We start from the raw sequence: 113419 nt of genomic DNA on the forward strand, positions 1-113419 counted from the left end.
GGACCGGGAGTGCCTAGGATGGCGATATGCCCCCAACAGCCCCCGTCCCGCCGTCCGCACCTGCGTCCGCCCCCGGAAGAATCGAGGTCCTGGTGGACCGCCCCGCCCCGCCGAGCGGTTCGCCCGCGCGGCGAGTCGCCGCGGGCGCGGCCGCCGCCTGCGCCGTCCTGCTGGCCGCCGCCTGCACGTCGCCCACCGCTCCCGCGGGCGGGGCCGGGGGCGCCGCGGAGGACACCGCCGTCCGCGTGGACCCGGCCGGTTAGCGCCATGACCCGGACCGTCACCACCACGCACCTGCAGATGTCCTCCGCCGACGCGCTGCGCCCCTCCGCGACCCCGCTGCCGCCGGGCTGCCGGATCGAACGCGCCGTCGACGCCACCCCGGAGTTCAGCCGCTTCCTCTACCAAGGCGTCGGCAGCGGATGGAACTGGGCCGACCGGCTCGCCTGGTCGCGCGCGCACTGGGCCGAGGTCCTCGCCGCGCCGGGCACCGAGACGTGGGTGCTGTACCGGGACGGCTCGCCGGCCGGATACGTGGAGCTCGCCGCGCGGACGGCGGGCTCGGGGGCGACGCCCACGGCGGCGGCGGACGGTGCCCCCGGGACCGCAGTGGAGATCGTGTACTTCGGGCTCTTCCCCGGCCACCTGGGGCTGGGCCTCGGCGGGGCGCTGCTCACCGAGGGCATCCGCCGCGCCTGGGACCTGGACGCCCGCCACCCCGGCCTGCCCCCGGTGGGCCGGGTCTGGGTCCACACGTGCTCGCTGGACGGACCGGCCGCCCTGGCCAACTACCGCGCCCGCGGCCTCGAGGTCTTCCACGTCGAGGACGAGGAGCTCGAGCCCGTCGACGCCTCGGCCGGACCCTGGCCCCGGGAATCAGGCGACTAGTCCCCTAGGAGACGAGGTCCGGCGTCGTTCTCTGCGGCGCCGTCCCGGCGCACTCCGGGCACAAGCGCAGCGCGGCATCGGCCGCGCAGTCCGCGCAGAACAACCGCAGCTGGCGGCAGCTCGGCTCGGCGCAGTTCTCGAACTTGCTCGTCGGTCCCTCGCAGCCCACGCAGCGCCCGATCGTCTCCGCGTCGGGCGAGAACTCCACGTGCATCCGACGGTCGAAGACGTAGAGGGAACCCTCCCAGAGCCCGCGGTCGCCGAACGCCTCGCCGTAGCGGACGATCCCGCCGTCGAGCTGGTAGACCTCCTGGAAGCCGCGCTTGACCATCAGCGCCGAGAGGACCTCGCAGCGGATCCCGCCCGTGCAGTAGGTCACCACGGGCTTGTCCTTGAGCTCGTCGTACTTGCCCGAGTCGAGCTCGCGGATGAAGTCGTGCGTCGTCTCGACATCGGGAACCACGGCGCCCTTGAAGCGGCCGATCTGTGCCTCGAAGGCGTTGCGCCCGTCGAAGAACACGAGCTCCTCGCCCGCGGCACGCTTGGCGTCGACGAGCTCGTGGAGCGCCTCGGGGCCCACGTGCACGCCGCCGCCGACCACGCCGGTCTCGTCCACCTCGAGCTCCCCCGGCGCGCCGAAGGAGACGAGCTCGTCGCGGACCCGCACCGAGATGCGCGGGAAGTCCGCGGCCCCTCCGTCGCTCCACTTCACGTCCAGGGAGCGGAACGCCGGATGCTCGCGGGTGGCCTTCACGTACGCCTTGACCTCGCGGATCCCGCCCCCGGCCGTCCCGTTGATGCCGTGCCGCGAGACCAGGATGCGCCCGCGGAGGCCGTGCTGCTCCAGGAGGGAGCGCTGCCAGAGGCGGACCGCCTCCGGATCGGCGAGCGGGGCGAAGGCGTAGAAGAGGACGATGCGGTTCTGGGACACGCCTTCTAGGGTACTGCGGGACAGGTCACGGACCGCGCCCCCGGCGCCCCTCCCGGGCCCGCGCATCGGCCCATGTTAACGCTTCTTTTCGGTAAGGCAACGGTTCCCGTTACCGACTGCACAGCCATGATCGCTCGGGGTATGGTCTTGGCATGGGATCCTCCGCGAGCGATGAACTGATCGGAACCTGGGTGACCGGCTGGGCCGGAGCGCGGGGCTACGAAAGCCGGCATGAAGGCCGGGTGCACGCGGCGCTGCGCCACGACACCACCGGCGACTGGGAATACATCGTCTTCGAGCCGACGTCCGAGGAGCTCGTGGCCGTCGCCGAGACCCTCGCCAAGCACCCCTCGCGACGCCTCACCGCGTTCGCCAACGACTCCTCGGCGCTCGTCGACGCGGCCCAGGCCGCGGGCCTGGACGTCGTGGCCGCCGAGGAGGCCCTCATGGTCGCCGAGATGGACGGCCAGGACGTCGAGGACCCCCGCGCGCCGGAGGGCTTCACGATCGATGCCGAGCGCGACGGCAAGCACGCCTATGTGTCCATCCATGACGCCGACGACCACGACGTCGTCGCCGCGAGCGGCCACGTCTCCGTCGTCGGCGACTACGCGGTCTTCGACCGCATCATCACCGCCCCCGAGTTCCGCCGCCGCGGCCTCGGAGCGCTCGTGATGCGGGCCCTCGTGGCCATCGCCCTCGAGCACGCGGTCGACGAGGGCCTGCTGATCGCCTCCATCGAGGGCCAGGCCCTCTACCAGTACCTTGGCTGGACCCCGCTCGGCACCGTGGTCACCCTGGAGGCCCGGCGCGCCTAGCGTCAGTCCCGGGTGCCACAATGATGCGGTGACCGACTTCCGCACGCTCGTGCCCCTCCTGGGCCACGGCTCCGACCCCGAGGCGCTGCGCCACCTGCGGATCCTCCCGGCCCGGGACGCGGTCCACGGCCCCTGGCCGGAGTGGGTCCATGCCGACGTCGTCGCCGCCTACGCGCGGCTCGGCGTGGAATCCCCCTGGCTGCACCAGGTGCAGGCGGCGGGCCTCGCCCACGACGGCCTCCACACCGTCGTCGCCACCGGCACGGCCTCGGGCAAGTCGCTCGCCTACCAGCTGCCCGCGGTCGACGCGATCCACCGCTCCGTGACCGCGGGGAGGGTCGCGCTCGAGCCCACCGACGCCGTCGCGCTCTACCTCTCGCCCACCAAGGCCCTCGCGGCCGACCAGCTCAAGGCGGTGAACGCGCTCGGGCTGGACTCGATCCGCGCGGCGGCCTACGACGGCGACACGGATCCCGGAGAGCGCCGGTGGATCAGGGACCACGCGAACTTCGTCCTTGCCAATCCCGACATGCTGCACTTCGGGATCCTCCCGAACCACCCGTGGTGGGCGCGCTTCTTCCGCCGCCTCGCGTTCGTCGTCGTCGACGAGGCGCACAGCTACCGGGGCGTGTTCGGATCCCACGTGGCCAACCTGATGCGGCGAATGCGCCGGATCTGCGCCCACTACGGTGCCGACCCGGTGTTCATCGGCGCCTCCGCCACCAGCGCCGAGCCCGCGGCGTCCTTCGGGCGCCTCATCGGGGCACCGGTCCATGCGGTCACGACGGACTTTTCCCCGCACGGCGAGACGGCCGTGGCGCTGTGGGAACCGCCGCTGACCGAGTTCAAGGGCGAGAACGGGGCACCGCGGCGCAGGACGTCCGTCGCCGAGACCTCCGATCTGCTCGCGAACCTGGTCAGCTCGCACGTTCGGACGATCGCCTTCATCAAGTCCCGCCGGGGCGCCGAGACGATCTCCACAATCGCCCAGCGGCTCGTGGACGAGGTCGATCCATCTCTGCGTGGACGGATCGCCGCCTACCGCTCCGGCTACCTGCCCGAGGAGCGGCGCGGACTGGAGCGGCAGCTGCGCAGCGGCGAGCTGCTCGGGGTCGCCTCCACGTCGGCGCTCGAGCTCGGGATCGACGTCTCCGGCCTCGATGCGGTGCTCGTCGCCGGCTGGCCGGGCACGCGGGCGTCGTTCTTCCAGCAGATCGGGCGGGCGGGGCGGGCCGGGCAGAACGCGCTCGCCGCGTTCGTGGCGAGCGACGACCCGCTGGACACGTACCTCGTGAACCACCCGGAGGCGATCTTCGACCTCCAGGTGGAGGCGACCGTGTTCGATCCGGAGAACCCGTACGTCCTGGGACCACACTTGTGCGCAGCGGCCTCGGAGCAGCCGATCCGCCCGGAGGAGGTGGAGGCGTTCGGGCCCACGGCCGCCGGCATGCTGGACTCGCTCGTGGACCGCGGCTACCTGCGCCGCAGGCCCTCGGGGTGGTTCTGGACGCACGCGGAGAGCGCCGCCTCGATGGTGAACCTGCGCGCCGACGGGGGCGGCCCCGTCAACGTCATCGACTCGGAGACCGGCGCCCTCCTCGGGACCATGGACTCCCCGCAGACGCACTACCAGGCCCACACCGGCGCGGTCTACATCCACCAGGGCGCCAGCTACCTCGTCGACGAGCTCAACGAGGAGGACCACTGCGTCCTGGTCCACCGCGCCTCCCCCGACTTCTACACGCAGGCCCGCGACATCACGACGATCGAGGTCCTCGAGGTCCTGCGCAGCGAGGACTGGGGCGAGGTCGCGGTGCACTTCGGCGACGTGCGGGTGACGACCCAGGTGGTCTCCTTCCAGCGCAAGGCGCTCGTGAGCAACGAGATCCTCGGCGAGGAGCCGCTGGACCTCGGCGCCCGCGACCTGTTCACGCGCGCCGTCTGGTTCACCGTCCCGGAACGGCGCCTGGCCGCGGCCGGAATCATCGCCGGCTCGATCCCCGGGGCGCTGCACGCGGCCGAGCACGCGGCGATCGGCCTGTTGCCGCTCGTCGCCTCGAGCGACCGCTGGGACATCGGAGGCGTCTCGACGGCGCTGCACGCCGACACGGAACTGCCGACGATCTTCGTCTACGACGGGCATCCCGGGGGCGCGGGCTTCGTCGAACGCGGCTACGAGCAGGCGAGGTACTGGCTGAAGGCGACCCGGGACGCGATCGCGGCGTGCGAATGCGAGCGCGGGTGCCCGTCCTGCGTGCAGTCCCCCAAATGCGGCAACAAGAACAATCCCCTCGACAAGGCCGGGGCCGTCTCCCTGTTGGGCGCCCTCCTGCGCGACGCCGGGGCGTAGCTCAGTCGCCGGCCGTCTCCGGCAATGCCGGCTGGACCGGCGGCGCCCACGGCTGCGGGGGCGGCCCGGCGCGCGCACGCCCGGAGGCCTCCAGGCCGAGCGCGCGCATCCACGCCCAGTCCGGCCCCAGGGGAACCGACGTCCACACGTCGACGAGCTCTCCCGCGCTGCCCGCGATCCGGCACTCGGACAGCTGCGCCCCGTTGCGTCGGGCCGTTTCCCGGGCCACGGCACAGGGATCGCCCGGAGCGAGGCCGCGGGCGGCATCGGCCCCCGAGAGGGCGGCGAGGTCCGCGGCCGTGGCCGCTGTGGCGGCCGCACCGGCGGCATGAGCGAGGGCCAGGACCGCAGTCAGCGCCAGCAGCGCGGCGGCGACGAGGCCCACAACGAGCGCCGATCCCGCCCCGCGCTCGTCGCCCCCACTCACGCCCGCCCCGCGCCCCTTCACCCCGCCCACGCCCACGCCCGACCCTCGCCCGCCGGCTCCGGGGCACGGGGACCAGCACCTAGCCACCGGGCCCTCCTTCCGCGCGGGCCTCGGCCCGGGCCGTGAGGACGAACCGGCCTTCGAGGCCGGGGACCCCGATCCCGGCGCTGACGCTCACGCTGTGGTACCCGGCGGCGGCCCCGATGTCGACCGACGCCGATGTCCCGGCCACCCGCTGGGCCGCCGCCCGTGCGGAACCGGCCGGTTCGCCCCGGGCCAGCTCCCGCGCGGCGGCGCGAGCCGCCTCCTCGAGCCGCACCTGGGTGGAACCCACCGCGCCGGCCGCGAGGACGACGACGAGCAGCAGTGCCACCGCCGGGAGCAGCACGGCGGTCTCCGCCGTGCTGCTCCCCCGCTCCGATCCACGGAACACGCGGCGTTCCTAGTAGCTCAGCGCCTGGCGCACCAGGCCCATGAGCAGCTCGCGCACGTCGCCGCTGCTGAGGATCGTCACGAGCAGTCCGGCGAAGCCCACGGCCGCGAGCGTCACGATCGCGAACTCCGCCGTCGCGATGCCCTCCTCTCCCGTGGACTCCGCTGCTTTCCCCGAAGCGTCCCGGCCCGGTTCCAGTCCGGTGTCCTGCCCCTGCTCCAGCCCCGGTTCCAACTCCGCCGGCCCGAACTGCGTCGCCGTCCGTCCCATCGTGTCCTCCATGATCGTCTTCCCTTCCTTGTACGGTCCGCGGTTCGGACCACTTCCACCCTCCCGCCGCCGTGCCGTCCCCGCGACGGCCCAGGGTCGGTCTCTGGATGACGGCCCCCTGCCCGGGGGTTGTGGAGGACCATTCAGCCGAGCCGGGGCAGCAGGGAGATGACGACCGGGACGATTCCGAGGCAGATGAAGGAGGGCAGGGCGCAGACCCCGAGCGGCACGACGAGCCGGACCCCGAGCTCGGCCGCGCGCTTCTCGGCGTTCCTCACGTCCGCGGCCCGGCGTTGGGCGGCGGCCGCGCGGAGCATGCCGGACATCCCGGTCCCGGTCAGGTGGGCGAATTCGAGGGCCTCGCCGAGCGGACGCAGCTCCGCGGGGACGCCGGCCCAGGCCCGCTCCCACGACAGCGACAGCCCGAGTCCCCGGGCGACGCCCTCCAGCGGGCCGCAGCCCGGGACCGCCGCCGCGAGGGCGCGCAGGACGCCGTTGATCGGCAGCCCCGAGTCCAGCAGCGACGCGGCCAGGTCGAAGAGCAGGGCGGCATCCTCGGCGGCGAGTCGTTCCCCGGGCGGTTCCCGTCGCTGAGGGCCGCCCGGAGGCGCATACGCGGGCACGCCACCGCCACCGCCACCGCCACCGCCACCGCCACCGCCACCGCCACCGCCACCGAGCATGATCCACAGGGCGGCCGCTGCCGCCGCGGCGGCGAACCAGGCCGTCACGGAGCCGCGCCCGGGCGTTCGGCGGCGGCCAGCAGCCGGCGCCCCCACACGCGGTTCGCCCACCACAGCGCCACGCCGGCCAGCAGGCCCAGGCGCCCGATCGGATGGGTGAGGAGCACGCCGATCGGGTCGGCCCCGATGAGCTGCGCCAGGACGAGCCCGAACGCGGGCAGCCAGGCCAGGAGCCGCTGGGTCGTGGCGGGCCCGGCGAGCGCGGTCTCCCGCGCGCGGCGGCTGTCTCCGGCACCCTCGAGCTGCCCGGCGAGGCGGTCCAACAGCTCGGACAGGGCGACGCCGGTGCCCTCCGAGAGATCCACACACCAGGCGAGCCGTTCCCAGACGGGCCGGTAGCCGTCATCGCAGGCCACGAGGTGGCGCCGCAGGCCCGTCGAGGGGGCCAGTCCGAGCCGGTGGGCCGCCGTCGCGCTGCGGCACGCGGCCAGGATGTCCTCTGCCGCCGGCCCGTCGGCGCGCCGCCAGGCCTGTTCCATGAGCTCCCACATCTGGGACGCCGTCCGCCCCGAGCGCAGCAGCGCGGCGCCTTGCCGCACGGCGCGGGTGTGCGACTCGCCATGGTCGTCCTCCCGCCGCCGGCCCCATGGGATCGGCCGGGACATGCCGGGAGCCACCGACCGCGGGGAGCCCGTGCCCGTCAGCGGGCTCGGGCGTCGCGCCCGCCATCCCGTGGGGGAGCGTCCTACCCCGAAGGCCCGACCGGGCCGGGCCGGCCGGGACTGCACGAGCCAGGCGGCCGCCGCCGCCGCGACCGCGGCCGCCGGGATCAGCCCGTCCACGGCACACCCCGCCGGGCCAGAAGGTCGCCCAGGCGCCCGGCGGCGGGCCCCGGGCCCGCGACGCCGCCGGGCCCCTCCTGCCACGCGCTCTCGATCGCCAGGCCGTCTCCGGCGGGCTCGAGCAGTCCGATTCCGACGGGCCGCCGGCGCCCTCCGGAGCGCTCCATGTGGACGACCAGGTCGATCGCGCTGCCCGCCTGCACCGCAACGGCCGCCGGCGACAGCCCCGCGAGGGCCCCCATGGCCGCCAAGCGGGCCGGGACGGCGGCCGCGGCGCTCGCGTGCAGCGTGCCGCCCGCGCCGTCGTGGCCCGTGTTCATCGCGGCCAGGAAGTCCCCGACCTCGGCGCCGCGGCACTCCCCCACGATCAGCCGGTCCGGGCGCATCCTCAGCGCCTGGCGGACGAGCTCCGGCAGTCCCACGCCTCCGCTCCCCTCGATGTTCCCGCTGCGGCACTGCAACCCCACGACGTGGGGGTGGTCCGGGCTCAGCTCGCGCGAGTCCTCGACGATCAGCAGGCGCTCGTCGGGACCGGCCTCGGCGAGCATCGCGGCGAGCAGGGTCGTCTTGCCCGTCCCCGTACCGCCGCTGATCAGGAAGTTCAAGCGGGCCGTGACGACGGCGCGCAACGGGGCCAGCCACGGGTCCCCGGCGCCGCCGGGCAGGATGTCCACGAGCCGGGCGGCCGCGGCCCGCTTGACGCGGACCGAAAGGAGGGGACCCTCGGTGGCGACGGGCGGCAGCACGGCGTGGATCCGGTACCGGCCCGCCACGACGTCGGCGAACGGCTGGGCGTCGTCGAGCCGCCGTCCGCCCGAGGCCACGAGCCGGACGGCGAGCCGCCGCACGTCCTCGGGCGAGGCGAAGACGAACCCCGTCTCCGCCAGCCCGTCGGCGGAATCCGTCCAGACGCGCCCCGCCCCGTCGACGAGCACGTCCGTGGTGCCCGGCTGCTCGGCGAACTCCTGCAGCGGGCCGAGCCCCTGGAGGTCCTCCTGCAGCATCCTGACCACGCGGGCCGCACTGCCGCTGCCGACCACGAGCCCCGAGGCCCGCACGGCCCCGGCGAGGTCGGCCCCCGACAGCGAGGTTCCCGTGGCCAGGGCCCGCTCGCGCACGTGTTCGACGACCCGCTCGTCGACGGGAGCCGCGCGGGCGGCGAGGTCCGGTTCCGTGCCCTCGGTCCCCGTGCCGGATTCGTCCCAGCAGTGCCGTCCGCGCAGCCGTTCCGGGCTCACGCGGCCTCCCGCCCGGGCCCCGGGGTCCCGCCATGGAGTCCCGGCGGGGCGAGTGGCGCGGACCCCACCAGCGTCCCGACGGCGGCGCGGACGCTCCGGCGGGACAGCGCCGCCACGAGGCGCCCCTCCCCCGCCGCGCGTTCCACGGCCCGGGACCACGGCACGTAGGCGGCGAGCCCGAGCCCGGCGGCCGCCGCGACGGCCCGGGCGTCGCTGCCCGCGGGAAGGCGTCCGACGACGGCGCCCGTCCACGCCGGCCCCTGCGCGTCGGCCGGTGCGCCCGGAGTCCCGACGGGCCGCCGGGCGGGGAGGACGGCCACGGCCTCGTCCGCAAGGGCTGCCACGGAGGGGCCGGTCCCGGCCGCGCGGCCGGCATCGACCACGACGAGGTCGTAGATGCGCCGGGCCGCGGCGACGACCTCGTGGAGGACGCCACCGGGCAGCTCGGCGGCAGGGCCCCGTTCGCTCCAGCTGAGCACGGCGGTCCCCTGGGCGAGCGGGAGGACCTCGGCGAGCTGGGACGGCGCCATCCGGCCGTGCGAGCGGGCGAGGTCCTCCCAGCCGAGGACCCCGGCCCGGTCACCGCCGAGCAGCGGCCAGACCCCCGGGCTGAACGGGTCCGCGTCGATGAACAGCGTGCGGGCTCCGTCGAGCGTGGCCGCCGCGGCGTGCAGCAGCGCGGTCGTGGTCGTCCCCGCGCCGCCCGCGGCCCCCGCGAACAGCCGGACCGTTCCGGGGCCCCCCTTGAGCCCCAGCTCGCCGAGGAATTCGCCGAGCCAGGCGGCGGCCTGGGGCAGCACGGCGACGCGCGCACCGGGGCGCCGGGCCGCGGCCCGCCACAGGACCTCGGCGTCCTCGGGGTAGCCGGTGAGGATCACGGGGGTGCCCGGCGGGGACCCGTCGGCGCTCCCGACGCCGTCCGGGCCGAGCAGCAGCGCCGCGCACCCCGGGCCGGGCCGGGGATCGGGTTCGCGTTCGACCCGGAGCACCGCGCCGGCCGCCGCGGCGATGAGCGCCACGTGGTCGGCGAGCGCGTCGTGGCGCGTGCGCAGGAGGCAGTCGGTGCCCGCGGACGGTTCCGGGGGCCGGGCGGCGAGGCGTTCGGCGTCGTTCATGCCCACCACCGTGCCGCCCGGCGCCCCACCGCGCAGCGCCCGGCGTCCCGCCTGTGGACACGACGCGCCCCACCCCGCGCCGCCGCGTCCTGTGGAGGGGAACCGCCGCTCCCGGCGACTGGCAGAATGGCGTGGTGCCCCGCTACGCGCTCCTCGCGACGCATTCGAGCGGACAGCCCCCCGCCGAGGCCGGCGCGGCGTCCGGCGTCGTCCTGTTCCTCGATGCCTCCGGCAACCCCGAGGGCCACCCCGTGGCCGCGTTCGCAGGCCAGCTGCCCGGCGTCGTGCGCGAGATCGAGTCCCGGGGCCTGCGCTGGGTCTGGGAGCACACGCGGGACTGGTATCCGCAACTGCTCGCGGCGGGCGTGCGGATCGAGCGGGCGCACGACCTCGCCCTGTCCCGCGCGATCCTGCGCCACGCCCCGGCGGCGGCCGGGAGCGCCTACGCCGCCGGTCTGGGAACGGCCGGGGACGACGCCGCGCCCGTCCCGGCCGCGCTCCTTCCGCCCCCGCGCACCCCGGCGAACCAGGGCTCGCTCTTCGAGGAACCGCCGCCCGCCGCGGCCTCGGCCGAGGCCCTGGCCGCGGAGTTCGCGCGGCAGCTGGCCGCGGTGGACGCCTCCCCGCAGGGCCGCCGCCTGCAGCTGCTCCTGGCCGCGGAGTCCGCCGGCGCGCTCGTGGCGGCGGAAATGGAGCACCACGGCGTGCCGTGGGACACCGCGCGCCATGTGGCGCTCCTGGAGGACTCGCTCGGGCCCCGGACGCCCGCGGGCTCGCGCCCGGCGCGCCTCGAGGAGCTCGCCGCCGAGCTGCGCGCCGCCCTCGGCGCACCGCAGCTTAATCCGGATTCGCAGCAGGAGCTGCTGCGGGCGCTGCACCGTTGCGGGATCGAGGCCCGGAGCACGAGCCAGTGGGAGCTCGCGGAGTTCGACCATCCCGCGCTCGAGGTCCTGAACCGCTACAAGAAGCTCTCCCGGCTGCACTCGGCGAACGGCTGGGCGTGGCTGGATGCGTGGGTGAGCGAAGGCCGCTTCCGGCCGGAGTACGTCGTCGGCGGGGTCGTGACGGGCCGCTGGTCTTCGCGCGGAGGCGGGGCGCTGCAGATCCCGCACTCGATCCGCGACGCCGTGCGCCCCGATCCGGGGCACGTGCTCGTGGTCGCCGACGCGGCGCAGCTCGAGCCGAGGATCCTGGCGGCCCTCTCGCGGGACCGGGCGCTCGCGGACGCCGCGCGCGGGCGCGACCTCTACCAGGGGATCGCGGACCTGGGCTTCGGAGGGGACCGGGCGAGCGCGAAGATCGCGATGCTCGGGGCGATGTACGGAGGCACGAGCGGGGAGTCGGGGCGCCTGCTGCCCCAGTTGACGCGCACCTTCCCCCAGGCGGTCGCGTTCGTCGAGGACGCGGCGCGAACCGGAGCCGCGGGCGGGGACGTGGCCACCTACCTGGGCCGCGGGGCCCCGCCGGCGTCGTCGGCGTGGCGGGCGGGGCAACGCAGTACGACGGCGGACGAGCAGCGCCGCGCGGACGCCGCGGCCCGGGCGCGGGGGCGGTTCACGCGCAACTTCGTGGTCCAGGGCACCGCGGCCGAGTGGGCGCTGTGCTGGCTCGGCGGGCTGCGGCGCCGGCTGCACGCGGAGTCCGTGCCGCTGGGCCGCGGGGGCCTCGTGTTCTTCCTGCACGACGAGGTCATGCTCCACGTGCCCGCGGAGTCGGCGGGCCAGGTGGTCCGGATCGTCCAGGAATCCGCGGCGGAGGCGGCCGAGCTGATCTTCGGCCGGATTCCCGTGGAGTTCCCCGTCGGCGTCGCGACCGTCGACTCCTACGCCGACGCGAAGTAGCTCCCGGCTTATCCACAGGCCCGCCGTCGGCGGTGGCCGGCGCCGGGGCGTCTCCGTAGGCTCGCCGTAGGCCGGACGAGCGAAGGGAGCAGCGGATGACGGCAGTGGTCATCGACACGGGGGCGCTGTTCGCGTCCGCGCGCACCACGGGGGTGCTCGCCCAGCAGGTGGAGACGATCGCGGCATCCCTCGGACCCGCACTGTCCGGCAGCGCGGGGATGGCGGGCGGGGACGAGACGGGGCGGGAGTTCGGGACGGCTTACGACGCCGCGGCCAACGGCATCCTCGAGGGGCTGCGGTCCCACGCGCTCCACTTCGAAACGCTCGGGCGGATCCAGCACATCGCTGGCGGGGTGTACGAGGCCGTCGAGGCCGCCAACGCCGGGCTGGACGCCCCGGCCGTTCCGGCGGCCCCTGGCGGAACCGCGGCGCACTGCCCGCCCGGGCCGCCGAGCGCCGTGGGCGGAACGTGGGCCGGCGCGGACGAGTTGCAGTGGCTCCTCGACGCGGTCGGCGTCGGCTGGCCCCAGGCCTCCGCCCCGTCCCTCCGCTCCGCCGCGGCGGCGTGGTCCGCCACGGCCGCCCGGATCGACACCGCGGCCATCACCTTCCCCACCGATGCCGCCCGCCTGCTCTCCGGATGCTCGTCACGGGACACGTCGCTCGTCATCGCTGCGCTGCACCACGGAGCGGGCCAGCTGGGAGCGGTGGCCCAGGGCTGCCGCGACGCGGCCGCGGTGTGCGACGAGTTCGCCGCCGAGGTCGACGCCGCCCACGCCCAGTTGCGGACCGAGCTGCTCAACGCGGCACTCATGGTCGGCGTCGTCGGACTCGCGGGAGCGGCTCTGACACCCGTGACCTTCGGCGGAGGCGCCCTCGCGGGATCGGCCCTCAACGCGGGGCGGCTCGCCAGTCTGGGCGCGGTCCTGAGGGGGATCGTCGGGCGCCTCGCCGGCGTCGGGGCCCAGCTCGCGTCCCGGCTCGGCCCCGTCGGGGAGGCCGTCCGCGGGGCGGTCTCCGCTCTCGGTGCGGCGACCGCCCCGTTGGGCGGCGCGGCCACGCGCTTCGCCGGCCACGTCGCCGCGGGCACCACCGGAATCCGCGCCATCGACGTGGGCAGCCGCGCGGTGACCTCGTTCGCGGCCACGCGGACCGGGAAGGCGCTCGGCTACGGCGCGGGACTGGCGCGCGACGTCGTGGCCGACGGCGTCGTGGCGACGGTGGCCAGCCGCGGGGGCGGCAAGCTCGCCGAAGGCGCCGTGACCCGGTGGCGCGCCGCCGGCAGGGATCCCGCGGTGCGCGCCGCGGCGGGGCGGGGCGGCCTCCTCGTTCCCCCGGGCGCCGCGCTGGCGGCGACGGCCCTGACGGTCCACAAGCGCCTCGGTGCCGTCGAGAACACCGTCGATCTCCTGCCCGGCCGCCGGTACGCCGACCAGGCAGGGACACCGCGGGCCCCGGGGCACGCGGGCCGGCTCGAGCGCCTCCAGTCCGTGGAACAGCGCGCGAACGCCTCGGGCCGCTGGGCCGCCCAGCCCGTGCGGCCCGGCGCCTCGGCGGCGGCGCTCGGAGCGCCGAACGTCCGGCACACGGGCACGGGCACGGGCTCGGCGGCGCGCATCCCGGCGCCCCGGCCCGCTCCGCCGGTGAAGCCGGCACCGCCACCGGTTGAGGCGGCCACGCCGCGCCCCTCGCCAGAACCGCCGCAGGACTCGGACAACGAGGGCCGATGAACCCGCGCCGCGCCGCCGGGCCGGACCCTACAGCGGGGCGGGGACCTCGCGGCCGCGGTCCCACGGCTGGGTCCAGCCGAGCTCGTCGAACATCCGGTCCAGGACGATCGCCGTGAACCCCCAGATGAACGCGCCGTCGACGTCGAACGCGGGGGCGGCCCGGCGCAGTCCGTCCCGCTCCACGACGGCCATGACGCGGTTCGCCGGGTCCAGCAGGTCGGCCACCGGGACGCGGAACACCTTGGCCGACTCCGCAGGGTCCACGGCGAAGACCTCGGACTCGCGGCTCCACCATCCGATGACGGGCGTGACGAGGAAGTTGCTCACGGGTAGCTCGGCCTCCGGCAGCTCGCCGAGGATCTCGACGCCATCGGGGTCGAGCCCGGTCTCCTCGCGGGCCTCGCGCAGCGCGGCGGCGGTGCTGCCGTTATCGTCCGCGTCGATCCCGCCGCCCGGGAAGGCGATCTGCCCGGGGTGCTTGCGCAGTGTGTCGGCGCGCTGGACGAACAGGACGTCGAGGTCGGCGGGCACGGCCCGCGACTCGTGGTGGGCGGCGACGTCATCGAGCCGCCCGAAGAGGATCAGGACGGCGGCGCGGCGGGCACTGCCCGGCTCGACGGGCTTGAACCGCCAGCTGCCCGGCATCCGCACGGGGCCGGCGTCGGGGAGGCCCGCCCGTTCCCGGCGGGTGCGGCGGACGAGCTCCGCGAGCTCGCTGCGGGCGCTCACGCGTCCAGCCCGTGGCCCAGCGCCCGCAGTTCGCGCCGCGTGGCCCCGGACCGCATGAGCTCCAGGAGCTCGGTCCTGGCCGGGGCCAGCTCGTACTTGAGCAGCTTCGCGGCCCGTTCCGGGTCCGTCTCGCCCTCGCCGTAGGACGGGCAGAGCGTCGCGACGGAGCATGCGCCGCACGCGGGCTTGCGGGCGTGGCAGACGCGGCGTCCATGGAAGACGACGCGGTGGGAGAGCATCGTCCAGTCGGAGGGCTCGAACAGCTCGCCGACGGCATGCTCGACCTTGACGGGGTCCTGCTCCGCGGTCCAGCCGAAGCGGCGGGAAAGCCGGCCGAAGTGGGTGTCCACCGTGATCCCGGGGACGCCGAACGCGTTGCCGAGCACCACGTTCGCCGTCTTGCGGCCGACCCCCGCGAGCGTGACGAGGTCCTCGAGGCGGCCCGGGACCTCGCCGTCGTACTCGTCGACGAGCCGCCGGGCGAGCTTGAGCAGGTTCTCCGCCTTGGCGCGGTAGAAGCCCGTGGGCCGGATGAGCTCCCGCAGCTCCTCCGGGTCCGCCTCCGAGAGCGCGCGGGCGTCCGGGTAGCGGGCGAAGAGCGCCGGGGTCGTGGCGTTGACGCGCACGTCGGTGGTCTGGGCGGAGAGCACGGTCGCCACGACGAGCTCGAACGGGTTCTCGAAGTCCAGCTCCGGGACGGCGTAGGGATAGTCCTCCCCCAGCATCCGGTTGATCCGCCGGGCGCGCCGTTTCAGGGCGAGCGGGGTCTCTCCGCTAGGCACGTTCGACGTTGGCCAGATCGCGCAGGACGCCGATCCGGCCGTCGTTGTCCTGGACCAGGAACTCCCCGCCGCGGTCCTCGAGCGCGAGGATCCAGGCTCCGGGCTCCACCGTGAACAGGGCCGAGCCGGTGCGCTCGTCCCAGATCTGGCGGGTCTGCGGGACGGCGAACCAAAACGCCTGGTAGACGGGGGCGTCGTCGGCGCGGCGCGTGGCCTCCCACGGTTCCTCGTCCTCCTCCGGCTCCGGCTCCGCTGCCGGGGCGGGTTCGACGACGGACGCCGCCACCGTCTCGGGCGCCGGCTGGTGGGCGACGACGGAGCGGATGGCGGTCTCGGGCGCGGGCTCTTCCGCGGGCCCGGGTTCAGGCACGGACTCGGGCTCGGACGCGGACTCGTCGGCGGTCTGGTCCGCCACGTTCTCCGCGGCGGCCCCGGCGGCCCGCGCCCCGGCGGGATCCGAGGTGGCGGAGGCCTCGGCGTCGTCCCCTGCGGCGGGGGCCGCCGGCATCCCGGTCGCCCCGGGGGCGGGGACGGAGACGGGAACGACGGCGCTGCCGCCGGCCGCGGGATCGGCACCGTCGCTGCGCCCGGAGGTCGCCCGCGCCCAGAGCGCGGCGGCCTTCGAGGGGGCGGTTCCGGACCCGGGCGCCGAAGCGGCTTCCGTGGCGCGGACGGCGCGGAGCAGGAGCGGCCCGTCGCCGTCCTCGAAGTCGGCCGCGAAGCCGGGGATGGCCGCCGCGGCGGTGGTCGCGGAGATCAACGCGGCCGCGCCGAGCAGGCCCAGGAGGAAGGACGCATTCATGGACAGCACCGCGGCGAAGAAGAAGTAGAGGCCCGTGAGGATGCCGACGACCGATCCGAGCTGGTCGAGGGTCAGGGATCCGATCCGGACGAGGCGGCGGCCGCTGGCCCGGCGCCAGGCGAACGCCCCGGCGACGGCGAGCGGGAGGGCGAGCGTCACGAGCTGGTTGAACAACAGGCCGTTGAGGATCCAGAGGTTGGTCCACGTCCCCGGCACGGTCTGGAAGGGCAGCACGGAGCCGATGAGCAGCAGGAGCCCTCCGCCGATCGCCACGAGCTCGCGAAGCGTGAACGGTCCGGCCAGGGCCGTGGCGGTGCGGTCGTCCTGCGTGGCTGACAAGGCCATGGCGTCTCCTCTATGGTTCCCCCGCGTCCGGCCGGACGGCCGGAGTGCGTTCCGCTCCCCAGCTTAACCGTGCCGCGGCACCGCGGGGCCGTCCGCACCGCCCACGCGGCTCCCATCCGCCGCCGGCGGCGACCGTTCACCGCAGAATCCGCACGCTTCCCGTCTCGGAGTGTGACGGAGGACACCACAGGCCGGAGGCGCGCTGTAGCCTTGCTCACAGCACTTTTTACCGCTCCGAAAGGATCCGCCGTGCCTGAAACGACCACGTCCGCCCTGGACAATCTGCTGCACGAGAACCGCCGATTCGCCCCGGACGCCGGATTCGCCGCCCAAGCGGTCGCCGGCGCCGACCGCTACGAACGCGCGGCGGAGGACCGGCTGGGCTACTGGGCCGACCGCGCCCGCGAGACCCTCACGTGGGAGTCCGACTTCACCGAGACGCTCGACTGGACGGGCGCGCCGGTGGCGAAGTGGTTCGTCGGCGGGACGGTCAACGCCGCCTACAACGCCCTCGACCGGCACGTCGAGAACGGCCTGGGCGAGCGCGTGGCGATCCACTTCGAGGGCGCCCTCGGCGATTCGCGCTCCTACACCTACGCGGAGCTGACCGACGAGGTGAAGAAGGCGGCGAGCGCGTTCGAATCCCTCGGCGTCTCCAAGGGCGACCGCGTGGCCGTCTACCTGCCGATGATCCCCGAGGCCGTCATCACCATGCTGGCCTGCGCGCGGATCGGCGCCATCCACTCGGTGGTCTTCGGCGGCTTCTCCGCCGACGCCCTGCGTTCGCGGATCGACGACGCCGAGGCCAAGCTCGTGGTCACGGCGGACGGCACGTGGCGCCGCGGCAAGCCGAGCCCGCTCAAGCCCGCCGTCGACGCGGCCCTCGCCGCTCCGGGCCACACCGTGGAGAACGTCGTCGTGGTCAAGCGCAACGGCGAGCCCACCGAGTGGACCGAGGGCCTGGACCGCTGGTGGGACGACGTCGTCGGCGCCGCGGAGCCCGTGCACACGCCCGTCGCGCACGATTCCGAGCACCCGTTGTTCATCCTCTACACCTCCGGTACCACGGGAAAGCCCAAGGGCATCCTGCACACGACGGGCGGCTTCCTGGTCCAGGCCGCGGCGACACACCGCGACACGTTCGACCTGCACCCCGACACGGACGTCTACTGGTGCACGGCGGACATCGGCTGGGTCACGGGGCACTCGTACGTGACCTACGGCCCGCTCGTGAACGGGGCCACCCAGGTGGTCTTCGAGGGCACCCCGGATGCGCCGCACCAGGGCCGCTGGTGGGAGATCGTCGAGAAGTACGGCGTCACGATCCTCTACACCGCGCCGACGGCGATCCGCACCATGATGAAGTGGGGACGGCACATCCCCGACGGCTACGACCTCTCGAGCCTGCGCGTCCTCGGCTCGGTCGGCGAGCCCATCAACCCCGAGGCGTGGATGTGGTACCGCGACGTCATCGGCTCCAACAACGGCAAGGGGGCCGACGGGCAGCCGGGGCCGCGCAAGGAGCACCCCGCCCCGATCGTGGACACCTGGTGGCAGACCGAGACGGGCGCGCACATGATCGCCCCGCTTCCGGGCGTGACGGAGACCAAGCCCGGCTCGGCGCAGGTCGCGGTCCCCGGCATCGCCGTGGACGTCGTGGACGAGCTCGGGGCGCCGGTGGCCAACGGCGAGGGCGGCTACCTCGTGATCCGCGAACCGTGGCCGTCGATGCTGCGCGGCATCTGGGGCGACATGGACCGCTACAAGGACACCTACTGGTCCCGCTTCGACGACATGTACTTCGCGGGCGACGGCGCCAAGAAGGACGAGGACGGCGACATCTGGCTGCTCGGCCGCGTCGACGACGTCATGAACGTCTCCGGCCACCGCCTCTCCACGACGGAGATCGAGTCCGCGCTCGTCTCCCACCCCACCGTCGCGGAGGCCGCCGTCGTCGGCGCGAAGGACGAGACCACGGGCGAGGCCGTCGTCGCGTTCGTCATCCTGCGCGGGGGCGCGGGCGAGAGCGAGGACGCCGTCCAGGAGCTGCGCAACCACGTGGCCAAGGAGATCGGCCCGATCGCCAAGCCCCGCACGATCCTCGTGGTCCCCGAGCTGCCGAAGACCCGTTCCGGGAAGATCATGCGCCGCCTGCTCAAGGACGTCGCCGAGGGCCGTGAGGTCGGCGACGCGTCGACCCTCGCGGACAACTCGGTGATGGCCCAGATCGCCGAGTCGCTGCGCAAGTAGCGCCGACAGCGGGGTGGGAGGTCCGGTCGCGGGCCTCCCACCCCGCCGTCTTGTCGCCGGACGACGCATCGTTCGCCCCCGCCGGGGCCCGGGGGTTTAATGGGCGCTATGACTGAAGCGACCACGTCCGCCCCGCGGAGAATCCTCGTCCTGAACGGCCCCAACCTGAACCTGTTGGGCACGCGCGAGCCGGAGGTCTACGGCCACCAGACGCTCGCCGACGTCGAGGAGGCCTGCCGCGCGGCCGCCGGCGAGGCGGGCTTCGAGCTCGAGTTCGCCCAGTCCAACCACGAGGGCGTCCTCATCGACGCGATCCACGCGGCGCGCGGCCGCGTGGCCGGCATCGTCTTCAACCCGGGCGCGTTCACCCATACCTCGATCGCCCTGGCCGACGCGGTCTCGGGCGTGCAACTGCCCGTCGTCGAGGTCCATTTGAGCAACGTCCACCGGCGCGAGGCCTTCCGCCACCATTCGTACATCTCCCCGGTCGCCGCGGCCGTGATCGTCGGCGCCGGGGTCAACGGCTACCGCCTCGGCATCGCGCACGTCGCCTCCCTGGGCTGAAGGGGGACGCCATGACCGTGGGGGCCACGGCCGCGATGTTCCAGGAGTACGCGAGGACCTGGTTCCCGGGGCATTCGGACGCGTACGCGCAGTGGGCGGCCGGCGTCGCCGCCGACGAGGGCCTGCTGGAGCTCCTGGTGGGGCTCCCGTCGCAGAAGCGCCAGCCCAATCTCGTGTTCGCCGCCGCGCGCTACCTCGGCTTCCCCGACGGGGACTTCGAGGAGCTCGCCGCGTTCCTGCGCGGGCGCTGGGAGGAGGTCGCCGCCGTCGTCCTGGCCCGCCGCACGCAGACCAATGAGCCGGGCCGCTGCGCGACGCTGCTGCCCGCCTTCGCCCGGATCGCGGAGGAGACGGGCCGCCCGCTCTCCCTCATCGAGGTCGGCCCGTCGGCCGGGCTGTGCCTGCTGCCGGACCTGTATTCCTACGAGTACGACGCCGGGGCCCGGCTCGGGAGCGGCACCCCCGTCCTGTCCTGCACGACCTCGGGAGCCCCGCCGGTGCCGGCCCGACTTCCGGAGGTCGCCTGGCGCGCGGGGGTGGACCTGAACCCCCTCGACGGCCGGGACCCGGACACGGTGCGCTGGCTCGAGTGCCTCGTCTGGCCGGGCCAGGAGCACCGCCTCGCGCGGCTGCGCGAGGCGCTCGCGACGCTGCAGTCGCTCGGGCCCGGCGTGCCCCGGCTGCGGCAGGGCGACCTCAACGAGCACATCGCGGACCTCGTCGCCGAGGCCCCCGCGGGGACCACGCCCGTGGTGTTCCACTCGGCCGTGCTCGCGTACCTGTCGCCGTACGACAGGAGCCGCTTCGCCCGGACCGTGCGCTCGCTGGACTGCCGCTGGGTGTCCAACGAGAGCTTCTTCATGGAGCCCGCCGGCGAGACGGTGCCGAGCGGGCGCCCGGGCTGGTTCACGCTCGCGGTCGACGGCGTGCCCGTGGCGCACACGGGCCAGCACGGCGCGGAGCTGCACTGGCTCGAGGGCGCGTAGGCCCGGCCACCGTCCGCCGCTACCGCGGCGAGCAGGCGCCCGTGGAGACCTCGTCGGAAAGCGAGGGCGCCTCCTCGATGACGGGTGCGACCTCGTCGAGGGACAAGGCGTAGCCGACGTCGAGGTCGCCCTTGGCCTTGGCGAAGACGACGCCGACGAGCCGGCCCTGCGTGTCCACGAACGGGCCGCCCGAGTTGCCCTGCTCGACGTCCGCGCCGAGCTGGTAGATCCGCAGCGGCGAGGGGTCGGCGCCGTAGATGTTCTGCACCATGACGGAGCGCAGGGACTGCACGGTGGCGGCCTGGTTCTGGAACGGGCCGCCCGCCGGGTGGCCGAGGAACGCGCCCGCGTCGCCGACGCCGAGGTCCTCGCCGACCGGGATCGGGTCCAGGTCGAGGCCGTCGGTGGCGAGCACGGCGAGGTCGGCGGCGGCGTCGAAGTGGACCACGCGGGCCGGGACGGCACGGCCGTCGCGCGTGTTGACCACCGGCTCGGCGATGCCGGAGACCACGTGGGCGTTGGTGACGACGCGGTCCTCGGCGGCGACGAAGCCGCTGCCGGTCTGGTTCACGCCGCAGGCGAACGCGGTTCCGGTGATCTTCACAACGGATTCCCCGGCGCGCGCGACGCCCTCGGTGTCGACCTCGGCGTCCGGGACGGGCGTGGTGTCCGTCGGCGCGAACGGCTCGAGGAGCTCGGGGATGGTCTGGCCCATGACGAGCGAGCGGGCCTCGGCCATGGCGCCGGCGACGGGGTCGGGCGTGAGGGAGCGGATCGTGGAGATCACGCGGGAGTCGGCGAGCTGCTGCGAGAGGAGCGGGAAGCCCATGGTGGACACGGAGAACGCGATCGCGGAGAGCACGAGCGCCGCGACGGCCGTGTTGGCGAGGCCGCCGAGGATCCGGTCGAAGCTCTTGAGCACCGGGAAATTCAGCCACAAGCGGATCCGGCCGCCGATCGCCGCGCCGATGCCCTGCCCGATGATGATCAGGACGACGGCCGCGGCGATGATCCAGAAGAGCCGCCACCCGGGATCCGCGACCCAGCTGGAGACGAGCGGGATCGAGAAGAACGCCGCGACGCCGCCGGCGACGAAGCCGACGATCCCCCCGAGCGTGACGAACAGGCCCTTGCGCAGGCCGGAGACGAGGAAGAACAGCAGCACCACGAGGAGCGCCACGTCCAATCCGCTGAAACCGAAGAACAACCCGAGACTCCCTACTGTTGCGGCCCCATTCCGCCCTTCGGAAAACCGTCCGCCCCACGGGCGGGCCGTGCCTCCAGTCTACGTTCCACGGCGGCGGAAACCGGGTCGCGCGAAGTCAACTCGGGCAATCGCCGCTGTGGAAGGTGTCACAACCCCCGGCTCTACGGCACAATGAGAAAAGCGCCAACGACACCTGACAGGAGATTTCATGGACATCGAGGTACTTCGCCGGGCACCACTCTTCGCGACGCTGGGCGACGACGTGTTCGGCGCGCTGACCGAGGAGCTCACCGAGGTCGACCTTTCGCGCGGGGCATCGGTCTTCCGCGAGGGCGACCAGGGCGACCAGCTCTACTTCATCGTTTCGGGCAAGATCAAGCTCGGCCGCACGGCCCCCGACGGCCGCGAGAACCTCCTGGCCGTCCTCGGCCCGGGCGAGCTGTTCGGCGAGATGGCGCTGTTCGACCCGAGCCCGCGCAACGCGACGGCGACGGCCGTGTCGGAGACCCGCCTGGCCGGGCTGCGCCACGAGAACCTGCGCAAGGTCATCCTGACCAGCCCGGAGGTCTCCGTGCAGTTGCTGCAGGCCCTGGCCCGCCGCCTCCGCCGCACCAACGAATCGCTCGCCGACCTCGTCTTCTCCGATGTCCCGGGCCGCGTCGCCAAGGCGCTCCTGGACCTCGCGGACCGCTTCGGCCGCCCCGCGACGGACGGCATCCTGGTGGCCCACGAGCTCACGCAGGAGGAACTGGCCCAGCTCGTCGGCGCCTCCCGTGAGACCGTCAACAAGGCCCTCGCCGAGTTCGTCCAGCGCGGCTGGCTGCGCCTCGAGGCGCGCGCCGTCGTGATCCTGGACATCCAGCGCCTGCGGCAGCGCTCGCGCTAGATCCACGCGCACGACGCCGGGGCCGCACCTTCAGCGCGAAGGTGCGGCCCCGGCGTCGTTCCGTCCCGGCTCCGGGCCGTCAGCGGCCCCGCGCGGCGCCGCCGCCCTCGCTCGCGGCGGCGAGATCGACCTCGAGCCGCCAGTGGGGCCCGCTCCCGGCGACCAGTTGGGGCCGGTAGCAGCGGGGCTCGCGGCGGTGGGAGAGGTAGGCGACCGCGCCGCGCGTCGTGGCGAGCTTCTCGAGCGTGAACTCCACGGCCGGGACCGTGGTCCGGCTCAAGGGAAGGCCCACGGTGTCCTCCTGGCCGGCGGCGTCGCCGAGGGCGGTCGTCTCCCGTTCCCGCACGAGCTCCCCCGCGGCGAGCCAGCGCGCCCAGACGCCCTTGCCGCGCAGGAGCGTGGCCCGCTGGTTCACGGGCAGGGCCGCGGCGAAGTAGCGGGTGTCGAAGCGGCGGTGGGCGAAGTCGGGGCTGACCCACCGCGAGAGCGGCCGCAGCAGGTCGGTGCGCAGGCCGAGCCCGCGCTGGGCCAGGAGCCGGCCGAAGCCGATGTCCTGTCCCGCGAGCGCCTCGCGGATCGACATCCACTCCGCGCTCGAGCAGTTCTCCACGATGGAGAGCCCGTCGGCACCGGCGAGCAGGACGCCGGTCTCCTCGAAGAGCTCGCGCAGCGCGGCCACGACGTGGCGGCGGGCCTCCTTGTGGTCGAGGACGTCGAGGCGTCGCGCCCAGTCCCCGGGCGAGGGGCCGAACCACGGCACCGGGTCGTCGTCCTCCGGCTCCACGCTGCCGCCGGGGAAGGCGATGCTGCCGAGCGGGGAGGCCCCGGGCCGGTATCCCAGGTAGGTCTCGACGCCGTCGGTCCCGTCCCGGACCAGGACGACGGACGACGCCGGTCGGGCCGCGCGCGGGGTCCGGGCCCCATGGGCGACCCAGCTCTCGGCCGCGCCGTCCTGCGACGGCGGCAACGCGAACGTCCGCCGGCTCAGGCCGCGCCGGAGCGCGTCAGCTGAATTCGGCGACGAGTTCAACTTCGACCGGCGCGTCCAGCGGGAGCACGGCCACGCCGACGGCGGAGCGCGCGTGGATCCCGGCGTCGCCGAAGACCTGGCCGAGCAGCTCGGAGGCCCCGTTGACGACCCCGGGCTGGCCCGTAAAGGACGGATCGGAGGCGACGAAGCCCACGACCTTGACGATCCGGCGGATGCGGTCGAGGTCGCCGATCACGCTCTTGACCGCCGCGAGGGCGTTGACGGCACACGTCGCCGCGAGCGCGTAGGCGGCCTCCGGGTCGACGTCGGCGCCCACCTTGCCCTTGGCTGTGAGTTCACCCTGAATAAACGGCAGCTGCCCCGAGGTGTAGACGTAGTCCCCCGAGACGACGGCGGGGACGTAGGCGGCGACGGGAGCGGCGACGGGCGGAAGCTCGAGCCCGAGCTCGGCCAAACGGCGTTCGACGGCGGATGTCGGCTGGTTTTCCACGGTTCCTCCGGGCTCTTCGGTGCTACTGCTTGGGGCGCTTGAGGTAGGCCACCGGCGCGTTGCCGTCCGGTCCCGCGATGACGGTGACCAGCTCCCAGCCGTCCTCTCCCCACTGGTCGAGGATCTGCTTCGTGGCGTGAATGATCAGCGGCAAAGTCGCGTACTCCCATTTGGTCATAACCGATAGGTTAGCCGCTCCGGCTAAACTGGAAGGCATGGCCGGTCGTAAGTCTCCTTTTTTTGATACCGCAACCACCCTGGGCAAGATCGTCGCCTTCTTCGGGGTGAGTGCGCTCTGCGGAGTGCTCGCGGCGGGTCTGTTGATTCCTGCCGCGTCGGTCGCGGGGTCCAGCGCGTCGGCGGGCATCGAGTTCTTCGAGGCCCTCCCGGCCGAGCTGCGCGAGGAGCCGCTGTCCGTGCCCTCCCGCGTGCTCGCCAAGGACGGCTCCACGATCGCGACGTTCTACGCGGAGAACCGCGTCCCCGTGACCCTGGACAAGGTCTCGGAGAACATGCGCAAGGCGATCGTCTCCATCGAGGACGAGCGCTTCTACGAACACAACGGCGTCGACCTGCGCGGCATCACGCGCGCCGCCGTCAGCAACCTCACGAGCTCCTCGCGCCAGGGCGCCTCGACGCTGACCCAGCAGTACGTCAACAACATGCTGATCAACGCCGACCACCTCAACGGCGTGGCCAAGGAGGACCTGACGATCTCCGGCGACAGCAAGTCCTACGGGGACAAGCTGCGCGAGATCAAGCTCGCGATCGCCGTCGAGAAGGAGTTCTCCAAGGACGAGATCCTGCAGGGCTACCTCAACATCGTGCTCTTCTCCGGAACGACCTACGGCGTCGAGGCCGCCTCGCAGCGCTACTTCTCGATCCCGGCCGCCGATCTGAACATCCAGCAGGCGGCGATGCTCGCCGGCATGGTGCAGCTGCCCAACGTCTACAACCCGGTGACCAATCCGGAGCTGACGACGAAGCGCCGCAACACGGTCCTCGGCGCCATGAAGCGCACGGGGGCGATCACGGCCGAGGAGTACGAGGAGGCCGTGGCCTCCGAGCTCGAGCTCAAGCCGCGCGAGCTGAAGTCCGGTTGCGTGGCCGCGCGCACCGCCGCCAACTTCTGCGACTACGTCTCCCGCCTCATCACCTCCGACGCCTCGTTCGGCAAGACGGTCGAGGACCGCACGCGCCTGCTCTTCCGCGGCGGCCTGACCATCAAGACGACGCTCGACCCGCGCCTGCAGAAGGAGGCGGAGACGGAGACCAGGAACGCCATCCCGGCCGACGACGAGTCCAATCTCGGCACCGCCCTGGTCTCCGTGGAGCCCGGCACCGGCAACATCCTCGCCATGGCGCAGAACAAGCAGTACGGCCCGCAGGACGGCACCGAGTACACGGAGTTCAACTTCGCCGTGGAACGCTCGCTGGGCGGCTCGGGAGGCTTCCAGGGCGGCTCCACGATGAAGCCCTACACGACGCTCGCGTGGCTCGAATCCGGCCACAACATGTGGGACACGGTCGACGCGCGCCGGGACAAGTATCCGGACACCTACCAGTGGAAGGCCTCGTGCCTCCCGGGCGGTTCCGTGCGGACGTACTCCGACGATGGCGTTTGGGACGTCAACAACGCCTCCGCCGGCTTCAAGCGCTCGATGAACGTCGACTACGGGCTCTACTGGTCGATCAACACGGCCACGGTGGCCCAGGCCGCCCAGCTCGACCTGTGCGACATCGCCGACGCCACGGCACGTCTCGGGGTCCTCGACCAGTCCAATCAGGACAAGGAAACGGGCGAGACGCTCGGGATCTCACCCGCGAACCCCTCGTTCGTCCTCGGCTCCGCCCAGATCACCCCGCTCTCCCAGGCCGCGGCGTTCGCGGCGTTCGCCAACGAGGGCGAGTACTGCAAGCCCCGTGCCCTGACCTCCGTCGAGGACGCGGCGGGGAACCAGTACAAGGTCCCCGGCGTCGACTGCTCGCAGCAGATCGACGAGAAGGTCGTCCGCAACCTCAACGGCACGCTCTCCAAGATCGCCTCCCAGCGTGTCGCCCGCGGCACCGTCAACGTCCCGATCGCCGGCAAGACGGGCACGAACAACGGCGCCTCCTCCACGTGGTTCGTGGGCTACACGACGGGCGTCTCGACCGCCGCGTGGGTGGGCCGCAACACCGGCAACGAGAACATCTTCTCGACGCGGATCAACGGGCAGCTGTACCCGCAGGCGGATTCCTCGACCTTCGCCTCGCCGATGTGGCTCGCGTACATGAAGGACGTCGTCGGGTACTACCCGGCCGAGGGCTTCGGCCGTCCCGATTCCCGCCCGGCACCGGTCGTCACGCCGAGCCCGTCGGCGCCGCGGAACTCCGGCAACGACTCCTCCGACAACGGCGGCGGCAACGACTCCGGGGGCAACGACAACGGAGGCGGAAACGACTCCGGCGGTAATGACAACGGCGGGGGGAACGACGCCGGTGGAGGCAACGGCGGCGGCCAGGACGAGCCGACCCCGCCGGAGGACGACGAGTAGGCATGGGCGTGGCGGGGGAACTGTCCAGGATCGCCACCAAGGGCGCCTGGGCCGCCGGCGCGGCGCTCGCCGCGGGCGGCCTCGCGTTCGGCTACGGGCTCTCCGAGCGGAACCGCTTCCAGGTCCGCCATGAGTCGCTCGCCGTGCTCCCGCGCGGCGCGGCGCCGCTGCGCGTCCTGCACTTGAGCGACATCCACATGGTGCCCGGGCAGGAGTCCAAGCGGCAGTGGCTTCGCTCGCTCGCCGGGCTGCGTCCCGACCTCGTGGTCAACACGGGCGACAACCTCAGCCACCACGACGCGGTCCCGGCCCTCTTGGAGGCGCTCGAGCCGCTGCTCGAGGTGCCGGGCGTGTTCGTCCCGGGCTCGAACTGCTACTTCGCGCCGCGCCTGAAGAACCCGCTGCGCTACCTCCGCGGCCCATCCGGCCCGCCGCGCAGCGCGGCCCGCGACGAGCTGCCGTGGCGGCGGATGCACGAGGCCTTCGGCTCGGCGGGCTGGATCAACCTCAGCAACCGGCACCAGTCGGTGCCGTGGGGTCCCTTGCGGCTCGACTTCTCCGGCGTCGACGATCCGCACCTGCGCCGGGACGCGTTCGCCGGGTGGCCGCGCGGCTCGTCCACCTCCGGAGAGGCCCCGCACGTGCGCATCGCCCTGGCCCACGCTCCCTACCAGCGCGTCCTGGACACGTTCGTGGACGCGGGCGCCGACGTCGTCTTCGCGGGCCACACCCACGGCGGGCAGGTGTGCCTGCCGGGCTACGGCGCGCTCGTGAGCAATTGCGACCTCCCGACGTGGCGCGCCCGCGGCCTCTCCTGGTGGGAGCATTCCGGCCGCGAGGTCCCGCTCAACGTCTCGGCCGGGATCGGCACGTCCCGCTTCGCGCCGATCCGGATCGCGTGCCCGCCCGAGGCCGTCGTCGTGACGCTCACGGCGCGCCCGGCCTGACCGGGCGCCGGTCCGATGGCGACCGCGGCGGCACTGCGCGATTGATGACTGCCAACCGCTCGGGGTAGGGTGGATTTGCTTGCTGTAGGCAAACAACCATGGATCGAGGTCACCACGCGTGGTGCAGCACCAGACGGGCCACTCCACTCCCGGCGAGAACACGCCCCTGCTCAAGACCTTTGGCCGACTCGCGCCGCAGCTGAAGCCCATCCTCCCGCGCCTGCTCCTCGGCTTCCTCTGCGCCCTGGCCGCCGGCGTCGTCGCCCTGACCATCCCGCAGGTCCTGCGCGGCCTCGTCAACTCGGTGCTGCACGCCGGCGGGGCGAGCACCGAGGTCTGGATCGCCGCGGGCGTCGTCGCGGGGCTCGGCCTCCTCGAGGCCGTTCTCGTCTACCTGCGCCGTGTCTTCGTCATCACGCCGGCCGCCCGGATCGAGACGCAGCTGCGCGTGAGGCTCTACCGCCACCTGCAGGACCTCCCCGTCGCCTTCCACGACAAGTGGGGCTCCGGCCAGCTCCTCTCCCGTTCCATGGCGGATCTCGGGCTGATCCGGCGCTGGCTCGCCTTCGGTTCCATCATGCTCGTCGTCGCCACGGTCACGGTCGTCGTCGGCCTCGTGCTGATGTTCTCCAGCAACTGGCTGCTCGGCACGATCTACCTCGCGGGCGCGATCCCGATCACGATCCGCGCCTTCTACTTCCGCAACGTCTTCCGCGCCGCGAGCCGGCTCAGCCAGGACCAGGCCGGCGACCTCGCCACAACGGTCGAGGAATCGGTGCACGGGATCCGCGTGCTCAAGGCGTTCGGCCGCGGCCGTCACGCCCTCGAGGGCTTCAGCGTCCAGGCCGAACGGCTGCGGGACACCGAGATCAGCAAGGCCCGCTCGCTCTCCGGCTTCCTGATGTTCGTGGTCTCCGTCCCGGAGATCACGCTCGGGATCGGCCTCTTCGTCGGCGTCTGGCTCACGGCCCGCGGCGAGCTCACGGTCGGCGAGGTCGTCGCGTTCTTCGCCACGGCCGCCGTGCTCGCGGGCCCCGTCGAGGGCATCGGCATGCTGCTGGGCATGACCCTGACCACCAAGACGGCGCTCGACCGCCACTACGACGTCATGGACACGCCCAACACCATCACCTCACCCGCCGCGGCCGAGGCCCCGGCCTCGCCGCGCGGACACCTCGAGCTGCGCGGGCTCTCCTTCCGCTTCCCCGACGCGAAGCCCGGTTCCACCCCCGTGCTGGACGGCGTGGACCTGGAGATCCTGCCCGGGGAGACGATGGCGCTCGTCGGCACGACGGGCAGCGGCAAGTCCACCCTCCTGCAGCTCGTGCCGCGGCTCTATGAGGCCACGGGAGGGCAGATCCTGCTGGACGGCGTGGACGTGCGCCGGTACGACGTCGAGGCGCTGCGGACCGCGATCGCCGTCGCCTTCGAGGACACGACCCTGTTCTCCTCCTCCATCCGGGACAACGTCCTGCTCGGGGCCCGCCCCTCGCCGGGCCAGTCCCCCGACGACGCGCTCGCCGAGGCCCTCGAGACGGCGCAGGCCGGCTTCGTCCACTCGCTGCCCGACGGCGTCGACACGCTCATCGGCGAGGAGGGCCTGTCCCTGTCCGGGGGCCAGCGGCAGCGGATCGCGCTCGCGCGGGCGATCGCGGCCAAGCCGCGGCTTCTGGTCCTCGACGACCCGCTCTCCGCCCTCGACGTCAAGACCGAGGAGGCCGTCACGGAGCGCCTGCGCGAGGTCCTCGCCCGGACCAGCACGCTGATCGTCGCCCACCGCCCGTCGACCGTCATGCTGGCCGACCGCGTGGCCCTGCTCGACGGCGGGAGGATCATCGACGTGGGCACCCACGCCGAGCTCCTGCGGCGCAGCGACCACTACCGCCATGTCATTGCCAGCCTCGACGAGCCGCCGAGCGTCGAAGAGGTCCTGGACGCCGGGGAGGAGAAGCGATGAGCGCAACACCGGAGAAGCCCCGCCACGGGGTCGCGGGCGAGGACCAGATCGTCCTGGACCGCGACGACCGCCAGCGCGTCCGCGCGCGTTCGTGGCGCCTGCTCGCGCTCCTCGCCGGCCCCCTGCGCGGAATGCTGGCCCTGACGATCGTCCTCGTCGTCGTCTCCAACCTGGCCCGCGCCTCGTTCCCACTCATCATCGCGTGGGCGATCGACTGGGCCCTGCCCGAGCTGATCGCCGGGCGGGCCGCCGCGCTCGGCGTGACGGGCGGCCTGTATCTCGTCGCCGCCGTGCTCGCGGGCGGCCTGCTCGGCTGGTACAACCTCTGCACGGCCAAGGTCAGCCAGGCGATGCTCCTGGACCTGCGCCTGCGCGTCTTCCGGCACACGCAGCGCCTGAGCCTCGAGTTCCATGAGAACTACACGTCCGGCCGCGTCATCTCCCGGCAGACCTCCGATCTGGAGACCCTGCGCGAGCTCCTGGACCAAGGCGTGTCCCAGCTCGTCTCCGGCGTCGTGTTCATCGTCTTCACGGCGGCGAGCATCTTCCTGCTGGACTGGCGCAGCGGGCTCGTCGTGCTCTGCGCGGCCGTGCCGATCGCCGTGGTCTTCCGCTGGTACCAGAAGCGCTCGGAACTGCTCTACCGCGAGTCCCGCGTGGTCTCCGCACGGCTCATCACGACGTTCGTGGAGACCATGACGGGCATCCGGGCGGTCAAGGCCTTCCGCCGGGAGCGGGAGAACAACGAGCGCTACGACGACGTCGCGGGCGAGTACCGGGACAACTCCATCCGCTCCATCAACCTCTTCGGGATCCTCCAGCCCACGCTCGTGCTGCTCGGCAACCTGACCGTGGCGACAGTGCTCCTGCTCGGCGGGTTCCGCGTCCTGGACGGCACGCTCGCCGTCGGCGTGCTCGTGGCCCTGCTGCTGGCCTGCAAGCGCGTCTTCCAGCCCGTGGAGTCCATCGCCATGTTCTACAGCTCCCTGCAGGCCGCCACGGCCGCGCTCGAGAAGGTCTCCGGCCTCCTCGAGGAGCAGCCGACCGTCGTCGAACCCTCCCAGCCGGTCCGGCTCGAGGATCCGCGCGGCGAGGTCCGCTTCGAGGACGTGGAGTTCGGCTACGGCGACGGGCCCGTCGTCATGCCCACGTTCTCCCTGGACATCCCGGCGGGGCAGACCGTCGCCGTGGTCGGCCAGACGGGCGCGGGCAAGTCCACGATCGCCAAGCTCGTCGCCCGGTTCTACGACGTCCGCTCCGGCGCCGTCACGCTCGACGGCGTCGACCTGCGCGGGCTCTCCAACGCGGACCTGCGCCGGGCCGTGGTCATGGTGACGCAGGAGGCCTTCCTGTTCTCCGGCTCCGTCGCCGAGAACATCGCCCTCGGCCGGCCCGGGGCCAGCCGGGAGGAGGTCGTCCTCGCGGCCCGGGCCGTCGGCGCCCACGAGTTCATCCTCTCCCTGCCCGACGGCTACGACACCGATGTGAACAAGCGCGGCGGCCGGGTCTCGGCGGGACAGCGCCAGCTGATCTCCTTCGCCCGGGCCTTCCTGGCCGATCCGGCCGTGCTGATCCTGGACGAGGCGACCTCCTCGCTCGACATCCCGAGCGAGCGGCTCGTGCAGGAGGGCCTGCGCAAGCTCCTGGGCCAGCGGACGGCGCTCATCATCGCGCACCGCCTCTCGACGGTCGAGATCGCCGACCGGGTGCTCGTGGTCCACGGCGGCCGGATCGTGGAGGACGGGACGCCGGCCGAGCTCGTCGCCGCGGACGGCCGCTTCGCCGCCCTGCACCGTGCCTGGAAGGACAGCCTGGTCTAGCTCCGGACGCGCCGGCGCCTCCCGCCACGTCACCGTGGGGGGAGGCGCCGTCGTGCGTCAGGGCGTCGGCATCTAGTGCGGCCAGTCGCCGACCTTAGCCGTGGTGGTGCTGTGCGGCCAGTCGCCGACATTGATGGTGGCGTGCGGCCAGTCGCCGACCTTGAGGGCGCGGTGCGGCCAATCGCCAACGGCCACGCTCTGGGTCGTCTCCGCCGAGGTGGTGGTCGCGTGCGGCCAGTCCCCCACTGCCAGGAAAGCGGCGCCGGCCAGGGCCGACGCTGCAGCGAACGCCGCAAAGAACTTCTTCATGCTCTACTCCTTCAAAAGGTACTCAACACAGCCCTTATCAAGTGGCGTTCCACTTAACATTCATTGTAAATTAGTGGAAACGCGATTCGTCAAGGGCTCGCTTTGATGCACTTGCCGGACTTAACCACCCGAGATTTCGACCATGCAAGCTAAGGGGCTCCATTGGGCATCAAATTCGGAGAGAAGCTGCGGCAGGCCCGCCTGCGGCACAAACTGACCCAGGCGCAGCTTGGTGCCGGCAAGTACTCCACGAGTTACATCTCCCTGCTGGAGACCGGCAGCCGCGAGCCCACCTCGGAGATCATCACGGAGCTCTCGGCCCGGCTGGAGCTGGACCGCGAGGTCATGGAGTCCTGGAACACCCCCGTCTCCGCCGACGAGGCAGAGTTCGTGCTGCTCGAGCACCGGGCCCGCCAGTCCTACCTCGCCCGCGAGTACACGGATGCGGAGGCCACGTCCATGGAGGCCGCGACGGTCGCCCTGCGCCTGAAGAACTCGAGCGCCTGGTGGAACATGATGTTCCTGCGCGCGGAGGCCCTGAGGGACCAGGGCCGCTTCGACGACTACCGCGCGGCCGCCGAGGAGGTGCTCACGCACCCGCTGACCGAGGAATCGCTCGCGCTCAAAGTGCGCGCCGAGACGCTCGTCGCGAATGCCTACCTGGGCCTGGGAAAGCTCCACATCGCCGTCGAACACGCCCTCAAGGCCGTCGAACAGGGCCGCGAGCTCCCGGGCGACTCGCTCATCTACATCGGCTCCCTCTACGCGCTGATCGCCTCGCTCGCCGAGTCCGGCCAGCTCGAGCAGGCCTGGTCCACGTGCCAGACGCTGTCCGAGGCCGTCGCCCAGGGCGCGCCGAGCCAGACGGCGGGCAGCGCCTACTGGGCGATCGGCAATGTCGCCTTCAAGCGCCAGGACATCGAGGCCGGGCTGCTCAACCACCGCCTCGCCGCCGAGCGCCTGCGCCCCGCGAGCGACATCGAGCTGTGGGCGCGCTTCAACAAGGCCTCGGCCTCGATGCGCCTCGCCGCCGGCGTCGTCGAGGAGGAGACGCTGCAGTGCATCGAGCGGGCCGAGCTGGCCCTGAGCGTCATCGGCGGCAATCCGGCCGAGTCCCTCGAGCTCCAGCTGATCCGCGGCCGCTGGCTGCACCTGAACGGCCAGCCGGACCAGGCCCTCGAGCAGCTCGAGCCGGTCATCGAGGGCCGCGAGCTCCTGTCCCAGCACCTCCAGGGCGAGCTGGACCTGCTCACGGCCCGCTCCCTCGTGGGCACGGGCCGGCCCCAGGACGCCCTCGAGCACCTCGCGAGCGCCCAGCGGGCCTTCGCCTCGGCCGGGTCGCCGGACCGTGCCTCCCTCGCGATCGAGCTCGCCACGGAGATCCGCTCCTCCAAGCGCTGAGGCGCGCCCGTGCGTCGGAACCCGGGGCGCCTCGTGGACGCTCAGGCGCTGAAGGCCCGCCCGGTGAGGCGCTCGTAGGCCTCGACATAGCGGGCGCGCGTGCGCTCGACGACGTCGGCGGGCAGCGCCGGAGGCTGCTCGCCGGACGCCTTGTCCCAACCGGAGTCCGGTCCCGTGAGCCAGTCGCGCACGTACTGCTTGTCGAACGACGGCTGGGCGCGGCCGGGGGCGTAGAGCGCGGCGTCCCAGAACCGCGAGGAGTCCGGGGTGAGCACCTCGTCGCCGAGCGTCACGGCGCCCGTGGCGGGGTCCACGCCGAACTCGACCTTGGTGTCGGCGAGGATGATCCCGCGCTCGCGGGCCACGGCCTCCGCGCTCGTGTAGACCTCGAGCGTCAGCCGGCGCAGCTCGTTCGCGGCGTCGGCGCCCACGAGCTGTTCGACCTGGGCGTAGCTGATGTTCTCGTCGTGCTCGCCGACCTCGGCCTTGGCCGACGGCGTGAAGAGCGCGGGTTCGAGGCGCGAGCCGTCCACGAGGCCCTCGGGCAGCGGCAGCGAGCACACGGTCCGCGAGGCCCGGTACTCCGCCAGGCCCGAGCCGGTCAGGTAGCCGCGGGCGATGCACTCGACCGGGAACATCTCCAGCTTGCGGCACACCATGGCCCGCCCGGCGACGGCCTCGGGGACATCGGTGGAGAGGACGTGGTTGGCGATCCCGCCGAGGGTCTCGAACCACCACAGGCTCAACTGGGTCAGCACCTTGCCCTTGTCCGGGATCTCGGTGTCCAGGACGAAGTCGTAGGCGCTGATCCGGTCGCTCGCGACGACGAGCACGCGGTCGTCGAGGGCGGGGTCCTCGGGCGCGTAGAGGTCGCGCACCTTGCCGGAGTACACGTGCCTCCAGCCGTCCAGCACGGCGGCCCGTGCCGCGAAGCCGGCCATCAGAGGGATCCCCCGCCGCCGTGGCCCGTGCCCGGCAACCCGGGCTCGATCCCGCCCTGCGCCGCCTTGAGCGCGATGTCCGTGCGGAACTGGCCGCCGTCGATCCGGATCTTCGCGACGCCGGCGTAGGCGGCCTCGCGCGCGGCGTCGAGCCCCTCGCCGAGCCCGACGACGGCGAGCACGCGCCCGCCCGCGGTGGCGACCGCCCCGTCGTCGTCCAGCGCGGTGCCAGCGTGCAGGACCGAGACGCCGGGCAGCGCCGCGGCCTCCTCGAGGCCCCCGATCACGTCGCCCGTGCGCGGGGTCCCGGGGTAGCCGGCCGAGGCGAGCACGACGCCCACGGCCGTCTCGCTGCGCCAGCGCAGCTGCTCGGCGTCGTCGAGCGTGCCGCGCGCCGCGGCGAGCAGCACGCCGCCGAGCGGGGTCTTGAGCCGGGCGAGGACCGCCTGGGTCTCGGGATCGCCGAAGCGCGCGTTGAACTCGATCACGCGCACGCCGCGGCGGGTCAGCGCCAGACCGCAATACAGCACGCCCGTGAACGGGGTGCCGCGGCTGGCCATCTCGCGGATCACGGGGTAGGCGACGCGCTCCATGACCTCGTCGACGAAGCCCACGGGCAGCCACGGGAGCGGCGTGTAGGCGCCCATGCCTCCCGTGTTGGGGCCCTCGTCGCCGTCGAAGATGCGCTTGAAGTCCTGGGCCGGGGCCAGGGGGACGGCGTGCTTGCCGTCGGAGATGACGAAGAGGGAGACCTCGGGGCCGTCCAGGAACTCCTCGATCACCACGGTGCCGCCGGCGGCGAAACAGGCCTCGGCGTGGGCGAGGGCCTCCGCGCGGTCCTGGGTGACCACGACGCCCTTGCCGGCGGCGAGCCCGTCGTCCTTGACGACGTAGGGGGCGCCGAAGGCGTCGAGCGCGTCGGCCGCCTCCTCGGCGTTCTCGGCGACGCGGGCCATGGCCGTGGGCACGCCGGCCTCCGCCATGACCTCCTTCGCGAACGCCTTGGAGGCCTCGAGCCGGGCCGCGGCCCGGGTGGGCCCGAAGACGGGGATGCCGGCCTCGGCGAGCGCATCGGCGACGCCAGCGGCGAGCGGGGCCTCGGGTCCGACGACGACGAGGTCGGAGCCGAGCGCGCGGGCCAGGGTCACGACGGCGGCCGGGTCCTGGGCGTCGACGGGCCGGACCTCGACGTCCTGGGCGATCCCGGCGTTACCCGGGGCGCAGACCACGGACTCGACGTAGGGGTCGGCGAGCAGGGAGCGGACAAGGGCGTGTTCGCGGCCACCGGGGCCGATGACGAGTACCTTCACGATCCCCCAGCCTACCGGGGATCGCCCGCGCCGCGGGGGTCGTAGGCTGTCATCATGCGTGAGGAAACACGGTGGGAAGCCAAGGTCCGCGCCTCGCCCGGGCATTCGCAGTGGTACATCGACCGCTTCGCCGCGATGCGCGCCGAGGGCGCGGACCTCGACGGCGAGGCGCGGACGGTGGACGCGATGCTGCCGCGCGGGGCCCGCGTGCTCGACGCCGGGTGCGGGCCGGGGCGCGTCGGCGGCGCGCTCGCCGCCCGCGGCCACCGGGTGCTCGGCGTGGACGTGGATCCGGCGCTCATCGCGGCCGCGCGGGCCGATCACCCCGGCTCCGATTGGCGCGTGGGGGACCTCGCGGAGCTGGATCTGGCGGACGACGCCGGTGCCCCGCTCCGCTTCGACCTCGCCGTCTGCGCGGGGAACGTCCTGCTCTTCATCGCCCCGGCTTCAGGGGCCCGGGTGCTGGGCCGGATCCGTGAGCACCTGGCCGAGGACGGGCGCCTCGTCGTCGGCTTCGGCCTGGACCGGGGGTACGCTCCCGGGGAGTTCGCGGCCGACGCCGCCGCGGCGGGCCTCGTCGTCGACGCCCGCTTCTCCACGTGGGAGCTGCGCCCCTTCACGCCCGGCTCGGACTTCCTCGTCGCGTTCCTCTCCCCCGCCCCGTAGCCTTCGCCCGACGCCCGGGCGCGGCCCCGGCGTCGTCCCCCTCGGCCCGGACCCGGTCCGCCGCGCCCCTAGACTGGGAGTCATGCCCGAAACCTTCACCTCGGCCGATGCCGTGGACCTTGCCGTCGTCGACCGGAACGGCTTCGTCGAGTCGCGCCACCAGGGCACGGCCGTCGTCGTGGGTCCGGGCGGCGACGTCCTGCTCGAGCTCGGCGACGGCGCCGCCCCCGTCTTCCCGCGATCGACCCTCAAGCCGTTCCAGGCCCTGGCCTCGATGCAGTCCGGCGTCCCGCTGCGCGGCGCCGAGGTGGCCCTGGCCTGCGCGAGCCACGTGGGCAGCCGCGAGCACATGGACCTCGCCGCGTCCATGCTGGCCAAGGCGGGGCTCGACGAGTCCGCGCTGCGCTGCCCCGAGGCGTGGCCCCAGCACGAGGCGACGCGGACGGAGCTCGTGCGCTCCGGAGCCGCACGCTCGCGACTCGCCTTCAACTGCTCCGGCAAGCATGCCGCGTTCCTCTGGGCCTGCACGGAGAACGGCTGGGACACGGAGTCCTACCTGGACCCGGGGCACCCGCTGCAGCGCCGCGTGGTCGAGGTCGTCGAGGAATACGCCGACGAGCGGATCGCGCACCTCGCCGTCGACGGCTGCGGCGCCCCCGTTCCCGCGATCTCGCTGCGCGGGCTGGCCCGGGCGACCTCGCGGCTGTCCCGCTCACCCGGCAACAAGGCCTCCGACGCGCGGGCCACGACGATCGCCACCGCGATGCTCGACTACCCGTGGGCCGTCCACGGCCACGGCGAGGAGAACACGGTGGTCATGGAGGAGACGGGGGTCATCGCCAAGCTCGGGGCCGAGGGCGTGCTGATCCTCGGGGCACCGGACGGCACGGCCTGCGCGCTCAAGATGCTCGACGGCAACGGACGCGCCGCGACGCTCGTGGGGCTGACCCTGCTCGCCGCGGCTGGCGCCCTCGACACGCGGCGGCTCTCCACGGCCCTCGAGCTGACCAACCGGCCCGTCCTCGGCGGCGGACAGGCCGTGGGGCGGATCCGCCTCGCGGCCCCCGTCGTCGCCGTGCTGGACTGACCGTGGCCGTCAAGCGCCGCATTGCCGCTGACTCCGGGCTCGCCGCCCTGCGCGCCTGGCGCGGGGCCGGCTCGGACGTGGCGGCCGTGCCGCGGCCCTCCGCAGCGACCGCCGTCCGGTACGCCCTCGAGGAGCTCTCCGCGGCCGCCGAGGGCAACTCCGTGGAGGTCCGCGTCCCCCCGTTCGGCGTGGCCCAGTGCATCCCGGGCCCCCGCCACACGCGCGGCACGCCGCCGAACGTCGTCGAAACGGACGCCCAGACGTGGCTCGCGCTGGCCGCGGGGGACCTGTCATGGGACGAGGCCGTGGCGGCCGGCCGCGTCTCGGCTTCCGGGGTCCGCGCCTCGCTGTCCGGCGTGCTCCCGCTCTTCGGTACCCTTTAAGGCATGTCCACGCCTGATCCGACCCCCTCCCCCGACGGCCCCGCACACGACGACGGCCGCATCGAGGTCGAGGTCCGCAGCGCGCCGAGGTTCTGGCCGTTCCTCGGCGCAGGCGCCGCGCTCGGCATCCTCGCAGCGCTCGTCTCCGCCTACACGGGCGAGGAGAGCGCCGAGTTCACCCGCGCCGCCGTCGCGGGGTTCCTCGCGGTGCTCTTCGGGCTCGCCGGAGTGCTCGTGGGCGCGCTCGCCTACCTGGCCGTGGACCGGATCCTGCGCCAGCGCGCCCGGCACGGGACCGCGGTCCCCGTCGAGCCCGACGACGCCGCCTGAGCCGCCGCCCGGGCGCCGCGTCACGCGCGGGATCCGGGGGCGCGGGCACGCGGACCGCATGAGAGAATGGTGCACATGGCGCGTGGTGACGGAAGACTTTCGCATGATCTCTTGCCCGACGAGAAGGGGCCGCAGGACGAGTGCGGCGTCTTCGGCGTCTGGGCACCCGGCGAGGACGTCGCCAAGCTGACCTACTACGGCCTCTACGCCCTGCAGCACCGCGGCCAGGAGTCGGCCGGCATCGCCACCTCCGACGGCAAGCGGATCAACGTCTACAAGGACATGGGTCTGGTCTCCCAGGTGTTCGACGAGAACACGCTGAACTCCATGACCGGGCACATCGCCATCGGCCACTGCCGCTATTCGACGACGGGCGCGAGCCACTGGGCCAACGCCCAGCCGACCCTCGGCGCGACGGCCGAGGGCACGGTCGCCCTGGCCCACAACGGCAACCTCATCAACACGGCCGAGCTCATGGAGATGGTCGTCTCCGAGCAGGGCAGCAAGTTCCGCGGCGAGCTCGCCCAGGGCAACACGACGGACACGGCGCTCGTCACGGCGCTCCTGCGCGGCGAGGAGGGGACCTCCCTCGAGGAGACGACGCTGAAGCTGCTGCCGAAGCTGCGCGGCGCCTTCTGCTTCGTCATGATGAACGAGGGCACGCTCTACGCCGCCCGGGATCCGCACGGCGTCCGCCCGCTCGTCCTGGGCCGCCTCGAGCGCGGCTGGGTCGTGGCCTCGGAGCAGGCCGGCCTGGCCACGGTCGGTGCGAGCTTCATCCGCGAGATCGAGCCCGGCGAGTTCATCGCGATCGACGAGGACGGCATCCGCACGCAGCGCTTCGCGGAGGCCACGCCATCCCATTGCGTCTTCGAGTACGTCTACCTGGCCCGCCCGGACGCCGCGATCAACGGCCGCTCCGTGTACGAGTCGCGCGTCGAAATGGGCCGCCAGCTGGCCCGCGAGAACCACGCCGAGGCGGACATCGTCATCCCCGTCCCCGAATCCGGCACCCCGGCGGCGATCGGCTACGCCGAGGAGTCCGGGATCCCGTTCGCGCACGGCTTCGTGAAGAACGCGTACGTGGGCCGCACCTTCATCCAGCCCTCGCAGACCCTGCGCCAGCTCGGGATCCGGCTCAAGCTCAACGCGCTCGAGCCCGTCATCAAGGGAAAGCGCGTCGTCGTCGTCGACGACTCGATCGTCCGCGGAAACACCCAGCGGGCGATCGTGCGGATGCTGCGCGAGGCCGGCGCGGCCGCGGTGCACGTGAAGATCTCCTCTCCGCCCGTGAAGTGGCCGTGCTTCTACGGCATCGACTTCGCCTCCCGGGCCGAGCTCATCGCCAACGGCGCCACGATCGACGAGATCACGACGTCCATCGGCGCCGACTCCCTCGCGTACATCTCCGAGGACGGCATGATCGGGGCCACGCGGCAGGAGCGGAGCCGCCTGTGCACCGCCTGCTTCACGGGCGACTACCCGATCGACCTGCCCGCCGCCGACCGCCTCGGCAAGAACCTCCTGGAGCGGGCCAACGCGGGCGTCTCCGACGGCTGCGATCCGGGACCGGACGCGGAGCTCGAGGCCTCGCTGACCGCCGCCGACAAGACCCCCAGCACCAAGTAAGGACGCGCACCGCATGACCTCCCCCACCCCGCAGCAGCCCGCCGGCATCACCTACGCCTCCGCCGGCGTCGACGTCGAGGCGGGCGACCGCGCCGTCGAACTCATGAAGGGGGCCATCAAGGCCACGCACAACGACTCGGTACTCGGGGGCGTCGGCGGATTCGCGGGGCTCTACGACGCCTCGCGCCTGCTCTCCTACAAGAAGCCGCTCCTCGCGACCTCCACGGACGGCGTCGGGACCAAGGTCGCGATCGCCCAGGCCATGGACATCCACCACACGATCGGCCACGACCTCGTCGGCATGGTCGTCGACGACATCGTCGTGGTCGGCGCCGAGCCCCTGTTCATGACCGACTACATCGCGTGCGGCAAGGTGGTCCCGGAGCGGATCGCCGACATCGTCCGTGGCATCGCCGAGGCCTGCACGCTCGCCGGGACCGCCCTCGTCGGCGGCGAGACCGCCGAGCACCCGGGCCTGCTCGGCGAGCACGAATACGACGTGGCGGGCGCCGCCACGGGTGTCGTCGAGGCGGACGCCCTCCTCGGCCCCGAGCGCGTGCGCACGGGAGACGTCGTGATCGGCATGGCGGCCTCCGGCATCCACTCCAACGGCTACTCCCTGGTCCGCCGCGTCGTCAACCACGCGGGCTGGGCCCTGGACCGCGAGGTCTCCGAGCTGGGGCGCACCCTCGGCGAGGAGCTCCTCGAGCCGACCCGCATCTACACGGCCGACTGCCTGGACCTGGTCCGCACGCTCAACGGCCCGGCCGCCGCGCCCGTCCACGGCTTCAGCCACGTCACGGGCGGCGGGCTGGCCGCGAACCTGGCCCGCGTCCTGCCGCGGGGCCTCATGGCGACGGTCGACCGCTCCACGTGGGAGCTGCCCGCCGTGTTCCGTCTGGTCTCCGAGCTCGGCGGCGTCCCGCAGGCCGACCTCGAGCGCACGCTCAACCTCGGCGTGGGCATGGTCGCCATCGTCGACGCCGCGTCCGCGGACGCCGCGATCGCGCGCCTGAACGGCCGCGGCATGCCGGCCTGGGCCATGGGAACCGTCGGCGCGCTCGACGACGCCGCGGCCTCCGCCGGGCCCGACTTCGTCCAGGGCGCCAAGGGCGTCGACGGCGGCGCAGTGCTGATGCGCGGCGAGTACGCGGCCAGCCGCTAGTTCCCGGGGCCCCGGTCCCGGGGTGCCAATCCCCCGACGTCCTCGAGCAGCTGCTCGAGGGCCGGGGCGACGCGCGTGCGCCAGCGCCAGTCGGCCTTGGCGTCCCCGCGCGTGGGCCCGCCGTTGATGATCCCCACCTGCTTTCCGGCGCGGACCGCGTCGAGGAGCAGCTTGTACCCGCTCATCACGGCCAGGCTGGAGCCGACCACGAGCAGACTGGATGACTTGTCCTCCAGTCGTGCAATCTCCTCTTTGCGGGCCGCGGGGACGCCCTCGCCGAAGTAGACGACGTCCGGCTTGAGTTCCTCGCTGCCGCAGTTCAGGCAGCCCACCATCCGGAACTCGTCGACGTGGCGCGCCTCGAGGGTCACGTCGCCGTCGGGGTTCACGAGGGAGGGGTCGAGCTCGATCCGCTCGACGTAGCCGGGATTGGCGGCGTCGAGCCGCGCGTCGAGCGCATCGCGGTCCTCGACGAAGCCGCACACGAGGCAGCCCACGCGGTCGAGGTCGCCGTGAAGCGCGACGACGGTGGAGGAACCGCCGCGGGCGTGCAGCCCGTCGACGTTCTGCGTGACGATCCCCGTGGCCCAGCCGCGGCGCTCGAACTCGGCGAGCGCATGGTGCGCCGCGTTCGGCTCGGAGCCGGCCATGTGCCGCCACCCCACGAAGCTGCGGGCCCAGTAGCGGTGCCGCGCGCCGGCGTCGTACTTGAACTCCTGGAACGTCATGGGACGGTGCCGCTTGAGCGAGCCGTTGGGTCCCCGGTAGTCGGGGATGCCGGAATCCGTGGACACGCCGGCGCCGGTCAGGAGCAGCACCGAACCCCGGGAGAGCATGCGCGCGATCCCGTCGCGCGCCGTCCCGGGGTCCTGTGGTTCTACGGAGTCGTCCACGACGCGTGCGATCGAACGCAACGCGGCCCGGTGGGCGTTCTCGATGGCCAGCCGCTCACCCGATGCGGCGCTGCTCGTCCTCTTCGTCATCGTCCGAATACTTCGCTCCGTACTCCGCGTAGTCGGCGTCGTAGGAATCCTCGGCATGCGTGGTCGAGGCACCGGCACGACTGCGGGTGCCTCCGAGCTCGCGCTGGAGAGCGGACAGATCGGTGGCCGGGGAATAGTACTTCATATCCCGGGCCTGACGTGTCGCTTTTGCCTTCTGACGGCCGCGCCCCATGGCGTGACCCCCTTTTTTCGGTAGATCCGGTGGTGGTTCCCTGCTAGAGAGGAAAGGCCCCGGAATATGTGACTGGTTCGTTCGTATTTCTAGGTTAACATGATTCGCCCCCGATCGCCGTCTCCGCGCGGTGCGGTGGCGGCTACAGTGGAAGGGACGCCAGAGAGCCCAGCCCACCGCAGGGAGCCGCAGTGGAGGAGCCACACCGCAGCGAGCCGAGCCCGTACCAGCCGGCCCGTCCAGCGCAGACCCAGGTCCGCCCGATCTGGGGCCTGTCGCCCGTCTGGCTCGTCGTCGCCGCACTCGCCGTCGTCCTGCTCGTCGTCTACGCGACCGGCCGCCTCGTCGAGGCCGGAAGCGCCGGGGAATCCCCCGCCGCCGAGGTCGAACGCTCCGCCCCCGGCATCGACGGGATCATCGCCCGCGACGTCCCGGCCGAGCAGTTCCTGCCCGGGGACTGCCTCAGCGGCTTCACGGGGGCGCTCGAGCCGGCCACCGTCGTCGCCTGCACCACGCGGCACTCGGCGCAGCTCATCGGGATCGCGGAACTCGAGGACGGAGCCTACCCCGGCGACGGCGAGATCGCCGCCGCCGCCGAGGCCTCCTGCAAGGAGATCCAGCTCGACCCCGACGCCGTGACGGCGGGGCGGTGGAACTACGAGTTCAGCCGCCCCTCGCAGGGGACGTGGCAGGCCGGGGACCGGAGCGTCGCGTGCTTCCTGGTCCTCGTGGAGGGCACGGTCAGCCGTTCGCTCCTGCCGCCCGACGGGACGTGAGCGCGAGCTCGGTGCCGTCCTCGGACACGGCCACCTCGACGACGTCGCCGTCCGCGATCGAGCCGTCGAGCAGGCCCCGCGCCAAGCGGTCGCCGATCTGGCGCTGGACGAGCCGCCGCAGCGGGCGGGCGCCGTAGGCCGGGTCGAATCCGGCGAGGGCGAGCCATTCGCGGGCCGCGGAGCCGACCTCGAGCTCCAGGCGCCGCCCGGCCAGGCGCCGGGCAAGCGAGGCGACCTGCAGGTCCACGATGGACCCGAGCTCCTCGACCGTGAGCGGCTCGAACATCACGACCTCGTCGAGCCGGTTCAGGAACTCGGGCTTGAACGAGGAGTTCACGACGTTCATGACCGCGTCCTTGCGCGCCTGCTCCGGGATCGACTGGTCCACGAGGAACTGCGAGCCGAGGTTGGACGTCAGGACCAGGATGACGTTGCGGAAGTCCACCGTCCGGCCCTGCCCGTCCGTGAGGCGCCCGTCGTCGAGGACCTGCAGCAGCAGGTCGAAGACCTCCGGGTGGGCCTTCTCGACCTCGTCGAGCAGGAGGACGGAGTAGGGCCGGCGGCGCACGGCCTCCGTCAGCTGACCGCCCTCCTCGTAGCCGACGTATCCCGGGGGCGCCCCGACGAGGCGCGCCACGCTGTGCTTCTCCGAGTACTCGGACATGTCGATCCGGACCATCGCGCGCTCGTCGTCGAAGAGGAAGTCGGCGAGGGACTTGGCGAGCTCCGTCTTGCCGACGCCCGTGGGCCCGAGGAAGAGGAACGAGCCCGTGGGGCGGTCCGGATCGGAGATCCCGGCGCGGGCGCGCCGCACGGCGTCGGAGACGGCCGCGACGGCCCGGGACTGGCCGATCAGGCGCCTACCCAGCAGCGATTCCATCTCGAGCAGCTTCCGCCCCTCGCCCTGCAGCATGCGGCCGGCGGGAATCCCGGTCCACGCCTCGATGACCTCCGCGATGTCCTCCGCCGTGACCTCGTCGGAGACCATCGACTCGCCGGCCTCCTGCTGCTCCGCGGCCTGCGCGGCGTCGAGCTCGCGCTGCAGCTCCGGGATCTCCCCGTAGAGCAGGCGGGAGGCGCGCTCGAGGTCGCCCTCGCGCTGCAGGACGTCGGCCTGCGAGCGCAGCCCGTCCAGACGCACCTTGAGGTCGCCGACCCGGTTCAGGCCGGCCTTCTCCGCCTCCCAGCGGGCGTTGAGGGCATCGAGGTGCTCGCGCTTGTCGGCGAGGTCCGCGCGGAGGGCACCGAGGCGCTCGACGGAGCCGGGATCGGACTCGTCCTTGAGGGCGAGCTCCTCCATGGTCAGGCGGTCGACGGCGCGGCGCAGCTGGTCGATCTCCTCCGGCGCGGAGTCGATCTCCATGCGCAGCCGCGAGGCCGCCTCGTCGACGAGGTCGATCGCCTTGTCCGGCAGCTGGCGCCCGGAGATGTAGCGGTGGGAGAGCGTCGCGGCGGCGACGAGCGCGGCGTCGGCGATCTCGACCTTGTGGTGGGCCTCGTAGCGCTCCTTGAGCCCGCGCAGGATCCCGATCGTGTCCTCGACGCTCGGCTCGCCCACATAGACCTGCTGGAAGCGGCGCTCGAGGGCCGGGTCCTTCTCGACGTTCTCGCGGTATTCGTCCAGGGTCGTGGCGCCGATGAGGCGCAGCTCGCCGCGGGCCAGCATGGGCTTGAGCATGTTGGACGCGTCCATGGCTCCCTCGGAGGCCCCGGCCCCGACCACGGTGTGCAGCTCGTCGATGAAGGTCACGACTTGGCCGTCGGAGGCCTTGATCTCTTCGAGGACGGCCTTGAGCCGCTCCTCGAACTCGCCACGGTACTTGGCACCGGCGATCATGGCGCCGAGGTCGAGCGCGATGAGGGTCTTGCCCTTGAGGGACTCCGGGACGTCGCCGGCGACGATGCGCTGGGCGAGCCCCTCGACGACCGCGGTCTTGCCGACGCCGGGCTCGCCGATGAGGACGGGATTGTTCTTGGTGCGGCGGGAGAGCACCTGGACGACGCGGCGGATCTCGGCGTCGCGGCCGATGACGGGGTCCAGCCGCCCGGCCCGCGCCGTGGCGGTGAGGTCGGTCCCGTACTTCTCGAGGGCCTGGAAGGTGCCCTCGGGATCCGGCCCGTCGACCGTGCGGCCCGCACGGATCGCCCCCAGGGCGGCCCGGAGCGCCTCGGGCGTGGCCCCGGCCTCGCGCAGCACGGTCCCGGCCGGACCGGGATCGGCGGCGAGCGCGAGGAGCAGGATCTCGGCGGACACGTAGGCGTCCCCCTGCTCGGCGGCGAGTGCCTGGGCCGTGGCGACGAGCTGCAGGAAGGTCCGCGAGTACTGGGCCTGGGCCACGGAGGTGCCCGAGCTGGAGGGCAGGGCCTTGATCGCGGAGCTCGCGCGCACGGAGACCGCGTCGGGGTCGATCCCGGCCTCGCGCAGCAGCGCGACGGCGAGCGATTCCCGCTTGTCCATCAGCGCCTTGAGCAGGTGGGCGGGTTCGACCTGCGGGTTGCCCGCGGTCGAGGCGTTCATGCCGGCGGCGGACAGCGCCTCCTGGCTCTGGGTGGTGAATTTGGCGTCCACGGGGTTCCTCTCTCTGCACGGACTGTCTCTACTCAAACTTGAGTCTACTCAACTCAACTTTAAACGGGGAGCGTTTATTCCGTGGGCGGAACCCGCGCGGACTCCCCTATTCCTGCTCCTGCTTGACGGCCGAGAGCTCGAACTCCAGGAGCACGGGCTCGGAGACCAGGACGCCGCCGGAATCGAGCGCCGCGTTCCAGTTCACGCCGTAGTCCTTGCGGTCGATCCGGCGGCTGCCCTCGAAGCCCGCCCGCAGCTGGCCGAACGGATCCCGCTCGACGCCCGTGAACTCGATCGGCACGGAGACCTCGTGGCTCGTGCCCTTGATGGTCAGGTGCCCGTTGACCACGAAGCCGTTCTCCTCGACCTGGTCGATCCGGGTCGATTCGAACACGATCTCCGGGAACTGCGGGGCGTCGAAGAAGTCGTTCGTGCGCAGGTGCTGGTCGCGGTCGGCGTTGCGCGTGTCGATGCTGGCCACCTGGATCACGAGCCGCACGCTCGAGTGCCTGGGCTCCTCGGCGTCGACCGTGATGGTCCCCTCGACATCGTTGAAGGCGCCGCGGACCTTGGTCACCATGGCGTGCCGGGCCTGGAAGCCGACGCGGCTGTGCGCCGGGTCGAGCTTTCACACGCCGGTGTAGTTCGGATCGATCGCGATCATCTGAAGTCCCTTGTTCGTCTGACGGTCTACGGGCGGTGCCTCCGCCGTCCCCGGGGACAATCTACCGCCCGGCTCAGGCGTGGCGGTAGGCGGGAAGCCGCGCGCCGCTCGGGACGATCTCCTTGCCGAGCGGGACGAGCGAGACCGGGATCAGCTTGAGGTTGGCGATGCCGAGCGGGATCCCGATGATGCTCACGAACATCGGGATGGCGGTCAGCACGTGGCCGATCGCGATCCACAGTCCCGCCACGAGGATCCAAATGACGTTGCCGATCGTGGACATCAGCCCGGTGCGTCCGCCCCGGTCCACGATCGTGCGGCCGAACGGCCAGAGCGCGTAGGCGGCGATGCGGAACGAGGCGATCCCGAACGGGATGGTCACGATCAACAGGCAGCAGACGATGCCGGCCAGGACGTAGCCGAGGGCCAGCCAGATGCCGCCGAAGAGGAGCCAGATGACATTGAGGATCGCGGACAGCGGTGACTTCATGTCCCCCATTCTGTCCCCGGGCCCGGCGCGGCGCCATGGGGGTTTGCCCTGAGCCGTCCCCGGTCGCCGGTCCGCGCCGCCGTCACGAGCTAAAGGTTTGCTAACGATCCCCCCTCCGGGCGCCCTTCCGGCGCCCCTCGTCCGCCGGCACCCCGCAGACTGGAACCCATGACCTCCCCCCGACGACTCCGGCTTCAGTGTGCCCTCGCCGCCTCCGCGGCCCTGGCCCTGGCGCTGGCCGCGTGCGCCCCGCCGGCGCCCGTCGTCGTCCCGGACGCGGCGCTCGTGCCCTCCGCCCTCTCGGCGCGGACGGCGGTGGGCGGCGGGGGCCTCCCCGAGGAGATGGTGCCGGGACTCGAGGGGGTGAGCCTGGGCGGGCGGGCACCGGACGTCTACGGCCGCTGGTTCGCCTGGCCGGGCCACCCGGGGTTCGCCGAGGCGCAGCGCGGGGTCGTCACCGCGGCGGCCCGGGACTTCGCGGCGGCCGCGCGGGGCCAGGCCTCCGGGGTGGCCGAGCTGAACGTCCAGCCGGCCCTGACCGCCGCCTCGCCGGAGGCGGTCGCCGTCCGTCTGACGCAGTACTCGAGCCTCGGCGGCGACGCCGGCAGCTCCTACACGACCGTCTGGTTCCAGCCCGGCCGGGGCTCCCTGGACACGCGGGCCCTCTTCCGTTCCGGCGCCACGTGGGAGGACTTCCGCGGCCTCGTCGCCGAGGTGCTCGGGCAGCATAAGGACGTCCTGCCCGAGGCCGTCGGGGACCTCGACGACGCGTTGCTGGATTCCCTGAACTTCGACGCCGCGGGGAACGGACAGGTGGAGTTCGACGACGGCTCCGTCGCCCCCTCCACGGCGGGCGCCGTCGTCGCGGCCGTCCCTTCCGCCGCCCTGCTGCCCCTCCTCGGGGACGCGGGCGTCGCCGCGCGGGCGGCGGGCATGGCGCCGTCGCCCGTAGCCGGCCCCGCCGGGGACGGGAACCGGGAGGACGACGGCGGGGCCGGCGGCTCGTCGTCGTCCTCCGGCGGCGCGGCGTCGCTGGGCGGCGCGGTGGACGCCGCGCTGGGGGCGGGCCCCGTGGACTGCGCCGTCGAGCGCTGCGTGGCGCTGACCTTCGACGACGGCCCGGGCCCGCACACGGCAGCGCTTCTGGACCACTTGGGCTCCCACGACGCCCGGGCGAGCTTCTTCGTCGTCGGACCACATGCCGCGCGCCATCCCGGGCTGCTGCGGCGGGCGGCCGCCGAGGGGCACGAGATCGGCAACCACACGTGGAGCCACCGGGCGCTGACCGCGCTCGGCGCGGACGGCGTGGGCCGAGAGCTGGGCCGGACGGCGGACGCCGTCGCGGCGGCCACGGGGACGGTGCCCACGCTCATGCGCCCGCCGTACGGAGCGGACGACGACGCGGTGAACCGGCTCGCCCATACGCCGGTGGTGCTGTGGGACGTGGACTCCCGCGACCTCGAGCTGCGCGATGCGGCGCGGATCGCCGACGCCGCCGTGGAGTCCGTCCGGCCGGGCTCGATCGTCCTGCTGCATGACGTCCAGGCGGAGACCGTCGCGGCCGTCCCGCGCATCCTGGAGCGCCTCGGCGCCGAGGGGTACCGGTTCGTCACCGTCTCCGAGCTGCTCGCCTCCCAGGCACCGCGGGCCGGTGTCGCCTACGAGCACGGTCCACGGCACTGACCCCGCGTAGAATCGTCCCAATGAGCCTCCCCGAAGACCACAAGCCGCCCGTCAGCGGACGAGCGGTGCAGGACCCCAGCTTCTACCGCACCGAACCCGTCTCGTTCGTCCGCCGCGGCTCGCGCCTGCACGGCCGGCGCGCCGAGGCCTGGGACCGGCAGGCGGAGCGCTTCCTCGTCGACGTGCCCCGGCACCACGCCGACACCTCGGTCCTCGCCGGAGCGGAGTTCGATCCCGCGGCGGTCTTCGGCCGCACGGCACCGCTGACCGTGGAAATCGGCTCGGGCCTCGGCGAGGCCGTGGCAGCGGCCGCCGAGGCGCACCCGGAACGCGACTTCCTCGCCGTCGAGGTCTACCGCCCCGGGCTCGCGCAGCTGCTGCTGCGGATCGAGCAGAAGGGCCTCGAGAACGTCCGCGCCGTGCAGGCGAACGCCCCCGAGGTCCTCGACGTCCTCCTGGGCCCGGGCTCCGTGGACGAGCTCTGGGTCTTCTTCCCCGATCCCTGGCACAAGGCGCGCCACCACAAGCGCCGGCTCGTCAAGGAGTCGTTCGCCGACAAGGCCGCCCGCGTGCTCGCACCCGGTGCCACGTGGCGGCTCGCGACGGACTGGTCCGACTACGCGGAGCAGATGCGCTCCGTCCTCGACGCCTCGGCCTCGTTCGAGTCCCTCCATCCGGGGGAGCTGGCCGGAGACGACGGCCCCCTGGCCCGGGTCCGCCGCGCCGGCCTCGAGGGCCGCGACCCGGAGCCGGACGCCACGGATCCACTCGGCGGCTGGGCGCCGCGCTACGAGGGCCGGATCCCCACGAGCTTCGAGTCCAAGGCGCGGAAGGCGGGACGGCTCGTCTTCGACCTCGCGTACCGGCGGACGACGGCGGACTCCTGACGACCGGGCGCAAGCCTGGCTAGGCGAGCGGCTCGAGCCCGGCGGTGACGAGGGCCAGGTTCCGCAGCGAGAGCGTCCCGGGGTCGCGGTATCCGTAGCGCGGACGACCCGCACCGGGAACGAACCGCGAGGTGTTGTGCCCCGTCACCGGCAGGAGCCCGAGACCGGGCCGGCCGTCGACGTCGAACACCCTCCCGGCGGGGCGCGTGCGGCCGCTGAGCCGGCGCCCCAGGCGGGCCAGCGCGTCGTCGGCCGCGACCGCCTCGAAGACCCGGTGCGCCGGAACGCCGAGCAGGGACGGATCGGCCGCGAGCCGCCGCGGCATGCCCGCCGAGCCCGTCGTCGCGAGGCAGGAAACGGTCCCGGAAGCGCGCTCGGCGGCCAGCGCGGCGAGCCCGTGGGCGGCGACGGTCGCGCCGTAGGAATGGGCCTCGACCGCGGTGCGGGGTCCGTCGGGGCGCCAGCGGGCGAAGCGCTGCAGCTCGTGGCTGAAGCGCTCGGCAGCGGCCCGGGCCCGGAGGTCGAGGACCGCGTGCGCCAGGGTCGGGGCGGGGTATCCGAGCCACGCCACGACGGCCGGGGACCCGACCCCGACGGCGCGTTGCTCCAGGAGCAGCTGGCCCGCCTCGCGCACCGTGCCCCACATCGCGGTCTCGGGTGCGATCCCCACTCCGGAGAGCTGCCACGTGACGAGATCGGCCGCGTCGAGCTCGCCGACGGCCACCGCGGCGAGTGGCCGCGGGCCCTCGAGGTCCAGGAACAAGAGGTGGCGGGGCGGGATCGCGGCGTCCATCGAGCCGGGCCGCAGGGCGTGGGCGACGCCGTCGACAGCGGCCTTGGCGCGCTGTGGCATGGCGTCGCGCTCCCGCATCCGGGCGCGGAAGCGTTCCATGGCCCGCTCGCTGAGCGCGGCGTAGCCGCCGTCCGGGACCGGCCCGCCTAGCCGCGCGGCCGCCACAGCACCACGGCCTGGCTGCGGGCCCGCGGACGCTGCCCGCGCGCGAGCGTGACGACCTCGCCCGCGGCGCCGGCGGCGAAGACGCGGGCGTGCTCGACGGCGCGGGCCGCACGCACGTCGTCGAGTTCCTCCATCAGCTCCCCGACGCGGGCCCGGAGGGCGGCGACCTGGTTCTCGAGCTCGAGGATCCTGCGGATCCCCTCGAGGGACACGCCGTCCTTGGACAGTCGCTGCACCTCGCGCAGCAGCTCGACGTCGTAGCGGGAGTACCGGCGCTGCTTGCCGCGCTGTCGGGACGGGGAGACGAGCCCGAGCCGGTCGTACTGGCGCAGGGTCTGCGGGTGCATGTCTGCGAGCTCGGCGGCGACGGAGATCACGAACACGGGCGTGAAGCGGTCCACCCCGAACGGCTCGGGGCCGGTGCTGCGGGGGGCCATGAGGTCCCTCCTTTCCTCGGGGCGTCGTCGCGGTGCCGCCGGCCGGGCGGCCGGGGCCTTAGAGCGCGGCCTTGGCGGCCAGTCCCGCCCGGGGATCGGCGCCGGCGGTGGCCTCGGCGAACGCCTTGACGGCCGCCTCCGCCTCGGCGTTGAGGTTCTGCGGGACGACGACGTCGAGCACCACGAGCAGGTCGCCGGCCTCCTTGGCCGTCTTCACGCCGCGGCCGCCGAGGCGCAGGGTCCGGCCCGAGCCCGAGCCGGCGGGCACCTTGACCTTGACCGTGTCGCCAGCGGGCGTCGGCACCTCGATGCTGCCGCCCAGGGCCGCCTCGGAGAACGTGACGGGCACGTGGATGCGGATGTTGTTGCCCTCCCGTTGGAAGAACGGGTGCGCCTTGACCGAGACCTTGACGAGGAGGTCGCCCTGGCCGGCCGGGCCTGGCTGGCCCTTGCCGCGCACGCGCACGCTCTGCCCGTCCTTGATGCCGGCGGGGATGCGCACCTCGATCACCTCGCCGGTGGGCTCGCGCAGGGAGACCGTGGTCCCCCGCAGCGAACCGCCGAAGGAGATCGTCGTGGTGGCGGTGCGGTCCGCACCCTTCTGCGCGGGCTGGCCGAAGCCGCCCGGCTGGCCGCCGAATCCGCCGAAGAGGTCCGCGAACTCGGGCGGGACCTGCCCGCCGCCGAAGCCCGCGGGGCCGCGCCGGGCGCCGCCGGGTCCGCCCCCGAACAGGTTGCCGAAGATGTCGTCGAAGCCGGCACCGGCCGCTCCCCCGGGGCCCCCGGCCTGGAACCGCGCCCCGGAGCCCATGGCCCGGATCGCGTCGTACTGCTGGCGCTGCTCGGGATCGGACAGCACGGAGTTGGCCTCGGTGATGTCCTTGAACTTCTGCTCCGCTCCCGGGTTCCCCGCATTGGTGTCGGGGTGGTGGGTGCGGGCCAGCTTGCGGTAGGCCTTCTTGATGTCGGCCTCGCTCGCGTCCTTGGAGACGCCGAGAATCGCGTAGAAGTCCTTGTCGACCCAGTCCTGGCTTGCCATGAGGCGCCTCCTTTCAACGTCGGGTGATGGTGTCCGGCCCGTGGACCGGTGCGGCGGGCGGGCGGTCCGTGGTGGACCGCCCGCCCGCCGCGGCGGCTACTCGCCCGTGGAGACGATCACCTGGGCGGCGCGGATGACGCGCTCGCCCTTCTTGTAGCCGGGACGGAGGACCTGGGCGACGTGGTCGGCCGGGATCTCCGGATGCGGCTGCTGCATGAGCGCCTCGTGGACGGTGGGGTCGAATCCGGCCCCCGCTTCCCCGATGCGCTCGAGCCCGTGGCCGCCGAGGATCGTGTCCAGCTTGCGGGCCACGGCCGCGAACGGCCCGTCCTCGAGGTCGCCGTGCTGGCGCGCGGCGTCGAGGTCGTCGAGCACCGGGAGCAGGCTCGCGAGCACGGTCTGGACGGCGAGCTCGCGCACGCCCTCCCGGTCGCGCTCGACGCGCTTGCGGTAGTTGACGTACTCGGCCTGCAGCCGCAACAGGTCGTTGCGCAGCTCGGCCTCGGCCGCGCTGCTACCGGAGTCCGCGTCGTCCCGGCCCTCCTGGCCGGCCTCGTTGAGGATGCGCTCGGCCTGGGCCAGCGCGTCCTCGGAGTCGTGCGCCTCGTCCACGGGCACCGTCTCGTGGTGCTCGGCGCCCTCCGCCGGGGACTCGTCCCCGCTGCGGACGGCCCCGGTCTCCGGGTCGATCTTGCGCTTGTCGGTGAAGCGGATCGGCTCCTCGGAACCGTGCTCCGCCTCGTTGCCGTGGTGGGGCATCACGTGACCGCCTTACTTCTTCTCGTCTTCGTCCACGACCTCGGCGTCGACGATGTCCTCGTCGGCCGCCGGGGCCTCGTCGGCGCCCTCGGCGCCCGCGGACTCGGACTGGGCCTGCGCGTAGATGGCCTCGCCCAGCTTGGTCTGGGACGCCTGGAGCTTCTCGAACGCGGCCTTCACCTCGTCGTCGTTGTCCTGCTTCTCCAGGGCGGCCTTGAGGGCGTCGACGTCGGCCTGGACCTCGGTCTTGACCTCCTCGGGCAGCTTGTCCTCGTTGTCCTTGATGAGCTTGTCCACGGAGTACGCGGACTGCTCGGCGGCGTTGCGGGTCTCGGCGGCCTCGCGGCGGGCCTTGTCCTCGGAGGCGTGCTCCTCGGCCTCGCGCACCATGCGGTCGATGTCTTCCTTCGAGAGGCTCGAGCCGCCCGTGATGGTCATCGACTGCTCCTTGCCGGTGCCCTTGTCCTTCGCGGAGACGTGGACGATGCCGTTGGCGTCGATGTCGAAGGTGACCTCGATCTGCGGGATCCCGCGCGGGGCCGGCGCGATCCCGGTCAGCTCGAACGTGCCCAGCGGCTTGTTGTCGCGGGTGAACTCGCGCTCGCCCTGGAAGACCTGGATGGACACGGACGGCTGGTTGTCGTCGGCCGTCGTGAACGTCTCGGAACGCTTGGTCGGGATGGCCGTGTTGCGCTCGATGAGCTTGGTCATCACGCCGCCCTTGGTCTCGATGCCCAGGCTCAGCGGGGTCACGTCGATCAGGAGGACATCCTTGCGCTCGCCCTTGAGGACGCCGGCCTGCAGCGCGGCGCCGACGGCGACGACCTCGTCCGGGTTCACGCCCTTGTTGGCCTCCTTGCCGGCGAGCTCCTTGACGAGCTCGGCGACGGCCGGCATGCGGGTGGAGCCGCCGACGAGGATGACGTGGGCGATGTCGGAGACCTTGATGCCGGCCTCGGCGATGACGTCGTTGAACGGCTTCTTGGTGCGCTCGAGCAGGTCGGACGTCAGGTCCTGGAACTTCGCGCGGCTCAAGTGCTCGTCCAGGTGGACCGGGCCCTCGGGGGTCACGGAGAGGTACTGCAGCGAGATGTTGGTGCTCGTCGCGGAGGAGAGCTCCTTCTTGGCCTGCTCCGCGGCCTCCTTGAGGCGCTGCAGGGCGATCTTGTCCTTGGACAGGTCGGCGCCCTTGGACTTGGCCTGGGCCAGGAGCCAGTCGACGATGCGCTGGTCCCAGTCGTCGCCGCCGAGGCGGTTGTCGCCGGCGGTCGAGCGGACCTGGATCGTGGAGAAGTCGTCCTCGTCCTTGCCCACCTCGAGCAGGGAGACGTCGAACGTGCCGCCGCCGAGGTCGAAGACCAGGATGAGCTCGTCCTCCTTGCCCTTGTCCAGGCCGTAGGCGAGTGCCGCGGCGGTGGGCTCGTTGACGATGCGCAGGACGTTCAGGCCGGCGATCTCGCCGGCCTCCTTCGTCGCCTGGCGCTCGGCGTCGTTGAAGTACGCGGGGACGGTGACGACGGCGTCGGTCACCTTCTCGCCCAGGTACGCCTCGGCGTCGTGCTTGAGCTTCATCAGGGTGCGCGCGGAGATCTCCTGCGCGGTGTACTTCTTCTCGTCGACGTCGATCGACCAGTCGGTGCCCATGTGGCGCTTGACCGAGGCGATGGTGCGGTCGATGTTGTTGACGGCCTGGCGCTTGGCGATCTCGCCGACGAGGACCTCGCCGGACTTGGAGAAGGCCACGACCGACGGCGTGGTGCGCGCGCCCTCGGCGTTGGCGATGACGGTGGGCTCGCCGCCCTCCAGGACGGAGACGACCGAGTTGGTGGTTCCGAGGTCGATGCCTACGGCACGGGACATGATGCTTCCTTTCCTTGGGAAACGTGGTGCGGCGCCCAGCCGTGCGGTTGAGCGGTCTGCACTCAACTTTACGCAGACCGCTTTCGATGTCAATTCAAAGTTGAGCCGAATCCGCTCAACGTTGGCGCGCGCCCCGCCAGCGCACCGCCGGCCGACCGTTCCGGGCACCGCTCGATCCGCGGAATTCCGGGGCAGCCGGGGAGCCCATCCGGGACCCGGGCCGCGCCGCCGCCCCCGTGTTCGCCCTGCGCGATACGCGTCCGGACGCACGGCGGCACCCCCGGCGCTCTGGTGGACGCCGGGGGTGCCGCGGTGCTCGGGGCGCCGTTTCCGGAAGCGCGCCGAGCTCAGAAGTGGTCGGGCCAGTCCCCGGGCGAGGCCTGCGGGTCGACGGGCGCGGAGTAGTGGTCCGGCCAGTCGCCGGGCGAGGCCGCCGCGGGGCCCGCCCCGGGCGTCGTGCCGGCCCACGCGACGGCCGTCAGCAACGCCGCCGCACTGGTCCAGGCGAGCGCGCGGGCGACCGCTCCGCGCGTTCCCGGCCCGGCGGCCGCCCGCTTCGACACCGCACCCCGGCCCGCGCGGCTTCCTTGCCGGTCCAGCATTCCGTGGTCCACCACGTCGTCCCTCCGTCGGCGCCCGGCGCCCGGTCGGCGCCAGCTTGTCATGTTCCGCGACAGACGCTAGCAGTCCTCTGACAGATTTGTCACGACTTGGGCACCGTTTCCACGGCCCGGACGGAGCACGACTAGGATCCTGTTATGCCCGCCACCACCCCGGAACGCACCTCCGACGCGCCGTCCGCCGCGGACGGCTCCGGCTTCGCCGCGACCCTGCGCAGGCTCCGGATCGAACGCGGCCTGACCCAGTCCCAGCTCGCGGGCGACGCCTACACCGCCAGCTACGTCTCGCTCCTGGAATCCGGACGACGGCGGCCCCGACCCGATATCGTGGCCGGACTCGCCGCGCGCCTCGGCGTGGATGCCTCCGAGCTCTCGGGGCGGTCCCTCCCGGGCCCCGACAAGGTGCGGCTCGTGCAGCTCGAGCTGTTGTCCCGGCAGCAGCTCGCCGCCGGCGATCTGGACGGGGCCTTCCGGACCGCGGAGGCCGCGCTCGAAGGCTCCGGGGCGTCGGAGGATCCGGCCTGGTGGTTCAGCCATGCCTTCGGGGCCGCCGAGGCCGCGCTGGGGCTGCGTCGCTTCGAGGACTTCGACCGCCTGCTCGATCAGCTGCTGGACCACCCGGTCACCGGGCACGCCGCGGCCCTGGAATCGCGGTGTCGAAGCCTCCTCGCGCAAGGACGCCTGGCGCGGGGCGAGCTGCCCGATGCCGCCGATGCCGCGCGCGCGGCGCTGGACCTCGCCCTGCTCGACCCCGTCGACCCCGAGGCCCTGGCCGTCGCCATCGGCTCCCTCACCTCCGCCCTCGCGGAAGGCGACGACCTCGAGCTCGCCGCCGCCGCCTGCGCGGAGTACGGGCGCCTGGACCTCGACGTATTGAGCACCCGCTCGCGCGCCAACGCGTGGTGGACGCAGGGCAACATCGCGTTCCTCCACTCCGATCCGGCACGCGGCGTCGAGCTGCACGACGCCGCGCTCGGCCTGCTCTCCCCCGCGACCGGGCTGCGGCAGTGGGGCCAGCTCAACCGCGCGACCGTCGCCAGACGGCTCGCGGCCGGGGTCCACGACGATTCCCTCGGCGCCCACTTGCGGCGGGCCCGCCTCGCCTTCGAACTGCTCGACTCGAAGGTCGAGCTCGAGCAGCTGGCCGTGACGGAGGCCCAATGGCTGCTGGCCGCGGGGCGGCCGGCGGAGGCGCTCGCCGCCCTCGAGGCCGCGCTGCCCGGACTGACGGAGCTCCCCACCCAGACGGTCGCCGAGGCGCACCTGGCCCACGCCGACGCGCTCGCCGCCCTGGACCTCGATCCGGGCGAGGCCCTCCTGGCGGCGGCCCAGGGCTTCGAGGCCGCCGGCGCGTTCGACCGCGCCTCGGCCGCCTACAAGCGCTACGTCCAGCACCAGCGCCGCTGACCCGCGATGCGACGGCGGCACCCCGCCGCCCTACGTGAAGCGGTCATTGAAGATCACTCGACCGCCTTTGTCAACCTCTGAAATTTCTTCAATACTACTTTGTCATTACCCCTCGACACACTTGTCATGCTGGTGTCAGGATGCTGTTATCCCGTTGGCCTCCGGGCCATTCGCATCCTCCGAAAGGGCACACCATGCTCAGCAAGAAACTCTTCTGCGGCCTCGCCGCCTCGGCCCTCGTCGCGGCCGGGGCCGTGGCCGCCGCCGGCACCGCCACGGCTTCCACGACCGAAACGGCGGCCTCCGGATCCGGCTCGACCGTTACGGTCCACCACCTTCCCCAGCAGAAGTCCTCCGCCGCCGGATGGTCCGCGGAGCGCATGCTCAACGCGGTGGACGGATCGGTCCTCGCCGAGAAGGCGGCCGAGCGCTGGAGTGCACAGAACGTCCTGCGCCCCGCGGCACTCGACGCGGACAACGCGCCGTTGAGCATCCCCGGAACGGCACCCTCGGCCCCAGCCGCCGTGGCCCCGGCCGCCGAAGCCGCGCCCAGCGCGGCCAACGAGAACCCCGTGCCCCACATCGGCAAGGTGTTCTTCACCCTCGGCGGCCAGGACTACGTCTGCTCCGGCAACTCCGTGGTCTCCGGCAACGACTCCGTCGTTTCCACGGCCGGGCACTGCCTCAACGAGGGCCCGGGCTCCTTCGCGAGCGAGTTCGTGTTCGTCCCGGCCTACGAGAACGGCTCGGCCCCCTACGGCCAGTGGCCCGCGGAGACGCTCTACGCCCCGACGGCCTGGATCCAGCAGGGCGACATGAGCGTGGACACCGCCTTCGCCGTCCTCGCCGAGCAGGGCGGCCAGAGCCTCGCCGACGCCGTCGGCGCCTCGGGCGTCCAGTTCAACGCCCCGACGGGCCAGCAGTACACGGCCTACGGCTACCCGGCCGCCTCGCCCTTCAACGGCCAGACCCTCAAGTCGTGCTCCGGCACGGCGACGCCGGACTCGATCAACCCGGGCTTTGGCACGCAGGGGATCCCGTGCGACATGACCGGCGGGTCCTCCGGCGGCCCGTGGTTCATCAACGCCACGCACGGCGGCTACCAGAACTCCGTGAACAGCTACGGCTACGGCGGCGTCAACGCGATGTTCGGCCCCCGCTGGGCCAACGTCATCCAGGACAGCTACGAGGCCGCCTCGCAGCACTGAACCCCGCGCCGGGCTCTGCACCCGGACGCACCGGAGGCCGGTTCCCCTCGGGGAACCGGCCTCCGGCCTGTTACGTGCGGCCCGCTACGTGCGGGCCGCGGCGCCGCGGTGGGCGCCGCGGATCGGCTAGTTGGAACCGCCGCCGTTGGACTGCGGTGCGCCGGCGCGCCGGTTGCGACGGGGACGGCCTCCGCGCGCGGCGGCATCGGCCACGCCGGGGCCCACGGCGTCGGCGATCGTCTGCCCGCCCTGGCGGGGACGCTGGACGGCCGCTCCCCGGCCCGCGGGCTTCTCGGCGTGGCGCGTCGCGCCGGCTCCCCGGCCGCCGCCCTGGCGGCCCGCGACGTCGCGTCCCGGCTGCCCGGCCCGCGAGCGGCCCGAACCGCGGCCGCTTCCCGCGCCGCGCCCACCCGCATCCCGGGTACCGGCGTCGCGGCTCGCGGCACCACGGCCGCCGGAGCCGCGCGTCTCGGGCGTCCGGGCCTCGGACTCGCCGGCGGAGCCGGCGGAACGTCCCCGGCCCCGGCCACGGCCGCGGCCGCGGCCGCCGCCCTGGGCCGCGGGTGCGGCCCCGGCGTCGTTCCGCGGCGAGCGGCGCTGCGGCTGGGCGGCGACCGGCGCCGCGTACTCGACGTGCCCTGCCTTCTCGCCGCGCACCTCGGCGACGGCGTGCGACTCAGGCGAAACGGCCTCGAAGGGGACCTTGATCCCGGCGGCCTTGAGCAGCGCGCGCACGTCGCCCTGCTGCTCGGTCGTGGAGATCGTCACGACGGTGCCCTCGGAGCCGGCGCGGGCCGTACGGCCGGAGCGGTGCAGGTAGGCCTTGTGCTCGGCGGGCGGATCGATGTGGACGACGAGCTCGACGCCGTCCACGTGGACGCCGCGCGCCGCGACGTCGGTGGCGACGAGGACCTTCGCGGCGCCCGAGGAGAACGCGGCCAGGTTGCGGTCGCGGGCGTTCTGGCTCAGGTTGCCGTGCAGGTCGACGGCCGGGACGCCGGCCTTGGACAGCCACACGGCCATCTTCTTGGCGTGGTGCTTGGTGCGCATGAACATGATGCGGCGTCCGGTCCCGGCGGCGAGCTCGCGGACGAGCTCCTTCTTCAGGTCCGGGTCCACGACGAACACGCGGTGCTCCATGGTGTCCACGGCGGCGCGCGGGGCGTCCACCGAGTGGGTCACGGGGTTCTCGAGGTAGCGGGCGACGAGCTTGTCCACGCCGTTGTCCAGGGTCGCCGAGAAGAGCATGTGCTGGATGCCGCGCGGGGTGCGGTCCAGGATGCGCTTGACGACGGGCAGGAAGCCGAGATCTGCCATGTGGTCGGCCTCGTCCAGGACGGAGACCTCGACGTGCGCGAGGTCCGCGACCTTCTGGTTCAGCAGGTCCTCGAGCCGGCCGGGGCAGGCGATGAGGATGTCGACGCCGGCGTTGAGCTCGCGTTCCTGGCGCCCCTGCGGGACGCCGCCGAAGACGACGGCGGTGCGCAGGCGGGCGGATTCGGCCAGCGGGATGACGGTGCGGCTGATCTGGGTGGCCAGCTCGCGGGTCGGGGCCATGATGAGCGCGCGCGGGAAGCGGGCGCGGCGCTGCCGGGGGTTGGCCGCCAGGCGGGCGACGAGCGGAAGGGCGAAGGCCAGGGTCTTGCCGGATCCGGTCTGGCCGCGGCCCAGCACGTCGCGTCCGGCGAGCGTGGAGGGAAGCGTGGCCTGCTGGATCGGGAACGGCGCGTCGATGCCCTGGGAGGACAGGACGTCAGCGAGGGAGGCGGGCACGCCGAGGGAAAGGAAAGTGGTGCTCAAGGGGGCTGCTTTCGGTCGTAGCGGTGCGCAGCCGGTTCCGGCGCGCGGTGTCGCCGAAGGAAAAGAAAGCCTGGGCCCGAAAATGCACGGGCCGCCGGCGTGGTGCCGGCCTTCCGCCGCTCCGCACGGGATGCGGTGGGCGGGACAAGGATCAGATCTGTCGACGTCGGGCGTCGGTCTCCGGAAGGTACCGGGCCAGCGCCACAAGTACCAAGGATAGCAGCCTCACGCGCGGTGGGCCGCCGATCCCCGGCGCCGTGAGAGCGCACCCGGCCACCAGAAGCGCCGCCCGAGGTCGTGGGCGAGGGCCGGCACCAGGAGCGTGCGGACCACGAGCGTGTCCAGGAGCACGCCGAAGGCCACGATGAAGCCCAGCTGGACCAGGAACATGATGGGGATGACGGACAGCGCCGCAAACGTCGCGGCCAGCACGACTCCCGCGGAGGTGATGACCCCGCCCGTGACGGCCAGCCCGCGCAGCACGCCGCGGCGCGCACCATGCACGGCGACCTCCTCCCTCACCCGCGCCATGAGGAAGATGTTGTAGTCCACGCCGAGGGCCACGAGGAACACGAAGCCGAACAGGGGAACCGAGGCGTCGGCGCCGGGGAAGCCGAAGACCCCGTTGAAGACGAGCGCCGAGACGCCCATCGCCGTGCCGTAGGAGAGGACGGTGGTCGCCGTGAGCAGCAGGGGCGCCACGAGGGAACGCAGCAGGAGCACCAGGATCAGCAGGATCGCGCCGAGGACCAGCGGGATGATCTTCAGCAGGTCCGCCTGGGCCGTGGCCTGCGTGTCGCTGAGGGTGGCCGTGGTGCCGCCGACGAGGGACCCCGGGTCCGCGGCATGGAGCAGGGTCCGCAGCCGCTCGAGCGTCAGGGACGCCTCGGCCGCGTCGGCCGCGTCGGCGAAGGTGATGGAGAGCAGCACCTGCCCGTCGACCTCCTGCGCGGGCCGGCCGGCCGCGGGGAGCGCGGGACCGCCGTCGGCTGCCTGGACGTACGCCGAGGCGACCCCCTCCAGCTCCTCGACATCGGCGAGGAGCGGTTCCGCCCGGTCCGCGTCCACCACGGCGAACGCCGGGCTTCCCGAGCCGGCGGCGAAGTGGCGGGCCAGGATGTCCTGGCCCTGCGCGGACTCCGTCTGCCCCAGGACGAGCTGGCTCTGCGGCACGCCGTTCGCCTTCAGCTGCGTCACTCCCAGGCAACCCAGCGCCAGGACGATCGCCGTGAGGATCCAGACGGGCCGGGCGTTCCGGCCCACGAAGCCCGCGACCGCCCCCCACACGCCGCGCGGGGCGTCGTCGTCCGGTGAGTCCGGGGCGGCTCGGGGGATGAAGGGCCAGTAGGCGGCGCGGCCCAGCAGGGCGAGGGCGGCGGGCAGGAACGTCAGCGCCGAGAGCACGGAGAACGCGATGCCCGCCGCCCCGATCGGCCCCAGGGCCTTGTTGGAGTTCAGGTCGGAGAACATGAGGCACAGCAGGCCCGCGGTCACGGTCCCGGCCGAGGCGAGAATCGGTTCGGCCGAGCGGCGCACGGCGGTGCCGACGGCCTCGAACCTCCCGGCGCCCGCGGCGATGGCCTCCTTGTGCCGCGCGACGAGGAGCAGGGCGTAGTCGGTCGCCGCACCGATGACCAGGATGGAGAGGATGCCCTGTCCCTGCCCGTCGAGCCGGATCCACTCCAGGCGGGCCATCCAGTAGACCGCCGTGACCGCGGCACAGAGCGCCGCGACGGACGTCAGGAGGACGGCGGCCGGAAGCAGCGCCGAGCGGTAGACGAGCAGCAGGATCACCAGGACCGCCGCGAGGGCGACGGACAGGAGCACGGAGTCGATGCCGCCGAAGGCCTCGACGAGGTCGGCGTTGAAACCCGCCGGACCGGTGACGTAGGCCTCCACCCCGGCAGGCAGGAGGCGGTCCAGCTCCGCGCGGAGCTGGGCGACGGCGTCGTCCGTGTCCACCTCGGCGGACAGCGGGACCACGAGCTGGACGGCCAGCGAGTCCTCGGAGGGCAGCGGGCCGGCGATGTCGCCGTCGAGGACGGGGAGCGAGGCGAGGGCATCGGCGGTTTCCCGTCCGAGCGCCGGGTCGAGCGCTTCGTCGGCGACGATCAGCACGACGGCGGGGACGGCGTCGCCGTCGCGGAACGCGGCCTGCTTCTCGAGCGCGCGGGTGGCCTCGGCGGAGGCGGGGAGGAAGGAGGCCTGGTCGGTGGTCTGCACCTCGCCCAGGCGCCCGAACGTGGGGCCGCCGATGCCGGCCACTCCGAGCCAGAGCAGGACGAGGACGACGGCGGCGAGGGCGCGGCCGGCCGCGCGACGGGTGGTGTGCTGCGGGCTCACGGCGGCTCCAGTCGATCGGTGCGGGGGCGGCTCGGAAGCCGCGGAGGCGGATTTACCTAGCCAAACTACTTTCATCATGGAAATAAATCCAGTCGCGACTAGGATATCCGCATGGAAGCGACGGGATCCCTGCGGCTCATGCTGGCGCTGCAGGAGTTCGCCCAGGCATCGGAACGGTACGTCGAGACCGTGGGCGCCCGGCACCACTCCCACCGCACGGACATGAACGCGCTCGCCGCGATCCTGCGCTTCGAGCGCACCGGGCGGGCGCCGACCCCGGGAGACCTGGCCCGCGAACTGCGCCTCAGCGCCCCGGCGACGACCGCCCTGGTGGACCGCCTGGTCTCCTCCGGACACGTGGAGCGGCTCCGCGCCGAGGACGACCGCCGACGCGTCCTGCTCCGGCTCACCGACCAGGCGCGCCGCGACGGGCGCGAGATGTTCGGCCCCCTCGGCACCGCCCTGGCCGGCGTGATCGGACGCTACGACCCGGAGGAGATCGACCTCCTGGCGCGGTTCGTGACCGAGGCGCGCGAGGGCGTGGACGCGGCGAGCGCCGCGGTGGAATCCGGCGAACGGGACCGGCCGTGAGCGCGGGCCGGCCACCGGCCACGCCGCCGCGCCCGCGGTTCTGGATCGTGCTGCTCGTGAACCTGGGACTGGGGATCCCCGGCGTCGTCCCGGTCTTCATGGCCTGGTACCTCCTCGTCAACTGGCCCCTCGCCGCCCTCGGCCTGACGAGGGAAGAGGTTCCGGGCAGCGATTCCGTCCTGCCCGGCCCCGCCGAGCTGCTCCCCCTCGTCCTCGCGGCCGTGGCCGTGTGGTTCGTCGTGAACCTCCTGCTCCTGCGGCGGCTGGGCCTGGCGCGGACGTGGTGGTGGATCGCCGCTGCACTACTGCCGCTCCTGCCCTACCTGGCGCTCCAGCTCTTCCTCTGAGCACGCCCTTCGACGCTTCCGGCTCGGCGGACCTTGACCCGCGATGTGTCCGGTGTCACACTGAAGCCATTCCATGAGAGCGCTCTCACACTTTCACCGACGATCGGACAGAACGCTCCCACGCAACCGGCTACCCCGCCGGGCGCACCAGACCACAAGGAGATTCCGGTGAGAACCAACCGTTCCCTGGGCGCCCTCGCCGGCGCCTCGATCCTCGCCCTGGGACTCGTGTCCTGCGGCGGCTCCGGCGGCACCGCCGGCACCAGCTCGCCCGGAGCCGACGGGTCCCCGGCCGGCGACATCACCCTGACCGTGGCGACCTTCAACGAGTTCGGCTACGAGGAGCTGTTGACCGAGTACATGGACGCCAACCCGGGCGTGAAGATCGAGCACACGAAGGCCGCCACCACCGACCAGGCCCGCGACAACATGAACACGCGCCTGGCCGCGGGCTCCGGCCTGGCGGACATCGAGGCCGTCGAAGTCGACTGGCTCCCGGAGCTCAAGCAGTACCCGGACCTCTTCAACGACCTCGCCTCCCCCGAGACGGACGGCCGCTGGCTGGACTGGAAGACGGAGGACGCCACGGTCGACGGCAAGCTCATCGGCTACGGGACGGACATCGGCCCCGAGGGCATCTGCTACCGGGCCGACCTCTTCGATGCCGCCGGGCTGCCCACCGACCGCGACGAGGTCGCCGAACTGCTCACGGGCGACTGGGACCACTACTTCTCGGTGGGCCGGGACTTCACCGCCTCCTCGGAGGCCGCCTGGTTCGACTCGGCAGGCGCCACGTTCCAGGGCATGGTCAACCAGCTCGAGCAGCCCTTCGAGAACCCCGACGGGACCCCGATCCCGCTCGCGGAGAACACCGGGATCAAGGACGTCTACGAGGCCGTGCTGAGGGCCTCGATCGACGACGGCCTCTCGGCGAACCTCGAGCAGTGGGGCGAGGACTGGACCTCCTCCTTCCAGCGCGACGCGTTCGCGACCATGCTGTGCCCGGGCTGGATGCTCGGGGTCGTCGAGGGCAACGCGGCCGGGATCGACGGCTGGGACTTCGCCGACGTCTTCCCCGGCGGCGGCGGCAACTGGGGCGGCTCGTACCTGACCGTTCCCACGCAGACCGCGCACCAGGAGGAGGCCATCAAGCTCGCGGCCTGGCTCACGGCGCCCGAGCAGCAGATCAAGGCCTTCCAGGCCAAGGGCACGTTCCCGAGCCAGGTCGACGCGCTCACGGACGAGACGCTGCTCTCCGAGGCCAACGCCTTCTTCAACGACGCCCCGACCGGGCAGATCCTCTCGGAGCGGGCGAAAGCCGTCACGGTGACGCCGTTCAAGGGACCGAACTACTTCGCCATCCGGGCCACGGTCACGGACGCCCTGACGCGCGTCGACGTCAACAAGACCGACGACGCGGACAGCTCCTGGCAGAAGGCCCTCGACGCCTACCAGGCGCTCGGGCTCTGACCCCGGCGGCCGGGCGGACCCCACCGCGGGGACCGCCCGGCCGCCCCGTACCAGCGAAAGGCACCCCATGGCCCTGGCCCTCCCCGGGATCCGCAGCGCCCGGATCAACCGCTGGGACGTCAAGTTCTCCCCCTACCTCTACATCAGCCCGTTCTTCCTCCTCTTCGCCGTCGTCGGCCTCTACCCGCTCGGCTACACCGCCGTCGTCGCGGTCCACGACTGGCACCTGATCGGAGGCCGGGGCGAGTTCGTCGGCCTCGAGAACTTCGCCGACGTCCTGGGCCAGCCCCGCTTCTACACCGCCCTGCGCAACACCTTCAGCATCTTCCTGCTCTCCTCCGTCCCGCAGATCATGATCGCGCTGCTCATCGCGGCGGTGCTGGACGCCAACATCCGGGCCAAGACGTTCTGGCGCATGGGCGTGCTGCTGCCCTACGTCGTCGCGCCCGTGGCCGTCGCGCTGATCTTCAGCAAGGTCTTCGCCGACCAGTCCGGGACCGTCAACGCCCTGCTCACTGCGATCGGCCTCCCCGCCGTGGGCTGGCACTCGGATCCGCTCGCCTCCCACGTCGCGATCGCCACGATGGTCAACTTCCGCTGGACCGGCTACAACACCCTGATCCTGCTCGCGGCCATGCAGGCCGTGCCGCGGGACCTCTACGAGGCCGCGATCGTCGACGGGGCGGGCCGGGTGCGCACCTTCTTCTCCGTCACGGTCCCGATGCTGCGCCCCACGATCATCTTCGTGGTCATCACGGCCACGATCGGCGGGCTGCAGATCTTCGACGAGCCACGCATGTTCGACACCCTGGGCCAGGGCGGCGCGGACCGGCAGTGGATGACCATGACGATGTACCTCTACGAGCTCGGCTGGGGCGCCCCGCGCGACTTCGGCCGCGCCGCCGCCGTCGCCTGGATCCTGTTCCTCATCATCGTGGCCATCGGCCTGCTGAACTACGCCGCGACCCGGCGCATCGCCTCCTCCGGCGGGCGCGGGCGGAAGGAGCACTGATGGCCTCCGTCGCCATGACCGCGCAGATCGCCGGGGCCGGCGCCGCCCGCGCCGCCGCACGCCGCCGCGGCGGCACGGGCCGCGCCCCCGGCTGGCGCACCTACCTCGTCCTGGGCGGTGTCCTGGTCGTCTCGATCGCGCCCCTGTACTACGCGCTCCTACTGGCCTCCTCCACGGCCGCGGACATCGCGCAATCCCCCGTCCCGTCCCTGATCCCGGGCCCGCACCTGTTCGAGAACATCGGCAAGGTCGTCACGGCCGACATCAAGTTCTGGCCGGCCCTGTGGAACAGCACCATCGTGGCCGTGCTGACGAGCCTGTCGGTCGTGTTCTTCTCCACGTTGTCCGGCTACTCCTTCGCCAAGCTGCGCTTCCGCGGCCGCGGACCGCTCCTCGTGTTCGTCATCGCGACCATGGCGGTGCCGACCCAGCTCGGGATCGTCCCGCTCTTCATCGTCATGAGCGAGCTCGGCTGGACCGGGAAGCTGCAGGCGGTGATCGTGCCCGGCATGGTCACGGCGTTCGGCGTGTTCTGGATGACGCAGTACCTGCGCGGCGCCCTGCCGTTCGAGCTCATCGAGGCGGCCCGCGTGGACGGCTGCTCGATGCTGAGCACGTTCTGGCACGTCGCCCTGCCGGCCGCGCGCCCCGCGGCCGCCATGCTGGCCCTGTTCACGTTCGTGGGCTCCTGGACCAACTTCTTCTGGCCGTTCGTGGTGCTGGGCTCCTCCAACCCCACCCTGCCGGTGGCCCTGCAGATGCTGCAGGCCTCCTACTTCAAGGACTACTCCCTCATCATGGCGGGGGTCGTCGTGTCCACCATCCCCCTGATCCTGGTCTTCGCCGTCGCCGGCCGCCACCTGGTCCAGGGCATCATGCAAGGAGCGGTCAAAGGATGAGCACACACAGCGAACAGGCCACCAGCTGGCAGCAGGAGCAGGGCATCAGGACGACGACGGAGCTCGCCTTCCCTCCCGGGTTCCGGTTCGGGGCGGCGACGGCCGCGTTCCAGATCGAGGGCGCAGCCGCCGAGGACGGCCGCGGCGATTCCATCTGGGACGCCTTCTGCCGCGTTCCCGGGGCCGTCCACGCGGGCGACGACGGCGCCGTTGCGACGGACCACTACCACCGGATGCCGGCCGACGTCGCGCTCATGCGGGAGCTCGGCCTGGGCACCTACCGCTTCTCGACGTCCTGGGCGCGGATCAAGCCGGACGACGCGGCCGTGAACCCGGCGGGGTTGGACTTCTACTCGCGCCTCGTCGACGAGCTCCTGGAGGCCGGGATCGACCCCTGGCTGACCCTGTACCACTGGGACCTGCCGCAGGCCCTGCAGGAGCGCGGCGGCTGGGCGGTGCGGGACACGGCGCACCGCTTCGCCGACTTCGCCGCCGACGTCTTCGACGCCCTCTCCGACCGCGTGCGCCTGTGGACCACGCTGAACGAGCCCTGGTGCTCCGCCTTCCTCTCCTACGCGGCCGGCGAGCACGCGCCGGGCCACACCTCTCCGGCGGAGGCCGTCTCAGCGGCCCACCACCTGATGCTCGGCCACGGCCTCGCGCTGCAGCGGATGCGCGCCGCGGCCGGCGGGGAGCACCGCTTCGGGATCACGCTGAACCTCACCGTCGCCGACCCCGCGGATCCGGAGGACCCCGCCGACGTCGACGCGGCCCGGCGCGTCGACGGCGCGTTCAACCGCGTCTTCCTGGACCCGCTCTTCAGGGGCTCCTACCCTGCCGACGTGGTCCGGGACATGGCCGCGGCAGGGCTCGGCCGACACGTGGAGGACGGGGACCTCGAGCTGATCGGCGCGCCCATCGACGTGCTCGGCGTGAACTACTACAACGGCGGGCTCGCCGCCGGCCCCGCGGGCCCCTCCTTCCCGGCCCCCGGTGGCACGGGCGAGGACGGCTACACCTACCTCTCCGAGCGCGGCCTGCCCCGGCGCAGCCCGTTCGTGGGCTCGGAGATGCTGCGCCCGGTGGACCGGCCGCTCCCGCGCACGGCGATGGGCTGGGAGGTCCAGCCGGAGGGCCTGACCCGCCTCCTGCTGCGCCTGCACCGCGAGTACACGGGGCCCGCGTCCGTGCCGATCGTCATCACGGAGAACGGGGCGGCGTACGACGACGTCCCGGGCACCGACGGCACGGTGGACGACTCCGCCACGCGGCTGGCCTACGTCGACGCGCACCTGCGCGCCGTGCACCGGGCCATCGGCGAGGGCGTCGACGTGCGCGGCTACCTGCTGTGGTCGCTCCTGGACAACTTCGAGTGGGCGTTCGGCTACTCGAAGCGCTTCGGCATGGTCCACGTAGACTACGAGACGCTCGAACGCACCCCCAAGGCGTCGGCGAGATGGTACGCCCAGGTGGCCCGCACCGGCGTCGTACCGCCCCTGCCGGACGCCGCCCGCTAGCCCAGGACAGGAGGCAGCCGTGACCACCACGGGCCACCCGGCCGCCCCGCCGACGCTCGAGGACGTCGCCCGCGTCGCCGGCGTCTCCCGCGCCACGGTCTCCCGCGCCGTGCGCGGCGGAGAGCGCGTAAGCGAGGCCGCGCGTGCCGCGGTCGAGGCCGCGATCCGCGAACTCGACTACGTCCCCAACCGCGCCGCCCGGCAGCTCGCCTCCCGCCGGGCCGGGACGATCGCCGTGGTCCTGCCCGAGCCGGACACCCGCGTCTTCGCCGACCCGTTCTTCGCGCTCACCATGGCCGGCGTCAACGACGCGCTGCGGGACACGGACGTGCAGCCGGTGCTGCTCATGGGCGGGCCCGACGGCGGCACGGGCCGGATCCTGTCCTACCTGCGCGGCGGCCACGTCGACGGCGTCCTCGTGGCCTCCCACCACCGCCGCGACCACCTCGTGGAGGAACTCGCCGGCGGGCGGCTCCCGGCCGTGTTCGTCGGCCGGCCCCTGCGCCGGCACCACCACGCCTACGTCGTCGACGTGGACAACCGCGAAGGCGGGCGGCGGGCCGCGGCGCACCTCGCCGAGCGCGGCTGCACGCGCGTCGTCTCGATCGACGGCCCGCCGGACATGGCCGCGTCCGTCGACCGCGCGGCCGGATGGCGGGCGGGTCTCGAGGCCGCGGGCCTGGGCCAGCTCGGCTCCTCGGCGGGGGATTTCACGGCGCGCAGTGGCCGGGAGGCGATGCGCCGCCTGCTGCGCGAGCACCCCGGGCTGGACGGCGTCTTCGCGGCCTCCGACCTCATGGCCGTCGCGGCCCTCGACGAGCTGCGCTCCGCCGGCATCGACGTGCCGGGCCGGGTCAAGGTCGTCGGCTACGACAACCACGCGTTCGCCGAGGACGCCTCCCCGCCGCTCACGAGCGTCGTCAATCCCGCCCGCGAGCTCGCGGCGCGGGCCGCCCACGTCCTGCTCGAACTCGCCGAGGGCGGCTCGCCCGAGCGGCTGACGCTCCTGCCCTGCACGCTCGTGGAGCGGGAGTCGAGCGCCCGCTAGGGTGTCCTCATGAGCCCACGCGACGTCGTCGTCATCGGTGGAGGACACAACGGCCTCGTCGCCGCGGTCCTCCTGGCCCGCGCCGGCCTGTCCGTCACGGTCCTGGAACGCAACGACCGCCTCGGCGGGGCCACCGTCTCCCAGGAGGTCTTCCCGGGCGCCCGGATCTCCCGCTATTCCTACCTCGTGAGCCTCTTCCCGCAAGAGCTCCTCGACGAGCTGGGGCTGGACCTCGAGCTCGTCCCGCGCCGCTACTCCTCCTACACCCCGGCACCGGACGGCACGTCCGGCCTGCTCGTCGACGGCCACGACGCGCTGGCCACCCGGGCCTCCTTCGCCGCCGTCGGCGCGGCCGGCGACGCCGCCGCGCTCGACCGCTTCCAGGAGGCCACCGCCGCGCTCGCCGCCGGCGTCTGGCCGACCCTGCTGGGACCGCTGCCGCGGCGCTCGGAAGTCCGCGGGCGCGTCCTCGCGCAGCCGGGCGGGGACCGGGCCTGGCGCGGATTCGTCGAGCGGCCCCTCGGCGAGGCGCTCGAGGAGGAGTTCGCCTCCGACCTGGTCCGGGGAATGGTGCTGACCGACGGGCTGATCGGCACCTTCGCCGAAGCGCACGCGGGCTCGCTCGAGCAGAACCGCTGCTTCCTCTACCACGTCATCGGCCGCGGAACCGGGGCGTGGAACGTCCCCCGAGGCGGCATGGGGCGCCTCGCCGAGCAGCTCGAGGAGCGGGCCCGCGCGGCCGGCGTCCAGCTGCTCACGGGCGCCGAGGCCACCGCGGTCCGCCCCGGCGGGCGCGTCGACTACCGGACCCGGGACGCCGACGGCACCGGCACGACGGCGTCCCTCGCGGCCCGCACGGTGCTTTGCGGCGCCGCCCCGGCCGTCCTGGCCCGGCTCCTGGGCGGCGGATCCGCGGAGGCCGGCCCCGGCGTCGTCCCCCCGGCACCGGCTCCGGAGGGCGCGCAGGCCAAGGTGAACCTCCTCCTGGCGCGACTGCCGCGGCTCAAGGACGACGGCGTGGCCCCGGCCGCCGCGTTCAGCGGCACCTTCCACGTCAACGAGGGCTACGCGCAACTGGCCGCGGCCCACCGCGCCGCCGCCGAGGGCCGCTGGCCGGACCCGCTGCCGCTCGAGGCCTATTGCCACTCGCTCAGCGACCCCTCGATCCTCTCCCCCGTGCTGCGGGATGCGGGGGCGCACACGCTCACCGTCTTCACCCTGCACACGCCGCACCGGCTGCTCGCGGGACGGGACCCGGCGCGGGCCCGCGCCGAGATCCAGGCCGCCGTCCTGGCCTCGCTTAACTCGGTGCTCGCCGAGCCGATCGAGGACTGCCTCGCGGTGGGACCGGACGGCACCCCGTGCCTCGAGACGCGCACGACCGCCGACCTCGAGGACTCGCTCGGGATGCCCGGGGGAAACATCTTCCACGCCCCGCTCGCGTGGCCGTGGGCGGAGGACGACGAGCCCCTCGACACCCCGGCCCGGCGCTGGGGCGTGGACTCGGGCGTCGACGGGATCCTGCTGTGCGGGGCCGGGTCCCGCCGCGGCGGCGGGGTCAGCGGGCTCGGCGGCTGGGCGGCCGCGCGCGCCGTGCTCGAAACAATGGGGGCCGGCCCCGGGGGCGGGACCTAGACTCGTGCGGTGACCTTCTCCGTCTGGCTCTCCCTGCTGGGCGCCTCCGCCCTGATCAGCTTCTCCCCCGGCGCCGGGGCCGTGAACACCATGACCAACGCCCTCAATGCCGGCTTCCGACGCTCCTTCTGGGGCATCCTCGGCCAGCAGGCCGCCCTGCTGATCCACGTCGCGATCGTCGCCGCGGGCGTCGGCCTGCTCGTGGCCAACTCGCCGACGGCGTTCGCCGTGATCCGCTACGCCGGCGCCGCCTACCTCGTCTACCTCGGCGTCCGGCTCCTCACCGCCCGCCCCGCGGCCGACACGGCCCCGCTCGACGCGCGCGCCCACGAACCCGCCTGGTCCATGTTCCGCCGCGGCGTCTGGGTCAACCTGCTCAACCCCAAGGCGATCGTCTTCTTCCTCGCCTTCACGCCGCAGTTCATCCGCCCGGACGCGCCCCTGCTGCCGCAGTACCTCGTGTTCATCGCCACGATCGTCGCCGTGGACGTCGCCGTGATGTGGTTCTTCTTCGCCGCGGCGGCCAAGTCCTTCCGCCGTTTCACGCGCACCGCACGCGGTGCGCGCGTCCTGAACCTGGCCTTCGGCACCCTGTTCATCTTCGTCGCGCTGCTGCTCGTGCTCGTGCACTGAGCCGCCCGCCACGGCCCGCCGCGAAGCCCCTAGACTGAAACCATGTACCGGATCACCGCCGTCTGCACCGGCAACATCTGCCGCTCACCCATGGCCGAGTACCTGATCCGCGGCGCCCTCGAATCCGCCGGCGTCGACGGGGTCGTCGTGGACTCCGCGGGCACGAGCGACGGGGAGGCCGGCAACCCCGTGGACCCGCGCGCGGCCGCCGTCCTGACCCGTGCCGGGCTCGATCCCTCGAAGCACGTGGCGCGGCGCTTCGAGGCGGCGGACTTCGCGGACGCAGACCTGGTCCTGGCCCTGGACACGGACCACTACGCCCGGCTGCGCCGCCTCGCCCCCGGGCCGCAGGACGCCGCGAAGGTGCGCCTGCTGCGCTCCTTCGACCCCGCCGTCGCGGACAAGGGACCCTCCGGGCAGGGCATCTACGACCCCTGGTACGGGGACGCCGCCGATTTCGCGCTGTGCCACGAGATGATCCGGGCGGCCCTGCCGGGGCTCGTGGAGCACGTCCGGCTCGAGGCCACGGGCCGCCGTGGGGCGTAGCGCACCCGTCGTCATCGCGGTCGACGGCCGCTCCGGTGCGGGCAAGAGCACGCTCGCGCTCGAACTCGCGACGGCGCTGCGTCGCCACCGCCCCGTCTCCCTCTTCCACCTCGAGGACCTCTACCCGGGCTGGGACGGGCTGGAGGCCGGGATCGCACGCTACGTCTCGACCGTCCTGGATCCGCTGTCCTGGGGGGAGGACGCCCGCTGGACCGCGTGGGACTGGGTGGCCGGCGCCGACGGGGAGCGGCGCACGACGCCCGCGACCCCGGTCGTCGTGGTCGAGGGCGTGGGGGCGGCCGCCGCTGCGGCGAGGCCCTTGCTCGACGCCGTCGTCTGGGTCGACGCGGACGACGACGCCCGGCGCGCCCGCGCCCTGGCCCGCGACGGGGAGGCGTACGCGCCGCACTGGGAGCGCTGGGCCGCGCAGGAACGGGCGTGGCTCGCCGCGGATCCGGTCCGGGAGGCGGCGGACGTCGTGGTGGCCAACGCCGCCGACGGGCGCGCCCCGGTCGACGCCCTGCGGCTGCTCGCCGAGCTGCCCTGGCTCCAGCCGGCCCTGCACCCGGAGGCGGCCGCGGCCGGCTCGCCCCGGCTCGTCCACCGCCGGGTCCGCCTCCCGCGGGGAGCCGACGCCGCCTCGCTGCACCACGCGCTGTTCGGCGCCTCCGCGCACCAGGTGCTGCTCGAGTCCTCCAACGCGGGCGCCGCCGACGTGGGCGGGCGGAACCGCTTCAGCGTCCTCGCGGACGCCTCCGGGAGCGCGGGGATGCTCGCCGAGCACCGCTCCGGGACCACCTTCCTGACGGCCGGGTGCGCCCGGGCGCGCGTCGACGGGGCGTTCTTCGACTGGCTCGAGACGGCGTGGGGCCGGGCGCGCTACGCCGCCCCGGACGGGCTCGAGGCGGGATTCGCGCTCGGCTGGCTGGGCTGGCTCGGCTACGGGCTCAAGGCGGAGACGGGCGGGAGCGCCGGCGCGCGGGCGCCCGGTACCGCCGACGCCGCCCTGCTGCACGCCGGGCGCGGCGTGGTCCTGGACCACGGGGCCGGCGAGGCCTGGCTGCTGGCCCTGGACGCGGACGACGCCGGGGCCTGGCTCGAGCGGGCCGCGGCGGTGGTCGCCGCGGCCGGGGCCGGCACGGGGGCTGGTGCCGCGCGGGGCGCGGGTGCCGAGCGCTCCGCGCTCGCGGTGCCGGCGTTCCGTTGCGCCGACACGCGCTCCGGCTACGAGGAGAAGGTCCGCGCCGCGCAGGCCGAGATCCGCGAGGGCAACAGCTACGAGGTCTGCCTGACAACCGTGCTGGGCGCCGAGGTGCCGGCCCACCAGTGGGACCCGTGGGCGGCCTACCTGCGGCTGCGCGAGCGCAATCCGGCGCCCTTCGCGGCGTGGATCCGCTGCGGCTCGACCGCCGTGGCGGGGACGTCGCCGGAGCGCTTCCTGCACGTGGGCGCCTCGGGTCTGCTGCGGGCGGAGCCGATCAAGGGAACCCGGCGGCGCTCGGCGGACCCGGAGGAGGACGAGCGGTTGCGCGCGGAGCTGGCCTCCTCGCCGAAGGACCGGGCGGAGAACGTCATGATCGTGGACCTGCTCCGCAACGACCTGGTGCGTTCGGCCGATCCGTCGACGCTGCGGGTTCCGCGGCTGTGCGCCGTCGAGTCCTACGCCACGGTCCACCAGATGGTCTCCACGATCGACGCCCGCCTGCGGTCGGACGCCTCGCGGGCCGAGGCGGTCGCGGCCGCGTTCCCGGCCGGGTCGATGACGGGGGCGCCGAAGATCTCGACGATGGCGATCCTGGAGCGGCTCGAGGACGGAAGGCCGCGCGGGATCTACTCCGGCGCCGTCGGACACTTCTCCCATACTGGGGCCGCCGAGCTGTCCGTCGTGATCCGCACGCTCGTGATGGAGCAGGACGCGCGGGACGGCGGGGCCGGTCCGTGGCGGCTCTCGCTCGGCGTCGGGGGCGCCGTGACGGCGGACTCGGTGCCGTCCGAGGAGTGGGCCGAGGTCGTCGTCAAGGCGTACGGGGTGCTCAGCGCGCTCGGGGCGGGCTTCCTCGACGCGGACGGCCTGCCGCAGCAGCGCTGAGCGCCGGGCCGCCCCTACTGCAGGGTGGCGGTGAGCCGGCAGGCGTTGTCCACCCACCGGGCCAGGAGGGGCCGGGCCTGCCATTCCCCGAGCGTGAGCAGCGTGGAGCCGGCGCGGTACTCGTTCTGCACCCGCGTCAGCTCCGCGACGGCGGTCGCTCCGAGCATCATCACCGAGACCTCGAGGTTCAGGGAGAAGGAGCGCATGTCCATGTTGGACGAGCCGAACACGGCGACCTCCTTGTCCACGGTGAAGCACTTGGTGTGCAGCACCATGGGCCGGCGGTAGCGGTAGATCTTCACGCCGGCCTTGAGCAGCTGCGCGTAGTAGGACTGCTGGGCGTGGTGGACGAGGAACTGGTCGCCGGTCTCGGAGACGAACAGCTCGACCTCCACGCCGCGCTGGGCCGCCGTCGTCACGGCGTAGAGGAGCGAGTCGTCGGGGACGAAGTAGGGGCTCGTGATGGTCAGCCGTTCCGTGGCGGCGTAGATGAGGGTGTTGAACAGGCGCAGGTTGTTCTCCGACTCGAACCCGGGGCCGCTGGGCACGATCTGCCCGGTGACGTGCCCCGCCTCGGGGAGCTCGGTTCCGGCGACGAGCTCGGCCAGGAGGTTCTCGTCCGTCTCCTGGGACCAGTCGGTCGCGAAGACGACCGCGAGCCCGGTGACGAGCGGGCCGCGGACCTGGGCCATGAGGTCCACCCACTCGCGCCCTGCCCGGTGGGCGGAGGCCCGCTTGTAGCCGGGTTCGATGAGGTTCTGGCTGCCCGTGAAGGCCGTCTCGCCGTCGATGACGACGAGCTTGCGGTGGTTGCGCAGATCGGGCCGGCGCCACTGCCGGTTGCGGACGGAGACGGGCAGCATGGCACGCCACTCGATGCCGGCGTCGTCGAGGCGCCGCTTGAGGGCCGAGAAGCCCTTGATCCGCGCGGTGCCGAGGTGGTCGAACAGGAAGCGGACCTTGACCCCGCGCGCCACGGCCGCCCCGAGTGCGTCGAGGAACGGTCCCGCGTAGTCCGGATCGTCGCCGACGATGTAGAACTGCACGTTCACGGTGTCGCGGGCCCCGCGGACCGCCGCGGTCATGGCGTCGAGGGAGGCCTGGTAGTCCGTGAAGAACTCGAAGGAGTTGCCTTCCTGGATGGGGAAGGCGCCGAGGTTCCGGTTCAGCTCGACGGCGGACTTGACCCACTCGGGGGCATCGAACTCGGAGTCGTCGGTGTCCAGGTGCTGGGTGGCGGCGAGGACGCGGCGGTTGACGTCGGTCTGGCGGGCGACGCGGCGCTGGGAGAGCTTGAAGTTGCCGAAGAGCAGGAAGAGCAGCAGGCCGATCACGGGCATGAAGAAGATCAGCAGCAGCCAGGCCATGGCGGTCGTGGGGCGCCGGTTGCCGGGCACGACGCCGAGCATGACCAGCCGGATGCCGACGTCGAAGACCCACGCGATCGCCAGCAGCCAGTAGGGCAGCGGTTCCCACAAGACGAGCGCGTCGAACACCCGGTCTCCTTCCCTGCCGACGATGGCTTCCAGCCTAGCCGCAAGTCAGCCCCAGGACCCCGCGACCGCCTGACGGGGCCCCGCCGGGAGTAGGGTTGGATCCATGACTGTCGTGGTGTTCCTGGAACCTGGGTTTCCCGCCGGCCGGGTGGCCGACGCCTCCGTCCCGCAGCTCTCGGTCCTGGACCAGGGCGCCACGCGCGGCGACGGTGTCTTCGAGTCCGCCCTCTACGTCCGCGGGCGGGTCCGCAAGCTCGACGCCCACCTGGCCCGGATGGCCGTCTCGGCCGCGACATGCGAGCTCCCGCTGCCCGCCGAGGACGCCTGGCGGGCGGCGATCGCGACGGCCGTCGCCGCGTACGACGCCGCTCTCGCCACCGAATCCGGGGACGACGCCGGACACGAGGCCGTGGTGAAGCTCGTCGCCACGCGCGGCCCCGAGGGCGCCGGGCACGGCACGGCCTGGGTGGCCGTCTCCCCCGCCCCCGAGCTGGGTCGGCGGCAGCGCGCCGAAGGCGTCGACGTGCTCCTGCTGGACCGCGGCTACGACTCCACGGTCGCCGAGCGTGCCCCGTGGCTGCTCATGGGCGCCAAGACCCTGTCCTACGCCGTGAATATGGCGGCCCTGCGCCACGCGCGCAAGCAGGGGGCCGACGACGTCATCTTCGTCTCGAGCGACGGGCGCGTCCTCGAGGGCCCGACCTCGACCGTGCTCCTCGCCGTCCGCGACGGCGACGTGAAGCGGCTCATCACCCCCATGCTGGAGACGGGCATCCTGCCCGGCACGACGCAGGGAGCGCTCTTCGCGGCCGCGGAGGCCGCCGGCTGGGAGCTCGGCTACGGCCCGCTCGAACCGCAGCACCTCGTCGAGGCGGACGCCGTGTGGCTCGTCTCCAGCGTGCGCCTGCTCGCGCCCGTCAACTCCCTCGACGGCGTCGAGCTCTCCCGCGACCCGGAGCTGACCGCGGAACTGACGTCCTTCGTCGACGCCATCGGCTAGCTCCCCGGACCCGCCTGGTCCGCGTCGACGTCGGCATCGCGGAACGGGGAGGACCACAGGGCCGCCGCCGCGGCCAGCAGCACGGCGGCCGCCGTCCACAACGCGGCCGCGGGGCTCCAGGCGACGGCGAGGAATCCGCCGAGCGGCGCCCCGAGGACGATCATCCCGCGGTTCGCGGAGCGGCGCGTCGCGCTCATCCTCGCGATCAGGCGATCCGGGGTCACCGCCTGCCAATAGCCCATTTCCAGCGGCCCACCAACCCCCATCGAGAACCCGAACACCAACTGGCCCAGCCCGACGGCCACCCCGGCCGCCCACGGCACGCCGGCCTCCTGGCCTCCGGCCATCCAGGGCGCAGCGGCGATGAGCGCCACCGCCGGCACCTCCGCCAGGCGCGGCAGGACGAGCGCGCGGCCCGTCCCGAAGCGCGCACCGGCCAGCGGGGCCAGGCTCGTCCCGACGACGGCCCCGATCCCGGCACAGCTCATGACCAGCCCGAGCCCGAGGGCGCCCAGTGAGAGCTCCTGCAGCACGAGCACCGGCAGGACGGTCCCGATCATGGCCGAGCCGATGAACCACCCGTGCGTGCACCAGGCCAGGGGCGCGAGCCGCGGATGCCGGTAGATCCAGCGCAGCCCCTGGGCGATGCGGGTGCGCACGGGAACCGCGGGGCCCTCCGGACGGCCCCGGCCCCCGTCGCGGAGCGTGGACAGGACGGCGGCCGAGAGGAGGTGGCTCGCGGCGTCGAGCAGCAGCGCGAACGGCGCCCCGAGCCACGTCACGAGCGTCCCCGCGACCACCCCTCCGGAGGTCTGGGCCACGGTGTCGCTCTGCTGCAGGCGCATGTTGGCCCGGACCAGGAGGGGCCTCGGGACGATCTGCGGCAGGAAGGACTGGTGGGCCGCATCGGCGAGCAGGGCCAGCACGCCGAAGGCGAAGACCAGGCCGAAGACGGCCGGCAGCGCGCCGGCCGGGCCGGCCGGGCCGGCCAGCCCCGTCAGGCACAGGGCGCCGAGGACCACGGCCCGGCCGACGTCGGCGGCGATCAGCACGGTGCGCCGCCGCCAGCGGTCCACCCAGAGCCCGGCGACCAGGCCGAACAACAGGTAGGGCGCCCAGCGGAAGGCGCCCACGAGGCCCTGGTCCTGGGCCGAACCGCCGAGGACCTCCAACACCAGGACGGACAGCGCCACCGTGGTCAGGTAGGTGCCGGCGTCGGAGGCCGCCGCCGCGGCCCAGAACCGCACGAACGCCGGGTTCTCCCGCAGCCGTCGTCCCGTCGCCACGCTCAGGTCCAGACCAGGTTCCACGTCCCCGCGGCCAGTGCGGCCGCCGTCGCGCCGGCCCCGAGGGCGAGCCCGGCGAGCAGTACGACGGGGTCCCGCCGGGAGAAGCGCGCCGGACGGGACCAGCTGCGCTCGGCTCCCCCGAAGCCCTTGGCCTCCATCGTGACGGCCAACCGGGACGCGCGGCGGATCGACTGCACCAAGAGCCCGAACATCTGGCCGAGGTCCGCGGCCAGACGACGGCGGAGCGAGCCCCGGGAGCCGACGCCGCGGGCCCGGCGGGCCATGCCCAGGGTCTGCCACTCCTCGACGAGCAGCCCCAGCAGGCGCATGCCGGCGAGGGCCCCCAGGACAAAGCGGTGCGGCAGCCGGGCCTGCTGGGCGAGGGCGTTGGCGAGATCGGTGGGGTCGGTGCTGGAGACCACGAGGACGGCCGGCACGGCGACGGCGAAGGCGCGCAGCCCCGTCGCGATGCCCGCTTCGAGCGAGCCCTCGGTGATGTCGAACCACCCCAGCCCCAGCAGCACGGCGCCGGAGTCGTTGCCGACGAGCGCCGTCCCCCAGGCCGCGAACAGCCCGGCGATCAGCAGCGGCCACGCCCGCGCCAGGAAGGCCGCGATCCCGATCCCGCTCAAGGGCAGCATCAGCAGCGTCGCGGCGACGATGATTCCCGCGCTGACCATGTCAAGCGTCGCGATGAGTGGGATGGTCGCGAGCATCACCGCGCCGAGCTTGGCGAGCGGATTGGCCCGGCCCAGGAAGCTCACCCGGGCCGCTTCCGAGGGTTCGAGCAGCCCGGGTGCCCCGGCGTCGTCCCCGTCTTTCGCGGACCCCGTCGCGGCGTCGCGGCCGGTCCCGAGCTCCGCGACGTCGAGGACGCGGGCGCCGACGGCGTCGGCGAAGTCGGCGTCGTGCGTCACGGCGAGCACCGAAGTCCCCTCCGCGAGCTGCTCGCGCAGGAGCAGCGCCAGTTCCGCCCACGTGTTCGCGTCCTGGCCGAAGGTCGGCTCGTCGAGGACCAGCACGCCCGGGCCGGCGGCGAGCACGGTCGCGACGGAGAGGCGGCGCTTCTCTCCGCCGGAGAGGGTGAACGGATTCGCGTCCGCGAGGTGCTCGAGCCGTAGCCGCCGCAGCAGGGCGTCCACGCGTTCGGCGATCTGCTCCTCGCTGAAGAGCTCCTCCCGGCCGTCGGCGGTGCGCGCGTGGCGGGGCCCGTACTCGAGCTCCTCGCGCACGCTGGCCGTGACGAACTGGTGCTCCGGTTCCTGGAACACGGTGCCGATGCGTCCGATCAGGGCCGAGGCGCGCCACTGGTAGGGCCGCGCCCCGGCCGCCTCGCCGCGCAGCGCCGGGCTCGCCACGACGTGTCCGGCCCGCTCGGGCAGGAGCCCCGCCAGGGTCAGCGCGAGCGTCGACTTGCCGGAGCCGTTCGGCCCCGTCACGCAGACGGCGCGGCCAGCCTCGAGTCCTAGCTCCACCCCGGTCAGCGCGGCGGGCTGGGTTCGGCCGCGGGCGACGGCGAGGCCCTCGGCGCGCAACAGCCCGCCGCCGGGCGGCGCCGCTTCCCGCGCCGGGAGCCGCGGGACGTATCCGGGCACCCAGACGCCCGCCGCGACGAGCTCGTCCCGCACGGGGCCGGGGGCGAAGAGCTCGGCGGGCGTTCCCGCGTGGGCGACTCCGCCACCGGGGGCCAGGACCACGACGCGGTCCACGTGGGGGGCCCAGGCCTCGAGCCGGTGCTCGACGATCACGGCCGTCGCCCCGGAGGCGTCGAGGGCCCGGACGACGGCGTCGCGCACCTCGAGCACGCCGGCCGGGTCCAGGTTGGCGGTGGGCTCGTCCAGCAGCACGAGCCCGGGGCGCATCGCGAGGATCCCGGCGAGGGCCAGGCGCTGCTTCTGGCCGCCGGACAGCCGGGCGGTCGGGTGCGTGAGGGGGACGTCGAGTCCGACGGCGGCCAGCGCCGCGCGCACGCGCGGCGCGATCTGCTCCGCGGGGACGGCGAGGTTCTCGGCACCGAAGGCGACGTCGTCGCCGACGCGGGCCTGCACGACCTGGGTCTCGGGGTCCTGCTGCATGAGCCCGGCCCGCCCGCGCACCGTGTGCGCGGGGGCGCCGTCGACGAGCAGCTCACCCTCGGCCTCGGTGTCCTCGTCCTGGTGCAGGACGCCGGCCAGGGCGTGCAGGAGCGTCGACTTGCCGGCGCCCGAGGGGCCGGCCAGCAGGATCCGCTCCCCCGGGCGGATGTCCAGGTCCAGCCCGGCCACCGCGGGCGCGTGGCGTCCCGCATGACGCCACCCCCACCCGGCCGCACGGACCGCCGCCGGGTGCGGCCCCGGCGTCGTGCTCCCCGCCTCGCGGGCGGCCTGGGACGTCACCGCCTAGCCGTTCACCGGCTCCTGCGCGGCCTTGCGCGAGGCCAGCGCGGACAGCGCCCCCGTCCGGGACAGGGCCCGGGTCGCGAGCCAGGACAGCAGGCCCGCGATGACGACGCCGGAGATCGTCATAAAACCGACGTAGGCGAGCTTCATGACCACCGTGTACTCCGGGAACCAGTTGAAGACGAACGCGTCGTTCACGCCTCCGAAGAGGCCGGCCGCGGCGCCCGCGAGCAGGGCCACCTGCAGCCCCCAGCGGCGGTACAGGAACGCCGCGACGACGAGCTCCGCCCCCAGGCCCTGGACGAGGCCGGAGACGAGCACGGTCCAGCCGTACTGAGAACCGAGGAAGGCCGAGACGACCGCGGCGACGGTCTCGCAGAACAGGGCCGCCCCGGGCTTGCGGATCACCAGCGCGCCGAGCACGGCCGGGAAGAGCCACATTCCCGCGAGCAGCGCCGAGGAGGGCGGGAAGGCCAGGAACAGGAAGTCCAGCGCGTGGTGGAAGGTGTTCCAGGCGAAGAAGACGACGCCGGAGGCGACGGCGATGATGGCGGCGACGACGATGTCGACGACGCGCCATCCGGTGCGTGCGGGAGACTGCACGGTGCTCATAGAGGTGTCCTCCTTGGGATCAAGGAGGGGAGGGCGTGCCGCCGCGCGGCATCCCTGAGAACTCGACTCCCTTCGCCGGTACTAGCCGGATCAGGTTCGAGGGTCTGCGCGGCGCGCACTCTCAGCGTTCTGACGGGTTCCGGCCACCGGCCGGAGCCCAACGCTCCCCTGTCGTTGGTGTTTCAGTGGCCCCAGTCTAGCCCCGCGCTATGCTGGGCGGGTAATCACCCCCTCGAGACGGAGACCGCGCACGTGAACGTACTGCTGAAGATCGTCGGCTCGCTGATTTCCCTCGGCGCCGGATTCGCCGGGGCCAAGCTCCTCGACACCGCCTGGACGCGGATCACCGGCGAGGAGCCGCCGAAGCCGGGCGACGCCGAGGCCCAGGCCGAGGCCTCGCTGCGCCAGGCCCTCGGCTTCGCCGTGGCCTCCGCCGTCGTGGCCGCGGTGATCCAGGTGATGGCCAACCGCGGCACGCAGCGCATGTTGCGCCGCTTCCAGGAAACCGCCGACGAGGTCTAGCCCGGGCTCAGCGCTCGGTGTCCGCCACGTGGTCTGCCGCGCCCGCCGGCAGCGAGCCGTTGGCGGCCCGGGCGACGACCTCGTCCAGGTCGTCCACGATGAGCGTCTCGCGCTTGAGGTGCTTGGTGCGGTAGCCCGCCCGCCCCACCATGTGGGCGCTCACGGGCGCCGTCAACAGCTGGAAGAGCCACGCGAGCAGGAGCACGGGCAGCACCGCCGGCGAATCGGCCTGCAGGCCGACGGCGGTCAGGAGCAGCAGGAGCCCCAGCACCTGCGGCTTGGTGCCGGCGTGCATGCGGGAGAGCAGGTCGGGGAAGCGCAGCATGCCCAGGCCGGCGGCGAAGGACATGAGCGATCCCACGACGAGGCACAGGGCCGTGGCGGCGTCGCGGACGGTCTGCAGCGTCTCGGCGTCCATCAGGAGTTCCTCCGGTCCGTCACGTAGCGGGAGACCGTCACCGAGCCGATGAAGCCGACGACGCAGGCCACGGCGATGAACGGCACGTGGTTCAAGTGGTGGTTGAGCGCCATGTCGATGCACAGCGCGGCCATGATGATCGCGAGCAGCACGTCGAGGGCGATCACGCGCTCGAGGATCGACGGACCGCGCGCGATGCGCACGATCGCCATCATGGCGGCGGCGGCCAGCAGGAGGGCGGACACCCAGGCGGCGGTGGTCAGGATCATGCGGGGGCCTCCTCTCGGCGCAGGGCCTCGAGGGCCTCGGGCGTGCCCATCACCTTGATCAGCCGCGCCTCCGTGTCCAGGACGCCTGCGCGGAAGCGCTCGGCCTCCTCGGGGGTGTCGACGTCGATGACGTGCAGGTACAGGGTCCCGGACGTCCGGTCCACCTCCACGACGAACGAGCCGGGGATGAGCGTGAGGACGTGGCCGAGGGTGGTCATCATCAGGTCCTCGCGGCAGCGCAGTGTGATGCCGACGACGGCGCTGCGCACCTTCTGCCCGCGGAAGAGCGCGAGGCCGAAGACCTGGAAGCTCGCCGCGACGACGTCCTTGAGGAAGTGCAGGGCGAACAGGAACGCCTGCCAGACGTTGAAGCGGCCGCTGAGCTCCACGGGCGGCAGCCGGAACACGGAGACGACGCCGAGCGAGAGCAGGAAGCCGAAGACGAGGTTGCCGGCGGAGAAGTCCTGCCACAGCGCCCCCCAGACGAGCATCATCCAGACAAGCAGGGGCAGCTCGACGAGGAAGCGGGCGCGCTTGCGCCGGCGGTTCGCGGCGGATCCGCGGCTCGGGGTCCCGAGGCCGGACGGGCGGGTGCGGCTCATGGCGTGCCCTCCTGGGGTCCCAGCACGGCCTCGATGTAGGGCGTGCGCTCCATCATCTGCCGGGCGGCCTGGTCGCTGAGCTGGAAGAGCGGTCCGGCGAAGACGGTCAGGGCGAGTCCGAGCGCCACGAGCGCGGCGGTCGAGCCGACCATGGTCCGGGGCAGGAGCTGGGTGTCGCCGCGGTCGCTGTAGCGGCTCGTCGGGAAGTTCGCGACGTGGCTGTAGGTCGTCACGCGGCCCCCGTCCTTGGCGCCGACGAGCAGCAGCGGGTCGGGGTTCTCCGCATCCTCGGCCTTGCGCCAGAACGCACGGTTCCAGACGCGGGCGACGGCGAGCAGGGTCAGGAGCGAAGTGGCCACGGCACCGGCGAGGAGGACCCACGCGAGCGGGGTGCCGAGCTCGACGCCGCCCTGCATGAGGCCGAGCTTGCCGAGGAAGCCGGAGAACGGCGGGATGCTGGCCAAGTTCATCGCCGGGATGAAGAACAGCACGGCGAGGACCGGGGAGAGCTTGGCGAGCGAGCCGAGGCGGTCCACGTTCGAGGTCCCGGCGCGGCGTTCGATCAGGCCCGTGACGAGGAAGAGCGAGGTCTGCACGATGATGTGGTGCGCGACGTAGTAGACGGTCGCCCCGAGCGCGGCGAGGTTGCCGAGCGCGAGCCCGAACACCATGTAGCCGATATGGCTCGTGAGCGTGAAGGAGAGCATGCGCTTGATGTCCGCCTGCGCGATCGCGCCGAGGATGCCCACGAGCATGGTCATGAGGGCGACGACCATCAGGAGCGAATTGATCCGGTCCCCGGGGAACAGGAGGGTCTCGGTGCGCACGAGGGCGTAGACGCCGACCTTGGTCAGCAGGCCCGCGAACACGGCGGTGACGGGCGCGGGCGCCGTCGGGTAGGAGTCCGGGAGCCAGAAGGACAGCGGGAAGATCGCGGCCTTGATGCCGAACGCGACGAGCAGCATGAGGTGCAGGACCATCTGCGTTCCCTCGTCCAGCTGCCCCAGCTTGACCCCGAGGTCGGCCATGTTCACGGTGCCCGTGGCGCCGTAGATCATGCCGATCGAGATCAGGAACAGCATCGAGGAGACCACGGAGACGACGACGTAGGTCACGCCCGCGCGGATGCGCGCCGTCGTGCCGCCGAGGGTCAGCAGGACGTAGGAGGCCGTCAGCAGGATCTCGAAGCCCACGTAGAGGTTGAACAGGTCGCCCGCGAGGAAGGCGTTGGAGACACCCGCGACGAGGATCAGGAACGTCGGGTGGAAGACGGAGATCGGCCCGTCGTCGTCCCCGTCGGCCATGCCCTGCGCGGTCGCGTAGAGGAGCACCGCGAGGCTCACCGCCGTGGAGACCACGAGCATCAGCGCGGAGAACTCGTCGACGACCATGGAGATGCCAAACGGTGGAGCCCAGCCGCCGATCAGGACGGCCTGCGCACCGTTGGTCCAGGCCCCGGCCAGGAGCCAGCACTCCAAGAGCAGGGTGAGGGTCAGGGTCGAGATGGTGACGGCCCGCTGGCTGCGCTTGTGCCGGCGCAGGACGAAGGCCACGGCGGCGCCGAGGATCGGCAGCGCGACGGCGAGCGGGGCGAGCGAGACGGCGCTGATCATCGGGCCTCCCTGTTCCGTGACTCGTCGGATGTGCCGGCGCTTTCCTCGGCGCTGGCCTGGCGGCGCTCGGCGGCGACGGCGGCCTTGGCCCGGGCCGCGGCGTCGTCGTCCTCCGAGGTGAACTCAGTCGTGTCGGCCTCGATCTCCGAGTCCTCCTCGAAGTCGAAGTGGGACTGCTCGGCAACGCGGCGGTCCTCGACGTCGTCGACGACCTCGTCGCGCCGGGCGATGACCCACGAACGGTAGATCATGGCCAACAGGAACGCCGTGACGGCGAAGGTGATGACGATCGCCGTCAGGATGAGCGCCTGCGGCAGCGGGTCGGAGTAGGCGCCGGGCTCGATCGCGGAATCGTACAGCGGCGCCATGCCCGGCAGACCGCCGGCCGTGAGCAGCAGCAGGTTCACGCCGTTGCTGATCAGGACCAGGCCCAGGAGCACGCGCGTGAGGCTGCGTTCGAGGAGCAGGTAGACGCCGCAGGCGAACAGGACGCCCATGACGAGGAGCATGACGACGTTGACGCTCATCGGGCGACCCCCTCCGTACTGCCCTCGGGCGCCTCGTGGACGACCACGGGGCTGCGGCCCTCGGACCGCTCGTCGATCTCGGCGCCGAGGCTGCGCAGGACGTCGACGACGAGGCCGACGACGACGAGGTAGACGCCGATGTCGAAGAAGGTCGAGGTGACGAACTTGTGCTCGCCGAAGAGCGGGAGCGCGAACTCGAGGGCTGCGGACTGGAAGATCTGGCCTCCGAAGAAGAGCGGGAAGACGGCGGACAGAGAGGCGGTCGCGAGGCCGAGGCCGAGGAGGGTGCCCGGGCTGATGGGCGTCGATTCGGCGAGCTCGAAGCGGCCGCCGGCCAGGTACCGGATCGTGAGCGCCAGGCCGGCGAGGAGGCCGCCGGCGAACCCGCCGCCGGGGGTGTTGTGCCCGGTGATCAGCAGGTAGATGGAGAACAGGATCATGGAGTGGAACAGGAGCCGGGTGATGACCTCGAAGATGATCGAGCGGCGCTCGGGCGCGAGCGTCCGGCCCGCGACGAGCCAGGCGTCCTTCGCGGACTCCGCGAAGTGCCGGGCGATCGCGAGGGCGGCCGTGGCCCGCGTCGAGTGGTGCAGGTGTTCCGAGCCGCGGTCCACGCTGCCCGGCGCGACGTCCTCCGTGCGCCGGCGGTCGTCCCCGCGCCCGCGGACGTAGATGAGGCTCGCGACGCCGGTCGCGGCCGCGGCGAGCACGGTGATCTCCCCGAAGGTGTCCCACGCGCGGATGTCCACGAGGATGACGTTGACGATGTTCTCGCCGGCACCGCCGACGTAGGCGAGCTCGGGCAGCATGAGCGAGATCGGGTCGGCGGTCCGGGACGCCATGGCGGTCGCCGCGATGCCGACCATGACGACGCCGAACGCGATGCCGATCGCCGCGCGCAGTACCTTGTGGCCCGCGGGATTCGTGGTCCACAGCGGGGCGGGCAGGGTCCGCAGGGCCAGGACCATGGCGACGAGGACGATCGTCTCCACGAGCAGCTGCGTCAGGGCGAGGTCGGGGGCGCCCTGGAGGGCGAACATGATGGCCATGCCGTAGCCCGTGACGCCGACCATCAGCACGGCCAGGAAGCGCTTGTTCGCCTTGATCGCCGCGATCGACCCGACCACCATGACGAGCCCGATCACGAGCTGCGCCGGGGTGTCGAACCAGACGATGTGCTGCGGCGTTGGCACGTCGAACGCGATCCCGGCGACGGCCGGGGCCAGCAGCCCCACGATGAGGATGACGATGAGGTAGAACGCGAGCGAGCCGCGCTGCGTGCGCCCCGTGACCCACACCGCGATCTCGTCCGTCGCGCCCAGGATGTGCTTGTAGCTCTTCTCGGCGTCGATCAGGGGGTAGAGCTTGTCCTGCGCCCGGGCCACGGCGGCGCGGCCCGCGAAGAGCAGAACGCCAACGGCGACGACGACGGCGGAGAGCCCCAGCGCGGGCGTGAAGCCGTGCCACAGGGCCAAGTGGACGGGGTGCCCGGCCGGCTCGAACAGTCCGGCGTAGGGGGCGATCGCGTCCTCGATCAGCGCGGGCGTGAAGGCGGTGGCGATCGTGACGAGCGACAGGAGCAGTGGCGAGGCCATGAAGAGCCACGGGACGGCCTTGAACGTCGTGGGGGCCACACCGGGCTTGGAGGCGAAGCCCCCCCAGACGAAGCGCGCCGTGTAGGCGAAGGTCAGGATGGAGCCGGCCACGACGCCCACGAGCAGCCACGTGCCGCCGGGATCGCCGTTCGCGGCGCCGTCGAGGAGCGTCTCGAACACCGACTCCTTGGCCACGAAGCCGAAGAAGGGCGGCAGCCCGGCCATCGAGGCGGCGCTGACGAGGGTCACGACGAACAGCTTGGGCGCCGTCCGCCAGAGCCCGGAGAGCTCGCGCAGGTCGCGGGTTCCGGCCTTGTGGTCGATGATGCCGACCACGAGGAACAGGGCGGCCTTGAAGAAGCCGTGGGCGAGCATCATCGAGAGACCGGCGACGGCAGCGTTGGCGGTGCCGATGCCGACGACGAGCATGAGGAAGCCCAGCTGGGAGACGGTTCCGTAGGCCAACACGAGCTTGATGTCGTGCTGGCGCAGCGCCCGCCAGCCGCCGACGAGCATGGTCGCGAGGCCGAGGACGAGGAGCGTGCCGTGCCAGTACGCGGTCTCGGAGAAGCCCGGCGCAAGGCGCGCCACGAGGTAGACGCCGGCCTTGACCATGGCCGCTGCGTGCAGGTAGGCGGAGACCGGCGTCGGCGCGGCCATGGCGCCGGGGAGCCAGAAGTGGAAGGGAACGAGCGCGGACTTCGACACGGCGCCGACGAGGATCAGCAGGATCGCGACGTCGACGACGGTTCCCTGCGCGGTGAGCGCCGCGGCGTCGGCCATGATCTCGGAGAGGCGGTAGCTCCCGGCCGTCTCGCCGAGCAGGATGAGGCCCAGGAGCATCACGAGCCCGCCGAAGGTCGTGACGATGAGGGCCTGCAGGGCCGAGCGCCGGGCGAAGATGCGGGTCCGCGCGAAGCCGACGAGCAGGTAGGACAGGACCGTGGTCAGCTCCCAGAAGATGAAGAGCATGATCAGGTCGTCCGAGATGACGAGGCCGAACATGGCGCCGGCGAACGCGAGCAGTTGCGCCCCGAACGGGCCGATGTTGGCGTCCTCGTTCTTGAAGTAGCGCGCGCAGTAGAACAACACGAGCGCCCCGACGCCGAGCACCAGGAGGCTCAGCACGGCGGCGAGCGCGTCCATCCGGAACGCCAGCTCGAGGTGCAGGGACTCGACCCAGGGCACGAGGATCGACGGCGGGGCGTTCGGCTCGCCGATCCGCGCGGCCTGCTCGGCCCCCGTGAAGGAGGCGAAGTTGGCGAGCAGCCAGACGAAGCCGGCCGCGGGCACGGCGCCGAGGACGTAGAACGTACCGCGGCCCAGCCGGCGGAAGATCAGTGGCGCAACGAAGGACACCGCGAAGAGGGCGATGAGGACTTCGAGCACGATGATCTCCTGGAAGGCGGTCTGCCGTGACGCGCGGGCACATCGAAGCAGGTGGTCAAGGGCTGCTCTCAACCTTAACAGTTTCCACGGACTGCTCCGTGCCACGGGCCCCTGTTTGCCGTAGCTTTACGCCGAGAGCGTTACCATGCACTCATGGCTCCCACACCACGGATGTTGAACCGCCAGGTCATCGCATGGGCATCGTGGGATTGGGGGTCGGCGGCGATCAACGCCGTCATGACGACGTTCGTCTTCACCGTCTACCTCACGAGCAGCGCCTTCGGCAGCAGCGCGGACACGTCCGCGGCCCTGAGCCTGGCCCTCACGGTGGCCGGCCTCGCGATCGCGCTCCTGGCCCCCGTGACGGGCCAGCGCTCCGACGCCGGTGGGCGGCGGCGCTTCTGGCTCGGCGTGAACTCGGTCCTCGTCGCCCTCGCGACGGCCGCGTGCTTCTTCGTCGCCCCCGATCCCGGCTTTCTGGTCCTCGGCGTCGTCCTCATCGCCGTGGCGAGCGTCTTCGCCGAGTTCGCGACCGTCAACTACAACGCGATGCTGCCGCAGATCTCGACGCCGGCCACGCTGGGCAAGGTCTCCGGCTTCGGCTGGGGCATGGGCTACCTCGGCGGGATCATGGCCCTGGCGATCGTCCTGTTCGGCTTCGTCCAGCCCGTCGTGGACTGGCCCGGGGCGAGCACCGAGAACGCGCTGAACCTGCGCCTCGTCGCCGTCTTCTCCGCCGTCTGGTTCTTCGCCTTCGCCCTGCCCGTCCTCTTCGCCGTCCCGGAGCTCCCGCGCCGGGCCCAGGCGTCCAAGACGGGCTTCCTCGAGTCCTACCGGATCCTCTTCCGCCACATCGCCTCGATCGGCCGCCGCAATCCGCACACGCTGTTCTTCCTCCTCGCCTCGGCGGTGTTCCGCGACGGCCTCGCCGCCGTCTTCACCTTCGGCGGCGTCATCGCCGCGGGCACGTTCGGGTTCACGACCTCGGAGGTGATCGTCTTCGCGATCGCCGGCAACGTGGTCGCGGCGGCCGGAGCGATCGCGGGCGGCTTCCTCGATGACAGGATCGGCCCCAAGGCCGTCATCATCGGCTCGCTCGCGGGCCTGATCGTGGCCGGCCTCGGGGTGTTCTTCTCCCCCGGCACCTCGGGCTTCTGGCTCTTCGGCCTGCTCCTGTGCCTCTTCGTGGGCCCCGCGCAAGCGGCCTCGCGCGGCTACATCGCCCGCCTCGCCGAGCCTGGCCGGGAGGGCGAGCTGTTCGGGCTCTACGCCACCACGGGGCGCGCCGTGAGCTTCCTGGCCCCGGGGCTCTTCACGGTCGCGATCGTGCTCGCCCGCCCCGTCGTCGGCGAGGACGCCGCCCAGCGCTACGGCATCCTCGGGATCCTCGTCGTCCTGCTCGCCGGCTTGCTCCTGCTGCTCCCGGTCCGCTCACCGGAGCGGGCGCCTACTTCGTGAGCGTCGTGCGGTGGAAGTTCCGGTGGCTGCGCGAGGCCGTCGGCCCGCGCTGGCCCTGATAACGGTTCCCGTACTCCCCGGAACCGTAGGGGTGCTCGGCCGGGGAGCTGAGGCGGAAGAAGCACAACTGGCCGATCTTCGATCCCGGCCACAGCTTGATCGGCAGCGTCGCCATGTTGGAGAGCTCGAGCGTCACATGCCCGGAGAATCCCGGGTCGATGAACCCCGCGGTCGAGTGCGTCAGCAGGCCCAGGCGGCCGAGGGAGGACTTGCCCTCGAGCCGCGCGGCGATGTCGTCCGGCAGCGTCACGGTCTCGTAGGTCGAACCCAGCACGAACTCCCCCGGGTGCAGGATGAACGGCTCGTCCGGTTCCACCTCGACGAGCCGGGTGAGGTCCGGCTGGTCGAGCGCGGGATCGATGTGCGCGTACTTGTGGTTGTCGAAGAGCCGGAAGTACCGGTCGATCCGCACGTCGACGCTGGACGGCTGGATCATCTCCTTCTCCAGCGGGTCCAGCACGATGCGGCCGGCGTCGAGTTCGGTTCGGATGTCGCGGTCGGAGATCAGCACGTGACCAAAATAGCGTATCCACGCCCGCGGGCGCGGGGCTATCCTAGGCACAGGGTCCCGCACGGCCCGCCTGAGCCCCCGGGGGAACGCCAGATCATGAAGCCACACCGACACCGCGGCGCCGCGGCCCTGGCCGCCACGGCGGTCCTCGCCCTGTGCGCGGCGCTGCCGGCCCAGGCGGCTCCGTCGGCGGGGCCGGAGGCGGACGCGACCCGCGATCCGGCGTCGTTCGAGGTCCTGGTCAACGCCGAGAACCCGCTGGACCCGCTCGACTACGTGCCCGCCGGGCTGACGCCCGCGGCCGGCTCGCAGAACCTCATGGTCCCGGAAGCCGCGATCGCCCTGGCCCTGCTCGTGGAGGGGGCGCGGCTCGACGGACACGCGCTCGTCGTCGAGAGCGCCTACCGCTCCTACGAGCGCCAGGCGCAGGTCTTCCGCAGCTACGCCGCGCGCTATGGCGAGGCCTACGCCTCGAAGATCTCCGCCCGCCCCGGAACGAGCGAGCACCAGCTGGGGCTCGCCGCCGACGTCGGGCTGGCGGGCGGGCAGTGCTCGCTCCACCGCTGCTTCGGGGACACGGCCGCCGGCCGCTGGGTCGCCGCGCACGCCGTCGACTACGGCTTCATCATCCGCTATCCCGAGGGGGCCGAGGACGCGACGGGCTACGCCTACGAGCCGTGGCACCTGCGCTTCCTCGGCGAGGGGGCCGCGGCGGACTTCGAGGCCTCCGGAGCCGCCAGCTACGAGGAGTACGTCGCGGCGCGGACGACGCCGGAGCCCGCCCCGGAGCCGGAGCCCGAGCCGGGCGCGGACCCGGCGCCGCGGAACTCGATCGTCCCCTTCCTCCCCGGCCACACCGCCCCGTGGGACTGGCGGCCGCGCTGGCACTAGGCCGCCGGCCCGGGGCCTACGCCCCGATCTCGGTGCGGACCGCGAAGAGCTCCGGGAAGAACGTCAGCTCGAGCGCCTTCTTGAGGAAGCCGACGCCGGAGGACCCGCCCGTGCCGCGCTTGAATCCGATCGTCCGCTCCACCGTCTTGAGGTGGCGGAAGCGCCAGAACTGGAAGTTCTCCTCCAGGTCCACGAGCTCCTCGCACGCCTCGTAGAGGTCCCAGTGGCCCGCCGCGTCCTCGTAGATCTCCTTGAAGACCGCGACGAGCTCCTCCGTGAACACGTGCGCCTGCGTGACGTCGCGCTCCAGCAGCGACGCCGGCACGTCGAGGCCCCGGCGGGACAGGAGCCGGATGAACTCGTCGTAGACCGACGGCGCCGCCAGCAGCTCCTTCAGCAGCGCGTGCGCGTCGGGGTCGGCCGCGAACACGTCCACCATGGCCGCGTTCTTGTTCCCGAGCATGAACTCCACGGCCCGGTACTGGAAGGACTGGAAGCCGCTCGAGGAGCCCAGCGAGCCCCGGAACTCCGCGTACTCGGACGGCGTGAGCGTGGCCAGGACGCTCCACTGCTCGGTCAGCGTGCGCTGGATGTGCTTGACGCGCGCGATGTGCTTGAGCGCGAACCGCAGGTCGTCCCCGCGCAGCCGGGCCGTGATCGCGCGCAGCTCGTGCAGCATGAGCTTGAGCCACAGCTCCGAGGTCTGGTGCTGGATGATGAACAGCAGCTCGTCGTGGTGCTCCGGGCGGCTCACGGGGTGCTGGGAGGCCAGCAGGGTGTCCAGCCCCAGATAGGAGCCGTAGCTCATCTTGTCGCGGAAATCGGTCTCGATTCCCTCCTCCAGGGCCCGGGTGTTCTTCTCGACGCTCACCGCGCCATCGTAGCCGCTACCGCGCGCGGACCGGGATCCCGGTGAACGTCGGCTTGAGCGTCTCGGCGAAGAAGTCGTTGCCCTTGTCGTCCACGACGATGAACGCCGGGAAGTCCTCGACCTCGATCCTCCAGATCGCCTCCATGCCGAGCTCGGGGTACTCGAGGACCTCGACCTTCTTGATGCAGTCCTGGGCCAGGCGCGCCGCGGGACCGCCGATCGAGCCCAGGTAGAAGCCCCCGTGCGCGTCGCAGGCCTCGGTGACCTGGCGCGAGCGGTTGCCCTTGGCGAGCATCACCATGGAGCCGCCCGCGGCCTGGAACTGGTCGACGTAGGAGTCCATGCGCCCGGCCGTGGTCGGCCCGAACGAGCCCGAGGCCATGCCGTCGGGAGTCTTGGCCGGTCCCGCGTAGTAGACGGGGTGGTCCTTGAGGTACTGCGGCATCTCCTCGCCCGCGTCGAGCCGCTCCTTGATCTTCGCGTGGGCGATGTCACGGGCGACGACGAGCGGGCCGCTCAGCGACAGGCGCGCCTTCACGGGGTGCTTGGTGAGCTCGGCGAGGATCTCGTCCATGGGCCGGTTGAGGTCGATCTTCACGACGGAGGAGCCCCCGGTGCCGGTGACGCCGTCGGTCTCGTGGTCGTGGGCCGCGATCGCGGGGTGGGACTCGTCCGGCATAAAGCGCGCGGGGTCCGTCTCGAGCTGCTCGACGAACACGCCCTCGGCGGTGATCTTGGCGAGCATCTGGCGGTCGGCCGAGCAGGAGACGGCGATCGCGACGGGCAGCGAGGCCCCGTGGCGGGGAAGCCGGACGACGCGCACGTCGTGGCAGAAGTACTTGCCGCCGAACTGGGCGCCGATGCCGAAGTGGCGGGTCAGCTCGAGCACCTTCTCCTCGAGCTCGAGGTCGCGGAACCCTCGGCCCGTCATCGCGCCCGTCGTGGGCAGGGTGTCGAGGTACTTCGCGGAACCGTACTTGGCGGTCTTGAGCGCGAACTCGGCGCTCGTGCCGCCGATGACGATCGAGAGGTGGTAGGGCGGGCAGGCCGCCGTGCCGAGCGAGCGCAGCTTCTCATCGAGGAACCGCAGCATGGCGTTCTCGTTGAGGATCGCCTTGGTCTCCTGGTAGAGGAAGGACTTGTTCGCGCTTCCGCCGCCCTTGGCCATGAACAGGAACTTGTACTGCTCCTCGTGGCCCGGGGCCGTGTCGGCGTAGAGCTCCACCTGCGCGGGGAGGTTGTTGCCCGTGGACTTCTCCTCCCACGTGGTCAGCGGGGCGAGCTGCGAGTAGCGCAGGTTCAACTGCGTGTAGGCGTCGTAGATGCCGCGGGAGAGGTCCTTCTCGTCGGGACCCTGCGTGATGACGCGCTGCCCGCGCTTGCCCATGACGATCGCCGTGCCCGTGTCCTGGCACATCGGCAGCACGCCGCCGGCGGCGATGTTGGCGTTCTTGAGCAGGTCCAGGGCCACGAACTTGTCGTTCGGGCTCGCCTCGTCGTCGTCGAGGATGTCGCGCAGCTGCCGCAGGTGCGCCGGGCGCAGGTAGTGGGAGATATCGTGGAGCGCCGTGCGCGCCAGGAGGGACAGGGCCTCCGGGTCGACCTCGAGGTAGCGCCGCCCGCCCGGCCCCTCGACGGTCCGCACGCCTTCGGCGCTGATCTTGCGGTACGGCGTCGTATCCTCGCCGATGGGCAGCAGGTCCTCATACTGGAACTCGGTCATGGTGCTTCCTCGCAGTGTCTCCCAACAGTGCCTACCACTCTAGGCCCGCCCGGACCGGTGCCGGAAACGGTGACGGCTTGCGGCGGCGGGCGACACGTGATCGTGTGGAGCAATGAGTGAAACGCCCAGCACCGAGTCCCCGGCCGACTACGACCCCGCCGTCCCGCACACGCATCTGGAGACCATCCTCGTGGCTGGCCAGGAGGATCCGGCGCGCGCCGGAGAGGTGATCGCCACCTTCCTGCAGGAGGAGGTCTTCTTCCTGAGCCGCGAAGAGGTCGCCGCGGACACGCAGAACGTCCAGCCGCTCCTGCTGCAGAACGCCGACGGCCAGCCGCTCATCGCGCTCTTCACGGATGTCCGCCGGATCCCGGGGACCTACATCGACACGGCGCCGTTCGCCGTGCGCGTCGTGGGCGCGGCCGTCGTGGACAACCTCTCCGGCGCGGGCCTCGTGATCAACCCGGGCCACCCCGTCGGCTTCGAGATCGGCCCCGACGGCGTCGACGCGATCCGCCGCGACTTCCGCCCCGACGGCTCGCAGGAGGGCCCGCAGGAGGGCTGACCACACCGGATTGCGATTCCACCACAACGGTGGGATATGCTGGATTGCGCCCGCGGTAACGAACGGACTCGCGGGCGTCTTGCGGGCGTAGCTCAATGGTAGAGCGCCAGCTTCCCAAGCTGGACACGCGGGTTCGATTCCCGTCGCCCGCTCTCTTTCTGCCCTGTTCCGGGCGGCCGGCCCGGCGGGCGTAGACTGGTTCCCGCCATGAGACGAACCATGTTCAAGTCCAAGATCCACCGCGCCACCGTGACCCACGCCGAGCTGCACTACGTCGGTTCCGTCACGGTGGACCTCGATCTGCTCGAGGCCGCGGACATCCTCCCGGGCGAGCTCGTCAGCATCGTCGACGTGACCAACGGCGCGCGGCTCGAGACCTACACGATCCCCGGCGAGCGCGGCTCGGGCGTGATCGGGATCAACGGCGCCGCCGCCCACCTGGTCCACCGCGGAGACCTCGTGATCCTCATGAGCTACGCGCAGATGGAGACGGAGGAGGCGCGCAGCTACGTGCCGTCCGTGGTCCACGTCGACGCGGACAACCGGATCGTCGTGCTCGGGACGGATCCCTCGGAGGCCGTCGTGTCCGGGATGTCCCGGCCCCCGCACGCCCTCGCCGACGCCGCCGCCGAGTCCTAGCCGGTGCTCGGGGTCCTCTCCGGCTTCGCCGTCGTCTGGGCCGTCATCGGCGTCGGATACGCCGTCGGCCGGACGGGGGTCCTCGGGCCGCACGCCCGCTACGTCCTGAACCGCCTGACCTTCTTCGTCGCGAGCCCGGCGCTGCTGTTCAACACGCTCGCCGACGCCGAACCGGCCGCGGTCCTCGGCCCCTCGCTCGCGGTCGCCGCGATCAGCGCGGTCCTCGTCGCCCTCGCCTACGTGGTCGCGACCACGTGGTGGCTGCGGCGGAGCCGCGGCGAGCGGCTCATCGGTGCGATGAGCGCGGCGACCGTGAACTCGGCGAACCTGGGCCTGCCGATCGCGGTCTACGTCCTCGGGGACATCACCCAGGCCGCGCCGGTCATCCTATTCCAGCTGGCCCTCTTCAGCCCCGTGTTCCTGGCCCTGCTCGACGCGACGACGACGAGGCACCGGACGACGCCGACGGCGATGGTCCTGCAGACGGCCCGCAATCCGATGATCGTGGGGTCGATGCTCGGGCTGCTCTTCTCGCTCATGGACTGGAGGCTGCCGCAGCAGCTCGCCGATCCCGTGGACCTCATCGCCGGGGCGTCGATCCCGGCGATGCTCATCGCGTTCGGCATCTCCCTGGTCGGCTCGCGCCCGCTCGAGAAGGCCGCGGGGCGGCGCGCCGACGCCCTCGTGGCCACGGCCCTGAAGCTCGTCGTCCACCCGCTCCTGGCCTGGCTGATCGGGGCCTTCGCCTTCCGCCTGGCCGGCCCGGAGCTGTTCGCCGTCGTGGTCATGGCGGCCCTGCCCACGGCGCAGAACGTCTTCGTGAGCGCCTCCCGCTACGAACAGGGCGTCGTGGTCGCCAAGGACACGGTCCTGCTGACCACGATCACGGCGATCCCGGCGATGATGCTCGTCCCGCTCCTGCTGGCCTGAGGCCGCGGCGTAGCAGTACGGAATATTCGCCGGTTCCGCGGCGCTGGACCGTGGTAGCGTTCAACTCCCCCGACCCCGAAGGACCCAGCATGAACCGCCGCTTCCTAACCCTCGCCGCCACCGCCTCCGCCGCCCTGATCGCCTTGACCGCCTGCGGCGGGACCGGGGACGACGCCGGGGCCTCCTCCCCCCAGAGCGGCGGCCTCACGCTGGCGCAGGTCCAGGACGCCGGCAAGCTCGTCATCGCGACGGAGGGAACCTACCGGCCGTTCAGCTTCCACGAGGGCGGCACGGGCGAGCTCACGGGCTACGACGTCGAGGTCGCCACGGCCGTAGCGGAAAAGCTCGGCGTTCAGCCGGAGTTCCAGGAGACCCAGTGGGACGCGATCTTCGCGGGCCTCGAATCGGGCCGCTTCGACGTCATCGCCAACCAGGTCTCCATCACCCCGGCCCGCGAGGAGGTCTATTCCTTCTCCGAGCCCTACACCGTGAGCCGCGGCGTGATCGTGACGACGGCCGACACCACGGACATCTCCTCCTTCGCGGACCTCGAGGGCAAGACGACGGCCCAGTCGCTCACGAGCAACTGGGCCGAACTCGCGAGGGAGTCCGGGGCACTGATCGAGGGCGTCGAGGGCTGGGCGCAGTCGGTGGCGCTCCTCGAGCAGGGGCGCGTCGACGCGACGATCAACGACCAGCTCACGTACCTCGACTACCAGAACACCAACGGGAACCAGAACATCAAGGTCGCCGCGGAGACCGAGGAGACCTCGCTCAGCGCGTTCGCGTTCCGGCAGGGCAGCGACGACCTCGTCGCGGCCGTCGACGCGGCGCTCGGCGAGCTGGCCGCGGACGGGACGCTCGCGGAGCTCTCGGACAAGTACTTCGGCGCCGACGTCTCGAAGTAGCCCGGCGGGCGCACCGTGAACTGGCAGCTGTTCCTCGACTCGCTCGGGCCGATCGCCCGGGACGGGCTGACCGGGAGTGTCCCACTGGCCCTGATCAGCTTCGCGCTGGGGCTCGCGATCGCGCTGTGCGTGGCGCTCATGAGGATCAGCCGCCGCCGGGTCGTCTCGGGGATCGCCCGCGCGTACATCTCGGTCATCCGCGGCACGCCCCTGCTCGTGCAGTTGTTCGTGATCTTCTACGGCCTGCCCTCGGTCGGCGTGACGATCAACCCGTGGCCGAGCGCGGTCATCGCGTTCTCGCTCAACGTCGGCGGCTACGCCGCGGAGGTCATCCGGGCGGCGATCCTCTCCGTCCCCAAGGGCCAGTGGGAGGCCGGGTACACGATCGGCATGTCGCGCACGCTCACCCTGCGCCGGCTCATCCTGCCCCAGGCCGCGCGCGTGTCCGTGCCGCCCTTGTCCAACACCTTCATCTCGCTCGTGAAGGACACCTCGCTCGCCTCGCTCATCCTCGTCACCGAGCTGTTCCGCCAGGCACAGCAGATCGCGGCCTTCAGCCAGCAGTTCATGGTGGTCTACCTCGCCGCGGCGCTCGTGTACTGGGTGTTCTGCCTCGTCCTGTCCGCGGGCCAGGTGCGCATCGAAAGGAGGCTGGACCGCTATGTCGCCCACTGACGCCCCGTCCGCCGGGCCCCTCCTGCGGGCCGAGGGCCTGCAGAAGTCGTTCGGCGAGAACCACGTGCTGCGCTCGATCGACCTCGCCGTCGGCTCCGGGCAGGTCCTGGCCCTCATCGGCCCGTCGGGCTCCGGGAAGACGACCGTGCTGCGCTGCCTCAACGGCCTCGAGCAGCCCGACGCCGGCCGCGTCGCCTTCGCGGGCGGGCCGGAGGTCGACTTCGGGCCGTCCACGACGCGCAAGGAGAAGGAGTCGCTGCGCACGCGCAGCGCCATGGTCTTCCAGAACTACAACCTCTTCCCGCACATGACGGTCCTGCAGAACGTCATCGAGGGTCCCGTGCGGGTCCAGGGCCGCCCCCGGGCCGAGGTCGTCGCCGAGGCGCGGGCCCTCCTGGCCCGCGTGGGGCTCGAGGCGAAGGCGGAGCAGTACCCGCACGAGCTCTCGGGCGGGCAGCAGCAGCGCGTCGGGATCGTCCGGGCGCTCGCGCTCAAGCCCTCGCTCCTGCTCTTCGACGAGCCGACGTCCGCCCTGGACCCCGAGCTCGTCGGCGACGTGCTCACCGTGATCAAGGAGCTCGCCTCCGAGGGCTGGACCATGGTCATGGTCACGCACGAGCTCGCGTTCGCCCGCGAGGTCGCCCATGAGGTCGTCTTCATGGACGGCGGGGTCGTCGTCGAGCGCGGGCACCCGGACCAGGTGCTGCGCGCGCCCCGGGCCGAGCGCACGCGCCAGTTCGTGCACCGCCTCCTGAATCCGTTCTAGGCCGAGGCGCCCTTGCGGGAACCACCGCGGCGCAGCAGCACGCCGGCGCCGAGGAGCGCGGCGGCGAGCACGGCGACCGGCAGGGCGGCCCCCACGAGCAGCTGGGTCGGCGTCACGGGCGCGTTGTCCGTCGTGCCCCACAGCGCCCCGGCCACGAGGAACACGGCCAGGGCGGTGGCGAGCATCCCGGCCCACAGGAGCACCACAGGGCCGCGCGCCCGGCCGTTTTTCGTCGTCTGAACCGTCATGTCAGTCCCCTGTCGCGTCGCCGGCGGACCGGTTCGGTCCATCCGTTTGAGGGAAAGACTCGCACGCACGCCCTGCGCGGTCAACGGTTCAGACCCGCGCCGGCTGCGGCAGCCGCGCGACGACGGCGAGCGCCTGCTCAAGGTCGGCCCGCAGATCCCGCACGTCCTCGACCCCGACGGAGAGCCGGACGAGGTCCGTCGGCACGGCGAGCGGGGTGTCCTTGACGCTCGCGTGCGTCATCTCCGAGCAGTAGCAGGCGAGCGATTCGACCCCGCCGAGGCTGACCGAGAGCGCGAAGAGCCGCGTGGACTCGGCGAACGCCCGGGCCGCGCGCTCGTGGCCGAAGCGCAGCGAGACGATCCCGCCGAAGCCGTCCATCTGCTCCGCGGCGAGCGCGTGCCCCGGGTGCTCCTCCAACCCCGGATACAGCACCTCGGCGACCCCGGGCCGCTCCCGCAGCCAGCGGGCGAGCTCGAGCGCGTTGGCCCCGTGCCGTTCCATCCGCAGCCCCAGGGTCTTGAGGCCGCGCGCGGCGAGGTAGGCGTCCTGCGGCCCCGCGACGGCCCCGCCGGCGAACTGCTGGAAGCCGATCGCCTCGGCGAGCGCCTCCCCGCGCCACGCGCCCCCGGAGGCCACGACCGCGCCCCCCAGGACGTCCGAGTGCCCGCCGATGTACTTCGTGGTCGAGTGCACCACGAGGTCGGCCCCGAGCTGAAGGGGCCGCTGCAGGTAGGGCGAGGCGAAGGTGTTGTCCACGACGAGGAGGGCCCCGGCGTCGTGCGCGATCCGCGCCCAGGCGCGCACGTCCGCGATCCCCAGGAGGGGGTTCGACGGCGTCTCGAGCCACAGCAGCGCCGTCTTCCCCGGAACGACGGCGGAGCGCACCGCCGCCGCGTCGGTGATCGGCACGGGGGTGTTCCCCACGCCCCACTTGCCGTGCAGCCGGTTGATGAGCCGGTTGGTCCCGCCGTAGCCGTCGGCGCCCAGGACGATGTGGTCGCCCGGGGCGAGCAGCGCCCGCAGGAGGGCGTCCTCCGCGGCGATCCCCGAGGCGAACGCGAAGCCCGCGACGCCGCCCTCGAGCGCGGCGAGCTGCGCCTCGAAGCCGGCCCGCGTCGGGTTCGAGCCGCGCGAGTACTCGTGGCCCCCGCGCAGGACGTTGATCCCGTCCTGGACGAACGTGGAGGTCTGGTAGATCGGCGGGATGACCGCCCCCGTCAGCGGGTCCGGTTCCTGCCCGGCGTGGATCGCCGTCGTGTTGAAGCCCCGGTAGGCGCCCATCAGGCCACGCTCCCCTCGGCGACGAGCCCCGCCGCGGCGAAGGCCTGCGCGAGGTCGGCGGTCAGGTCCGCCGGCTCCTCGAGGCCCACCGAGAGCCGGATCGTCGCCTCGCCGATCCCGGCCGCGGCCCGCTGCGCCGGCGTGAGCCGGCAATGCGTCATCGCCGCCGGGTGGGCCACGAGCGAGCGCGTGTCCCCGAGGTTGGCGACGAGCTTGAAGAGCCGCAGCGCGTCGATGAAGCGCGCCACCGCCCCGGGGTCCCGCTCGGGGTCCACCGCGAGGTCGAACGAGAACACGGAGCCCGTGCCGTCCGGGAAGTCGCGCGCCGCGATCCCCTCCCCCGGGTGCCCGGGCACCGAGGGGTGGTGGACGCGGGCGACGGCGGGGTGCGCGTCGAGGAAGCGGGCGACGTCCACGGCGTTCCGCCCGTGGCGCTCGACCCGCAACCGCAGCGTCTCCGTCCCGCGCAGGATCTCGGCGGCGGCCGAGGGGGCCAACGCGGGGCCGAGGTCGTGTAGGTACTTGCTGCGCGCATAGGCCAGGTACGCGCCGCGGCCGTGCCGTTCCCAGAGGCTCGCCCCGCCGTAGCGGCTCCGCGGGCCCACGATCCGCGACCACTTGACCGGATCGGCGGCGAAGTCGAACGTCCCGCCGTCCACAAGGACGCCCGCGAGGGTGGTCCCGTGGCCGCCGAGGAACTTCGTCGCCGAGTGCACGACGACGTCGGCCCCGTGCTCGAACGGCCGGTAGAGGGCGGGGGTGGCGAGCGTGTTGTCCACGACCACGGGCACCCCGGCGGCGTGGGCCGTGCGCGCGATCGCCGGCAGGTCCGGCAGGGTCGCGAGCGGGTTCGTGATGGACTCGAGCAGCACGGCCCGGGTCCCGGGCCCGATCGCCGCCGCCCACGCCGCCGGGTCGTCCTGGTCCACGAAGTCCACGCCGTAGCCGAAGTCGGCGAAGGTATCCGTGAGCAGGTCCACCGTCCCCCCGTAGAGCTGGGACGACGCCGCGACGCGCCCGCCGCCCTCCCCGGCGCCGAGGAGCGCCAACAGGGCCGTGGCGACGGCGGACTGCCCGCTCGCCGTCGCCACCGCGCCCAGGCCGCCCTCGAGCGCGGCGACGCGCTCCTCGAGCACGGCCACGGTCGGGTTGCCCGTGCGCGTGTAGGTGAAGCCCGGGCGCGTCAGGGCGAACATGGCGCGCGCGCTCGCGTAGTCCTGGAACTCGTAGGCCGCGCTCTGGTGGATCGGCACGGCGACCGGGTAGTGCGGCCCCGCCGGCGCGTAGCCGGCGTGGATCTGGGTGGTGCTGCTCATCGTGGCGTCCCCGCACCGGCGAGCAGCCCGGTGCGCGCGGCCGCGGCCGCCTCGACGAGGTGGCGCAGCGACGCCGTCGTCTCTTCGTAGCCGCGGGTCTTCAGCCCGCAGTCCGGGTTGATCCACAGCTGGCCCGCCGGGACGCTCGCGAGCGCGGTCTCGATGAGGCCCGTGACCTCCTCGACGGAGGGAACGCGCGGGGAGTGGATGTCGTACACGCCCGGGCCGATCCCGCGGGAGTAGCCGAAGCCGGCCAGGTCGGCGACGACCTCCATGCGGGAGCGGGCGGCCTCGATGCTCGTCACGTCGGCGTTCAGGCCGTCGATCCCGCGGATGACCTCCCCGAACTCCGAGTAGCAGAGGTGCGTGTGGATCTGGGTGTCCGGGCGGACGCCCGAGGTGGCGAGGCGGAACGCGCCGACGGACCACGCGAGGTAGTCCTCCTGGTCCGCGGCGCGCAGCGGGAGCAGCTCGCGCAGTGCCGGCTCGTCGACCTGGATGATCGCGGTGCCGGCGGACTCGAGGTCGGCGATCTCGTCGCGCAGGGCCAGGGCCACCTGGTTCGCCGTCTCGCGCAGCGGCTGGTCGTCGCGGACGAACGACCACGCGAGGATCGTCACGGGACCGGTCAGCATGCCCTTGAGCGGCTTCGCGGTGAGCGACTGCGCGTAGCTCGTCCACGGCACCGTGAACGCCTCGGGGCGGGAGACGTCGCCCCAGAGGATCGACGGCCGAGTACAGCGCGATCCGTAGGACTGCACCCAGCCATGGGTCGTCGCCGCGAAGCCGTCGAAGTTCTCCGCGAAGTACTGCACCATGTCGTTGCGCTCCGGCTCCCCGTGGACGAGCACGTCGAGCCCGAGCTCCTCCTGCAGCGCCACGACGCGGGCGATCTCGGCCCGCAGGAAGCCGTCGTAGGCGGCCTCGTCGATCCGCCCGGCGCGGACGTCGGCGCGCGCCTTGCGCACCTCGCCCGTCTGCGGGAAGGAACCGATCGTGGTGGTCGGCAACACGGGCAGGCCGAGCCGGCGGCGCTGCGCCTCGGCCCGTTCCTCGGCGGGTGCGCGCTCCACGTCGGCGGCGGTCAGCGCCGATGTCCGGGACCGCACCTCCTCACGGCGCACGCCCTCGAACGCGGCGCGGGAGGCGATCGCGGCCGACGCCTCGGCGATCTCGCGCTCCACGCCGGCGGGCCCGGAGGCCAGGCCCGCGGCGAGGGTCCGCACCTCGGCGACCTTCTGGTCCGCGAACGCGAGCCAGGACGGCAGGTGCGCGGGCAGGGACTCCTCGGCGAAGACGTCGTGCGGGACGTGGAAGAGCGAGGTCGACGTCGCGACGGAGGCTTCGCCCGCCGCGCCCGAGAGCTCCTCGAGCAGGGTCAGGGACGCCGCGAGATCGTTGCGCCACACGTTGCGCCCGTCGACGATCCCGGCGACGAAGCGCGTGCCGCCCAGCGCGGCCAGCTCGGCCCCGGCCGGCCGCGCCCCGCGGACGAGGTCGGCGTGCACCGCCTCGACGCCCGCCTCGGCGAGCACGCGCAGGGCGCGCCCCGGCGCCTGCGGGTCCCCTGCCGTGCCGTAGCCCGTGGTGACGAACAGCGCGGGCCGGGCCCCGGCGTCGTCCGCGGCCAGCGCGCGGTAGGCGCGCTCGAGCGCCCCTCCCGGAACGGCGAGGGCGCCGCCGCGGTCGGTCGAGAGCGCCGGCTCGTCGAGCTGGACCCACTCGGCGCCGGCAGCGGCGAGGCCGGCGAGGATCCCGCGGTAGGCGGCCACGGCGTCGTCGAGCCGGTCCAGGGGGTCGAAGCCCTCCGGCGCGCCGTCCTCCGGCTTGGACAGCAGGAGGTAGGTCACGGGGCCCACGAGGACCGGGCGCAGCACGGAACCGGCGGCCGCGTGGCGCGCGATGGTCGAGCTCAGGCGGTGGGCGAGCGGCGCGAACGCGGTGTCCGGTCCGATCTCGGGGACGAGGTAGTGGTAGTTCGTGTCGAACCACTTGGTCAGCTCGAGCGGTGCCCGCTCGGCGTCGCCTCGGGCCAGGGTGAAGTAGCCGGCCGTGTCCACCGAACCGTCGGAGGCGGCGAGGTCGGCGAAGCGGCGCGGCAGGGCGCCGAGGGCCGCGGTCGTGTCGAGGACCTGGTCGTAGAGGGCGAAGTCGGCCGGGATCGAGGAGTCCTGCGCGTCCAGGCCGAGCTCGACGAGCCGCGCGACGGTGTCCTCCTGCAGCCGTTCGGCGGCCGCGTCCAGCCCGGCCTCGTCGAGGCGGCCGGCCCAATGGGCCTCGACGGCCTTCTTGAGCTCGCGGGCGGGGCCGATGCGGGGGTAGCCGAGGATGGTGGCTTCGGGGAAGCGGGGGGTGGTGGTCATGGTGTCCTCCTGGGTGGGGTTGGGTCAGAGTGCGGGGGCGAGGGCCCGGCCGGCGCCGGCGAGCCCGAGCTCGTGGACGACGTCAAGCGAGCCGAGGGGGTCGTTGAAGGTGTACAGGTGTAGTCCGGGGGCCCCGTCGTCGAACGCGGCGCGGGCGAGGGCGGCGGCCGCCTGGACGCCGATCGCACGCCGCTCGGCGTCGCTCCGGGCCCCCTCGAGGCGGGACAGCAGGGCCGCGTCGGGTGCGACGCCGGCGAGCGCGGAGAGGCGCAGGAGGCGCCGCACGCTGTTGACCGGCATGATGCCCGGCACGATCGGGATCGTCACGCCCGCGGCCCGGGCGGCCGCGACGAGCCCCGCGTACTGCGCGGGCTCGAAGTAGATCTGCGTGATCGCGAAGTTCGCCCCGGAGCGCTCCTTGGACAGGAGCACCTCGACGTCGTGCTGGAACGAGGGCGACTCGGGGTGGCGCGTGGGGTAGGCGGCGACGCCGATGGCCAGGCGGCCGGCCGCGAGCGTCGCGGAGCGGCGGTCCTCGACCTGCCGGATGAGCTCCACGAGGTAGCGGGCGAACGGCAGCTCGCCGCGGTCCCCGCCCGGATCGGCGGGCAGGTCCCCGCGCAGGGCCAGGACGCCGCGGACGCCGAGCCCCACGAGCCGGCTGACGAGGGCGTCGAGCGAGGCCCGGGTCTCCCCGACGCACGTCAAGTGGGCCAGGGGCCGCAGCCGTGTGTTCTCGATCAGGTGGGTGATGAGCTCGACCGAGGCGGCGCGGCGCTCGGCGGTGCCGTTGTACGTCACCGAGACGTAGTCGGGGGCCGTGGCGCGCAGCGCCTCGACGGCCTCCAGGACCGTCTCGCGGCTCGCGGCGTCCCGCGGCGGGTAGAGCTCGTAGGACAACGACGGCGGACTGGCCGTCAGGGGTTCGGACATGGTTCCTCCTCGCGGTATGCAAGGGAGTGCACCGCGGCTCCCGGGGACGGCCGGGACGTGGATGCGTCTCCATCGCTTCTGGCGGTAGCACCGTTCCGGGACTCCGGGTGGTTGCTGCGGCGTCGTCGATCCAGATCTCTCGGCCGCTCTTGATGGGTTGGTGCATTCATCTAAGGCACACGGTGCCCCGGGCGGCAAGCACGGCCGCGGCGGGCGCTTCACAGTCCCGCATGTGTCCGGATGTGACGACCCGGCCCGCGCGGGCCGGGCCGTCGGCGCGTCATCCCCGGCGGATCCGGGTCACATGACGCGCGTGTGACGGGGAGCGTGGGGGAAGTAGTCTGTGGGGCATGGCTAAGCGAACTCCGGCGGAGCACGTCGAACTCATCAGGAACGGATACGTCTTCGAGGGCCCCTCCATGGGCCTCGGCGCCGCGGTCGTGGACGGCGCGGTCCACCCCGAGGCGCAGGTCCGCCTGCCGCTCGGGATGATGAACCGGCACGGCCTCGTGGCCGGGGCGACCGGCACGGGCAAGACCATCACCCTGCAGGTCATGGCCGAGCAGCTCAGCGAGAACGGGGTCCCCGTGTTCCTCGCGGATGTGAAAGGGGACCTCACGGGCCTGTCCACCCCCGGTGCCGGCGGCGAGAAGCTCCTGGCCCGCACGGCGGGCGTGGGCATGGACTGGTCGCCCGCGGACTTCCCGGTGGAGTACTACGCGCTCGGCGGCGACGGCACCGGCGTGCCGGTGCGCGCCACGGTCTCGGCGTTCGGGCCGCTGCTCCTGTCCCGCGTCATGGACCTGAACGAGACCCAGGAGTCGAGCCTCCAGCTCGTCTTCCACTACGCGGACCAGAAGGAGCTGGAGCTCTACGACCTCAAGGACCTCCGCGCCGTCGTCCAGCACTTGACCTCGGATGCGGGCAAGGCGGAGCTGGCCGAGCTCGGCGGGCTCTCCAAGGCCACGGCGGGCGTGATCCTGCGCGAGCTCGTCACGCTCGAGGCCCAGGGCCTGGACCGCTTCTTCGGCGAGCCCGAGTTCGACACGGCGGAGCTGCTGCGCACGGCCCCCGACGGCCGCGGCGTGATCTCCTGCCTCGAGCTGCCGACGCTCCTGCAGAAGCCGCTCGTGTTCTCCACCTTCCTCATGTGGCTCCTCGCGGACCTCTTCGCCGAGCTCCCGGAGGTCGGCGATCCGGAGAAGCCCAAGCTCGTCTTCTTCCTCGACGAGGCCCACTTGCTCTTCCGCGGCGCGTCCAAGGCCTTCCTCGAATCCATCACGACGACGGTGCGCCTGATCCGGTCCAAGGGCGTGGGCGTGTTCTTCGTGACGCAGACGCCGAAGGACGTCCCGGCCGACGTCCTGGGCCAGCTCGCGAACCGCGTTCAGCACGCCTTGCGCGCCTTCACGCCGGACGACGCCAAGGCCCTCAAGGCGACCGTCTCGACGTTCCCCGTGAGCGACTACGACCTCAGCGCGGCGCTCACGCAGGCGGGCACGGGCGAGGCGATCGTGACGGTCATGAACGAGAAGGGCGCACCGACCCCGGTCGCGTGGACGCGGATGTGGTCCCCGCGCTCCACGATGGGCGCGTCGGAGGCCTCCGTCGTCGAGCGCGTCGTCGCGGAGTCGGCCCTCCTGCAGGTCTACGGCACGCCCGTGGACCGCGAGTCGGCCTTCGAGAAGCTCAAGGGCGCGGCCGGGACCCCGGGTACGACGCCGGAGCCCTCCTCCCCGGCCACCGGCGGCTCGGTCGCGGGGCACGTCCCGGGACGCGGGCAGAGCCAGGCGGACATCGACGCCGAGGCCCGGCGCATCGAGGAGGAGATCCTGGGCCGCCCCAGCACGCTGCCGCCGACGACGCCAGGCCGGGCCCCGTCGTCGTCCCCGAAGCCTGCTCCCGCCCCTGCCCCGGCGCCCTCCCGGGTCCCGGAGCAGAACCCCGTCATGGACTTCGCGCTGCAGGCCGCCGGGGCCCTCGGCAAGGAGTTGATGCGCGGCATGTTCGGCACCAAGCGCCGCCGCCGGTAACGTGGAGGTGTGAATTCCGGATCCCCCCTCGTCAAGGTCGTCGCCGCATGGCTCTCGGCCGTGATGATCGTGGCCGTCGGCGTCGGGGTCGCCATCACGCAGGTCAACCAGCGCGTGTTCGGCCCACAGCGGGTCGTCATGGACTACTTCGGGCACCTGCAGGCCGGCGAGGGCGCGCTCGCGCTCGGGATGCTCGGCACCGGCTCGCCGGACGGCAACGCCCTGCTCGTGGACGGCGACGGGCTCCGCGCCGCGACGTCCGCGATCGAGGACTTCGAGGTCGAATCGCTCGAGCGCGCCGCGGGCGGCGACGCGACCGTGACCACGGCCTACTCCGTGGACGGCCGGCGCTACCAGACGCAGTTCCGCCTCGAGCACGCCGGGACGGAATGGCTCTTCTTCGACCGGTGGCGGCTCGTCTCCCCCGGCCCCCAGGTCCTGCGCGTCACCGCCGACACCACCAATGAGTTCACGGTCAACGGCCTCGCCTCCCCGCTCGCCGACGGCGCCCAGGACCTCCCCGTCCTGCTGCCCGCCGTCGTCACCGCCAGCTACGAGGAGAAGTACTTCGAGGCCGCGGAGGAACGCCGGATCGTGAACTCGCCGTCGGGCGTGCGGACGCCCCTCGGCCTCGTCACGCGCCCCACGCAGGCGCTCACGGACGACATCTCGGCCGAGCTCAAGGCCTATCTGGACCGCTGCGCCGAGCAGCAGGTGCTCAAGCCGGCGGCCTGCCCGCTCAGCTACGACACGAACGCGCGCGTCGAGGCCTCCACGATCAACTGGGACATCGTGGGCTATCCCAAGGTCGAGGTCGCGGCGCACGAGGGCGGCTGGGTGCTGAACCCGCTCGAGGTCGGCACGCGCATCACGCTCGTCGAGCAGGACCTCATGACGGGCCTCAAGGAGGAGCGCAGCGTGGAGGCCGGATTCGGCTTCACGGCGTCGTTGTCCGTGGGGACTGATTCCCTGCGGGTCGTCCCGCAGCCGGTCGACCAGTAGCCGGTCGCCCCTCGGCCGATCCGTCCACGGGGGACGTCCCCGCGGGACCGGGCCCCGGCGTCGTCCGCATCCTCCGGCGCACCAGGACGAGCGCCCAGATCCCGGCGACGAGCGCGATCCCGCCGCCGACGCCGACGGACCAGCGCGCCCCGAACGTCTCCCCGACCCACCCCACGAGCGGAGCCCCGATGGGCGTCCCGCCCTGGATGACGGCCATGTAGAGGGCCAGGACGCGCCCCCGGAACCGCGGCTCGACCGAGAGCTGGATCGAGGTGTTGCAGCTGTTGAGGAACGTCAGCGAGGCCAGGCCGACCGGGATCAGCAGGGCGGCGTACCACCAGAACGAAGGCATGAGGCTCGCGGCGATCGTGAAGACGCCGAAGAGGACCGCCCCGCCGAGCAGGTAGCGCAGGCGGAAGCGTCCGCGGCGGGCCGCCCACAGGGCCCCGGCCAGGGTGCCGACGGCCATCACGGTGCCGAGCAGGCCGTAGGCCTCGGGTCCCTCGCGGAACACTTCCGTGGCCATCATGGCGTTGGTGAGCTGGAAGTTCAGTCCGAACGTGCCGATGATGCCCGCGAGGACGAGGATCATCACGAGGTCGGGGCGGCCCTTGACGTAGCGGACGCCCTCGAGGATCTGGTGCCGTCCCCGCGGTGCCCGGGCCGAGGGGCGCAGCGCCGCGACGTCCATGCGGCCGATCGCGAGCAGGACCGCTGCGAAGCTCGCGGCGTTGACGAGGAACGCGGGGGCCGTGCCGATCCAGGCGATGACGAGTCCCGCGACGCCGGGGCCGGCCAGACGGGCGAGGTTGAAGGAGGCGCTGTTGAGGGCGACGGCGTTGGGCAGCTGGCCCGCGTCGACCACTTCGGAGACGAACGCCTGGCGGGCCGGGGCGTCGAACGCGCTGGCCAGGCCGAGGGCCGTGGCGATGGCGTAGACGTGCCAGAGCTCCGCCGTGCCCGTGAGCACGAGCAGGCCCAGGACCAGGGCGCACAGGCCCATCGCCGTCTGGGTAGCCATGAGCAACCGGCGCTTGTCGTGCCGGTCGGCGATGAGCCCGGCGTAGGGGCCGAGCAGGAGGATGGGCAGGAACTGCAGGCCGGTCGTGATGCCGACGGCGGTCCCGGAGTGGTCCGTCAGGACCGTGAGCACGAGCCAGTCCTGGGCGACGCGCTGCATCCACGTGCCGATGTTGGAGACCAGGGCACCCGTGGCCCAGAGGCGGTAGTTGGGCACGGCGAGGGAGCTGAACATGCTGCTCACTGGGCGCTCATCCCCTGCAGGAGCGCGGCGGCGCGGGCCAGGACGGCGCGGTCCCCGTCGTCGAGCTCGTCGACGCGCCGGTGCAGCCAGGCGGCGCGCTGTCGGCGCGCCCGGTCGAGCACCTCACGGCCGGCCTCGGTGAGGGCGGCGAGGACCGGGACTATCTCATTAACGGTGTATCCGGCGGTTTCTTTTAGTAGCTTTCAGCGGCCGGGAATCGGTCGCTGAAAGTGATGGCGAAGGCGTTCAAAGCGGGCTTCCAACGCACGGCCCATCGGGTCTTGCCGGCACCGGTCGGATCGAGGGATCGGGTGACCAGATACAGGCACTTTAGCGCAGCCTGCTCGGTGGGGAAATGACCCCGGGCCTTCACGGCGCGCCGGTACCTGGCGTTGAGGGATTCGATCGCATTGGTCGAGCAGATCACGCGCCGGATTTCCACGTCATAGTCCAGGAACGGGATGAACTCCTCCCACGCGTTCTCCCACAGCCGCACGATGGCCCCGTATTTCTTGCCCCAGCGCTCGGTGAGCTCCTCGAACGCCGCCCTGGCGGCCGCAGCGTTCACGGCGGTGTAGATGGGCTTCACGTCCCGTTTGAGCGCGTCCCAGTCCTTCTTCGAGGCCAGGCGGAAGGTATTGCGGATCAGGTGGATGATGCAGGTCTGCACGGTTGTCAGCGGCCAGACGTTGGTGACGACTTCGGGCAGGCCTTTGAGGCCGTCGCAGACCAGGAAGAAGGTGTCTTTCACGCCGCGGTTCTTGATGTCGGTGAGCACGCTCATCCAGAACTTCGCGCCCTCACCGCCGGTGCCGGCCCACAGGCCGAGGATGTCCTTCTCACCCTCCAGCGTCACGCCGATCGCGGCGTAGACGGGCCGGTTGGCGACCTGCCCGTCGCGGACCTTGACGACGATGGCGTCGATGAAGATCGCCGCGTAGACCTCATCCAGCGGCCGGTTTTGCCACGCGGCCATCTCGTCGAGCACCCTGTCGGTGATCCGCGAGACGGTCTCCTTTGACACGGACGCACCGTAGATCTCGGCGAAGTGCGCGCTGATTTCCCCGGTGGTCAGGCCCTTGGCATAGAGCGACAGGACCATCTCATCGACACCGGTCAGGCGGCGCTGACGCTTCTTGACGATGACCGGTGAGAAGGTCCCTTCCCGGTCCCGCGGCACGTCCACCTCCACCGGGCCCGTGGTCTCCGTCAGCACCGTTTTTGGGCGCACGCCGTTGCGGGAATTCGCGGTCTGCTTCCCTGCCGTATCGTGCTTTTCATATCCGAGATGCTCGGTCATTTCCTCATCGAGCGCGGTCTCGATCACGGTCTTGGTCAGCTGCTTGAGCAGACCGTCCGGCCCGGTCAGGGACAGGCCCTGTTCCTTCGCCATTCTGACCAGCTCGCGCGCAGCGTCGCCCTCGGATACTTCTGTCTTCTTTTCAGCGGTTTTCGTACTCGGCACAGCCTCAAGTGTTGCGGCCATATCGGGCTCCTCCCCGCCAGGCTTACCGCCCGGCGTGTCGAGCCGGATACACCGTTATTTCCACAGTCCCCGGCAAGGCGCGCCGGGCGGTCCCATGACTGGCGATCCAGGTGGTCCCATGCAACTGGCAGAAAACCGCTCAGACCGGTCCCATGCTCATGGCAGGCGACAGTCCCCAACCTCGCACGGCGACGAGGCGGTTCGCCAGCAGAGTTCCGCCACCGGAACCTACGGCGTGTCGGGTGGCGGCTCTCGCCGTAGCGCCGCCATGCGGCGGCAAGTTCGAGGTCTTTTCCAGCTCCCCGCGAGTGAGTTCACCGGCCTCGTCGACTTGACTCGCGCCGAGAAGTCCGGTTGATGGCGGGCAGTCATCGGCTTATGTCCCATTCCACGTATAGGGAGACCTGATAGATGGAAGCCCTCACGTCCAGTCTCTCGATTATTGGAGCCACTTTTCGCCGGTCTCGTTGACCGTGTCTATCTGGGGCTCCTATGATCCTATGGTCCCGCATGTGGAGGCGTCGAGGGTGACGCCAACAAATAGGAGGTCTAGTGGTTCCGAGTCCAATGGTGGCCGAGGTCGAAAGTCCAGACGTTCTGATTATCGGAGCAGGTGTCGTCGGCACTTCGATCGCGATGGCGCTGTCCCACCTCGACGTGGACGTCGCCGTAGTCGAGCGTAGGCACGATGTCGGGGAGGAGGCGTCCCGGGCGAACAGCGGCATCGCGAACTGCGGCTGGTCGATGAGGCCCGGAAGCCTGGAAGCAGAACTCGTGCAGGCGTCGAGTGGTCGATGGGAGGACCTGTCCACGCGCTTGGGCGTCAAATTCCGTCGAGTCGGACTGACGCTTCTTGCCTTCACGAAGGATGAGGCCCAGCAGATCCCGCTGCTCGCCGACCGTGCCTCGAGCAACGGCGTTGCTGCTGAGATTGTGGAGGGTGCCGCGCTGGAAACAGTTGCTCCGCATGCATCGCCCGACGCAATGATCGGCTTGTTTGTTCCCGACGAGGGTGTCGTCGACTCGGTGCGACTGCCCGTCGCGTACGCCGAGTTGGCTGAGCGGAACGGTGTTCGCTTCTACCTCGGCGAGGCGGTCATCGGGTCTTCACGTAGCGGCGATCACGTCAGTGAGGTCGTCACAACGAAACGCCGCTTCCGACCTCGATTCGTTGTTAACGCAGCCGGTGTGGGGGCCGATCAGGTTTCGGATGCACTAGAAGGTGAGAACTTTTCCGTCACCGCCCGTCGCGGACAGTGGGTTCTCCTTGACAGGGAATTCGGGAAGTCTGTTCCATCGATTCTGACCGGGGTGCCGACCAATCTGGGTCATGGGCCGATGGTGATCCCTACGGCGCATGGCTCCGTACTTGTGGGTCCGGATGCAGAAGATCTCGAGCGAAAAGACGATAGGTCTACGACTATCGCCGGAATAGCTGACGTGGTAGCTCGTTGCCAGCGATTGATGCCAGCAATCGACACTACGTTCGCGATCAAGACCTTCGCCGGACTACGTCCGCATAGTGATCCGACGTATCGAGTGGGATGGTCGGATAAGAGCAGCAACCTGCTTCAAGTCGCAGGTATTCGCTCGACCGGCGTGTCTTCGTCGCCGGCGATGGGTGAGCATATTCGCGACGTGCTGATTTCCGCGGGCCTGAGTTCGCTCCCACGAACGGGTGCTCGGGACAGCTTGGACTACGCCCGGCCCCTCTGGTGGGACGGCGATGGTGAACGCAGCGCGCAGGATCCGCTCGGCCGAACGGTGATTTGCGCGTGCGAAAAGGTCACAGCGCGAGATATTCACCAGGCGCTGCAGGACCCGCTTCCGGCCACGTCCATCGGCGGGGTCGCACGGCGTACGCACGCGACCTGGGGGCGTTGTCAGGGCTCGGCCTGCCTGTCAGGCGTCGCATTCATCACATCGCTATATACAGGTGGTGCGGCATGGGAAACACCAATGCATGAGCCCGGCTCCTCGATTGGCGTGGGGGAGACAAGTCGTGCGTGAGGTTGTCGTTGTCGGCTCGGGTCAGTCGGGACTGCTCGTCGCCCGGAAACTTGCAGCGGCGGGAGTAGGAGTCACGTGCGTCGAGCGCTTGCCCGAACCTGGTGGGCAAGAGCCCGAACCGGAAACGCGCCGCATGGCACAAGCCGCGGGTCGCGCAGGTGTGAAATGGCTGCTCGGCACTCTTGCCTTTGAATACCGGGACAGGTCGGTCCGGACCCTAGGAGTCAACGGCGCCCGAACATTGGCCGCAGAAGCGCTAGTGCTTGCCACGGGGAGCCGGCCCGCCACGAGGGCTGAACTCGGAATAGCGGGTGACCGCGGCGCAGGTGTGCTCCCGGGATCGGTGGTGCACCACTACCTCGACTCCGGCGTGCTCCCGGGTAGATATCCCGTCGTGGTGGGCGATGGTCAACTAGCTGCGACGTTGTGCAGTCAACTCCTGCGTTCTGGTGCCGCGCACGTGACATCAATCAGATCAAAGCCGGGCGAAGCGTCTGCGTTCCCTGGAACGCTGACGCACTGGAATTCCGTGCTCGAGGCGGTTGAAGGATTCCCGCGAACGGCTACGGCGATCGTTCGCCAGGCTGGAGAGTCGATCCGAATCCCGACGGACGCCGTAGTCCTCGCTGCCAGACGAATTCCCATGCGCAACGTTGAGAACGCCGTTGGCCCGAGTCGCGCGGTGATCGACTGCTTCAGTTCGGCGGATCCCAAGAGCGTCGAAGACGCGGAGGCCACAGCCGACGCAGCATTCCATCGCGTGCTGGCCGAACTTCAGTAAGAACATCTAAACGTCAGGAGACGAAATGCAAGTACTTTCTCCAGTTGGAAAGTTTCACGTTGGCATGGATGGTGTGCGTTTCAGAGGTTGGCAGCCGGTAGTCGACGTCTCAATGGGGGCATGGCGCTCCGAGGCAACACTGGATCGCAAGGATGTCGCCTATGTGGTGGCAGTAGTCGGAGTGCTGATCGGCGTTTTCGGGCTTGGACGACTGACGTCCCGAGGAATTCGGGCATAGGGGCATACCAATGGCGATTTCGACTCTGCGGCCCTTGCTCGAAAGAGCATCGGATGAGCGCTACGGCGTTCTGGCTATCAACATCGTGAACGAGCTCACCCTACGAGCGGTCATTGAGGCCGCCGAACTACGGCGTTCTCCCGTGATCGTGCAAACGTCCGTCAAGACCGTAAAGGCCCACGGCGTAAGAGAGACACTGTCCGCATTTCGTCATGCGGCAGAGAAATCCACAGTGCCCGTGGTGCTCCATCTCGATCACTGCACCGATCGAGAGGTGCTAAGCGCATGCCTCGATGCCGGTTGGAACTCGGTCCTCTTCGACGGGTCCGGTCTTTCTCTGGCGGAGGTCACACGCCAGACCATCGAGGTGGTGCAGGAAGCGCGCCGTCTTGGGGCGGACGTAGAGGGTGAGATCGAGGGGATCCAAGGGGTTGAGGACGGAGTTGGCAGTGACGACGCCCCCACCCTGTACCCCCTTGAACAAGCGGTGGAGTTCATTCAAACCACAGGTGTCGACTGCTTTGCGCCGGCGATCGGCAACGCGCACGGCAACTATCCGGAACTGCCCAGGCTCGACACGGAACGTGTAAGGGCGCTGGTGGGTGCTACGGGCAAGCCGATGGCCCTCCACGGAGGAAGTGGCCTTAGTGACGAGCAGTTCAACGAACTCATCGGCCTTGGCTGCTCGAAGGTGAACATCTCGACGGCACTCAAAGCCGCCTACATCGACGCTCACCGAGAGTTCATATGCGAACGGGAGCCAGATTATGAGCCCCTCAATCTGATGCGATATGTCGCCGACCGTGTCCGTGATGTCGCAGTAAACTACATCGACGTTTTCGGGAGTGCAGGTAAAGCAGAATGAACAGCCTAATATACGACTGCGACGGAGTGCTCGCGGAGACGGAAAGAGACGGACACCTCCGGGCATTCAATAAGATGTTCAAGGAAGTGGGGCTCCCCGTCGAGTGGACCGAGCGCGACTACGCCGACGTCCTGCAAATCGCCGGGGGCAAGGAGCGTCTCCGTTCCCTGTGCACTCCCGAGTTCATCGTCGAGAACAAACTTCCGATGGATTCTAGTCAATTAGACGCGGAGATCGCAAACTGGCACAGGGTCAAGACGAGAATCTTCCTGGAGATTGCAGCAGGCGATGGTATGCCGGCACGTCGCGGCGTCCGACGACTGGCGGAGGAGGCACTCGCGCGCGACTGGCGAATCGGTGTCGCCTCCACATCCTCACTTGAGGCTGTGCGAGCCATAGCACTGAAGTCGCTAGGCCCAAACATCGTTCGGGAAGCCGTTATCGTCGCGGGCGACATGGTGCCCAGGAAAAAGCCAGCGCCCGACGTTTACCTGAGTGCGATGGCCGCGCTAGGTGCAGCACCCGAAAACTCTGTCGCGGTGGAGGACTCTCGTATTGGAGTGACCGCTGCGTCCGCCGCCGGCATGGCAGTAATCGCGACGATAAGCCACTTCACCCGCGACGAAGACCTCAGCGTGGCGCAAATAGTCACCGACGAACTCGGTGAGCCCGGCGGAAGACCGCTCAAGATCCGAAGTAACGAAACGGGTCTGCCGGTGGAGGACCACATCTCGATCGATCACGCCGTCGCGTGCATCGAGGCACACGCCACGCTGCTACCGACGCAGCTCTAGCGGAAGGGCGCAGGACATGGAGATCATTAGCGACCTCGTCATCTACGTCATGATGGCGTTCGTGCTTATCGGCGCGATCGCCGCCATCAAGGACGATCAGAGCGGCCTGGGAAAAGAGTTCCTTCAGGGCATCCACTCCATCGGCTACCTCTTTATTCCGGTGGCGGGTGTGATGGCGGCACTGCCGTATCTCAGCACCTTCATCGAGAACGTCCTGGGGCCGGTGTGGTCGCTCCTGGGATCCGACCCCGCGATGGCCGCCACGACGTTTATCGCCAGTGACATGGGGGGCTATCAGCTCGCGGAGGCTACAGCGAGCACCACCGGTGACTGGATCACCGCCATGGTGACCGGTTTCATGGCAGGTGCCACGATCGTGTTCAGCATCCCCGTCGGATTGGCAATGTTGGCCCGTCGTGACCACAAGTACATGGCGCTAGGAATCATGTCTGGGATCTTGACGATTCCCGTCGGCGTCTTCATCACGATGATGATCGTCCTGGCGACAGGGGCAAAGATTAGAGGCGACGTAAACACGAGCGGACCTTCGGACA

Annotated in this window: 106 protein-coding genes, 1 tRNA gene and 2 riboswitches (1 of these 109 running past the window's edge); of the genes, 55 read left to right on the top strand and 52 right to left on the bottom strand. The window is 72.3% G+C overall.

Annotated elements, in window-relative coordinates:
• The first annotated feature begins 26 nt into the window (after positions 1-26).
• Entirely contained in the window at positions 27-263 is a 237-nt protein-coding gene (locus AC0QR5_RS09290; RefSeq protein WP_329861838.1) for a hypothetical protein, read from the top strand.
• Between the two features lie 4 nt (positions 264-267).
• Positions 268-888, top strand: a complete 621-nt coding sequence (locus tag AC0QR5_RS09295; RefSeq protein WP_329861839.1) for a GNAT family N-acetyltransferase — start codon at positions 268-270, stop codon at positions 886-888.
• 4 nt (positions 889-892) lie between these two features.
• Here the strand turns inward: AC0QR5_RS09295 and trhO are convergent, their stop codons facing one another.
• Positions 893-1819, bottom strand: a complete 927-nt coding sequence (trhO, locus tag AC0QR5_RS09300) for an oxygen-dependent tRNA uridine(34) hydroxylase TrhO (protein WP_329861840.1) — start codon at positions 1817-1819, stop codon at positions 893-895.
• Between the two features lie 152 nt (positions 1820-1971).
• On the opposite strand from trhO, the gene AC0QR5_RS09305 reads away from it, so the two are divergent.
• Together AC0QR5_RS09305 and AC0QR5_RS09310 are read left to right on the top strand one after the other, a co-directional pair.
• Positions 1972-2637, top strand: a complete 666-nt coding sequence (locus AC0QR5_RS09305) for a GNAT family N-acetyltransferase (RefSeq protein WP_329861841.1) — start codon at positions 1972-1974, stop codon at positions 2635-2637.
• A gap of 28 nt (positions 2638-2665) precedes the next feature.
• Positions 2666-4987, top strand: coding sequence for a DEAD/DEAH box helicase (locus AC0QR5_RS09310; protein WP_329861842.1), 2322 nt, complete (start codon positions 2666-2668; stop codon positions 4985-4987).
• Position 4988: 1 nt separating this feature from the next.
• Here the strand turns inward: AC0QR5_RS09310 and AC0QR5_RS09315 are convergent, their stop codons facing one another.
• The 7 genes from AC0QR5_RS09315 to AC0QR5_RS09345 all read right to left on the bottom strand — a co-directional run bounded on the left by AC0QR5_RS09315 (position 4989) and on the right by AC0QR5_RS09345 (position 9995).
• A complete protein-coding gene (locus AC0QR5_RS09315) occupies positions 4989-5414 on the bottom strand; it encodes an Rv3654c family TadE-like protein (RefSeq protein ID WP_329861843.1) in 426 nt (141 codons plus the stop codon).
• 79 nt (positions 5415-5493) lie between these two features.
• A complete protein-coding gene (locus AC0QR5_RS09320; RefSeq protein ID WP_329861844.1) occupies positions 5494-5847 on the bottom strand; it encodes a TadE family type IV pilus minor pilin in 354 nt (117 codons plus the stop codon).
• 9 nt (positions 5848-5856) lie between these two features.
• Positions 5857-6129: a DUF4244 domain-containing protein gene (locus tag AC0QR5_RS09325; RefSeq protein ID WP_329861845.1), complete on the bottom strand. Its 273-nt coding sequence runs from the start codon at positions 6127-6129 to the stop codon at positions 5857-5859.
• A 131-nt stretch (positions 6130-6260) separates the two neighbouring features.
• On the bottom strand, positions 6261-6848 hold the full coding sequence (locus tag AC0QR5_RS09330) for a type II secretion system F family protein (protein WP_329861846.1): 588 nt from the start codon (positions 6846-6848) through the stop codon (positions 6261-6263).
• On the bottom strand, positions 6845-7465 hold the full coding sequence (locus AC0QR5_RS09335; RefSeq protein ID WP_475372459.1) for a type II secretion system F family protein: 621 nt from the start codon (positions 7463-7465) through the stop codon (positions 6845-6847). The genes AC0QR5_RS09330 and AC0QR5_RS09335 overlap by 4 nt, the downstream gene beginning before the upstream one ends.
• A gap of 164 nt (positions 7466-7629) precedes the next feature.
• Positions 7630-8880 (bottom strand): TadA family conjugal transfer-associated ATPase, encoded by a 1251-nt coding sequence (locus tag AC0QR5_RS09340; RefSeq protein ID WP_329861848.1) that lies wholly within the window; start codon positions 8878-8880, stop codon positions 7630-7632.
• On the bottom strand, positions 8877-9995 hold the full coding sequence (locus AC0QR5_RS09345; RefSeq protein ID WP_430970721.1) for a CpaE-like family protein: 1119 nt from the start codon (positions 9993-9995) through the stop codon (positions 8877-8879). The genes AC0QR5_RS09340 and AC0QR5_RS09345 overlap by 4 nt, the downstream gene beginning before the upstream one ends.
• Positions 9996-10129: 134 nt before the next feature.
• On the opposite strand from AC0QR5_RS09345, the gene AC0QR5_RS09350 reads away from it, so the two are divergent.
• Both AC0QR5_RS09350 and AC0QR5_RS09355 read left to right on the top strand, forming a co-directional pair.
• Entirely contained in the window at positions 10130-11836 is a 1707-nt protein-coding gene (locus tag AC0QR5_RS09350; protein ID WP_329861850.1) for a bifunctional 3'-5' exonuclease/DNA polymerase, read from the top strand.
• Between the two features lie 95 nt (positions 11837-11931).
• Entirely contained in the window at positions 11932-13566 is a 1635-nt protein-coding gene (locus tag AC0QR5_RS09355) for a WXG100-like domain-containing protein (protein WP_329861851.1), read from the top strand.
• Between the two features lie 27 nt (positions 13567-13593).
• Here AC0QR5_RS09355 and AC0QR5_RS09360 read toward each other — a convergent pair whose 3' ends face one another.
• The 3 genes from AC0QR5_RS09360 to AC0QR5_RS09370 are packed head-to-tail and all read right to left on the bottom strand — an operon-like array spanning position 13594 to position 16224.
• Positions 13594-14295, bottom strand: coding sequence for an NUDIX hydrolase (locus AC0QR5_RS09360; RefSeq protein WP_430970722.1), 702 nt, complete (start codon positions 14293-14295; stop codon positions 13594-13596).
• Positions 14292-15020 (bottom strand): endonuclease III, encoded by a 729-nt coding sequence (gene nth / locus AC0QR5_RS09365; RefSeq protein WP_430970726.1) that lies wholly within the window; start codon positions 15018-15020, stop codon positions 14292-14294. The genes AC0QR5_RS09360 and nth overlap by 4 nt, the downstream gene beginning before the upstream one ends.
• A 49-nt stretch (positions 15021-15069) precedes the next feature.
• The gene (locus tag AC0QR5_RS09370; protein WP_329861853.1) at positions 15070-16224 is read right to left on the bottom strand and encodes a hypothetical protein; all 1155 of its coding nucleotides are present in this window, start codon (positions 16222-16224) and stop codon (positions 15070-15072) included.
• Positions 16225-16473: 249 nt separating this feature from the next.
• Here AC0QR5_RS09370 and acs point away from each other — a divergent pair, with 249 nt between their 5' ends.
• From acs to AC0QR5_RS09385, 3 genes are all read left to right on the top strand, one after another.
• Complete coding sequence (gene acs / locus AC0QR5_RS09375; RefSeq protein ID WP_329861854.1) at positions 16474-18474, top strand: acetate--CoA ligase; 2001 nt, start codon at positions 16474-16476, stop codon at positions 18472-18474.
• A 108-nt stretch (positions 18475-18582) separates the two neighbouring features.
• Positions 18583-19038 (top strand): type II 3-dehydroquinate dehydratase, encoded by a 456-nt coding sequence (gene aroQ / locus AC0QR5_RS09380; protein WP_329861855.1) that lies wholly within the window; start codon positions 18583-18585, stop codon positions 19036-19038.
• Positions 19039-19049: 11 nt separating this feature from the next.
• Positions 19050-20024 carry a DUF2332 domain-containing protein gene (locus AC0QR5_RS09385; protein WP_329861856.1) on the top strand — a complete coding sequence of 325 codons (975 nt, stop codon included), beginning with the start codon at positions 19050-19052 and terminating at the stop codon, positions 20022-20024.
• Between the two features lie 19 nt (positions 20025-20043).
• On the opposite strand, the gene AC0QR5_RS09390 is transcribed toward AC0QR5_RS09385, so the two are convergent.
• On the bottom strand, positions 20044-21204 hold the full coding sequence (locus tag AC0QR5_RS09390) for a MarP family serine protease (RefSeq protein ID WP_329861857.1): 1161 nt from the start codon (positions 21202-21204) through the stop codon (positions 20044-20046).
• A 235-nt stretch (positions 21205-21439) separates the two neighbouring features.
• Between AC0QR5_RS09390 and AC0QR5_RS09395 the strand changes: the two genes are divergently transcribed.
• Positions 21440-22117 (top strand): Crp/Fnr family transcriptional regulator, encoded by a 678-nt coding sequence (locus AC0QR5_RS09395; RefSeq protein ID WP_329861858.1) that lies wholly within the window; start codon positions 21440-21442, stop codon positions 22115-22117.
• Between the two features lie 79 nt (positions 22118-22196).
• Here AC0QR5_RS09395 and AC0QR5_RS09400 read toward each other — a convergent pair whose 3' ends face one another.
• Genes AC0QR5_RS09400 through AC0QR5_RS09410 form a run of 3 tightly spaced genes read right to left on the bottom strand, consistent with a single transcriptional unit; the run spans position 22197 to position 23776 of the window.
• Positions 22197-23084, bottom strand: coding sequence for an NUDIX hydrolase (locus AC0QR5_RS09400; protein WP_329861859.1), 888 nt, complete (start codon positions 23082-23084; stop codon positions 22197-22199).
• 37 nt (positions 23085-23121) lie between these two features.
• On the bottom strand, positions 23122-23598 hold the full coding sequence (locus tag AC0QR5_RS09405) for a RidA family protein (protein ID WP_329861860.1): 477 nt from the start codon (positions 23596-23598) through the stop codon (positions 23122-23124).
• 22 nt (positions 23599-23620) lie between these two features.
• Positions 23621-23776, bottom strand: coding sequence for a hypothetical protein (locus tag AC0QR5_RS09410; protein WP_329861861.1), 156 nt, complete (start codon positions 23774-23776; stop codon positions 23621-23623).
• A 37-nt stretch (positions 23777-23813) separates the two neighbouring features.
• Here AC0QR5_RS09410 and AC0QR5_RS09415 point away from each other — a divergent pair, with 37 nt between their 5' ends.
• The 4 genes from AC0QR5_RS09415 (at position 23814) to AC0QR5_RS09430 (ending at position 30859) form a co-directional block, all read left to right on the top strand.
• The gene (locus AC0QR5_RS09415; protein ID WP_329861862.1) at positions 23814-26135 is read left to right on the top strand and encodes a transglycosylase domain-containing protein; all 2322 of its coding nucleotides are present in this window, start codon (positions 23814-23816) and stop codon (positions 26133-26135) included.
• Positions 26136-26137: 2 nt separating this feature from the next.
• On the top strand, positions 26138-27082 hold the full coding sequence (locus AC0QR5_RS09420) for a metallophosphoesterase (RefSeq protein ID WP_329861863.1): 945 nt from the start codon (positions 26138-26140) through the stop codon (positions 27080-27082).
• Between the two features lie 121 nt (positions 27083-27203).
• Positions 27204-29039, top strand: a complete 1836-nt coding sequence (locus AC0QR5_RS09425) for an ABC transporter ATP-binding protein (RefSeq protein ID WP_329861893.1) — start codon at positions 27204-27206, stop codon at positions 29037-29039.
• Complete coding sequence (locus tag AC0QR5_RS09430) at positions 29036-30859, top strand: ABC transporter ATP-binding protein (protein WP_329861864.1); 1824 nt, start codon at positions 29036-29038, stop codon at positions 30857-30859. Before AC0QR5_RS09425 ends, AC0QR5_RS09430 begins: the two co-directional genes overlap by 4 nt.
• 72 nt (positions 30860-30931) lie before the next feature.
• Here the strand turns inward: AC0QR5_RS09430 and AC0QR5_RS09435 are convergent, their stop codons facing one another.
• Positions 30932-31168, bottom strand: a complete 237-nt coding sequence (locus tag AC0QR5_RS09435) for a hypothetical protein (RefSeq protein ID WP_329861865.1) — start codon at positions 31166-31168, stop codon at positions 30932-30934.
• A gap of 162 nt (positions 31169-31330) precedes the next feature.
• Between AC0QR5_RS09435 and AC0QR5_RS09440 the strand changes: the two genes are divergently transcribed.
• Positions 31331-32569 carry a helix-turn-helix transcriptional regulator gene (locus AC0QR5_RS09440; RefSeq protein ID WP_329861866.1) on the top strand — a complete coding sequence of 413 codons (1239 nt, stop codon included), beginning with the start codon at positions 31331-31333 and terminating at the stop codon, positions 32567-32569.
• Between the two features lie 41 nt (positions 32570-32610).
• On the opposite strand, the gene AC0QR5_RS09445 is transcribed toward AC0QR5_RS09440, so the two are convergent.
• Positions 32611-33510 (bottom strand): phosphoribosylaminoimidazolesuccinocarboxamide synthase, encoded by a 900-nt coding sequence (locus tag AC0QR5_RS09445; RefSeq protein ID WP_329861867.1) that lies wholly within the window; start codon positions 33508-33510, stop codon positions 32611-32613.
• Positions 33510-34820, bottom strand: coding sequence for a phosphoribosylamine--glycine ligase (gene purD / locus AC0QR5_RS09450; RefSeq protein ID WP_329861868.1), 1311 nt, complete (start codon positions 34818-34820; stop codon positions 33510-33512). The genes AC0QR5_RS09445 and purD overlap by 1 nt, the downstream gene beginning before the upstream one ends.
• Positions 34821-34874: 54 nt before the next feature.
• On the opposite strand from purD, the gene AC0QR5_RS09455 reads away from it, so the two are divergent.
• The 6 genes from AC0QR5_RS09455 (at position 34875) to purM (ending at position 40080) form a co-directional block, all read left to right on the top strand.
• A complete protein-coding gene (locus AC0QR5_RS09455; protein WP_329861869.1) occupies positions 34875-35486 on the top strand; it encodes a class I SAM-dependent methyltransferase in 612 nt (203 codons plus the stop codon).
• 82 nt (positions 35487-35568) lie between these two features.
• Entirely contained in the window at positions 35569-36573 is a 1005-nt protein-coding gene (locus AC0QR5_RS09460; protein WP_329861870.1) for an asparaginase, read from the top strand.
• Positions 36574-36575: 2 nt separating this feature from the next.
• Positions 36576-36956 (top strand): sterol carrier family protein, encoded by a 381-nt coding sequence (locus AC0QR5_RS09465; RefSeq protein WP_329861871.1) that lies wholly within the window; start codon positions 36576-36578, stop codon positions 36954-36956.
• Positions 36957-36959: 3 nt separating this feature from the next.
• On the top strand, positions 36960-37286 hold the full coding sequence (locus AC0QR5_RS09470) for a hypothetical protein (RefSeq protein WP_329861872.1): 327 nt from the start codon (positions 36960-36962) through the stop codon (positions 37284-37286).
• A gap of 75 nt (positions 37287-37361) precedes the next feature.
• Positions 37362-38915, top strand: coding sequence for an amidophosphoribosyltransferase (gene purF, locus AC0QR5_RS09475; protein ID WP_329861873.1), 1554 nt, complete (start codon positions 37362-37364; stop codon positions 38913-38915).
• Positions 38916-38928: 13 nt separating this feature from the next.
• The gene (purM, locus tag AC0QR5_RS09480) at positions 38929-40080 is read left to right on the top strand and encodes a phosphoribosylformylglycinamidine cyclo-ligase (protein WP_329861874.1); all 1152 of its coding nucleotides are present in this window, start codon (positions 38929-38931) and stop codon (positions 40078-40080) included.
• Here purM and AC0QR5_RS09485 read toward each other — a convergent pair.
• Together AC0QR5_RS09485 and AC0QR5_RS09490 are read right to left on the bottom strand one after the other, a co-directional pair.
• Entirely contained in the window at positions 40077-41063 is a 987-nt protein-coding gene (locus AC0QR5_RS09485) for a Sir2 family NAD-dependent protein deacetylase (RefSeq protein WP_329861875.1), read from the bottom strand. The genes purM and AC0QR5_RS09485 overlap by 4 nt on opposite strands.
• Complete coding sequence (locus AC0QR5_RS09490; RefSeq protein WP_329861876.1) at positions 41029-41256, bottom strand: DUF3073 domain-containing protein; 228 nt, start codon at positions 41254-41256, stop codon at positions 41029-41031. Before AC0QR5_RS09490 ends, AC0QR5_RS09485 begins: the two co-directional genes overlap by 35 nt.
• A gap of 191 nt (positions 41257-41447) precedes the next feature.
• Here AC0QR5_RS09490 and AC0QR5_RS09495 point away from each other — a divergent pair, with 191 nt between their 5' ends.
• On the top strand, positions 41448-42032 hold the full coding sequence (locus AC0QR5_RS09495; protein ID WP_329861877.1) for a septum formation family protein: 585 nt from the start codon (positions 41448-41450) through the stop codon (positions 42030-42032).
• Here AC0QR5_RS09495 and clpB read toward each other — a convergent pair.
• From clpB to AC0QR5_RS09510, 3 genes are all read right to left on the bottom strand, one after another.
• Positions 41998-44601 (bottom strand): ATP-dependent chaperone ClpB, encoded by a 2604-nt coding sequence (gene clpB, locus AC0QR5_RS09500; RefSeq protein WP_329861878.1) that lies wholly within the window; start codon positions 44599-44601, stop codon positions 41998-42000. The two genes, AC0QR5_RS09495 and clpB, sit on opposite strands and share 35 nt — an antisense overlap.
• A gap of 106 nt (positions 44602-44707) precedes the next feature.
• Positions 44708-45181 carry a YceI family protein gene (locus tag AC0QR5_RS09505; protein ID WP_475372460.1) on the bottom strand — a complete coding sequence of 158 codons (474 nt, stop codon included), beginning with the start codon at positions 45179-45181 and terminating at the stop codon, positions 44708-44710.
• Between the two features lie 157 nt (positions 45182-45338).
• On the bottom strand, positions 45339-45743 hold the full coding sequence (locus tag AC0QR5_RS09510; protein WP_329861894.1) for a YccF domain-containing protein: 405 nt from the start codon (positions 45741-45743) through the stop codon (positions 45339-45341).
• Between the two features lie 180 nt (positions 45744-45923).
• On the opposite strand from AC0QR5_RS09510, the gene AC0QR5_RS09515 reads away from it, so the two are divergent.
• A complete protein-coding gene (locus AC0QR5_RS09515) occupies positions 45924-47438 on the top strand; it encodes a polysaccharide deacetylase family protein (protein WP_329861879.1) in 1515 nt (504 codons plus the stop codon).
• A 20-nt stretch (positions 47439-47458) separates the two neighbouring features.
• On the top strand, positions 47459-48325 hold the full coding sequence (trmB, locus tag AC0QR5_RS09520; protein WP_329861880.1) for a tRNA (guanosine(46)-N7)-methyltransferase TrmB: 867 nt from the start codon (positions 47459-47461) through the stop codon (positions 48323-48325).
• A gap of 19 nt (positions 48326-48344) precedes the next feature.
• Here trmB and AC0QR5_RS09525 read toward each other — a convergent pair whose 3' ends face one another.
• The 6 genes from AC0QR5_RS09525 to AC0QR5_RS09550 form a co-directional block, all read right to left on the bottom strand.
• Positions 48345-49283: an alpha/beta hydrolase gene (locus tag AC0QR5_RS09525; RefSeq protein WP_329861881.1), complete on the bottom strand. Its 939-nt coding sequence runs from the start codon at positions 49281-49283 to the stop codon at positions 48345-48347.
• Positions 49265-49720: a heat shock protein transcriptional repressor HspR gene (locus AC0QR5_RS09530; RefSeq protein WP_329861882.1), complete on the bottom strand. Its 456-nt coding sequence runs from the start codon at positions 49718-49720 to the stop codon at positions 49265-49267. The genes AC0QR5_RS09525 and AC0QR5_RS09530 overlap by 19 nt, the downstream gene beginning before the upstream one ends.
• Before the next feature lie 58 nt (positions 49721-49778).
• Entirely contained in the window at positions 49779-50759 is a 981-nt protein-coding gene (locus AC0QR5_RS09535) for a DnaJ C-terminal domain-containing protein (protein WP_329861883.1), read from the bottom strand.
• Positions 50760-50855: 96 nt separating this feature from the next.
• Positions 50856-51518, bottom strand: coding sequence for a nucleotide exchange factor GrpE (locus AC0QR5_RS09540; protein WP_329861895.1), 663 nt, complete (start codon positions 51516-51518; stop codon positions 50856-50858).
• 12 nt (positions 51519-51530) lie between these two features.
• On the bottom strand, positions 51531-53378 hold the full coding sequence (gene dnaK / locus AC0QR5_RS09545; RefSeq protein WP_329861884.1) for a molecular chaperone DnaK: 1848 nt from the start codon (positions 53376-53378) through the stop codon (positions 51531-51533).
• A gap of 347 nt (positions 53379-53725) precedes the next feature.
• Positions 53726-53992 (bottom strand): hypothetical protein, encoded by a 267-nt coding sequence (locus AC0QR5_RS09550; RefSeq protein ID WP_430970724.1) that lies wholly within the window; start codon positions 53990-53992, stop codon positions 53726-53728.
• A gap of 144 nt (positions 53993-54136) precedes the next feature.
• Here AC0QR5_RS09550 and AC0QR5_RS09555 point away from each other — a divergent pair, with 144 nt between their 5' ends.
• Together AC0QR5_RS09555 and AC0QR5_RS09560 are read left to right on the top strand one after the other, a co-directional pair.
• Complete coding sequence (locus AC0QR5_RS09555; protein WP_329861886.1) at positions 54137-55405, top strand: helix-turn-helix domain-containing protein; 1269 nt, start codon at positions 54137-54139, stop codon at positions 55403-55405.
• 194 nt (positions 55406-55599) lie between these two features.
• Positions 55600-56613: a trypsin-like serine peptidase gene (locus AC0QR5_RS09560; protein ID WP_329861887.1), complete on the top strand. Its 1014-nt coding sequence runs from the start codon at positions 55600-55602 to the stop codon at positions 56611-56613.
• A 126-nt stretch (positions 56614-56739) separates the two neighbouring features.
• On the opposite strand, the gene AC0QR5_RS09565 is transcribed toward AC0QR5_RS09560, so the two are convergent.
• Positions 56740-58413, bottom strand: coding sequence for a DEAD/DEAH box helicase (locus tag AC0QR5_RS09565; protein WP_430970725.1), 1674 nt, complete (start codon positions 58411-58413; stop codon positions 56740-56742).
• A 225-nt stretch (positions 58414-58638) separates the two neighbouring features.
• Complete coding sequence (locus AC0QR5_RS09570; protein WP_430970727.1) at positions 58639-60831, bottom strand: MMPL family transporter; 2193 nt, start codon at positions 60829-60831, stop codon at positions 58639-58641.
• Between the two features lie 36 nt (positions 60832-60867).
• Between AC0QR5_RS09570 and AC0QR5_RS09575 the strand changes: the two genes are divergently transcribed.
• The 11 genes from AC0QR5_RS09575 (at position 60868) to AC0QR5_RS09625 (ending at position 72543) form a co-directional block, all read left to right on the top strand.
• A complete protein-coding gene (locus AC0QR5_RS09575; RefSeq protein WP_329863281.1) occupies positions 60868-61347 on the top strand; it encodes a MarR family winged helix-turn-helix transcriptional regulator in 480 nt (159 codons plus the stop codon).
• Positions 61344-61694, top strand: coding sequence for a hypothetical protein (locus AC0QR5_RS09580; protein ID WP_329863283.1), 351 nt, complete (start codon positions 61344-61346; stop codon positions 61692-61694). Before AC0QR5_RS09575 ends, AC0QR5_RS09580 begins: the two co-directional genes overlap by 4 nt.
• 162 nt (positions 61695-61856) lie before the next feature.
• Positions 61857-63164, top strand: a complete 1308-nt coding sequence (locus AC0QR5_RS09585; protein ID WP_329863285.1) for an ABC transporter substrate-binding protein — start codon at positions 61857-61859, stop codon at positions 63162-63164.
• 67 nt (positions 63165-63231) lie between these two features.
• Positions 63232-64176 carry a carbohydrate ABC transporter permease gene (locus AC0QR5_RS09590; protein ID WP_329863287.1) on the top strand — a complete coding sequence of 315 codons (945 nt, stop codon included), beginning with the start codon at positions 63232-63234 and terminating at the stop codon, positions 64174-64176.
• The gene (locus tag AC0QR5_RS09595; RefSeq protein ID WP_430632985.1) at positions 64176-65075 is read left to right on the top strand and encodes a carbohydrate ABC transporter permease; all 900 of its coding nucleotides are present in this window, start codon (positions 64176-64178) and stop codon (positions 65073-65075) included. The genes AC0QR5_RS09590 and AC0QR5_RS09595 overlap by 1 nt, the downstream gene beginning before the upstream one ends.
• Complete coding sequence (locus AC0QR5_RS09600; protein ID WP_329863291.1) at positions 65072-66592, top strand: glycoside hydrolase family 1 protein; 1521 nt, start codon at positions 65072-65074, stop codon at positions 66590-66592. The genes AC0QR5_RS09595 and AC0QR5_RS09600 overlap by 4 nt, the downstream gene beginning before the upstream one ends.
• Positions 66593-66611: 19 nt before the next feature.
• On the top strand, positions 66612-67640 hold the full coding sequence (locus AC0QR5_RS09605) for a LacI family DNA-binding transcriptional regulator (protein WP_329863293.1): 1029 nt from the start codon (positions 66612-66614) through the stop codon (positions 67638-67640).
• Positions 67641-67649: 9 nt separating this feature from the next.
• A complete protein-coding gene (locus tag AC0QR5_RS09610; protein ID WP_430970728.1) occupies positions 67650-69275 on the top strand; it encodes a phytoene desaturase family protein in 1626 nt (541 codons plus the stop codon).
• Positions 69276-69284: 9 nt separating this feature from the next.
• On the top strand, positions 69285-69908 hold the full coding sequence (locus AC0QR5_RS09615) for a LysE family transporter (protein ID WP_329863297.1): 624 nt from the start codon (positions 69285-69287) through the stop codon (positions 69906-69908).
• A 42-nt stretch (positions 69909-69950) separates the two neighbouring features.
• Entirely contained in the window at positions 69951-70454 is a 504-nt protein-coding gene (locus tag AC0QR5_RS09620; protein WP_329863299.1) for a low molecular weight protein-tyrosine-phosphatase, read from the top strand.
• A complete protein-coding gene (locus tag AC0QR5_RS09625; protein ID WP_329863301.1) occupies positions 70444-72543 on the top strand; it encodes a chorismate-binding protein in 2100 nt (699 codons plus the stop codon). The genes AC0QR5_RS09620 and AC0QR5_RS09625 overlap by 11 nt, the downstream gene beginning before the upstream one ends.
• A gap of 14 nt (positions 72544-72557) precedes the next feature.
• Here the strand turns inward: AC0QR5_RS09625 and cls are convergent, their stop codons facing one another.
• On the bottom strand, positions 72558-73952 hold the full coding sequence (gene cls / locus AC0QR5_RS09630; protein WP_475372519.1) for a cardiolipin synthase: 1395 nt from the start codon (positions 73950-73952) through the stop codon (positions 72558-72560).
• Between the two features lie 190 nt (positions 73953-74142).
• Between cls and AC0QR5_RS09635 the strand changes: the two genes are divergently transcribed.
• Entirely contained in the window at positions 74143-75039 is an 897-nt protein-coding gene (locus AC0QR5_RS09635; RefSeq protein ID WP_329863303.1) for an aminodeoxychorismate lyase, read from the top strand.
• On the opposite strand, the gene AC0QR5_RS09640 is transcribed toward AC0QR5_RS09635, so the two are convergent.
• From AC0QR5_RS09640 to AC0QR5_RS09650, 3 genes are read right to left on the bottom strand one after another with little or no spacing between them, the layout of a single operon-like run.
• Complete coding sequence (locus AC0QR5_RS09640; protein ID WP_329863305.1) at positions 75036-76325, bottom strand: MFS transporter; 1290 nt, start codon at positions 76323-76325, stop codon at positions 75036-75038. The two genes, AC0QR5_RS09635 and AC0QR5_RS09640, sit on opposite strands and share 4 nt — an antisense overlap.
• 2 nt (positions 76326-76327) lie before the next feature.
• The gene (locus AC0QR5_RS09645; RefSeq protein ID WP_329863308.1) at positions 76328-78703 is read right to left on the bottom strand and encodes an ATP-binding cassette domain-containing protein; all 2376 of its coding nucleotides are present in this window, start codon (positions 78701-78703) and stop codon (positions 76328-76330) included.
• Between the two features lie 3 nt (positions 78704-78706).
• On the bottom strand, positions 78707-79318 hold the full coding sequence (locus tag AC0QR5_RS09650; protein WP_329863310.1) for an ECF transporter S component: 612 nt from the start codon (positions 79316-79318) through the stop codon (positions 78707-78709).
• A 50-nt stretch (positions 79319-79368) separates the two neighbouring features.
• Positions 79369-79498, bottom strand: a riboswitch (TPP riboswitch).
• Between the two features lie 72 nt (positions 79499-79570).
• Between AC0QR5_RS09650 and AC0QR5_RS09655 the strand changes: the two genes are divergently transcribed.
• Complete coding sequence (locus AC0QR5_RS09655) at positions 79571-79840, top strand: DUF4235 domain-containing protein (RefSeq protein WP_329863312.1); 270 nt, start codon at positions 79571-79573, stop codon at positions 79838-79840.
• A gap of 7 nt (positions 79841-79847) precedes the next feature.
• On the opposite strand, the gene mnhG is transcribed toward AC0QR5_RS09655, so the two are convergent.
• The 6 genes from mnhG to AC0QR5_RS09685 form a co-directional block, all read right to left on the bottom strand.
• Complete coding sequence (gene mnhG, locus AC0QR5_RS09660) at positions 79848-80258, bottom strand: monovalent cation/H(+) antiporter subunit G (RefSeq protein ID WP_329863314.1); 411 nt, start codon at positions 80256-80258, stop codon at positions 79848-79850.
• Entirely contained in the window at positions 80258-80527 is a 270-nt protein-coding gene (locus AC0QR5_RS09665; protein WP_329863316.1) for an MrpF/PhaF family protein, read from the bottom strand. The genes mnhG and AC0QR5_RS09665 overlap by 1 nt, the downstream gene beginning before the upstream one ends.
• Positions 80524-81021: a Na+/H+ antiporter subunit E gene (locus AC0QR5_RS09670; protein WP_475372520.1), complete on the bottom strand. Its 498-nt coding sequence runs from the start codon at positions 81019-81021 to the stop codon at positions 80524-80526. Before AC0QR5_RS09670 ends, AC0QR5_RS09665 begins: the two co-directional genes overlap by 4 nt.
• A gap of 104 nt (positions 81022-81125) precedes the next feature.
• Positions 81126-82739 carry a Na+/H+ antiporter subunit D gene (locus AC0QR5_RS09675; protein WP_329863350.1) on the bottom strand — a complete coding sequence of 538 codons (1614 nt, stop codon included), beginning with the start codon at positions 82737-82739 and terminating at the stop codon, positions 81126-81128.
• Positions 82739-83269 (bottom strand): Na(+)/H(+) antiporter subunit C, encoded by a 531-nt coding sequence (locus AC0QR5_RS09680; protein WP_329863319.1) that lies wholly within the window; start codon positions 83267-83269, stop codon positions 82739-82741. Before AC0QR5_RS09680 ends, AC0QR5_RS09675 begins: the two co-directional genes overlap by 1 nt.
• Positions 83266-86253 carry a Na+/H+ antiporter subunit A gene (locus AC0QR5_RS09685; RefSeq protein ID WP_329863352.1) on the bottom strand — a complete coding sequence of 996 codons (2988 nt, stop codon included), beginning with the start codon at positions 86251-86253 and terminating at the stop codon, positions 83266-83268. Before AC0QR5_RS09685 ends, AC0QR5_RS09680 begins: the two co-directional genes overlap by 4 nt.
• A gap of 153 nt (positions 86254-86406) precedes the next feature.
• On the opposite strand from AC0QR5_RS09685, the gene AC0QR5_RS09690 reads away from it, so the two are divergent.
• Entirely contained in the window at positions 86407-87711 is a 1305-nt protein-coding gene (locus tag AC0QR5_RS09690) for an MFS transporter (protein ID WP_329863321.1), read from the top strand.
• Here AC0QR5_RS09690 and dcd read toward each other — a convergent pair.
• Positions 87701-88282 carry a dCTP deaminase gene (dcd, locus tag AC0QR5_RS09695; protein ID WP_329863323.1) on the bottom strand — a complete coding sequence of 194 codons (582 nt, stop codon included), beginning with the start codon at positions 88280-88282 and terminating at the stop codon, positions 87701-87703. The two genes, AC0QR5_RS09690 and dcd, sit on opposite strands and share 11 nt — an antisense overlap.
• A 96-nt stretch (positions 88283-88378) precedes the next feature.
• Between dcd and AC0QR5_RS09700 the strand changes: the two genes are divergently transcribed.
• Entirely contained in the window at positions 88379-89173 is a 795-nt protein-coding gene (locus AC0QR5_RS09700; protein WP_329863325.1) for a M15 family metallopeptidase, read from the top strand.
• A 16-nt stretch (positions 89174-89189) separates the two neighbouring features.
• Here the strand turns inward: AC0QR5_RS09700 and kynA are convergent, their stop codons facing one another.
• Positions 89190-90044, bottom strand: coding sequence for a tryptophan 2,3-dioxygenase (kynA, locus tag AC0QR5_RS09705; RefSeq protein ID WP_329863327.1), 855 nt, complete (start codon positions 90042-90044; stop codon positions 89190-89192).
• A 16-nt stretch (positions 90045-90060) separates the two neighbouring features.
• Positions 90061-91767, bottom strand: coding sequence for a fumarate hydratase (locus AC0QR5_RS09710; protein WP_329863329.1), 1707 nt, complete (start codon positions 91765-91767; stop codon positions 90061-90063).
• A 112-nt stretch (positions 91768-91879) separates the two neighbouring features.
• Here AC0QR5_RS09710 and AC0QR5_RS09715 point away from each other — a divergent pair, with 112 nt between their 5' ends.
• The 7 genes from AC0QR5_RS09715 (at position 91880) to AC0QR5_RS09745 (ending at position 96250) form a co-directional block, all read left to right on the top strand.
• Complete coding sequence (locus AC0QR5_RS09715) at positions 91880-92332, top strand: SseB family protein (RefSeq protein ID WP_329863331.1); 453 nt, start codon at positions 91880-91882, stop codon at positions 92330-92332.
• Between the two features lie 81 nt (positions 92333-92413).
• A tRNA-Gly gene (locus tag AC0QR5_RS09720) sits at positions 92414-92484 on the top strand.
• Between the two features lie 55 nt (positions 92485-92539).
• Positions 92540-92971: an aspartate 1-decarboxylase gene (gene panD, locus AC0QR5_RS09725; RefSeq protein WP_329863333.1), complete on the top strand. Its 432-nt coding sequence runs from the start codon at positions 92540-92542 to the stop codon at positions 92969-92971.
• A 3-nt stretch (positions 92972-92974) separates the two neighbouring features.
• Positions 92975-93901 carry an AEC family transporter gene (locus tag AC0QR5_RS09730; protein WP_329863335.1) on the top strand — a complete coding sequence of 309 codons (927 nt, stop codon included), beginning with the start codon at positions 92975-92977 and terminating at the stop codon, positions 93899-93901.
• Positions 93902-93990: 89 nt separating this feature from the next.
• On the top strand, positions 93991-94809 hold the full coding sequence (locus AC0QR5_RS09735) for an amino acid ABC transporter substrate-binding protein (protein WP_329863337.1): 819 nt from the start codon (positions 93991-93993) through the stop codon (positions 94807-94809).
• Positions 94810-94824: 15 nt separating this feature from the next.
• Complete coding sequence (locus AC0QR5_RS09740; RefSeq protein ID WP_329863339.1) at positions 94825-95484, top strand: amino acid ABC transporter permease; 660 nt, start codon at positions 94825-94827, stop codon at positions 95482-95484.
• The gene (locus tag AC0QR5_RS09745) at positions 95471-96250 is read left to right on the top strand and encodes an amino acid ABC transporter ATP-binding protein (RefSeq protein ID WP_329863340.1); all 780 of its coding nucleotides are present in this window, start codon (positions 95471-95473) and stop codon (positions 96248-96250) included. Before AC0QR5_RS09740 ends, AC0QR5_RS09745 begins: the two co-directional genes overlap by 14 nt.
• Here the strand turns inward: AC0QR5_RS09745 and AC0QR5_RS09750 are convergent.
• The 5 genes from AC0QR5_RS09750 to AC0QR5_RS09770 all read right to left on the bottom strand — a co-directional run bounded on the left by AC0QR5_RS09750 (position 96247) and on the right by AC0QR5_RS09770 (position 102392).
• Positions 96247-96498: a hypothetical protein gene (locus tag AC0QR5_RS09750; RefSeq protein WP_329863342.1), complete on the bottom strand. Its 252-nt coding sequence runs from the start codon at positions 96496-96498 to the stop codon at positions 96247-96249. The two genes, AC0QR5_RS09745 and AC0QR5_RS09750, sit on opposite strands and share 4 nt — an antisense overlap.
• Positions 96499-96586: 88 nt before the next feature.
• On the bottom strand, positions 96587-97780 hold the full coding sequence (locus AC0QR5_RS09755) for a cystathionine gamma-synthase (RefSeq protein WP_329863344.1): 1194 nt from the start codon (positions 97778-97780) through the stop codon (positions 96587-96589).
• Positions 97780-99096 carry an O-acetylhomoserine aminocarboxypropyltransferase/cysteine synthase family protein gene (locus AC0QR5_RS09760; RefSeq protein ID WP_430632966.1) on the bottom strand — a complete coding sequence of 439 codons (1317 nt, stop codon included), beginning with the start codon at positions 99094-99096 and terminating at the stop codon, positions 97780-97782. Before AC0QR5_RS09760 ends, AC0QR5_RS09755 begins: the two co-directional genes overlap by 1 nt.
• Positions 99093-101459, bottom strand: coding sequence for a 5-methyltetrahydropteroyltriglutamate--homocysteine S-methyltransferase (gene metE / locus AC0QR5_RS09765; protein ID WP_329863354.1), 2367 nt, complete (start codon positions 101457-101459; stop codon positions 99093-99095). Before metE ends, AC0QR5_RS09760 begins: the two co-directional genes overlap by 4 nt.
• A 24-nt stretch (positions 101460-101483) precedes the next feature.
• Positions 101484-102392 (bottom strand): methylenetetrahydrofolate reductase, encoded by a 909-nt coding sequence (locus AC0QR5_RS09770; protein WP_329863355.1) that lies wholly within the window; start codon positions 102390-102392, stop codon positions 101484-101486.
• A gap of 66 nt (positions 102393-102458) precedes the next feature.
• Positions 102459-102551: riboswitch (SAM riboswitch) on the bottom strand.
• A 191-nt stretch (positions 102552-102742) separates the two neighbouring features.
• Between AC0QR5_RS09770 and AC0QR5_RS09775 the strand changes: the two genes are divergently transcribed.
• Together AC0QR5_RS09775 and AC0QR5_RS09780 are read left to right on the top strand one after the other, a co-directional pair.
• On the top strand, positions 102743-104425 hold the full coding sequence (locus tag AC0QR5_RS09775) for a helicase HerA-like domain-containing protein (RefSeq protein WP_329863357.1): 1683 nt from the start codon (positions 102743-102745) through the stop codon (positions 104423-104425).
• Between the two features lie 9 nt (positions 104426-104434).
• Positions 104435-105427: a hypothetical protein gene (locus AC0QR5_RS09780; protein WP_329863358.1), complete on the top strand. Its 993-nt coding sequence runs from the start codon at positions 104435-104437 to the stop codon at positions 105425-105427.
• Here AC0QR5_RS09780 and AC0QR5_RS09785 read toward each other — a convergent pair.
• The 3 genes from AC0QR5_RS09785 to AC0QR5_RS09795 all read right to left on the bottom strand — a co-directional run bounded on the left by AC0QR5_RS09785 (position 105363) and on the right by AC0QR5_RS09795 (position 108177).
• Positions 105363-106682: an MFS transporter gene (locus tag AC0QR5_RS09785; protein ID WP_329863360.1), complete on the bottom strand. Its 1320-nt coding sequence runs from the start codon at positions 106680-106682 to the stop codon at positions 105363-105365. The two genes, AC0QR5_RS09780 and AC0QR5_RS09785, sit on opposite strands and share 65 nt — an antisense overlap.
• Before the next feature lie 5 nt (positions 106683-106687).
• Positions 106688-106813: a hypothetical protein gene (locus tag AC0QR5_RS09790; protein ID WP_329863359.1), complete on the bottom strand. Its 126-nt coding sequence runs from the start codon at positions 106811-106813 to the stop codon at positions 106688-106690.
• Positions 106814-106884: 71 nt separating this feature from the next.
• Positions 106885-108177 carry an IS256 family transposase gene (locus tag AC0QR5_RS09795; protein ID WP_400588025.1) on the bottom strand — a complete coding sequence of 431 codons (1293 nt, stop codon included), beginning with the start codon at positions 108175-108177 and terminating at the stop codon, positions 106885-106887.
• Between the two features lie 570 nt (positions 108178-108747).
• On the opposite strand from AC0QR5_RS09795, the gene AC0QR5_RS09800 reads away from it, so the two are divergent.
• The 5 genes from AC0QR5_RS09800 to eutH all read left to right on the top strand — a co-directional run.
• The gene (locus AC0QR5_RS09800) at positions 108748-110187 is read left to right on the top strand and encodes an FAD-dependent oxidoreductase (RefSeq protein WP_475372461.1); all 1440 of its coding nucleotides are present in this window, start codon (positions 108748-108750) and stop codon (positions 110185-110187) included.
• On the top strand, positions 110141-110968 hold the full coding sequence (locus AC0QR5_RS09805) for an FAD-dependent oxidoreductase (RefSeq protein WP_443089723.1): 828 nt from the start codon (positions 110141-110143) through the stop codon (positions 110966-110968). Before AC0QR5_RS09800 ends, AC0QR5_RS09805 begins: the two co-directional genes overlap by 47 nt.
• A gap of 248 nt (positions 110969-111216) precedes the next feature.
• Positions 111217-112071, top strand: a complete 855-nt coding sequence (locus AC0QR5_RS09810; RefSeq protein WP_329864121.1) for a class II fructose-bisphosphate aldolase — start codon at positions 111217-111219, stop codon at positions 112069-112071.
• Positions 112068-112865, top strand: a complete 798-nt coding sequence (locus AC0QR5_RS09815) for an HAD-IA family hydrolase (RefSeq protein WP_329864123.1) — start codon at positions 112068-112070, stop codon at positions 112863-112865. The genes AC0QR5_RS09810 and AC0QR5_RS09815 overlap by 4 nt, the downstream gene beginning before the upstream one ends.
• Before the next feature lie 16 nt (positions 112866-112881).
• Positions 112882-113419 carry the 5' end (the start) of an ethanolamine utilization protein EutH gene (eutH, locus tag AC0QR5_RS09820; RefSeq protein ID WP_329864125.1) on the top strand. Its footprint extends 758 nt past the window's final position, so only the first 538 of its 1296 coding nucleotides appear in the window; it begins with the start codon at positions 112882-112884; its stop codon lies off the right edge, out of view.

This window comes from Arthrobacter sp. J156, assembly GCF_056172865.1.

Coding starts and splice junctions, on each gene's coding strand:
- AC0QR5_RS09290 (WP_329861838.1), top strand. CDS start 27: ATGCCCCCAACAGCCCCCGTCCCGCCGTCCGCACCTGCGTCCGCCCCC.
- AC0QR5_RS09295 (WP_329861839.1), top strand. CDS start 268: ATGACCCGGACCGTCACCACCACGCACCTGCAGATGTCCTCCGCCGAC.
- AC0QR5_RS09305 (WP_329861841.1), top strand. CDS start 1,972: ATGGGATCCTCCGCGAGCGATGAACTGATCGGAACCTGGGTGACCGGC.
- AC0QR5_RS09325 (WP_329861845.1), bottom strand. CDS start 6,129: ATGGAGGACACGATGGGACGGACGGCGACGCAGTTCGGGCCGGCGGAG.
- AC0QR5_RS09335 (WP_475372459.1), bottom strand. CDS start 7,465: ATGTCCCGGCCGATCCCATGGGGCCGGCGGCGGGAGGACGACCATGGC.
- AC0QR5_RS09345 (WP_430970721.1), bottom strand. CDS start 9,995: ATGAACGACGCCGAACGCCTCGCCGCCCGGCCCCCGGAACCGTCCGCG.
- AC0QR5_RS09355 (WP_329861851.1), top strand. CDS start 11,932: ATGACGGCAGTGGTCATCGACACGGGGGCGCTGTTCGCGTCCGCGCGC.
- nth (WP_430970726.1), bottom strand. CDS start 15,020: ATGCTGGGGGAGGACTATCCCTACGCCGTCCCGGAGCTGGACTTCGAG.
- AC0QR5_RS09370 (WP_329861853.1), bottom strand. CDS start 16,224: ATGGCCTTGTCAGCCACGCAGGACGACCGCACCGCCACGGCCCTGGCC.
- aroQ (WP_329861855.1), top strand. CDS start 18,583: ATGACTGAAGCGACCACGTCCGCCCCGCGGAGAATCCTCGTCCTGAAC.
- AC0QR5_RS09385 (WP_329861856.1), top strand. CDS start 19,050: ATGACCGTGGGGGCCACGGCCGCGATGTTCCAGGAGTACGCGAGGACC.
- AC0QR5_RS09395 (WP_329861858.1), top strand. CDS start 21,440: ATGGACATCGAGGTACTTCGCCGGGCACCACTCTTCGCGACGCTGGGC.
- AC0QR5_RS09410 (WP_329861861.1), bottom strand. CDS start 23,776: ATGACCAAATGGGAGTACGCGACTTTGCCGCTGATCATTCACGCCACG.
- AC0QR5_RS09415 (WP_329861862.1), top strand. CDS start 23,814: ATGGCCGGTCGTAAGTCTCCTTTTTTTGATACCGCAACCACCCTGGGC.
- AC0QR5_RS09420 (WP_329861863.1), top strand. CDS start 26,138: ATGGGCGTGGCGGGGGAACTGTCCAGGATCGCCACCAAGGGCGCCTGG.
- AC0QR5_RS09430 (WP_329861864.1), top strand. CDS start 29,036: ATGAGCGCAACACCGGAGAAGCCCCGCCACGGGGTCGCGGGCGAGGAC.
- AC0QR5_RS09435 (WP_329861865.1), bottom strand. CDS start 31,168: ATGAAGAAGTTCTTTGCGGCGTTCGCTGCAGCGTCGGCCCTGGCCGGC.
- AC0QR5_RS09445 (WP_329861867.1), bottom strand. CDS start 33,510: ATGGCCGGCTTCGCGGCACGGGCCGCCGTGCTGGACGGCTGGAGGCAC.
- AC0QR5_RS09455 (WP_329861869.1), top strand. CDS start 34,875: ATGCGTGAGGAAACACGGTGGGAAGCCAAGGTCCGCGCCTCGCCCGGG.
- AC0QR5_RS09460 (WP_329861870.1), top strand. CDS start 35,569: ATGCCCGAAACCTTCACCTCGGCCGATGCCGTGGACCTTGCCGTCGTC.
- AC0QR5_RS09470 (WP_329861872.1), top strand. CDS start 36,960: ATGTCCACGCCTGATCCGACCCCCTCCCCCGACGGCCCCGCACACGAC.
- purF (WP_329861873.1), top strand. CDS start 37,362: ATGGCGCGTGGTGACGGAAGACTTTCGCATGATCTCTTGCCCGACGAG.
- purM (WP_329861874.1), top strand. CDS start 38,929: ATGACCTCCCCCACCCCGCAGCAGCCCGCCGGCATCACCTACGCCTCC.
- AC0QR5_RS09485 (WP_329861875.1), bottom strand. CDS start 41,063: ATGACGAAGAGGACGAGCAGCGCCGCATCGGGTGAGCGGCTGGCCATC.
- AC0QR5_RS09490 (WP_329861876.1), bottom strand. CDS start 41,256: ATGGGGCGCGGCCGTCAGAAGGCAAAAGCGACACGTCAGGCCCGGGAT.
- AC0QR5_RS09505 (WP_475372460.1), bottom strand. CDS start 45,181: ATGGTGACCAAGGTCCGCGGCGCCTTCAACGATGTCGAGGGGACCATC.
- AC0QR5_RS09515 (WP_329861879.1), top strand. CDS start 45,924: ATGACCTCCCCCCGACGACTCCGGCTTCAGTGTGCCCTCGCCGCCTCC.
- trmB (WP_329861880.1), top strand. CDS start 47,459: ATGAGCCTCCCCGAAGACCACAAGCCGCCCGTCAGCGGACGAGCGGTG.
- AC0QR5_RS09530 (WP_329861882.1), bottom strand. CDS start 49,720: ATGGCCCCCCGCAGCACCGGCCCCGAGCCGTTCGGGGTGGACCGCTTC.
- AC0QR5_RS09535 (WP_329861883.1), bottom strand. CDS start 50,759: ATGGCAAGCCAGGACTGGGTCGACAAGGACTTCTACGCGATTCTCGGC.
- AC0QR5_RS09540 (WP_329861895.1), bottom strand. CDS start 51,518: ATGCCCCACCACGGCAACGAGGCGGAGCACGGTTCCGAGGAGCCGATC.
- dnaK (WP_329861884.1), bottom strand. CDS start 53,378: ATGTCCCGTGCCGTAGGCATCGACCTCGGAACCACCAACTCGGTCGTC.
- AC0QR5_RS09555 (WP_329861886.1), top strand. CDS start 54,137: ATGCCCGCCACCACCCCGGAACGCACCTCCGACGCGCCGTCCGCCGCG.
- AC0QR5_RS09560 (WP_329861887.1), top strand. CDS start 55,600: ATGCTCAGCAAGAAACTCTTCTGCGGCCTCGCCGCCTCGGCCCTCGTC.
- AC0QR5_RS09570 (WP_430970727.1), bottom strand. CDS start 60,831: ATGAAAGTAGTTTGGCTAGGTAAATCCGCCTCCGCGGCTTCCGAGCCG.
- AC0QR5_RS09575 (WP_329863281.1), top strand. CDS start 60,868: ATGGAAGCGACGGGATCCCTGCGGCTCATGCTGGCGCTGCAGGAGTTC.
- AC0QR5_RS09590 (WP_329863287.1), top strand. CDS start 63,232: ATGGCCCTGGCCCTCCCCGGGATCCGCAGCGCCCGGATCAACCGCTGG.
- AC0QR5_RS09595 (WP_430632985.1), top strand. CDS start 64,176: ATGGCCTCCGTCGCCATGACCGCGCAGATCGCCGGGGCCGGCGCCGCC.
- AC0QR5_RS09600 (WP_329863291.1), top strand. CDS start 65,072: ATGAGCACACACAGCGAACAGGCCACCAGCTGGCAGCAGGAGCAGGGC.
- AC0QR5_RS09610 (WP_430970728.1), top strand. CDS start 67,650: ATGAGCCCACGCGACGTCGTCGTCATCGGTGGAGGACACAACGGCCTC.
- AC0QR5_RS09620 (WP_329863299.1), top strand. CDS start 69,951: ATGTACCGGATCACCGCCGTCTGCACCGGCAACATCTGCCGCTCACCC.
- cls (WP_475372519.1), bottom strand. CDS start 73,952: ATGCTCGGCGTCGTGCCCGGCAACCGGCGCCCCACGACCGCCATGGCC.
- AC0QR5_RS09635 (WP_329863303.1), top strand. CDS start 74,143: ATGACTGTCGTGGTGTTCCTGGAACCTGGGTTTCCCGCCGGCCGGGTG.
- AC0QR5_RS09650 (WP_329863310.1), bottom strand. CDS start 79,318: ATGAGCACCGTGCAGTCTCCCGCACGCACCGGATGGCGCGTCGTCGAC.
- mnhG (WP_329863314.1), bottom strand. CDS start 80,258: ATGGACGCCGAGACGCTGCAGACCGTCCGCGACGCCGCCACGGCCCTG.
- AC0QR5_RS09665 (WP_329863316.1), bottom strand. CDS start 80,527: ATGATCCTGACCACCGCCGCCTGGGTGTCCGCCCTCCTGCTGGCCGCC.
- AC0QR5_RS09670 (WP_475372520.1), bottom strand. CDS start 81,021: ATGATGCTCGTCTGGGGGGCGCTGTGGCAGGACTTCTCCGCCGGCAAC.
- AC0QR5_RS09680 (WP_329863319.1), bottom strand. CDS start 83,269: ATGAGCGTCAACGTCGTCATGCTCCTCGTCATGGGCGTCCTGTTCGCC.
- AC0QR5_RS09690 (WP_329863321.1), top strand. CDS start 86,407: ATGGCTCCCACACCACGGATGTTGAACCGCCAGGTCATCGCATGGGCA.
- AC0QR5_RS09700 (WP_329863325.1), top strand. CDS start 88,379: ATGAAGCCACACCGACACCGCGGCGCCGCGGCCCTGGCCGCCACGGCG.
- AC0QR5_RS09710 (WP_329863329.1), bottom strand. CDS start 91,767: ATGACCGAGTTCCAGTATGAGGACCTGCTGCCCATCGGCGAGGATACG.
- AC0QR5_RS09715 (WP_329863331.1), top strand. CDS start 91,880: ATGAGTGAAACGCCCAGCACCGAGTCCCCGGCCGACTACGACCCCGCC.
- panD (WP_329863333.1), top strand. CDS start 92,540: ATGAGACGAACCATGTTCAAGTCCAAGATCCACCGCGCCACCGTGACC.
- AC0QR5_RS09735 (WP_329863337.1), top strand. CDS start 93,991: ATGAACCGCCGCTTCCTAACCCTCGCCGCCACCGCCTCCGCCGCCCTG.
- AC0QR5_RS09745 (WP_329863340.1), top strand. CDS start 95,471: ATGTCGCCCACTGACGCCCCGTCCGCCGGGCCCCTCCTGCGGGCCGAG.
- AC0QR5_RS09750 (WP_329863342.1), bottom strand. CDS start 96,498: ATGACGGTTCAGACGACGAAAAACGGCCGGGCGCGCGGCCCTGTGGTG.
- AC0QR5_RS09755 (WP_329863344.1), bottom strand. CDS start 97,780: ATGGGCGCCTACCGGGGCTTCAACACGACGGCGATCCACGCCGGGCAG.
- AC0QR5_RS09760 (WP_430632966.1), bottom strand. CDS start 99,096: ATGAGCAGCACCACCCAGATCCACGCCGGCTACGCGCCGGCGGGGCCG.
- metE (WP_329863354.1), bottom strand. CDS start 101,459: ATGACCACCACCCCCCGCTTCCCCGAAGCCACCATCCTCGGCTACCCC.
- AC0QR5_RS09770 (WP_329863355.1), bottom strand. CDS start 102,392: ATGTCCGAACCCCTGACGGCCAGTCCGCCGTCGTTGTCCTACGAGCTC.
- AC0QR5_RS09775 (WP_329863357.1), top strand. CDS start 102,743: ATGGCTAAGCGAACTCCGGCGGAGCACGTCGAACTCATCAGGAACGGA.
- AC0QR5_RS09785 (WP_329863360.1), bottom strand. CDS start 106,682: ATGTTCAGCTCCCTCGCCGTGCCCAACTACCGCCTCTGGGCCACGGGT.
- AC0QR5_RS09795 (WP_400588025.1), bottom strand. CDS start 108,177: ATGGCCGCAACACTTGAGGCTGTGCCGAGTACGAAAACCGCTGAAAAG.
- AC0QR5_RS09805 (WP_443089723.1), top strand. CDS start 110,141: ATGAGCCCGGCTCCTCGATTGGCGTGGGGGAGACAAGTCGTGCGTGAG.
- AC0QR5_RS09810 (WP_329864121.1), top strand. CDS start 111,217: ATGGCGATTTCGACTCTGCGGCCCTTGCTCGAAAGAGCATCGGATGAG.
- AC0QR5_RS09815 (WP_329864123.1), top strand. CDS start 112,068: ATGAACAGCCTAATATACGACTGCGACGGAGTGCTCGCGGAGACGGAA.